This window comes from Amycolatopsis sp. NPDC006131 (assembly GCF_040614175.1).
Classification (GTDB): domain Bacteria; phylum Actinomycetota; class Actinomycetes; order Mycobacteriales; family Pseudonocardiaceae; genus Amycolatopsis_E; species Amycolatopsis_E tucumanensis.
The window spans coordinates 1-108,778 of sequence record NZ_JBEXTX010000003.1 but is presented as its reverse complement, the minus strand read 5'-3'; the positions used below and the strand labels follow the sequence as shown (position 1 = coordinate 108,778).

The following is a 108,778-nucleotide window of genomic DNA, read 5'->3' as shown; positions in this document are numbered from 1 at the left end:
GGCGTAGGTGTCGACGTTGTAGAAGTTGTCGAGGAAGTCCTTGAAGTAGGCGGGCCGGTCCTTGACGACCGCCGCCTTGATGTCCTCGAACACCGACTTGTCGACACCCTCGGGGTTGTCGTCGGTCTTGAGCAGGTATGGCGGGATCGCGCCCATCAGCACGGCCTTGCGCACCCGGTCCGAGCCGTAGGTCCCGAGGTAACGGGTGACCTCGCCGGTGCCCATCGAGAAGCCGACCAGCACCACGTCGTCGAGCTCCAGGTGGTCCAGCAGCGCCTTCAGGTCGGCGGCGAAGGTGTCGTAGTCGTAGCCGACGGTGGGCTGGCTGGACTGGCCGAAACCACGGCGGTCGTAGGTGATGACCCGGTACCCGGCGGCCAGCAGCACCCGCTCCTGCTTCTCCCACGAGTGCCCGTTGAGCGGGTAGCCGTGGATCAGCACCACGGGCGTGCCGGTGCCGTGGTCCTCGTAGTGGATCTCGATGTCCTCGGAGTTCTCACGGCCGACGGTGATCTTCGACATGGTGTTTTCCTTCCTGTGTCAGGGTTTTCAGGCCACCGGGGGCACGTACGGGAACCCGGCGGTGGGCTTGCTGGTGACCGATTCGCGGCCGATGCCGAGGCGGATCGGGGTGTTGGCGGCCGTGGAGAACATGACGTCTGGCGCGTTGTCCGTCAGCGCGCGGCCGTTCCACTCCGCGAAGCCGAACGACGCCGGTGTGCCCACCGTGTAGGGCAGGACGTTCGGGAAGAACCGGTGCGCCAGCTTCTCCCCGTAGGCCTGCGGGTCCTCGGCCGTGCCGTACGCCGCGACGACCCCGGCGATCTCCTTGCCGACCAGGTCGCCGTAGGTGGCGTAGTCGTCCGCGGGCACGCCGGCGTTGAGCCGGTCGCCCAGGTCCTCGTTGTACTGCGTGAACAGCGGGTGGATCATCGGCAGCCCGACGCGGTTGATCGAGCGCCAGCCGCCGGCGTCGGTGGCCAGAGTGGACACCGCCCACACGCCGACGCGGCCCGCGCCCAGCTCGGCGTCCGGCACCTCCAGCACGATCGAGTGCACCGTGTGCCCTGCGAACAGGTTGGCCGCCCGCGCCTCGGTCCAGTCGCCGAGGTCGACCGTCGTGCCGTCCTGGAACGCGTGGCCCACCGCGTGCAGCACGTCCGGCTCGATCCAGAACGGGTCGCCCGCCTTGCCGGTCCACACGCGCAGCCCGCCCGCGCCGGTGACCGTCTCGCCGGTCACCCCTTCCGCCACGACCTCGCCCGGCGCGAAGGGGTCGGTGGCCGCGGCGCCGGTGATCCGCCGCAGCACCCAGGTCTGGCTGCCCTGCTCGTCCCGCTCGCCGAACACGAACCGGTACGTCAGGTCCTCCACGACGTCACCGTTCGTGTCGACCTTGAACTCGTACATCCCCTCCGGGTGGTAACCGGGCACGGGGATGTCGCCGGCGATCGAGTGGCACACGTTGATGACGAACACGGTGCCGGTTTCACCCCGGAACACGTACAGGTCGGTGATGTCGAGGCGGACGTCCTGACGGGCGATCGGCGAATCGAGGTGGTGCGACATGGTTTCTCTCCTTTGTGGACTTGCGGGTTGACGGTGGTGGTCAGGCGCGCGGCGACCAGCGCTGCTCGATGCGGCCGTACCGCCAGATCAGGGCCGCCACCAGCCAGGTGACGGCGAACAGGGCCGCGACGGCGAACCCGAGTGTGTTGAGGTCGAGGCCGGCGTTCCACGACCAGAACCCGCCCGACCAGCCGAACTGCCCGGACAGCACGGACAGCAGTTCGGCGGCGCCGATCAGCACGGCCACCGCGACGGACAGCCCGGTGACCGTGAGGTTGTAGTAGATCCGGCGCACCGGGCTGGCGAACGCCCAGCCGTAGGCGAGGTTCATGAACGACCCGTCGATCGTGTCGAACAGGGTCATGCCGGCGGCGAACAGGACCGGCAGGCACAGGATGGCGTACCAGGGCAGCCCGGCGACGGTGGCGCTGCCCGCGAGGACGAGCAGCGCGACCTCGGTCGCGGTGTCGAACCCGAGCCCGAACAGCACCCCCAGCGGGTACATGTGCCACGGCTTCCCGATGGCCCGGGTGAACCGCCCCAGCAGCCGGTTCAGCAGCCCGCGGTGCGCCAGCTCGTGCTCCAGCGCCGCCTCGTCGAACTCGCCGGACCGCAGCCCGCGCAGCACCTTCAGGATGCCGGCCAGGATCACCGCGTTCACCGCGGCGATCAGGACCAGGAACGAGCCCGACACCGACGTCCCGATCAGCGACGTGTAGCGGTGCAGCGCGGAGCCGTCGTCCCGCAGCGGCCCGGCGATCGTCCGCACGCCCAGCGACAGCAGCAGCGCGAGCCCGAACACGACCGTGGAATGGCCCAGCGCGAAGAAGAACCCGACCGACAGCGGACGGCGGCCCTCCTGCATCAGCTTGCGGGTCGTGTTGTCGATCGCCGAGATGTGGTCGGCGTCGAAGGCGTGCCGCATGCCCAGCGTGTAGGCCGTGACGCCGACCCCGAGCCCGAGTGCGGGCGCCCCGGCGTGACCGTGCGCGACCAGGAGCAGGGTGCCCCAGCCCAGCACGTGCAGCGCGGCGATCACGGCGGCCATCCCGCCGGCGCGGCCCCACTCCCGCCGCGACAACGGTTGCCGGGAGACCCGGGTCAGCGTGGTCGTCATGCTCTTCCCTCCGGCCGATCCACTTCGGACTCGATGACTCCGAGCCTGCTCGCCCGCGGCCGCCGGAGCCATGACGCCGCCTCCACAACGCGGTGTGGGGTTTTCCCCACACCGCACCGGTGCCGGCCCGATCCGGTTCTCGGGAGCACGCCATGGCGCGCCCCGGCCGCCGCGGTGACGCTGAGGAGGAGACGGGCACGACGCCCGCGCGAACCGGAGGTAGTCATGACCCAAACCACCGAGAAGACCCGGCGGATCCCCGCCGCGGGAGCCGTCGGCTTCACCGCCTCGCCGGCGCTGGCCCGCGACCTCCAGCTGGTGCTGGCCGACCTCGTCGAACTGCACCTGCAGGCCAAGCAGGCGCACTGGAACGTGGTCGGCCCCGGCTTCCGCAGCCTGCACCTGGAGCTGGACGACATCACCGCGGCGGCGCGGGAAGCGAGCGATCTGGTGGCCGAACGGCTGCGCGCCCTGCACGGCGTGCCGGACGGCCGGTCCGGCACGGTGGCCGCCACCACGACGCTGGCGGCCTTCCCCGGGGGCGAGCGGTCCACCGCGGAGGTGATCGAGGCGATCACGAACCGGCTGCACGGCGTCGCGTCGACGATCCGTGTGGTGCGGGGTTCGGTCGACGCCGAGGACCCGGTCACCACCGACCTGCTGCACAGCGTCGTGGAAACGCTGGAGAAGCACGCGTGGATGCTCGGCGCGGCGGGGCGGGAACCGCGGCGCTGACCGGAATCCGTTATATGCTCGGCAAGTGAGGACGGACATCACGGTCGTCGTGGGCGAGGACCAGGCGCTGGTGCGCGAAGGCATCGTGCGGATGCTCGAACGCGCGGGCTGCACGGTCCTCGCCGCGGTCGGCACGGCCACCGAGCTCGTGCACGAAGCCCGGCGGCACAAGCCGGACGTGGTGATCACCGACATCCGCATGCCGCCGCAGTTCGACGAGGCCGGCCTGCGCGCCGCGATCGAGATCCGCGCGAGCGAACCGGGCATCGGCGTGATCGTGTTGTCGCAGTTCCTCGACGACACCTACGCCATCGACCTGGTCGGTGATCGCGCCGAGGGCGTCGGCTACCTGCTCAAGGAGAAGGTGGCCAGCCCCGAGCTGCTCGTCGACGCGGTCCGCCGGGTCGCCGACGGCGGCTCGGCCCTCGACCCGGACGTGATCGCCCGCCTGGTGGGCCGCAAACGGGTCGACAGCCCGCTGGACGGCCTCACCCAGCGCGAACGCGAGGTGCTCGCGCTGATGGCCGAAGGCCACTCGAACTCCGGGATCGCCGCCAAACTCGTCGTCACCGTGCCCGCGGTCGAGCGGCACGTCACCGGGATCTTCAGCAAACTGGGCCTGACCGACGCCGCCTCCGGGCACCGCCGCGTGCTCGCCGTGCTCAGGTACCTGGGGCAGTGAACAGCGCGGCCAGGTCGGTTCCGACCAGCTGGTCCTTGGGCACGAACGCCCGCACCCCGGCGCCGGTGAGGGTCTGCTCCGGGTAGCCGTGGTGGTCGGTGGAGGTCAGGACCACCGCGGGCGGCTCGGGTTCCCGGTGGATCTCCCGCGCGAGGGTGAGGCCGTCGGTGTCGGGCAGGTTCACGTCCAGCAGCACGCCGCCGGGGCGGTGCGCGCGGATCGCGGCCATGGCCTCGCTGCCGTCGGCGGCGGCGTCGACCACCTCGAACCCGCGCACGGCCAGCAGACGGCCGGCGACGCGGCGGAAGGCCGCGTCGTCGTCGACCACCAGCACCGTGAATCCCATACCGCAAGCCTCGCCCGCCACGGCTTCACACGCAATGGGGAAAACCCCACGATCATGGAACCGGGATCCGGGCACCGGGCGGTACGCTGCCGGTCCAGCACGTGCCCTGACGCTGATCTCCAGCGCCTCGGCGACGAAGAATCAGATGTGGGCCTCGACCGCCGCGGGCAGACCGCGCCCGGCCAGCACGGCGGGACGCAGGTCCGCGACCAGGTCGCGGAGTTCGGCGATCGCCGTGCGCGCCTGTTCCGCGGCTTCGTCGATGAGTTCCGCTTGACCCGGCGGCTCGCACTCGCTGGTCAGCTCCAGTGCGATGAGGACGTTGACCAGCCGGGCCTGCACGCGCTCGCGCAGCTCACCGGCCAGACGCAGGCGAGAGTCGGCGATCCGGCGCTGTGCCGCGCGATCCGGCACCCGTGGTCGTGCTGCTCCACTGTGGACTGCGGTCGTCTCCGTCAGCTGCATGTCCCAAGCCTCCGCCGTGGCGGGGCGGCCGGGTAGCGGGCGAGTCCTATCAGCTCATAACCGCTGCTTATGTCCCGCCGGTGAGCGGGATGGTGGCCCGCAGCGAGGTGCCGCTCCCCGGCGGCGAGGACAGGGCGAAGTCGCCGTCCAGCGCCGTGACGCGGTCGGCGAGCCCGATCAGGCCGCTGCCCGTGCCGTCGAGGTTCGCGCCGCCCGCGCCGTCGTCGCTGACGTCGAGGATCAGCGTCGCTCCGTCGCAGCGCAGGTCGACCGTGATCCCGGTGGCGCCGGCGTGCTTGACCGCGTTGGTGATCGCCTCGGACACCACGAAGTAGGCGTTGACCTCGATCGTCGGCGGCAGCCGACGGGGGAGGTTGCCGGTGATCACCACCGGCAGCGGGGTGCGCGCCGCGAGCGCCTCGACCGCGGGCAGCAGCCCGCGCGAGGTCAGGATCGCGGGGTGGATGCCGGCGACGAGGTCCCGCAGGTCGTCGATGGCGGCCTGCGCCTGGCCGACCGCTTCGTCGACCAGTTCGCCGACGCCTGGCGGCAGCTCCTCCCGCGCCAGCTGGAGTCCGATGAGGAGGGCCACGAGCCGTTGCTGCACACCGTCGTGCAGGTCGCGCGCCATCTGGCGGCGCACCTCGGTCGTGGTCTCCACGATCCGCCGCTGCGCCGCCCTGGACTCCACCGCCCGCACCTGCGCCGCGTCGCGTTCCCGGATCATCCGCTCGGTCGCGTGCCGCTCGGTGAGGTCGGTGAAGGCGTAGACCAGGCCGGGCCCGTCGTCCAGCCGCAGCGGCGCCGACCACCACGCGATCGGGAACATCGACCCGTCCCGCCGCACGAACCAGTCGTTGTCGCCGTGCGCGGTCTCGCCGGTCAGCCGGGGCCGCAGCATCGGGCACTCCGCCGCCGGGTACGGCTCGCCCGTCACGCGCTTGTAGTGCACGGTTTCGTGGCTCGGCCGGCCGCGCAGCTCCGACACGTCGTCGTAGCCGAGCGCGTCCAGCGCGGCCTTGTTGGCGAACATGATCAGGCCCTCGGCGTCCACCACCCAGACCGGTTGCGGCACGCTGTCGAGGATCAGCGGCAGCAGCGCGTCAACCGACCTCATGGCCACGCCCGCGCGCCCGGTCGCCGTCGGCGGTCTCGGTGGTCCGCAGCGAGCCCAGCAGCGCGAGCCGCTCCTCGGTCGCGCTGCCCGGCTGCGCCTGGAAGACCTTGAGCTGCTGGCCGGGCGCGCTGTTCACGGTGAACGAGTGGTAGCTCAGGTCCAGCTCGCCCACCTGCGGGTGCCGGATCCGCATCGGCTCGTGCTTCTTCTCGCGCACGTCGTGCCGGGACCACAGCCGCACGAACTCCGGGCTCTTCACCGTCAGCTCGCCGACCAGGTCGGTCAGCCGCTGGTCGTCCGGGTCCTCACCGGCGGCCACCCGCAGCGCCGCGACACCCTTGGCGGCCACCGAGTCCCAGTCGCGGTAGAACTCGCGCGCCGCCGGGTCGAGGAAGCAGAAGCGGCCGAGGTTCGGCTCCGGCCCGGCCGGCGCGTACAGGGCCTGCCCGAGCGGGTTCGCGGCGAGCACGTCCAGCAACGGGCCCACGACCATGGCCGGGGAGTGCGTCCAGGTGTCCATCAGCCGCCGCAGATCCGGGTCCACCTGGCGGAAGCGGCGCCGCCGCGGCCGGGGCCGCGCGAGCCGGTACAGGTGCTCCACCGCCTCCTGGTCCAGGCCCAGCACCGCGGCCAGCGACTGCAGGACGTGGTCGGACGGGTTGCGCTCACGGCCCTGTTCGAGCCGGGCCAGGTAGTCCGTGCTGATCCCGGCCAGCGTCGCCACCTCCTCGCGGCGCAGGCCACCGCGGCGGCGACCCGAGTCGGCGAGACCGAGATCGGCCGGGGTGACCACGTTGCGGCGAGCCCTGATGAACTGGCCGAGCCGGTTGTCGTCCTCCACGGATCGAGGGTAAGCGCACCGGGCCCGCGGGCGGTAGGAGTGGCACTCCTACCCAGCGCGTCGATTACCCTCCCGCTCTCGTGCTGAAGAAGGCCTCGTTCGCGGTGTCGCGCCTCATCGAGTTCGCGTTGCTCGCCCTCGGCGTGCTCGTGTTCGTGTTCGACGACCCGGTGTTCGTGATGTGGTGGGACCTGCTGGCGGCCGTGTACCTGGGCGTCCGGATCCGGCGCGTGGCGCGCAAGTCCGCGGGTCCGGACTGGCGGCGCAGCCTGCTCGGCGGGCGTGGCGGCCTGTTCTTCACGGTGTTCACCAGCGTGGTCGGCATCACCTGCGGCCTGACCATCGTGCTGGGCACCGGCGACGACCTGATCGCCAGGGTGTTCGGCGTGCCCGCCGTGCTGCTCGCCTGGGCGATCCTCCACTTCGGATACGCCGAGCGGTACGCGCACGCCTACTACCGGGCGCTGCCGGAACGGCAGTTCGCCTTCCCGGACACCGAGACACCCCTGTTCGCCGACTTCGCGTACTTCGCGTTCACCGTGGGCACCACGTTCGCGGTGTCCGACGTCGAAACCCGTACGACGGCGGCGCGGTCGCGGGTACTCTCGCACGGGGTGCTGAGTTTCCTCTACAACACCGCGACGCTCGGAGTCGCGATCGGCGTGATCACCGGGAGTTGACGTGTTCGGTGCACTGGCCTTCGACCTGGATTCGGTCGCCACCCTGCGGTTGTGCAGCTGGCGGGACAACGGCTGGCGCTCTCTGCTGATCCGGTCCTACGCCAACGACCCGGTCGCCGAGGAGGTCCTGCTGCCTGCCACCGCCGAGCAGACCCTCGTGCTGATCACCTCGGGCACCAAGACCATCGAGTCGAGGGCGGGCGCGCGCTGGCACAGCGCCGAATACGGGCCCGGCCGGATCGGGCTGACCGCGCCGCACCAGGAGGCGCACCTGCGCTGGCGCGGCGCGCCCACGACGAGCATCAACGTCTACCTGCCGGCCGGACTGCTCGAACGGACCGCCGCCGAGCTCTTCGGACGTGGCGCGTCGCGGGTGAGCCGGCCGGACGCACTCGCCGCCGACGATCCGGTGCTCGCGGCCGTGCTCACCGGGCTCGGCGACGCCGCGCTCGCCGGGGCGGACGAGCTGTACGCGGAGACGGCGGCCGCGTTCATCGCCGCGCACCTGCTCACCCGGCACGCCTCGGCCCCGGAACCGGCTCCGGTGCGCGCCGAGGACATCCGGGTGCGGCAGGCCGTCTCGTTCATCCAGGACAACCACCACCTGCCGCTGACGCTCGCCGAGATGGCGGCCGCGGTGGAGTTGAGCCCGTTCCACTTCCTGCGGGTCTTCAAGGCCGCGACCGGTACCACCCCGTACCGGTTCTTGAACACGGTCCGGATCGACCGCGCACGGCGGTACCTCGGGCGGACCGACCTGCCGGTCAGTGACATCGCGCACCTGTGCGGGTTCACTTCGCCGTCCCGGCTGGCGATCGCGTTCCGGCGGGAGACCGGGGTGTCGCCCACCGCGTTCCGGGACCAGCAGCAATAAACGTCCTGCCGCGCAGCAAGCAGGGGAAGGCGCGCGCCCGCCGGGGAACTTAGCGTGGCGGGCATGGCCACTAACGACCCGACGGTGGAGCTGTCCTGCGTCCTCAACGGACAGTCCGTCCGCCTCCAGGTGGATCCCCGTGAATCGCTCCTCGACGTGCTGCGCGAGCGGCTCGTCCACACCGGCACGAAGAAGGGCTGCGACCAGGGCCACTGCGGCGCGTGCACGGTGCACGTCGACGGCCGCCGGGTGGTGTCGTGCCTGACCCCGGCCGTCCAGGTCGCGGGGCAGGAGGTGACGACCATCGAGGGCGTCGCCGGACCGGACGGCGGGCTGCACCCGCTGCAGCAGGCCTTCATCGACCACGACGCCCTGCAGTGCGGCTACTGCACGCCCGGCCAGATCATGTCCGGCCTGGCCTGCATCGCCGAGGGCCACGCCGGCGACGACGACCAGATCCGCGAGTACCTCAGCGGCAACATCTGCCGCTGCGGCGCCTACGCCGGCATCGTCGCCGCGGTCCGCGAGGCCGCCGCGCGGAACGGGGCGTGACGTCGTGCGAGCCTTCAGCTACCTCGTGCCGGATAGCGTGGACGCCGCCGTCGACGCGCTGCGGTCGGCGCAGCCGGGCACGAAGATCCTCGCCGGCGGCACCACCCTCTACGACCTGATGAAGCTGGGCATCGAGGCGCCGCCCGCGGTCGTCGACGTGCACCGCCTGCCCGGTTTCGACGCCGTCGGCACCGGACCGGACGAGCTGTCCTTCGGCGCGGGCGCCCGGATGGCCGACGTCGCCGACCACCCCGTGATCCGCGCGGACTACCCGGCGCTGTCGGAGTCGCTGTGGCGCGCGGCGTCGCAGCAGCTGCGCAACATGGCCACGGTGGGTGGCAACCTGTTGCAGCGCACCCGCTGCGCCTACTTCCGCGGCGGCCCGGAGTTCCCGTGCAACAAGCGGAACCCGGGCAGCGGCTGCGCCGCCATCGGCGGCCACGACCGCGCGCACGCCTTGCTCGGCGGTTCGGAGTCGTGCATCGCGACCTACCCCGGCGACTGGGCGATCGCGCTGCTCGCGTTCGACGCCGTCGTGGACGTGCTCGGCCCGGGTGGCGAGCGCCAGGTGCCGCTCGCCGACCTGCACCTCGAACCGGGCGACGACCCCACCCGCGAGCACACGCTCGCCGCGGACGAGCTGATCGTGCGCATCCGCGTGCCGGTGAGCGCGGCCGGCCGCGGGTCGACCTACCACAAGATCCGGGACCGGGAGTCCTACGCGTTCGCGCTCGCCTCGGCCGCCGTCGCGGTGACCCTCGACGGAGACGTGGTGGGGGAGTGCCGCATCGCCCTGGGCGGCGTCGCCACGCGGCCGTGGCGAGCGGCCGAGGCCGAGTCGTTCCTGTCCGGCCGGGCGCTGACACCCGAGAACGCCCGCCGGGCCGGGGAGATCGCCTTCGAGGGCGCCCGCCCCGGCACCTACAACGGGTTCCGAGTAGAACTGGGCATCCGCACGGTCGCTGACGCGGTGCGCATTGCCGGAGAGCGAGCCAGCAGATGACCGCCATCGACAACCGCCGGGTCGACGCCCGCGACAAGGTGACCGGCCGGACCGCCTACGGCGCCGACCGGGTGCCCGAGGGTGTGGCGTACGCGATGTTCGCGACCGCCCGGATCGGCAAGGGCCGGATCGTCTCGATCGATACCTCCGCTGCCGAAGCCGTTCCGGGCGTGCGCCTGGTGGTGACCCGGTTCGAACCCGGTGAGCTGGGCGAAGGCAGCTTCGTCATGGGCGGCGGGCACGGGTTCCAGAGCTTCCAGCCGCTGCTCGGTGACCGGGTGGCCTACCGCGGCCAGCCGATCGCGCTGGTGGTCGCGGACACGCTCGTCGCGGCCACCGAGGCCGCCGAACTGGTGACGGGCGAGTACGAGGTGGAGCCGTTCGCGGTCGGGCTCGACGCCGACGGCGCGAACACCGTCGTCCAGGAGGAGGCCATTCCGCTGCCGTTCCTGGCCGACGTCAAGGTGGGCGACGCGGACGCCGCCTTCGCCGCCAGCCCGGTGCGGGTGGAGGGCACCTACGAGCACGCCCCGCAGCACCAGGTGCCGATGGAGCTGATCAGCAGCGTCGTGGAATGGCACGGCGACCGCGTGATCGTGCACGAGGGCACCCAGAACGCGGGCGCGCTGCGCCACGGCCTGGCCCGGCAGCTGGGCATCGACGCGGCGAACGTCGAGATCCGCTCGCCCTACGTCGGCGGCGGGTTCGGGCAGAAGAACTCGCTGCAGCCGCACCTGGGACCGCTGGCCGTCGTCGCGCGCCGCCTCGGCCGCCCGGTCAAGCTGGTGCTGCCGCGGCCGCAGACGTTCCACGCGGCCAGCTTCCGGCCCGCGTCCCGGCACACCGTGCGGCTGGGCGCCGACACCTCCGGCAAGCTGCTGGCCGCGGTGCACGAGGTCGACCAGCAGACCTCGCGGCACGACCTGTTCCCGTGCACGGCCACGGAGGTCACCTCGCGGCTGTACGGCGTGCCGGCCTTCCGCGGCAGGCAGCGGCTGGTGCAGACCGACGTGCAGACCCCCGGGTACATGCGCGCGCCGTTCGAGAGCCCCGCGACGTTCGCGTTCGAGTCCGCCGTGGACGAGCTCGCCTACGCCACCGGGCAGGACCCGGTGGCGCTGCGGCTGGCCAACGACACGGCGGTCGACCCGGTGAGCGGGCACCCGTTCTCCAGCCGCTACCTGGCCGAATGCCTGCGGCGGGGCGCGCAGCGGTTCGGCTGGGCGGACCGGAACCCGGAGCCCGGGTCGATGGTCGCCCCGGACGGGTCGTCGATCGGCTGGGGCGTGGCGGCGGGGGCCTACCCGTGCAACGTCGCGCCCGCGGTCGCGCACCTGTCGGCGAGCGCGGACGGGCGGGTGACGGTGAGCGTCGACGGGCACGAGATGGGGCAGGGCATCCGGTCGGCGATCGCGCTGACCGTGGCGCGCGACCTCGGGGTGCCTGCGGCCGACGTGGTGGTGCTGGTCGGGGACACCCGGGTGGCGCCCCAGCACCTGACCGCTGGTTCGTGGGGCACCGCGACGGCGCTACCCGCAGTCCAGAGTGGACTGGCGGAGCTGCGCAAGCACCTGGACGTCCCGGCGTCCGGGGACGTGGACGTCGCGGCGGCGGTCGCGGCGACCGGGCGGGACGCGGTGGAGGTCGAGGTGACCTCGCAGGCGCCGGAGATGCTGGAGCGGTCCCGGGCCGGGCTGGTCGCGATCGCGGGCCCGGAGTTCGGGGAGTTCAGCTCGTTCAGCTGGATCGCGCACTTCGTCGAGGTGCGGGTCGAGGCGGGGACGCGGCGGATCCGCGTGCCGCGGGTGGTCAGCGTCGCCGACTGCGGCCGGGTGGCGAGCCCGGTCACGGCGGCCAGCCAGGTTCGCGGCGCCGTGGTGTGGGGCATCGGCGCGGCGCTGCGGGAGGAGAGCGAGGTGGACGACCGCTTCGGCGGCTTCCTCAACACCACGCTGGAGGAGTACCCGGTGCCGGTGAACGCCGACGTGCACGACATCGACGTGTCCTTCATCGACGAGCCGGACCCGCTGTTCAACTCCGCCGGGGTGAAGGGGCTCGGCGAGGTCGCGATGGTCGGGGTGGCCGCGGCCATCGCGAACGCGGTGCACCACGCGACGGGCCGCCGCCCCCGGCGGCTGCCCATCCGGCTCGAGCACGTCCTCTGACGTGGCCGTGGTGTCCCGGCCGGCGGTGAGCGCCCCGGACGCGCTGAGCCCGGCCGCCCTGGCCGACGCGAGACGGGCCCAGCCCCGGCGCGGGCTGGCCGGGCTGCTGTTCGTGCTGCCGGTCGCCGGGTTCCTGGCGGCCGGCGCGGGCGGCCCGGCGCAATCGGCCGCGCTGCTCGGACCCGCCGTGGCCTTCGCACTGCCGCTGGTGGCGATGATCGCCTTCTGGTGGGACGACTGGCCCGGCAGTCTTGCGCGTCCGGGGTGGTCCGGGCTCTACGACACGCTGCTGGTCGTGGCGGGCGGGCTGGTGCTGAGCCTGCTCGGGCGGGCGGTCGCGGGCGCGGCGAACCCGTTGCCGCTGGCCGGCGGGATCTTCACCGTCATGCTGCAGCTGACGCTGGTCTGCGAACGGTGGCCGCTCGCCGGGGCCGGGCGGATCCGCTCCGGCCTCGCCGCGCTGGCCGGGTGCTGGGCGGCAGGGGCGGTGGCGTACCTGCTGCTCGTCCGGTCCGGCGCAGTGCCGGGGGAGGCGTACGGGGCGTGGTTCACCGTGCTCGGCGCGTGGCAGATGGTCTTCTACGTCGCCCTGCGCGGGTGGCCGTTCGCCCGCATCCGGCGGCGCGCCGTGCGGCTGGTGACCGCGAACGCGGCCGTGGTGGTGTGCGGTTCGGTGAGCTGCCTGATCGCGGAACCTGGCCGCGTCACGGCGATCGCCGCGGCGGTGGTCGCGTCGGTCCTGCTGGTCTCGATGCAGTTCGAGGCGTGGCCGGCGGTGCGGCTCGGTCCACTGCCCGGGCGGAGCCTGGCGCTGGCGATCGTGGCCGTGCTGGCGGTGTCGCTGTCGTGGCTGCTCCCGCCGCTCGCCCGCGTGGCCGGCGTCCCGGAGTCCGAAGTGGACGGCTGGGTCACGCACGCGCTGCTGAACGCGCTGAGCCTGGCCGTCATCCTGCACGTCGCGGTGTGGCGCCGCTGGCCCGGCCGCGCGTGATCCGGATCACCGGGTGTCACGGCTTTCAGATGAGCGGTGTCTTCAGGGCGAACTGTTGTGGACGGAAGGGAAATCCCATGAACGTCGCCCTGTGGATCGCCGCCGGGGTGCTCGCCGCGGTCGCCCTCACCGGGGGCTTCACCAAGTCGTTCCTGCCGGTGGAAAAGCTGGCCGCGGCGCACGGCGGGGAGTGGACGGGGGATGCCGCGCCCGCGTTCGTGCGGACGCTCGGCGTGCTGGAGGTCCTGGCCGCGATCGGGCTGGTGCTGCCCGCGGTGACCGGGATCGCGCCGGTGCTGGTGCCGGTGACCGCGGTGTGCTGGGCCGGGCTGATGATCGGCGCGATGATCACGCACCTCCGCTACGAAGGCGGCGCGCGGTTCGCCGGCCTGAACCTGATCTACCTCGTGGTCGCGGTGTTCATCGCGTGGGGCCGCTTCGGGATCGCGCCGTTCGCGGGGTGAGCGGGCCGTCTTTCGCGTACCGTGCGGGCCGGGTTTCGAGGACAGGAGGATGGGATGCCAGCGAGCGTCATCGACCGCCGCGACGGCCGACCGGACGGCGAGAACTGGACCGAGAACTTCGAAGAACTCCCCGGCGGGGCGGGGATCTCCATCATCCTGGAATCGACGTCGGAAGCCGGTGCGGGCCCGCGCCTGCACCGGCACCCGTACACGGAGACGTTCGTGATCCGCCGCGGCAGCGCGGTGTTCACCATCGGGGCCGACGAGGTCGCCGCCAGGGCCGGTCAGGTGCTCGTCGTCCCGGCCGGGACGCCGCACAAGTTCACCACCGGCCCCGGCGGCTACGAGGCCGTGCACATCCACGCCGCTCCGCGTTTCGTCACCGAGTGGCTGGAGTAGGGGGCACGGTCAGCACGAGCTTGCCGAACTGATCGCCCGACGCGAGTTCGGCCAGCGCGCGTGGGCCGTCCTCCAGTGGGAACGTGCGGTGGACGACCGGCCGGATCCGGTGCTCGGCCGCGTTCACCACCGGCCGCCGTCACGCGGTCAGCCTTAGCTTGCCGAAGGTCGCCTGCCGGCAGTTCGGTCAGTGTGCGTGGGCCGTCGTCCGGTGGGAAGGTGCGGTGGATCACCGGCCGGATCCGGTGCTCGGTCGCGTTCACCACCGGCCGTGGTCACAGGGTCAGCACGAGCTTGCCGAACTGGTCGCCCGACGCGAGTTCGGCCAGCGCGCGTGGGCCGTCCTCCAGTGGGAACGTGCGGTGGACCACCGGCCGGATCCGGTGCTCGGTCACCAGGTCGAGCATCCGCCCGAACTCCCGCGCGCTGCCCATCGACGTGCCCAGCAGGCTGATCTGCCGGAAGAACATCTCGCGCAGCGACAGGGTGACGTCCGCGCCCGTCGTCGCGCCGAGCGACACCAGCCGCCCGCCCGGGCGCAGCACCGACAGGCACCGGCCGAACGTGGCCGAGCCGACGCTGTCGATGACGAGGTCCACCGGCTTCCCCAGCGCGCCGCGCCAGTCCTCGGCGCTGCCGATCGCCCGGTCGGCCCCCAGTTCGAGCGCCCGGCGGCACTTCTCCGGGCTGCGCGAGGTCACGCTGACGGTGGCGCCGGCCGCCTTGGCCATGGCCAGCGCGAAGGTCGCCACCCCGCTGCCGATCCCGGGCAGCAGCACGTGCTCGCCCGGGCGCAGCCCGCCGCGCGTGAACAGCGCCCGGTACGCCGTCAGTGCCGCGAGCGGAAGGGCCGCCGCTTCGGTCCAGCCGAGGTGCGCCGGTTTGGGGGCCACGTTCTTCGCCGGCACCACAACGTACTCGGCGAACGTGCCGTCGGTGGGCACGCCGAGAATGGCGGGGACCTCCGGCACGTCGCCGGGCTCGTCCCAGTCCAGCGAGGGGTTGACGACGACCTCGGTCCCGGGAGCCACCTCCGCGCCCGGCCCGGCCGCGGCGACCACTCCGGCGCCGTCCGAACCCAGCACGACCGGAGCGTCATCGGCCCCGCGCCCGTCGACGAGGAACAGGTCGCGGTGGTTGAGACCGGCCGCGCGGACAGCGACCACGACCTCGCCCGGTCCCGGCCGCGGCGCGGGCACCTCCGCCACCCGCACACCCGTGAGTCCCGTCGCGTTCCCGTGCACCACTGCGGTCATCGTTGTCACGTCCGCGAAGCTAACAGCGGTCCGGCGCGCGCCTCCAACGATCGCGAACCGGGTCACAGCACGGGTTTTTCAGATCGTGAACCGCCGTCACTCGAGCTCGGCGTCGAGGGTGATGGTGGTGCCCGTCAGCGCGGCCGAGACCGGGCAGGTTTCCTTGGCGTCCTCGGCGATCTTGCGGAAGTCGTCCGGGCTCGCGCCCGGCACCGTCGCGCGGACCGCGAGCGCGATGCCCTTGATCTCGTACCCGCCACCGGACTTCGGGCCGAACGACACCGTCGCGGTGGTCCGGATCTTTTCCGGCGGGGTGCCCGCGCGCCCGAGCAGACCGGACAGCTGCATGCAGTAGCACGAGGAGTGCGCGGCCGCGATCAGCTCCTCGGGACTGGTCTTGCCGCCGGCTTCCTCGGCGCGTGCCGGCCACGAGACCGCGAACGTGGTCAGCTCCGACGTGTCGAGACTGGTCTCCCCGGACCCGCTCGGCAGGTCGCCGGTCCAGGTGGTGGTGGCTTGACGATCGGTCATGGCGGACCTCCTCCGGTCGTGCGCTGCGCGCGGGCGGGGCCGCGGCGCGGCCAGGGCAGTCACGGGTGGCCGGCGTGGGCGGCTGGAGTGCGCGCCGTGCACACCTGACCTGTCTCCGGCCCGGTCAGCAGACGCTCCAGATTGTCCTCGAACCCGTCCGCCATGCGCCAGTCCGCCGCGAGCGTGAACAACGTCCGGCCGTCCTCGCCGCCCAGGGTGCACGCGAACCCGGCCCGGTCCAGTGGGACGGTGGCGAGCACCTCGCCGCCCTCGGCGACCCGCAGGCAGGCCGGTCCCCGCTCGGTCCAGCCCGGCGTCCACACGGCCCCCTCGGCGTCGAGGACGATGCCGTCCCCGGGCAGCGGGGCCCACACCCGCCGCCCGGTCAGGGTGCCGTCGGGGCGGATGTCGAACGCGGTGAGCCTGCCTGCGAACGACTCCGAGACGATCAGCGTCCCCTCGTCCGGCGTCACCGCCATGCCGTTGGGGAACGCCAGCCCGTCCGCGACCCGCCGCACCGAGCCGTCCGCCCTGATCAGGACGACGAACCCGGGCGCTTCTCCCGCGCCCGGGTGGAAATCCGTGCCGCCGTTGACGTAGATGTCGCCCCGGCCGGTGACGACGATCTCGTTGAGGCCGGCGCCCAGGCCGGTCAGGTCGGCGTGGTCGGTCAGCGACCCGTCCGCCTCTTGACGCAGCAGGCGGCCCTCCGGCCCGGCGACCACCAGCAACCGCCCGTCCGGCAGCCAGTCGATCGAGAACGGCAACGTCGTCGGCGCGGTGGCCATCACCTCGGCGTTGCCGTCCAAGTCGACGGCCAGCACCTGCCGCGTCCCCCAGTTCGCCAGCCAGAGCCGGTGCTCGTGCCAGCGCGCCGACTCGCCGATCTTCAACCCGGTCAGCAGAACGTCGCTCATCGTCGCTGCTCCTCACGGTCGAGGGAACCCGTTCACCGGCTACACGAACGGCCGCAGGCCGGATCGACACCTCACCACCACGCGTTGCGCGTGGCCGGGTCCTTCACCGCCCCGTCGGCCTTGGTCTGGGCGGTGTGCTCGGCGCCGGTGAGGTCGGCGCCGGAGAAGTCGGAACGGCCCAGGTCCGCGTACTCGAAATCCGCGCCGGTGAAGGTCGAGCCGGAGAAATCCGCGCTGCCCAGCTTGGCGCTGTCGAACCGGGCGCCGGTGAAGTCGGCGTTCGTGGCGAAGACGAAACCGGCCGTGAGATCCGCGCGGTACAGCGACGCGCCGACAAGCGTGGCATCGGACAGCGCGGTCAGCCCGAGACGCGCCCCGCTCAGATTGGCCCCGCTGAGGTCGGAGCCGATCAGCGACATCCCGCTCAGGTCGCCGTCCACCGCCCGCACCTCGCGCAGGCACAGCTCGCGCAGGTCGATCACCGCCGGCCCGGGATCCCGGGTGACGTCGCGGCGGGTCAGCACCGCGAAGGCGGCCGCCACGTCCGCCGGTGTCGGCGGGCACGGCTCGCCCCGGACGCGCGGGCTGGTGGAGCGCAGGAACGCGGACAGGACCTCGACCATGGTCGCCTGGTCCCGCGGCGAGTCGACCGCGATCCGCTCCAGCGCGTAGATCCCGCCGAGCCGCCGGTGCAGGTTCGCGGCGCCCTCGGCGCCCAGCTGGTCGACGGCGCGGGTGTAGCGGTCGGTGATCTGCCCCTGCCGGGCCACCTCGATCTGGTCGCGGGTGGCCTGCAGCGAGATCGCGGTGAACACCAGCGCGCCGACCGCGGTCACCGTGGTGACCATCCCGCCGATGCGGGACCAGCGCTCGGCCGCGCCGGCACCGGTGGTCGTGGGGCGCTGCCGGCTCCGCGACCACAGCACCCCGGCGGCTACCAGCGCCACGACGGCCGCCACCAGCGGCCACCACTCGGTGAGGAACGGCCACCACGACGTCGCCGCCGGAGCCAGCTGCCAGCCGAGGGCGGCGGCCGCCAGCACGACCAGAGCCAGCGCCGTGCGGCGGGCGCGGCGCCGGGTCCGGAGGTCGCGCTCCCGGCCCCGCAGCGCGTCACGCGCGAGATCTTCGTCCACGTGCGGTAGTCGCCACGCCACCGCCCGGCGTAACCGGCCGGGTCGTCAGACCTTCACCGACGGGCGGCCCGGCGACAGCGCGCCCGCGGCGATCGCGGCCACCGCGGCCGTCACGGCGAACACCAGGAACCCGCCGCGGAACCCGGCGAGCGTCTCCGCGACCAGGCTCGCCGCCGCGACGCTCGACACCACCGCGGCCCCCAGCGAAGCCCCGAACTCGTGGAACGTGCTCACGATCCCCGACGCGATCCCGGCCTCGTGCGGTGCCACCTGCCCCAGAGCCGTCGCCGACGCCACCACGAACAACACCCCGGTGCCGGCGCCCGCGACCGCGATGCTGATCGCCACCACCACGGCGTTCATGACGAGCGCGGGCACCACCAGGCCGATCGCGGCGACCAGCAGCCCGGCCACCGCGAGCGGGCGCGCGCCGAACCGCCCGATGACCCGCCCGGTGAGATTGGCCGCGGCCATCGTCAGCAGCGCCACCGGCAGGAACAGCAACCCGGTCACCAGCGCGTTGAACCCGCGCTCCTGCTGGAAGTAGAACGTCCCGAGGAAGAACACCGCGACCGTCAGCGCCGTCGCCATCAGGATGAGGAACGTGCCCGTCGCCACCGGGCGGCGGACCAGCAGCCGCACGTCCATCAGCGGCGCCTTCGCCCGGCGCTGCCACGCCACGAACGCCACGTACCCGACCGCGGCCGCCAGCACCAGCCACCCGGTCGTCGCGGTCAGCCAGCCCTGGTCCCCGGCGTTGATCAGGGCGTACACCAGCGCCCCGGACGAGGCGGTGACGAGCAGCGCGCCCAGCACGTCCAGCCGCGCGCCCGGGACCACCGGCGCGGTGCGCGGCAGCATCCGAGCCAGCGCGGCGACGATGACGAGCCCGATCGGCACGTTGATCCAGAACACCCACGGCCAGCCCGGCCCCGCGGTGAGCAGCCCGCCCAGCAGCACGCCGAGGGCCGCGCCACCGCCGCCCAGCGCCGACCACACACCCAGCGCCTTGTTCCGCTCGTCGCCCTCGAAGAGCCCCACGACCAGCGACAACGCCGACGGCGACAACAGCGCCGCGCCGACGCCCTGCGCGATCCGGCCGCCCAGCAGCACGGCGGACGACCCGGCCAGCCCGGTCACCAGCGAAGCCAGCGTGAAGACCACCAGCCCGGCGAGCGCGATCCGCTTGGCGCCGGCGAGGTCGGCGAGCCTGCCGCCGAGCAGCAGCAGCCCGCCGAAGGTGAGCGTGTACGCGCTGACCACCCAGGTCATCGCCTCGCGGCTCATGCCGAGGTCGGTCTCGATGTGCGGCAGCGCGATCGCCACCACCGTGACGTCGAGGATCAGCATCAGCTGGGCGACCCCGAGGAAGCCGAGGATGCGCCACCGCAGCGGGTGCGCACCGGGTCTTGCGAACGAATCCGACATGATCATCTCCGGATAACTCGTACGACGAAGTACAACTTACAACCGACATGCTAACTCGTACATTCCCGTACGAGATAGACTTCGGTGGTGAGCACTTCCGCACGACCGCGCCGGCGCGCCGACGCCGAGCGCAGCATCGCCCGCATCGTCACCGCCGCCAGGGAGGTGCTCAGCCGGGATCCGGACGCGAGCATCGACGACATCGTGAAGGCCGCCGGGGTGGGCCGGATGACGTTGTACGGGCACTTCCCCAATCGCGCGGCGCTGGTCGAGGCCGCGCTCGCCGACGCCATCCGGGCCGGCGAGGAGGTCCTGTCCGCGGTCGACCTCGACGGCGACGCGCGGGCCGCCCTGGCGCGGCTGATCGCGCCCAGCTGGTCGCTGGTGGCCGAGTCGACGAAGCTGCTGCAGGCCGCCGAAGGGCTCCTGCCGGCGGCGCGCATCCGCGAACTGCACGGCGACGCGGCCAACCGGGTGGAGGACCTCGTCCGGCGGGGCCGGCGGCAGGGCGTGTTCCGGACGGACCTGCCGGTCACGTGGCTGGTCAACGTCGTGCACTACGTCCTCAACGGGGCCGCCGAGGAGAACCGCGCCGGACGGTTGAGCGCGGCCGACGCGCCCGCTGTGGTGAGCGCGACGGTCCGGTCATTGCTGGCGCCGCCGGACTTGCATTGACGTTCGCGTCAACCCGCAGAATCGCGCCCGTGTTCACGGAAGCAGAACTGAGTTACCTGAAGTCCCAGCCCCTCGGCAGGCTCGCCACGGTGTCGCCGGGCGGGCAGGTGCAGAACAACCCGGTGAACTTCTTCGTCGTCGACGGTGTGATCGTCATCGGCGGGCACGCGCTGGGCGCGTCGAAGAAGTTCCGCAACGTCCAGCGGGGCAGCACGGTGTCGTTCGTGGTGGACGACCTGGCGACGGTGGACCCGTGGGTGCCGCGGGGCATCGAGATCCGTGGCAGCGCGGTGGCGCTGACCGATCAGGAGCCGCCGGTGCCGTACTTCTCGCGGGAGATCATCCGGATCACCCCGGCGCGGATCATCTCGTGGGGGCTGGACGGTCCCCGGGCGAGCCGATCGGTGGGGTGATCAACGGCCGCTAGGCTCGACCGCCACCGGCGAAGGGAGACCAGTGCCGATCGAGCACGAAGCCAAGGTCCTCGACATCGACCCCGCGCGCGTCGCGGCCCGCATCCTGCGTGCGGGCGGGGAGCGGATCGGAGGGCCGCGGCTGATGCGGCGTTACGTTTACGACGTGACGCCGGGGCACCGGTCGAAGTGGATCCGGTTGCGCGACACTGGCGCCGAGACGACATTGTGCGTCAAGGAAATCCGCAGCGACGCCATCGACGGCACACACGAGGCCGAGGTGACGGTCGGCGACTTCGCGGGCGCTCAGGAGTTGCTCGGCCTCCTCGGCTTCACGCCGAAGTCCTACCAGGAGAACCGCCGCACGAGCTTCACCCTGGACGGCGCGCGGCTGGAGATCGACGAGTGGCCGCTCATCCCGCCCTACCTGGAGATCGAAGCCGCCACGGTGGCCGAGGTCGTGCGGGTCGCGGGCTTGCTCGGCTTCCCGGAGGACCGGTTGACGGGCGAGAACACGATCAAGGTGTACGCGCGCTACGGGATCGACCTGGCATCGATCCCGCGGCTCCGCTTCTGAGGGGCGTTGGCGCGGGGCCGGCTCCGGGCGGCCGGCGTGGTTCGGTTGGTGGCAGGTGCTTGCCGGGGCGGCTGAGCACGGCTGGCTGGGGCGGGTGGTCGGGTAGTGGGTGCGGCGGGCTCGGGTAGGTGGGTTGGGTGGCGGGTGCGGTTGGCTAGGGAAGGCGGGTTGCTTGGCGGCGCGACCGGCTCGCGGAGGCGGGTTGTTTGGCGCGGCCGGCCCGGGAGGTGGCGTGGGCGATAGGTGCGGCTGGCTGGGGAAGGCGGCTTGGGTGGCGGGCCGCAAGCGCTTGCCTCTCCCATCCGGTACTGCCACCGCCCCACCGCGCCCTCCGGGAGGGAGCCGCACCGGCACGCCACCCAGCCCTCCACCAGCCAGCCACGCAGCTGGCTCCGGGGCCGTCGCCCTCCAACGACGCGGCGGCCGTACGCCCCAGTGTCCGCGGCCGTCGCCCCATCGCGCCACGGCCGCGACCGGCTTCCGCGGCCGTTGCGTCGTGGGGTGGTGGCGGGTGCTCACGCGGGCTGGCCTTCCGTGATCAGGTCGTCCAGCGCCAGGCCGGCGCCGAGGGCGTGCTCCGCCGCGTAGGGTTCCTCGCCGAGGGCTGTTCGGGCCTTGGCCTCGATGCGGTCGACGTCGCCGCGTTCGGCTTGGGGGAGAGGGGTTCCCACGGAGCGGCGGGCGTGGTCCGCGGCGCCCAGCAGGCGGGCTGCCAGCGTGTGGGCTCCGGTCAGGGCGTGGGCTCCGGCGAGGCCTTCCAGCGCCAGCGCGACTGCCCGCGGGTCCGAACCGCGCCGGGCGATGGTCAGTGCTCGGCGGTGCCAGGTGAACGCGCCGTCGGCGTCGCCGCGGAGTTCGGCTACGAAGCCCAGTTCGGCGCACACCAGGGTGTTGCCCGGCTCGTTCTCGACCAGCCCGTGCCAGTCCAGCAGCACGCGCAACTGCCGCTCCGCCTCGTCCAGCGCGCCCTCCCGGCGGGCGCCCAGCGCGAGGCCCGTCCGCGCGTACATCTCGCCCGGCGTGAAACCGCTTTCCACCGCCACCCGCTCCGCCCGCTCGTGCAGGCGCCGCGCCTCGGTGAAATCCCCCGCGAGCAACGCGGTCCGGCCCAGCCACGACAGCTGGTAGGACACCTCCGGCCACAACCCCAGCTGCTCGGCCCGCCGCAGGCTCTCGGTGTGCAACCGCTCGGCGTCGGCGTAGCGGCCCTCGAACTCGGCCAGCGTGCCCAGCGCGAACGACGCCTGCACCTGGCCCCACCGGTCACCCACCTCGGCGAAGATCGCGGCGCTCTCCTCCGCGGCCGCGTGGGCACTGGCCAGCTCGCCGCGCGCGATCAGCTGGCTGGCCGACTCGGCGAGCCCCGCCGCCGTGCCCCACCGGTCGCCCAGCGACGCGAACCCGTCGAGCGCCGCACTGGTCAGCTTCGACGCCCCGGTCAGATCCGCGACCGTCCCCAGCACGTACCCCAGGAACCACAGCGCCCGCGACCGCACCGCCACGTCGGGGATCGTCGCGGCCTCCTCGGCCACCGCCGGGTCGAAGCGCCCGCCGGCCAGCACGCCGAGCCCCGCCAGCCAGGCCCGCGCCGCGGCCCGGCGGCCGGGCGCCACCTCGCCGGGCACGGCCAACGCCGTCCGCAACGAGCGCAGCGCCTCGCCCAGCCGTCCGCGCAGGAACCAGTACCACGCCAGGCTCGTCACCAACCGCAGCGCCTCGTCCGCGGCCCCCTGGCGGACCAGCGTGTCGAGCGCCGCCCGCAGGTTCGCCGACTCCGCGTCCAGCGTCTCCAGCCAGTGGCACTGACCGGTGCGGCGCAGCAACGGGTCCGCGCGTTCCGCGAGCGCCGTGTAGTGCCGCGCGTGCCGTGACCGGACCGGCTCAGTCTCGCCCGCTTCGGCCAGCCGCTCGAGACTGTACGCGCGCACCGACTCCAGCAGCCGGTACCGCGGGCCCAGCTCGCCGTGCTCGCACACCACCAGCGACCGGTCGACCAGCCGCCCCAGCACGTCGAGCACCGTGCCCGGCTCGTCCCCGCACACCTCCTCGGCCGCCTCCAGCCCGCACCCTTCGGCGTGCACCGCGAGCCGCCGCAGCACCTCACGCTCCGAAGTGGACAGCAGCTCCCAGCTCCAGTCGATCATCGCGCGCAGCGTCCGCTGGCGCGCCGGCGCGTCCCGGGCGCCGGTGGCCAGCAACCGGAACCGGTCGCCCAGCCGCGCGAGCAGCTCGTGCACGCCGAGCGCCCGCACCCGCGTGGCGGCGAGTTCCAGCGCCAGCGGCAACCCGTCGAGCGTGCGGCAGATCCCGGCGACCGCGTGCACGTTCCCTTCGGTGAGCGCGAACCCCGGCGCCGCGGCCGCGGCCCGCGCGACGAACAGCCGCACCGCGCTGAACTCCCGCACCGACGGCAGCACCTCCGCGGCCGGCCGCTCGCGATCGGCGTGACCGGCGGCGGGGATGCCCAGCGGCGGCACCGTCCACAGTGTCTCGCCGGTGAGCCCGAGCGGTTCCCGGCTCGTGGCGAGGATCCGCATCCCCGGGGCCGCGGCGAGCAGCCGGGCCGCCAGCGCGGCGACCGGTTCGACGAGGTGCTCGCAGTTGTCCAGGACCAGCAGCAACCGCCGGTCCCGCACCGCGTCCGCCAGCCGCGCCGTCAGATCGCCCGCGTCGTCGCGCACCCCGAGCACCGCCGCGACCGCCTCGGCCGGGCGCGCCGGACCGTGCTCACCCAGCCCGGCGAGCTCCACCAGCCACACCCCGTCCGGCGCCGCGACCCCGCCGGCCACCTCCAGCGCGAGCCGAGTCTTGCCGACCCCGCCAGGGCCGGTCAACGTGACCAGCCGCGCGTGCTCCAGCGCCTGCCGGACCTCGCGCACCGCAGCCTCCCGGCCGACCAGGTCCGTCAGCGGCACCGGCAGGTTCGACCGCGGACCCGGCTCCGGAGGCGGCGCCGGATCCAGCGCCGGGTCCTGGCGCAGGATCGCCTGCTGCAACCGCACCAGCTCCGGCCCCGGCTCCAGGCCGAGCTCATCGGCCAGCCGCTCCCGCAACGCCGTGTAGGAGGCGAGCGCCTCGCTCTGCCGTCCCGATCGGTACAGCGCCCGCATGTGCAACGCGCGCAACCGTTCCCGCAACGGGTGCTCCGCCACGAGATCGCCCAGCTCGCCCGCCAGCTCCGCGTGCTCGCCGAGCGCCAGCCGGGCCTGCGCCAGCTCCTCGACCGCCGCCAGCCGCTCCTCCTCCAGCCGCTGTGCGTACCCGGCGGCGAACGGCTCCTCCGCGAAGTCCGCCAGCGCCTGCCCCCGCCACAGCGCCAGCGCTTCCCGCAGCAGCGCGGCCGTCCGCGCCGGATCCCGCCCGGCCTTCGCGCGCCCCACCAGCGCCCGGAACCGCCCGGCGTCCACCGCGTCCTCCGGCACCCGCAACGCGTAACCCGGCGGCTGCCGCACCACGAGCGCGCGAGCGCCCGGCTCGGCCGCCTCGAGCGCGCGGCGCAGCTGCGAGATCTTCGTCTGCAACGTGTTGGCCGGGTTGCCCGGCAGCCGCTCGCCCCACAGGTCGTCGGCCAGGCGCGACACCGGGACCGGCCTGCCCTCGTGCACCAGCAGGTCGGCCAGCAGCGCGCGCACCTTCGCCTCCGGCACCGCCACCGCGGCGCCGTCGGCCGCCTGCACGGCGAGCGGACCCAGCACTGAAAACCTCACGCCACCGACAGTAGCGACGGGCACCGACAGAAAACCGTGCGTGAACCGTGCGAGCGCTCCGGCACCTTCACGACATGACCACTGACAAGCCATCCATCACGGTGCTCGGCCTCGGCGCCATGGGCACCGCGCTCGCCGGAGCGCTGCTGTCGGCGGGCCACCCGGTGACCGTGTGGAACCGGACCGCGGCGAAGGCCGACGCCCTCGTGGCCCGCGGCGCCGCACGGGCCGCCAGCCCCGCCGAGGCCGTCGCCGCGAGCCCGGTCGTCGTCGCCTGCCTGCTCGACTACGACTCCGTCCGCGAGGTGGTCGGCGCCGGGCACCTGCAGGGCCGCACCCTCGTCAACCTCACCAACGGCACCCCCGGGCAGGCTCGGGAGTTCGCCGAATGGGCCGCCTGCCAGGGCGCCGACTACCTCGACGGCGGCATCATGGCCGTGCCGCCGATGATCGGCACCCCGGCCGCGTTCGTGCTCTACAGCGGATCCCGCACGGCGTTCGACCGCGCCCGCCCGGCCCTGGACGTCTTCGGCGAAAGCGTCTACCTCGGCGAGGACGTCGGCCGCGCCGCGCTGACCGACATCGCGCTGCTCACCGGCATGTACGGGATGATCGCGGGCGTCCTGCAGTCCCTCGCGCTCGCCACTTCGGACGGCGCGCCCGCGACCGACTTCGCGCCGCTGCTCACCCGCTGGCTGCAGGCCATGGGCGGCTGGGCGGAGGCCGCCGCGAAGCAGTTCGACAGCCGCGACTACGCCACCGGCGTCGTGTCCAACCTCGGCATGCAGGCCGCAAGCTTCGACAACCTCCACCGCACCGCCGACGAGCAGGGCGTGAGCTCCGAACTGCTCGCCCCGCTCGGCAGGCTCATGCGGCAGCGGGCCGCCGGCGGGCACGGCCACGAGGACCTCACCGGAATCATCGACGACCTCAGGAAGGACAACGCATGACCAACGCGACCCTGATCGGCCTGGGCCCCATGGGACAGGCCATGGTGCGGGTGCTGCTCGACCACGGCACCGCAGTCACCGTCTGGAACCGCACGAAGAGCCGCGCCGACGACGTCGTCGCCCGCGGCGCCGTCCTCGCGGCCAGCCCCGCCGAGGCGGTGCGGGCCGCCGAGCTGGTGATCCTCAGCCTCACCGACTACCAGGCGATGTACGACGTGCTCGGCGGCGCCGGGGAGGCGCTCGCCGGGCGCGTCGTGGTCAACCTCAGCTCGGACACCCCGCAGCGCACCCGAGAAGCCGCGGCCTGGCTCGCCGAGCGCGGCGCGACGCTGGTGGCCGGCGGGATCATGGTCCCGGCGCCGCTCGTCGGAGCCGAGGCCTCGTACGTGTTCTACAGCGGGCCCCAGGACGTCTTCACCAAGCACGAGCCGGTGCTGCGGCACCTCGGCAGGCCCGAGTACCTGGGGGAGGACCACGGCCTGGCGCAGCTGTTCTACCAGGCGGAGCTGACGGTCTTCCTCACCTCGCTGTCGGCCTACCTGCAGGCCTTCGCGCTGCTGGCGGCCGAAGGCGCCGAGCCGGAGCGGCTGGTGCCCTTCGCCCGGCAGGTCTCGGGCCTGGCGGCGGCGTACCTGGACGAGACGGTGACCCAGATCGGAGCGCGCGCCTATCCCGGCGACCTGAGCACGGCCACGATGATGGGCGCGACCGCGGAGCACATCCTGCAGGCGTGCCGGGACGCGGGCGTGGACCTCGCCCTGCCCGAGGCGGTCAAGTCGCACTACGACCGCGCGATCGCCGCGGGCCACGGCGGTGACAACTGGACCAGCCTGTGGGAGGTCGTCGCCAAGCGGTGAGCCGGTGCGGTGCTCGTGCCCGGCACGAGCACCGCACAGCCCGGCCGCCGGAAAAAAACTTCGCGGAAGGTGTCGATTCCGGCGATGCTCGATCGATGCACTGACGAAAGCACCGCCGGATGAACCCGAGGAGTCCTCCATGCGCACCCTGATCACCACCGCGTTCGTCTCGCTCGACGGCGTCGTCGAAGCCCCCGGCGGCGAGCCGGGCTACCGGAACTCCGGCTGGACCTTCCAGGGCATCGAGTTCGACGCGGCGGCCTACGAGATCAAGGCCCGCGAGCAGGACGAGGCCGCCGCGATGCTGCTGGGCCGCGTCAGCTACCAGGCGTTCTCCCCGGTGTGGCCGGGGATGACCGAGGAGTTCCCCCGCTACAACGCGATGCCGAAGTACGTCGTGTCGACCACGCTGAAGGAGGAGGAACTCGTCACGAACTGGGGCGAGATCACCATCCTGCGGTCGCTGGACGACGTGGCGGCGCTGAAGGAGACCGAGGGCGGGCCGATCACCGTCCACGGCAGCGCCACGCTCAACCGCAACCTCTCCGACGCCGGCCTGATCGACCGGTACCACCTGCTGGTGTTCCCGGTCCTGCTCGGCGCGGGCAAGCGGCTGTTCAGCGACACCGACAAGGACAAGCAGGGCCTGAAGCTGCTGGAGAGCGAGTCCTACTCGAACGGCATCCAGAAGCTGGTCTACGACGTGGTCCGCTGATCCAGCGGCAGGTCGGACGGCGGGACGCGCCTGCCGCGGTCGAACTCCTCGGCGAAGGCGGCTTCGCCGAGGAGCCGGCGCGCCGCTGCGGTGATGCGGTCCACGTCGAACCGTTCGGCCGCCGGCAGCGGCGCGCCCGCCGACTCCCTGGCCGCCGCGGCCACGCCGAGCAGGCAGGCCGCCCGGTCCGGTTCGCCGGCCAGCACGTGCGCCCCGGCCAGCCCTTCCAGCGCGATCGCGACCGCACGGGGGTCGCCGGTCGCGCGCGCCGCGTCCAGCCCTTCGCGGTGCAGTGACCACGCCGCTTCCGCGTCGCCGCGCTGCTCGGCGGCGAACCCGAGTTCGGTGAGGGCGAACGCGATGCCGACCCGGTAGTTGATGCGGCGCTCCCACGCGAGCACGTTCCGCAGGTGCTCCTCGGCGACGTCGAGCAGGCCCCGGCGGCGGGTGGACATCCCGAGCCCACCCCGCGCCAGGTTGATCCCCGGTTCGTAGGCGTGCTCCGTGGCCAGCCGCAGGGCCCGGCTGGACAGGTCCTCCGCGGCGGCGTGGTCCGAGCCGAGCAGGGCCAGCCGCCCGAGGCGGGACAGCTCGTGCGACGCCACCGGCCACAACCCCAGTTCCTCCGCCTTGCGCAGCGCCTCCCGGTGCAGCCGCGCGGACCGTTCGTGGTCGCCGCCGATCTCGGCCAGCACGCCGAGCAGGCTCGCCGTCTGCACCTGTCCCCACCGGTCGCCGAGGTCGGCGAACAACGCCGCGGCCTCAGCGCCGACGCGCGCGGCCGCGTCCAGGTCGCCCCGCAGCATCGCCTGGTCCGCGCGGGCCCACAGCGTCGCGGCCAGACCCCAGCGGTCGCCGAGTTCCCGGAAGGCCGCGCCGGCGCGGTCGATCAGCGCCGCGGCGGCGTCCGGGTCGCCGCTGCGCCCGACGAACCCGAACAACCACTGCGCCCTGGCCAGTGCCGCCGCGTCGCCTGCTTTGGCAAGCACCTCGGCGCTGTCCCGCATCGGGTCGGTGTGCCTGCCGGTGAGGAACCCCATCGCCGCCTGCCACGCCGTCGCCTCCGCCCTGGCGCCGCCCGGCGCGTTCCCCGGCACGGCCAGCGCGCGGGTGATCCACCGGTGCGCCTCCTGGTGCTTGCCGCGCAGGAACCAGTACCAGGCGGCGGCGTTGACCAGGCGCAACGCCGTGCCGGCGTCCTCCTGCCCGACGGCGGTGGCGAGCGCGGCCCGCAGGTTCGCCGACTCGGCGTCCATCCGTTCCAGCCACGTCCGCTGGTCGTGGCCGCGCAACCGGTCGGCGGCCTGTTCGGCGAACCCGGCGTAGTACCCGGCGTGCCGCTGGCGGATCAGCGCCGCCTCGCCCGACTCCTGAAGCCGTTCCCGGCCGTAGGCGGCGACGGTTTCCAGCAGGCGGTAGCGCGTGTCCCCGGTCGTGTCGGCCACGATCAGCGACCGGTCGACCAGGCCGGCGAGCACCTCCAGCACGTCGCCCGCCGGCTCGCCCGCGCACACGTGCTCGGCGGCCGCGAGCGTGCAGCCGTCGGCGTGCACGGCCAGCCGCGACAGGACCGCGCGTTCGGCGGCCGACAGCAGGTCCCAGCTCCAGTCCATCATCGCGCGCAGCGTCCGCTGCCGGGCCGGGGCCGTCCGCCTGCCCGCGGTGAGGACGCGGAAGCGGTCCTCCAGGCGCAGGGCCAGATCGTGCACGCCCAGCGCCCGCACCCGGGTGGCGGCGAGTTCGATGGCCAGCGGGAGCCCGTCCAGCGTGCGGCAGATCGCCGCGACGGCGCGCTGGTTGTCGGCGCGGAGCGCGAACCCCGGGGCGGACGCGGCCGCGCGGGCGACGAACAACCGCACTGCGCTGGATTCCGCCAGCCGGGCCGGATTCGCGTCCGCCGGGCCGGGCAGGTCCAGGGGTGGCACCGGCCAGAGCCGTTCCCCGGTGACGCCCAGTGGTTCGCGGCTGGTCGCCAGGACGACGAGGCCGGGGGAGGCGCGCACCAGCGCCTCGGCCACCCGCGCCACCGGTGCGATCAGGTGCTCGCAGTTGTCCAGCACGAGCAGCAACCGCTTGTGCCGCAACGCTTCCGCGAGCCGTCGCAGTGGCGGCGTGTGCCCGGCGGCGGGCGGGAGGACCAGCGCCGCGTCGTCCCGGATGCCCAGTGCCGAGGTGACGAGGTCCGCGATCGCGGCGTCCGGGTCCCGGTCGCCGGACCGCGCGAACCCGGCGAGTTCGACCAGCCACGTGCCGTCCGGGAACCGGTTCGCCGACTCGCGCGCCGCGGCCAGGGCGAGCTGCGTCTTGCCGACCCCGCCCGGTCCGGTCAGCGTGACCACCCGGTCCGCGGCCAGCAGGGCCGACACCGTGTCGATGGCCTCGGCCCTGCCGATCAGGTCGGTGACCGGTTCGGGGAGGTTGGTGACGGGCCGGCGCACGGGCCGCGCGGCCTCCAGCGCCGGGTCCCGCCGCAGGATCGCCTGGTGCAACCGGGCGAGCTCCGCGCCGGGTTCCAGCCCGAGCTCCTCGACGAGACGGGTCCGCAGCCGGTCGTAGGCCTCCAGCGCCTCCGCCTGCCTGCCGGCCTGGTAGAGCGCGCGCATCCGCAACCCGTGCAGTCGCTCGCGCAGCGGGTGCGCGGCGATGAGGTCGCCCAGCTCTCCCGCGACCAGGTCGTGCTCGCCGAGCGCGAGCCGCGCCTCGATCCGGTCTTCGAGCGCGGTCAGCCGCAGGTCGTGCAGCCGGGTGATCGCCGGGACGGCGAAGTGCGCGCCGGCGAAGTCGGCGAAGGCGTCCCCGCGCCACAACGACAACGCTTCGCCGAGCAGGGCAGCGCGGTCCGCGGGCGACTCCGCCGCCCGTGTCGCTGTGACCAGGTTCGTGAACCGGTTCGCGTCGACCGCGTCCGGCTCCACGTCGAGCAGGTAACCGGCGGGCCGGGACACCACGAGTTCCCTGGCGCCGGGCGCGGCCCGCTCCAGCGCGCTGCGCAGCTGCGAGACCTTGACCTGCAGGGCGGCCGCGGGATCGCGGGGCGGGTCCAGCTCCCACAGGTCCTCGATCAGCCGGTGCGCGGGGACCGGCTCGCCGGCGTGGATGAGCAGGTCGGCCAGCAGCGCCCGGACCTTGGCCCCCGGGACGACGACGGCCTCCCCCTCGGCGGTCCGCACCTCAAGCGGACCCAGCACCCCGAACCGCACGCCGCCAGCCTACGGGCGCGGCGACCGTAAGCGGACGAAAAGGTCACGGTAAGCGCGGCCGCGCAGAGTCGGGATCGACAGCGACCACCCGACGAGGGAGTACCTGATGACTCACGACGCGAACCCGGTCCGCGTGCTCGGAATCTCCGGCAGCCTGCGTGCCGCCTCCCACAGCACCACCCTGCTGCGCGGACTGCGGACGCCGCCGGGCGCGGAACTGGACCTGTGGACGGGGCTCGCGGACGTGCAGCCGTTCAACGAAGACCACGAGGCGGAGCCGGGGCCGGGGGTGCTGGCCCTGCGCGAGGCGATCGCCGGCGCCGACGCCCTGTTGATCGCCACCCCGGAGTACAACAGCAGCCTGCCCGGGCAGTTGAAGAACGCGCTGGACTGGGGGTCCCGTCCGTATGGCGAGGGCGTGCTGGTGGGCAAGCCGGTGGCCGTGGCGGGCGTGAGCCCGAGCGACTACGGCGCCGAGTGGTCCCAGGCGGAGCTGCGGCAGGTGCTGTCCGCCATCGGGGCGCAGGTGGTGGAGCGCCGCCTGTGCGTGCCCCGCGCGGACAACGCGTTCGACCCGGACGGCGTGCTGCGCGACGCGGACCTGCGCACCACGCTGGCCGCGCTGCTCGACGACCTCGCCGCCGTCGCGCGCGGGGCGCTGACCGGGGCGGGCCGGTCGTGACGACCTCGCCGGACCGCGCCGCGGCGGTGTCGCCGGCCCGGGCGGGCCGGGTGGGCGCGCCGTGGCTGGCGCTGCTGGCCGGGCCGCTGTCGCTGGGCATCGCGGGACCGGCCCTCGTCCTCGGGGAGGTGGCCGATGATCTCGGCGTCGAGATCCCCGCGGCGACCTGGCTGGTGACGGCCTTCGGCTGGGGTGTCGCGGTGGGCACGCCGCTGATGGCCGGGCTGCTGGCCCGCCGGGGCGTCCGCGCCGTCCTCGCGGTGTGCGGGCTGCTCGTGGCCGCGGGCGCGCTGCTCGTGGTGGCCGGGCCGGCGCTGCCGCTGCTGGTTGTGGGGAGCGCGGCGCAGGCGCTGGGCTGCGCCGGGCTGACGGTGACGGCGATGAACCTCGCCGATTCGGCGCGGCGCATGGGGATCGTCACCGCCTCGCTCGCCGTGGTGGGCTCGGTCAGCCCGCTCGCCGGGCAGGTCGTCGCCGATCTGGCGTCCTGGCGCGCCACGCTCGCGCTGCCGGTGGTCAGCCTGCTCGCGGTGCCTGCCGCCGCGAGGCGCGCGATGCCGCCGGAGCCGCCGGGCTCCCGGTTCGACGTGCCGGGCGCGGCGCTGGTGACCGCGCTGGTCACCGCCCTGGTGGCCCTCCCGCACTGGCCTGCGCCCGCCGCGGTCGCCGCCGTGGTCACCGTGCTGCTGCTGATCGTGCGCCTGCGGGCCCGGCCGGACGGTTTCCTGCCCGCGGCGCTGGCCCGCTCGCCCCGGTTCCTCGGCCTGTGCGGGGTGGGGCTGGCGCTCGCCGTGGTCAACTTCGGCATCCTGTACGCCGCACCCACGCTGCTGGCCCGGCACACCGGCTGGACGCCCGCGCAGATCGGCACCGTGATGGTGGTGCCCTACCTGCTCGGCGGCGCGTTGTCCTGGCTGGTGGTGGCGGCGTCCGGCCGGATGCGCCCCGGCGTGGTGACCGCGCTGCTGATCGGCGCGGCCACCGCGGCGACGGTGGTGATTTCCTTCGCCGAGGCGACGCCGGTGCTGCTGGCGGGCATGGCGGCCGGGTCGCTGGCGGCGGCCTCCGGGCAGGGGGTGTTCGCGGTGTACGCGGGCGCGGTCGCCGAGGAGCACCGGCCGACGGCGGTCGGTCTGCTCAACCTCTGCTACCTCCTCGGCGCCGCCTTCGGCCCGGCGATCACCGCGCTGATGTCCGCTTAGGACACGCCTGTCGCCGAACCGACAACATCGGTCGTCTTGACAAACAAACTTGTCGGTGCCACGCTCGGCGGCATGATGGACGTCGCAGTGATAGACGAGCCCTCCGTGGCCGCCGCGGCGCTGGAACCGGTGCGGGCGCGGCTGCTGCACGAGCTCGCCGAACCCGGGTCCGCGTCGTCGCTCGCCGCGAAGGTCGGGCTCACCAGGCAGAAGGTGAACTACTACCTGCGCGACCTGGAAAAGCACGGCCTGGTCGGTCTGGTCGAGGAGCGCCGCAAGGGCAACATGACCGAGCGCGTGCTGCGCGCGACCGCCGAGGCGTACGTGATCTCGCCGTCGGCCACCGGGCCGGTGGCGCCGGACCCGGGCCGCGCGCCGGACCGGCTCTCCGCCCGCTGGCTGCTCGCCGTGGCCGCCCGCCTCGTGCAGGACGTCGGGGCGTTGATCGGCGCCGGGGCGAAGGCGGGCAAGCGGGTCGCGACCTTCGCGCTCGACGGCGAGGTCCGCTTCGCCAGCGCGGCGGACCGGGCCGCGTTCACCCAGGAGTTGTCCGACGCGGTCGCGGGACTGGTGGCCAAGTACCACGACGAAACCGCCGCCCGGGGGCGCAGGCACCGGCTCGTGCTGGCGATCCATCCCGCGATGACCCGTACCGAGGAGGCGAACGATGGGGCGTGAATTCGAACTGCCCAAGGAGATCGAACTGCCGGCGTCACCCGAGGAGGTGTGGCAGGCGATCGCCACCGGACCGGGCATGGCGGCCTGGTTCATGCCGATGGAGATCGACCCGGACAGCGCCCAGGTCGCCGAGTGGAGCCCGCCGCACCGGCTGTTCGTCCGCACCCCGGAGGCCCCGGACGGCAGCACGCAGGCCTTCCAGTACCTGATCGAGGGCAGGGACGGCGGCACCAGCGTGCTCCGGTTCGTCCACAGTGGCGTCCTCGGCGACGACTGGGACGACGAGTACGAGGGCATGACCAGCAGCGGCTGGGACATGTACCTGTTCACGCTCGGCGAGTACCTGCGGCACTTCCGCGGCCGCCCCGCCACCTACGCGGAGGCCGAGGCCCCCGCGCCCGGCGGCTGGGACCGGCTGCTGCGCGCGCTCGGCACGGCGCGGCTCGGCTCCCCGGTCAAGATCGACCTGCCCGGCGGTCCGTCGCTGGAGGGCGAGGTGGACTACGTGACCGCGAAGTTCGTCGGCCTGCGCACGCCGGACGCGCTGGTCCGCTTCCACGAGCGCTCCGCGGTCGGCCTGCCGATCGCGGTCAGCGACCACCACTACGGCGAAACCGGCGATCCGCAGGACCGCGCCGGCTCCTGGCAACGCTGGCTCGCCGCGACCGTCGGCGATGGGGCTCCACGCTGACGCCGCGCCGCACCCGCAGCGGTGACCGGCACCCGGTCTGAGCGCTCAGGCCGAGTGCCGGCCGTAGGGCACCGCGCGGAGCAGTGTCACCCGCACCGTCGCGCCGCTCGGCACCGTGTAGGTGCGGGTCTCGCCCTGGCGGGCGCCGGTCAGGGCGCGGCCCAGCGGCGAGCCGGGGGAGTACACCTCCAGGTCGTCGCCCGCGCCGTCGCGCACGCCGAGCAGGAAGGTCTCCGGCTCGGGGTCGTCGTCGAACCGGACCGTCAGCACCATGCCCGGTTCGGCGACGCCGTCGTCGGGCGGTGTCTGGCCGACCACGGCGCGGCGCAGCAGGTCCTCCAGCTCGCGCGTGCGCGCCTTTCGCTGCCGCAGAGCCATTTCCCGGTCTTCCGGATCTTCGTCCTCCGGGCCGCGCAACGCGGACAGCTCCGCGCTCAGGCGCGCGTACGCCTCCTCGGTCAGCCACACGGTGTCCATCGCGTTACCTCCTTCGTTCGGCCGGGCGGCGGTGCGCCGCCGGAGCAGCGTGGCGTTGGCGTCGTCGGCGAAACCGGCCGCGACGCGCAGCAGGATGTCCCGTTCCACGCGCAGCAGCGCGTTCTCCGCGCGCAGGAACTCCAGGTCCTCGGTGGTTCCCATGGCTCACCGCAGCGGGTCGAACGGCCGCAGGGACTCCGGCTGCTTGCCGGTGACGACCTGTTCGGCGAGCAGCTTCCCGGTGACCGGCCCCTGCGTGAGTCCCCACATGCCGTGCCCGCCCGCGACGTACACGCCCGGCTCGGCGGTGGCGCCGATGAGCGGGAGCCCGTCGCTGCTGACCGGCCGCGGGCCCACCCACGTGTCGCTGCGCTCGGCCCACCGCACGCCCTCGAAGAACGGCGCCGCGGACCGCACGATGGCCTCCACGCGCCGCTCGTCGGGCGGGTCGTCGGGGCCGCGGAACTCCATCGTCCCGGCCACGCGCATCGCGCCGCGGTAGGGCGTGCACGCGACGCGCACCGTGGGCAGGTACACCGGTTGCGCCAGCGGCGTCTCGGTGGGCACCGTGAAGGAGTAACCGCGCCCGGCCCGCACCGGCACGCGCACGCCGAGTTTCCCGGCCAGGCGGCTGATCCACGCCCCCGTCGCGAGGACGGCGACGTTGGCCGAGAAGCTCACGTTGTCGCGGGACACGACCGTCACCGCGTGCCGGTGCGAGCGGATCGACCGCACGTCGAACCCGGCGCGGATGGTGCCGCCGCGGTGGCGCACCGAGTCCGCGAGCGCCCGGACGAACCGGCCCGGGTCGACGTAGCGCTGGCCGGGCAGGTCGATCCCGGCGCCCGCGTGGCCGGACAGTTGCGGCAGTCGCGCGCGGACCTGCGCCGCGGTCAGGCCGGTGTGGTCGGCGCGGGCCCCGGCCGCGGTGAAGCGCCGCAGCTCGGCCAGCAGTCCCGCGGCCGCGCCTGCGGATTCGAACACCGCGGTGATCGGGGCCTCGACGGTCTCCGCCGCCACGCCGCCGCGAACGAGGGTGTCGAAGGCGTCCAGGCAGTCGTCGTTCAGCGCCAGGTTGGCGGCCACCACCCGGCGCCACGCCGGCCAGGTGCAGTGCGCGGCGAACCGCAGCAGGAACGACCACAGCGCCGGGTCGGCGGACGGCGGCACGTGCAGCGGCGCGTCCCGCCGGACGAGCGAGGCGAGCCCGGTGCGCCGCACCCCCGGTTCGTTGAGCGGGATCGCCAGCCCGGGCGAGAGCCAGCCCGCGTTGCCCCGGGACGCGCCGGCCGCGACGCCCGTGCGGTCCAGCACGGTCACCCGCACCCCGTGTTCCTGCAGGAACCACGCCGTCGACAGCCCGACGATCCCCGCGCCGACCACGACGGCGGAGCGTGGTCCCTGAGCGCTCTCGTCCACCGGCAACCTCCCTGACTTTCGCCTCCCCCCGAGCATCGCCCGCCCGCGGAAGTCACCGGGTGTCCGGATCGCACAATTTGCCGGGTTGTGCTTGTAGGGTGGGCACATGGTCAAGCTCGACCGCCTGATCACGATCCTCGGCAGCTACGGCGCCCGCCTGTGCGGATCCGCCGACCGCGAAGCCGGGCTGCGCAGCGTCGCGCTGCACGACCCGGTGCGGCAGGAGTCCCCGGTCGGCGACATCTTCCTCGCCGTCGGCGTGCCGACGGTGGCCGAGGCGATCCGGCTCGCGCGGCAGGCCAGGGCGGTCGTGCTGGTCGTGCGGACCACCGAGGACCCGGCGCCGGACCTGCTGCGCGACGCGGACGGGATCGCCGTGCTCGTGGTCGAGCCGAGCGTGTCCTGGAGCCAGGTCGCCGGCGTGGTCTACGGGCTGGTGCTGGAGGGGCGGGAGACCGAGTCCGGCCGCGGCCCGGCCGACCTGTCCGCGCTGGCCGACACGATCGCCGCCGCGGTCGGCGGGCCGGTCACGATCGAGGACCAGCTGTCCAGGGTCATGGCCTACTCCAGCGAGCAACGCGAAGCCGACCCGGTGCGGCAGGACACGATCCTGGGCCGCCGCGTGCCGGACCGGGTGCGGGCCCTGTTCGAACGGCAGGGCGTGTTCACCCACCTCGCGCGGTCCGACGAGCCGTTGTTCGTGCCTGCCGCGCCCGAGCACGGCCTGCACGGCCGCTCGGTCGTCGCGGTCCGCGCGGGCCGGGAGCTGCTGGGATCGTTGTGGGTGTCGTGCACCGCCCCGCTGGACGCGGCGCGCGCGAGCATCCTCGTCGACGGGGCGCGCACGGTGGCGCTGCACCTGCTGCGGTGGCGGGTCAGCGCGGACCTCGAACGGCAGGTGGAGTCCGAGCTGGTCATCCAGCTCCTCGAAGGCGACCCGGACGCGGACGCGGTCGTCCGGAAACTGGGCCTGCCCGCGTCCGGGCTGCGGGTCGTCGCGGTGCGGGCGCACACCGAGGCCGAACGCAACGCCGGGCTGCTGCTGGCGTTCGAGCGCGCCACCACCGGGTTCGGGTGGTCACGGGTCGGGCGCAGCACGTTGTTCGGCAACACCGTCTACACCGTGCTGCCCGCCGCCGATCCCGCGCCCGCGTTCCACTGGGTGCGGCAGCTGGTCGCCGGCCTGCCCGCGCACCTGCGGATCGTCGCGGGCGTGTCCGGGGAGTGCGAGGTCGCGGAGCTGCCGTCCGGGCGCCGGGAGTCCGACGAGTGCCTGACCCTGCACGACCGGCTCGGCAGCGGGGAAGCCGTCTGCTACGACGAATCCTGGCACCAGGTGCTGCTACACCGCCTGCGGTCGGCCGCGGCGACCGGTCGCATTCCCGCCCGCGGTCCGGTGGCGCGGCTGGCCGGGCACGAGGCGCCCGAGCTGCTGCCGACGTTGCGCGCCTGGCTGGAGGCGCAGGGCGACCTCGGCCGCGCCGCCGCGGTGCTGGGCGTCCACCAGAACACGGTGCGCAACCGTTTGCGCCGCGTCACGGCGGCGGTGCCGGGGCTGGACCTGGACGATCCGGCGCAGCGCCTGGCGATGCTGATCGCCATGGCCGTGCATGAGTAGTTCAGCAGCAGTGCTCGCCGCGCCAGGCTTCGCGGCCTTCCTTCACCGCGACCGCGGCGATCACCAGCGCCACCACCGGATCGGCCCACCACCAGCCGAGCAGCGAGTTGAGCAGCAGGCCCACCAGCAGCACGCCGGACAGGTACGTGCACAACAGGGTCTGCTTGGAGTCGGCGACGGCGCTGGCGGAGCCGAGCTCGCGGCCCGCGCGGCGCTGGGCGTAGGACAGGAACGGCATGACCACGAGCGACACCGCGGCCAGCGCGATCCCGACGGTCGAGTGCGCGGCCGGTTCCGCGCCGAGCAGGCTGCGCACCGACTCGACGGTGACGTAGGCGGCCAGCGCGAAGAACGACACCGCGATGACCTTCAGCGCCGTCCGCTCGCGGGCCTCCGGGTCGGCGCCGGAGAACTGCCAGGCCACGGCGGCGGCCGAGGCGACCTCGATCACCGAGTCCAGGCCGAAGCCGATCAGCGCCGTCGACGAGGCGACCGTGCCCGCGGAGATCGCGACCACGGCTTCGACGACGTTGTAGGTGATCGTGGCCGCGACGAGCAGCCGCACCCGGCGGGACAGCACGGCCCGCCGCCCGGTCGGCGCGGGGGCGCAGCAGTGGTCGGCGTGCTCGCTCATCCGGTGGCGCCCGCGGAGTTCAGGCAGGGCTCGCCGGGATTCACCGCCAGTACGACGTGCACCAGCTCGCCCAGCGCCTTCTTCAGGTGCGGATCGGCCAGCTCGTAGCGCACCTGCCGCCCCTCGTACGTGGCGACGACCAGGCCGCAGCCGCGGAGGCAGGCCAGGTGGTTGGACACGTTGGAGCGGGACAGGTTCAGCTGGCCGGCCAGCCGGCCGGGGTAGTGGACGCCGTCCAGCAGGGCCACGAGGATGCGGCACCGCGTGGGATCGGCGAGCGCCCGGCCCAGCCTGGCCAGCGCCGCGCCGCGGGTCTCACAGGTCAGCATGGGCAGAACAGTACAGCGAACGCTGACCTATTGGAAGCGCATGGCGGGGCGGCAGCTGCTGCCCCGCCACGAGCGGGCGGGGCCGCGGCTGCTTCGGACAGCGCGACCCCAGTGATGCCCGCGGCTTTCGCCCGGGGGAGGTCGCCGCGAGCGGCGCGCCACCGCACCTCGGCGAGGAAGTGCCGAGACTCCTCAAGCCTTCACGCACCACCGGGCACGTGGCGTTGAGCAGCAGGTGCTGGATGTGGCTGCCGAGGATGAGCTTCATCGTCGCGGTGCGGTGCCGGATGCCGGCCACCAGCAGGCGGGGCCGCAGCTCCTCGGCCAGTGCCAGCGTCGTTTCGGCCGGCTCCGCGCCGGGGGCGTGATGGACGGCCCCGGCGGCCCGCAGTTCGTCCGCCAGCGCGGCAGTGGGCTGCCAGCCTCTCGGCGCGGGCACGCTCGGCTTGTCGCTGTGCGCGAAGACCACGTGCAGCGCCTCGCCGGGATGTTCGCGGTTCGCGAGTGCCCACCGCAGCGCCGCGTGTCCCTCGTCGGTGTCGGTGGTGAAGGCCAGGATGGTCACGGGGTCACCTCCGGCGCGCGGTCGTGGGCAGCGCGGGCCGCCGCCGGGATTCGAAAGCGGCGATGTCTTCGGTGTGCCGCAGGGTGAGGCCGATGTCGTCGAGCCCGGCGAGCAGCCGTTCGCGGACGTCGGGCGGCACCTCGAAGCCCACCTCGATCCCGGCGGCCCGCACCACGCGCCCGACAAGGTCGACGGTGACGGGCGCGGCCGGCTCGCGCTCCAGCAGCTCCCACAGCCGTTGGACCACCTCGGTCGGCACGACGACCGGCAGCAGCCCGTTCTGGTAGGCGTTGCCGGTGAAAATGTCGCCGAAGCGGGGCGCGATCACGGCGCGGAAGCCGTAGTCGGTCAGCGCGTACACGGCGCCCTCCCGCGAGGACCCGGTGCCGAAGTTCGGCCCGGCCACGAGGATGGTCGCCTTGTCGTAGGGCTCCCGGTTGAGGACGAACGACGGGTCGTCGCGCCAGTCGGCGAACAGGTCCTGCCCGTAGCCCGCCTTCGTCAGCCGGGTGAGGAACCGGACCGGGATGATCTGGTCGGTGTCGACGTCGCTGGCGCGCAACGGCGCGGCAAGTCCGGTGTGGACGGTGAACTTCTCCATCACTGCTCCAGATCGGCGGGCGCGGCGAGACGACCGGCGACGGCGCTCGCGGCCGCGACGGCGGGGGACACGACGTGGGTGCGGGCGCCCTTGCCCTGCCTGCCCTCGAAGTTGCGGTTGTTCGTCGACGCGGCGCGCTGCCCCGGCCGCAGCCGGTCCTCGTTCACCGCCGCGCACAGCGAACACCCGGAGGTGCGCAGCTCGACCCCCGCGGCGGCGAAGACCTCGTCCAGCCCTTCGGCCACGGCTTGCTCGCGCACGGTGTCCGAGCCGGGCACCAGGTACACCTCGACCCCGGGCGCGACGGTCCGGCCGCGCAGCACCTCGGCGGCCGCGCGCAGGTCTTCGATGCGCCCGTTGGTGCAGGACCCGATGAACACGGCGTCGATCTCGACGTCGCGCAGGAACGTGCCGGGCCGCAGATCCATGTAGGCCAGCGCCCGCTCCGCCGCCGCCCGCTCCACCGGGTCCGGAAAGGACGACGGGTGCGGCACGGTGGAGTCGAGCGGCACGCCCTGCGCCGGGTTGGTGCCCCAGGTGACGAACGGGCTGATCTTGTCCCCGTCCAGGACGACCTCGGAGTCGAACACCGCGTCGTCGTCGCTGCGCAGCGTCCGCCAGTGCGCCTCCTCCGCGGCCCACTGCGCGCCGGACGGGGCGTGCGGCCGCCCGCGCAGGTAGGCGATCGTCTTGTCGTCCGGGGCGATCATCCCGGCGCGCGAACCGGCCTCGACGGTCATGTTGCACACCGTCATCCGCGCCTCCATCGACAACGCCTCGATCGCGCTGCCCTGGTACTCGACGATGTGGCCCTGCCCGCCCGCGGTGCCGATCCGCGCGATGAGCGCGAGGATGAGGTCCTTGCCGGTGACCCCCTCGGCGAGCGTGCCGGTGACGGTCACCCGCATCGTCTTCGGCCGGGTCATCGGCAGGGTCTGGGTGGCGAGCACGTGCTCGACCTGCGAGGTGCCGATGCCGAAGGCCAGCGCGCCGAACGCGCCCATCGTCGTCGTGTGCGAGTCGCAGCAGACCACGGTCATGCCCGGGTGCACGAGACCGAGCTCGGGCGCGATGACGTGGGCGATGCCGCGTTCGCGGTCGCCGCGGCGGTACACCTCGATGCCGAACACCGCGCAGTTCTCGGCCAGCAGCGCCGCCTGCCGCCGCATCGCGGGTTCGGTGATGCGGCCGAACAGGTTCCGCGTCGGCACCAGGTGGTCCTCGGTGCCGAGCGTGAGGTCCGGCCGCCGCACCCGGCGGCCCGCGGCGCGCAGCCCGTCGAACGCGATCGGGGTGTTGACCTCATGCAGCAGGTGCAGGTCGACGTAGAGCAGGTCCGCCCCGCCGTCCGACCGGACGACGTGGGCGTTCCAGACCTTCTCGGCCAGTGTCCGTCCCAACTCGGAACTCCTTCAGACGGTGTCGGTGGCGCTTTCGCAGCGCCGCAGGACGGCGGTGACGTGATCGGCGGGGACGACGGCGACGCCGTTGTCGTCGGCCACGACCAGGTCGCCGGGCAGGACCGCGACCCCGCCGAGACGGACCGGCCCGTTGAGCTCGGCGGCGTCGAGACGGCCGCGGGCGTTGCGCGGGCTGCGCGCCCGGCTCCACACCGGCAGCGCGTCCGCGGCGGCGAGCGCGTCGAAGTCGCGGACGGCCCCTTCGACGAGCACACCCGCCACCCCGGCGGCGCGGGCGCAGCCGGCGGAGATCTCCCCGACGACGGCGTACCCGCTGCCACCGGCGTCGATCACGGCCACCGCCCCGGACGGCGCGAGCCGGTAGAGGTCCCGGTCGGCGAGCACGGGCGAACCGTGCCGCGCGACCTCGTACCGCAACGTCACCGCCGGGCCGCACACCCGGGCACCGGGGCGCGCGGCACGCAACCCGTCGGCGGCCACGGCGCCGACCCCCAGTTCGTCCAGCGTGTCGGCGACGGCGCAGCTCATGTCGGGCAGCGCGAGGTAGCGCGCCACGACCTCGGCGGGCACCGGCGCGACGTCCGCCACGCGTACGGGAACGGCCACGCCGTCCTCCCTCTCGGATCGATTGGTCGGGATCAGGGTCCTGATTACGGACCTGTGGGTCAATTGATTCGCGGTAGAGTGAGCACCTGGTACAGCAGGACCCGCCGTCGGCGGGCCAGCTGGTGGCAACTGGCCGTGCAGTCGAAGGAGACTTCCGTGGCGCCCGTGTTCGAACCGCTCGACCTCGCCGTGCTCCGGCTGATCGCCGAGGAGCCCAGGGCGGGCGTCCGGGAGTACGCCCGGCGCCTCGGCGTGGCCAGGGCGACGGTCCAGTCCAGAGTGGACAAACTGCAGCGCCTCGGTGTGCTGATCAGCTGGCGTCCGCAGTTCGACCCCGCGGCGATGGGCTATTCGGGGCTGGCCTACGTCCGGCTCCAGCTCGCGCAGGGCAAGCTGGAGCGGACCCTCGACGGGCTCAGCCGGATCCCCGAGGTGATCGAGGCCAATGCTGTCGCCGGGGACGCCGACCTGCTGTGCCGGGTGGTGGCCAGGGACAACGCCGGGCTGGAGGAGGTCCTGCAGCAGATCATCGCCGTCGACGGGGTCGAGCGGACCTCCACCGAGGTCGTGCTGAGCCGCCGGCTGATGCCCCGCATCTCGCCGTTGATCCGCAAGATGCACGAGGAGCTGCGCCGCTGAGCGCATCATCCCAGCACCATCGACAGCGGGATGATCACCGCGATCGCGACGACGGAGGCCACCGAGACGCCGCCGGAGAACGTCTTCAGCGTGCCGCGCGTGGTGAGGCCGGTCAGCGACTGCAGCAACCAGAACGTGTTGCTGGTGACGTGGATGGCGAACAGCGACCCGGCGCCGGCGGCCAGCGCGATCCACACGGGTTCCAGCCCGATCACCGGGGCCAGCGGGGCGAGGATGCCCGCCGCGGTGATCGCCGAGATCGACACCGACCCGACGGCGACGTGCAGGATCGCCGCGACCGCCCAGACCAGCAGCAACGGCACGGCGGTGCTCGCGGAGAAGTACTGCCCGAGGATGTCGCCGAGGCCGATGTTCTTGATCGTCAGTGCCAGCGAGCCGCCGACGCCGTTGAGGATGAGGATCTGGCCGCTCTCCCGGAACCCGGTGCGCAGCGCCTCGTCCATCGCCGACTTGCCCACGGCGTGGCGGGTGACCAGGATCGTGCCGATCAGCCCCAGCAGCAGCGCGATCACCGGGCTGCACACGAACGCCAGCGGCGCGATCCGCACCTCGGCGATGTCCAGGACGGCGCCGAGGGCGATCAGCAGCAGGGCCGCCAGCACCGGGGCGAACAGGACCACGAGCCGGGTCTGGCTGCGCGTGGCGGTCCTGGTCGTGACCGCGGCTCCGCCCGTCGCCGCAGTGTCCGGAGTGGACGGTTCGGCTGCGGACTGTTCGTCCTTGGTCTCGTCCCACCACCCGCGGCGGAAGACGAACTGCATGACGGCGACAGAGATGAGCGTGGTCGGGATGGTGACGACCATGCCGAACAGCAGCATGGTGCCCAGCGGCACGCCGAGCACGCCGGCCAGCGCCAGCGCCGCGATGCCCGGCACGACCATGACGACGCCGACCTCCATGCCGATCGCCATCGCAGTGATCATCCGGGGCGTGCCCGCCTTGCCGCCGCGCAGCCCCAGCCCGCGGGCCAGCGGCGCGACGATCACGACCAGGACGTCGAGGAAGATCGACTGCAGCACGGTGGCCACGCTGAGCGAGACCGCGTACGGCATCCGTTTCGGCCCGACGCGGCGCAGCAGCGTCTCGATGAGCCGTTCGATGGCGCCCGAGCGCTGCAGCAGCGAGCCGGTGAGCACCCCGAAGGCGACCAGCAATCCGATCTCCGCCATGAGATCGCCGAAGCCCTTGGTGATGGCTTCGAGGGTGCCGTCGACCCCGAGGCCGGAGGTCAGGCCGAGGTAGGAGGCTCCGAGCAGGAGCGCGATGACGGGGTTGACCCGGAACCGGATGATCAACAGGACGGTCGCGAGGACCGCGAACCCGGTGTTGACCAGGACGAGCGTGTCAGACATGAAGTGCATCCCGGTGGTAGCGCTCGGCGTCGAGCGGTTGGACGTCAGTGTCGGGAGGGGTGCAGGTGAACCGGTTCGGCGCAGGAACGTAACCCGGCCAGGTCCAATGTGTGAAGCTCGGCCCTGGAAAGTGAGCCAGTTGTCCAACCGGATGCTGGCTGAACCGACCACAGCCCGGTGCCGCTGAGCCATTGGCTCAACTTCTGGGGAGTTGAGTGAACCGGTGAGCGCAGTGTCCACAAAGGTCTCGGCCGGGGCGGCCCCGCGATGCGGCGATGACCAAGGTCACCTCAGGTACCGGGTCCAACGGCCGTGGTCGCCGCGCCGGGAGCGGATCAGGCTGGTGGGGTGACGCAGGAACCGGAACCGCACCCCAGCCCGTCCGACCACGACCTTGGGGTCGTCGAGGCGATCCTGGAGGTCGTCGCCCGCCACGGGGCCGGGCCGTACCCCGTCGACGACCTGGCGAGCCTCACCGGTCTGGACGCCGACGAGGTGTGGCGGGTGATGGAGCAGCTCGTCGAGGCGGGCCTGGCCACCCGGCACGGACCGGCCGCGTGACGGGCGTGACGTTGCCGGCACGCGGGCGGTGTGTGCGAGGCTGCGGGTAGCCAACGCACCAGCACCGAAGGAACCGAGCGTGACCGACCAAGCCACCACCACTTTCGCCGACGTCAGCCGCGTCGAGGAGGTCGCCCCGGGGCGCTTCACCGCCGCCGCCCACCCCGAGTGGACCATCGGCGGCAAGCCCAACGGCGGCTACCTGCTGGCGATGCTCGGTCGCGCGGCGACCTACTCGGGGGCGCACCGCGACGTGCTCGCGGCCAGCGCGCACTACCTGCGTGCGCCGGAGCCGGGTCCGGTGGAGCTGGGTGTGGAGGTGCTGCGGACCGGCCGTTCGGCGAGCCAGGTGCGGGCCCGCCTGACCCAGGGTGGCACGCCGTGTGTGGAGGCGATGTTCACCCTCGGCGCGCTCGACGCGGAGTCGAAGCCGTACTGGAGCGAGGGCATGCCCGAGCCGGAGGGGCGCGAGTACGCCGACTGCGTGCCGGTCACCGGGCCGGCCGGGGGTGGTCCGGGGCCGGTCATCATGGACCAGGTCGACCTGCGCATCCAGCCCGAGGACCTCGGCTTCGGCCGGGGCGCCCCGAGCGGGGCCGGCGTGCTGCGCGGCTGGCTGGGCCTGCCCGGCGGCGCGGACTTCGACCCGCTGTCCCTGCTCTACGCGGTGGACGCCTTCCCGCCGGCGACGCTGGACATCGCGCTCACCGGTTGGGTGCCGACGCTGGAGCTGACTGCCTACGTGCGTGCGCTGCCCGCCCCCGGGCCGGTGCGGGTGCTGCACAAGGCGCAGCTGATCGAGGGCAACCGCGTCGACGAGGTGTGCCTGGTGTGGGACAGCCGCGGCCGCCTGGTCGCCCAGGCCACCCAGCTGGCCGGCATCCGCCTCGACCCGCCCGCCTGAGGCGCCCTCTTCAGCCGATGCGCACTGCTCAGCCGGCGAACGAGCGGCTGAACCGTTGTCCGGACTCGACCAGTTCACGCGCCCGTCCCAGCGAGCGTTCCTGGTAGCTGCGCAGGGCGGCGGGGATCGCGTCGGCGTGGGCTTCGGCCACGGCCTTGGCGACCTCGTCGGCGAGCACTTCGGCGTCGGTGAGCGCGACCCCGAACCCGCGGCCGGTCATCGGGGTGGACACGTGCGCGGCGTCGCCGACCAGCGCGATCCGGCCGCGCACGAGCCGGTCCGGGACGTATTCGGCGACCGGGGTGCCGGTGACCCCGCTGCGGCGCAGGCAGGCGCGCACCGCTTCCCGCCACGCCGCCGGCCACTGCGCGGCCTCGGCGTCGAGTTCGGCGATCAGGCTCGCCGGCAGGTCCGCCGGGCGCAGCGAGTGCTGGACCACGTCGCCGTCGACGCACCCGGTGGCGCGCAGCAGGTCGTTGCGGCGCGGGTCGAACCAGGCCCAGCCCAGGCGGCGGCGTCCGGGCGGCGCGGACTCGGCCAGCGGGTAGCCGAGGAGGCAGTCGGTGCCTGCGTCGAAGATGTCCATGCCGGGCGGCCAGGCTTCCAGGTCGAGTTCCGGCTCCTCGGCGATGCCGAGCCAGATGACGTACCCGGCGAAGGTCGCGTCGGGGCGTTCGGGGGCGACGGCGCGGCGGATCACGCTGCGGTGCCCGTCGGCGCCCACCACGAGATCGCCGCGGTGGATCGCGCCGTCCGCGGTGCGCGCCCACGCCGAGGTCGCGTCCTGGCCGGCCTCGACGACGCGGGCGCCGTGGACGAGGTCGATGTGCGGGTCCGCCTCGGCGGCGCGGTGCAGCAGGTCGTGCGCCTGTGCCCAGCTCTGCAGGTGGAGGCGCGAGCCGTCCAGGGCGGCGGCGGTGGCCTCGGGGCCGGCGAGGCCGTCCGGGCCGAGGAGCCGGTGCAGGTTGCTCTCGGCGCCGCCCAGGGCCGCGCCGCTGCGGGGCTGTGGGCCGGAGCGTTCGAGGACCGTCACCGAGATGCCGAACTTGGCCAGGCCCAGGGCGGCCATCAGGCCGGCGAGCGACCCCCCGACGACGACGGCCGCTGCGTGATCAGTGGTGCGCATGACCCCAGTCAACGTCCGCGGCGCGCGTCGTGGCAGGACTGTTCTTGCCTGGGACCGGGACTACCAGGCAGTCACGGGTGGGCGCCCTCGTTGTGCGGGGCCCGCCGCCTGATCACTGGCTACCAGGCGGTCACGGGCGACGCCCGCGACGGGCGGCGAGCCGCTCGCCCAGTGCCGCTGCGATTTCGCCCGCCGCGGCGGGCGAGTGCGGGCTGGGTCCGCGGCTGTCGGTGGGGCAGTTCTCCCGCTGGATCAGGCCGCGCCGCTCCAGGCAGTCATGGGCGGCGCCCGCGCCGGGCGGACACTCGCTCGCTGAGCGCTGTCGCGATCTCGCCCGCCGCGGCGAGTTGGTCGGGGCTCAGCGCGTCGACGAAGAGTTCGCGCACCGCGGTCAGGTGGGGGACCGTGGCGGCGCGGAAGGCGGCCGCGCCCTCGGCGGTGAGGACGACCTCGGCGCCGCGGCTGTCGGTGGCGCAGTTCTCCCGCCGGATCAGGCCGCGCCGCTCCATGCGGCCGAGGTGGTGCGACAGCCGGCTGCGTTCCCAGCCTACGTCGGCGGCCAGCTGCGAGGACCGCAGCCGCTGCCCGTCCGCCTCGCTCAGGGCGAGCAGGACCGTGTAGTCGCCGGAGGACAGGCCCGCCTCGCTCTGCAGCCGCGAGCCGAGCTCGCCGCGCAGCGCCTCCGCGGTCTCGATGAACCCGCGCCACACCCGCAGCTCGTCGGTGGTGGGCAGGACCCGGTGTCGTCGTGCTGGACTCATTCCGACCTCCTGATTGACATGTCAATCATACCGGCGTATGACGGGTGATGACAGATTGACGTGTCAATTACTTGGCGCTCACGGAGGAGCCTTCTGATGTCTGATCTGGTGTTCGGGCTCGACACGTTCGGCGACGTGCCCGAGGACGACGACGGCCGTCCGCTGTCGCACGCCCAGGCGATCCGGCAGGTCGTGGACGAGGCCGTGCTGGCCGACGAGATCGGCGTGGACGTGATCGCGCTCGGCGAGCACCACCGCCCGGAGTACTCGGTTTCTTCGCCGGAGACGGTGCTGGCCGGCATCGCCACCCGCACGTCGCGGATCCACCTGTCCTCCGGTGTGACCGTGCTCAGTTCCGACGACCCGGTGCGCGTGTTCCAGCGCTTCGCCACGGTCGACGCGCTGTCGAACGGGCGCGCCGAGGTGATCCTCGGCCGGGGTTCGTTCACCGAGTCGTTCCCGCTGTTCGGTTACGACCTGGCCGACTACGACAAGCTGTTCGAGGAGAAGATCGAGCTGTTCGCGCGGCTGCTGGACGAGAAGCCGGTGACCTGGAGCGGCACGCTGCGCCCGCCACTGGAGGACGCCGACGTCTACCCGAAGACGGAGTCGGGGCGCCTGACGACGTGGGTCGGGGTGGGCGGCTCGCCGCAGTCGGTGGTCCGCACCGCGCACTACGGCCTGCCGCTGATGCTCGCGATCATCGGCGGCCCGCCGAAGCGGTTCGCGCCGTACCTGGACCTGTACCGCAGGGCGGCGGGGGAGTTCGGCACGACCGCCCACCCGGTCGGCATGCACTCGCCGGGGTTCGTCGCCGACACCGACGAGCAGGCCCGCGAGGTGTTCTGGCCGCGGTACCGGGTGATCCGCGACCGGATCGGGCGCCAGCGCGGCTGGCCGCCGATCCGCCGCGAGGAGTACGACGCCGAGATCGAGCACGGCTCGCTCTACATCGGATCGCCGGAGACGGTCGCCCGCAAGATCGCCCGCGCGGTGACGGACCTGGGCGTGGGCCGGTTCGACATGATCTACAGCAGCGGTTCGCAGCCGGCGAGCGCGCGCCTGCGGGCGGTGGAGCTGTACGGCACCAAGGTGATCCCGATGGTTCGCGACATCCTGTCGGAGGCGGAATGACCACCATCGGCATCCTCGGCGCCGGCAAGGTGGGCACGGTGCTGGCGCGGCTCGCGCTCGCGGCCGGGTACCGCGTGCTCATCGCCGGCTCGGGCGCTCCGGAGAAGATCGCGCTGACCGTCGACGTCCTCGCGCCTGGCGCGATCGCGACCACCGCGACGGAGGCGGCTGCCGAGGCCGATGTCGTGATCTTGGCGCTGCCGCTGGGAAAGTACCGCACCGTGCCCGTCGCGGCGCTGGCGGGCAAGCTGGTCGTGGACGCGATGAACTACTGGTGGGAGGTCGACGGCATCCGCGACGACCTCGACGACCCGCGCACCTCGTCGAGCGAGACCGTGCAGTCCTTTGTGGCCGGTGCTCGTGTCGTGAAGGCCTTCAACCACATGGGCTACCACGACCTCGAGGACGGCGCCCGCCCCACCGGAACCCCGGACCGCAAGGCGATCGCCATCGCCGGCGACGACCCGGCGGACGTCGCGGCGGTCGCGGAACTGGTCGACGCGCTCGGCTTCGACCCGGTCACCGCCGGCCCGCTGGCCGAGGGCGTGCGCCTCGAACCCGGCTCGGAAGCCTTCGGAGCCAACGTCACCGCCACCGAACTCCGCGCGATCCTCGACCATTTCCCGGACTCCGAACGGGGACGGCAGGTCGCGAAGGCGCGCGCGCTCGGTGGCTGAGGTCCGCACCGCACCCCGCTCGGCGGTGCTCCCGGATTGTCTCTCGGAACGCCCTGACCGCGCGCGGGCCTGGGACCGGAGCTGGCTCGTGCTGCAGTGCGCGTAGGCCGGGCTCAGCCGCGGGTCAGCTCGATGACCGTGACCTCCGGGCGCGCCCCGATGCGCATCGGGGGTCCCCAGTAGCCCGCGCCGGCCGTTACGTAGAGCTGTGTGTCGCCGTGGCGGGAGAGGCCTTCGACGGCCGGCTGGTCGAGCCGGATGGCGTAGTCGAAGGGCCAGAGCTGCCCGCCGTGGGTGTGGCCGGACAGTTGCAGGTCCACGCCGGCCGCGCGGGCCTGTTCGACCTGCACCGGCTGGTGGGCCAGCAGCACGAGCGGGACGTTGTCGTCCCGGCCGTCGAGCGCGGCGTCGAGATTCGCGCCGTGGCCGGGCAGTCCGGAGCGCGCGGCGGTGCGGTCGTCGATGCCGGCCAGGTCGAAGGTCACGCCCCCGCGGCCGAGCGGGACACGCTCGTTGCGCAGCACGTCCACCCCGAGGGTCGGCAGGTGCCGCAGCCAGGCCTCGGTGTCGACGAAGTACTCGTGGTTGCCGGTGACGAAGTAGACGCCCTGCTCGCTGACCAGGTCGGCCAGCGGGGCGACGTCCTCGCGCAGCTCGTGCAGCTCGCCGTCGACCAGGTCGCCCACGATGGCCACGGCGTCCGGCCGCTGGGCGTTGACCGTCTCGACCAGGCGCTCGAACCGGCTGCCGCCGTAGGTGGTGGACAGGTGCCCGTCGGAGAAGGTGACGATGCGGTAGCCCTCCAGCGCGGGGTCGAGGCCGGCGATCGCGATGGGCACCCGGCGCACCACGGGCGCGGAGTTGGCCAGCACGGCACCGGTGCCCGCGGTGCCGACCGCGACAGCCCCGGCGGTGAGCGCCAGCGAGCGGGCCAGGAACAGCCGCCGCGACGGGTCCGGCGGCGCCTCCACGGCACCGGGGCCGGACGCGGCGGGCATCGCGCGCCGCCGCCGGTTCAGCAGCCAGCGCATCGGTTCGAGCACCAGCAGCGCCAGGAACGCGTAGAGCGCCAGGCCGAGCCAGCTGTAGGCGACCCAGTCCAGCGGCACCTGCGCGGACCAGGGCAGCACGCGGCGCCCGATCACGGCGGCCGCGGGCAGCACGGCGAGGACGACGGTGAGCACGGTCAGCCGCCGCCGCGCCCGCCCGGCGACGGTGGTGGCGCGGACCAGCCGGAACCACAGGTAGCCGTGCAGCACGAGCATCGCGGCGAGGACGACGAGGCCGAAGAGGATGGCGGTCAGGACGTGCTCCAGGCGGCTGGGACGGACACGAACGGGTCAACCGTATCGGCGTGGTCCGCGCCGGTGCGCCACGGGAGCAGGGCCGCCGGGACCGCGTGCCCGGCCGCGGCGCGCCATCAAGGGTGCGGCTTTACGCCGACTCAAGCGCCGCGGCCTCGGGTGGTGACGACGCCGAGCACGATCATTGCGACGCCGAGGACCAGGTGCAGCCAGTTGTCCGCGTTGTTGACCGGGACGAAGTTGGCCGCGCTCGCCTCTTCCACGACCAGCCCGTACAGCCACAGGACCAGGTAGATCGCGCCGCCGCCGACCAGGTAGGCGCGGGCGGCACCGGCGCTGCGCGACATCGCCAGGCCGGCGACCCCGAACAGCAGGTGCACGGCGTTGTGCAGGACCGACACCGAGAACACGCCGAGCAGCATCGCCCTGGAGTGGTGCCCGGCGAAGGTCAGGTCGTCGTAGCCGGTGGTGATGCCTGGGACGAAGCCGAGCACTCCGACCAGGAGGAACACCGCCCCCACGGCTCCCGCCGCGACGCGCACGGGGCTGGTCTTGGACGCAGTGGTGGATCGGGACATGGTGCTCACCTCGTCTGGCTGGATCGGATCGGTCGCCAGCCATTCGTCGCGCCCCGTGGTCCGGATGGGTGCCGGGGCGCGGCGCGTCAGTAGATGTTCGTGTCCGTGAACGAGCTCTCGTGGCTGTTGATCTGCGCCCGCAGCGCGATCTGGTCGAACACGCGGATCTCGCGGGTGATGCGGCCGCCCTGGACCAGGAACTGCGACACCCCGAGCAGGTCCACCGGCTGGCCGGTCAGCGGGCCGAACTCCGGCACGCCCCGGTAGGAGCCCTTCATCACCCACAGCACGGCGATGCGCAGCCCGGCGTAGCGCTCCGCGTAGTTCGTCTGGATGTCGCGCACCTCGAACCGCGCGTCGGGGAACGGCGCGATCTGGGTGAGCAGGTCTCGCTGGTACCCGTCGGGGCGCAGGACCGTCCGGTCGCCGATCGTGTGCAGGAACAGGTCGCGCGGCATGAAGTCGGTGACCTTGTGCAGCCGCCGCGCGTTCCACACCTCCTCGATGAACTCCAGCACCATCTCGCACTCGGGCCGGTGGTCGTCCGGGCGCGGGCCGCTGTCGCCCGCGGTCAGGACGTCCGCCGGCGCCGGCTTGGTCATCGAGCCCTCGTACCCGCGGAACCGCAAGCCGCGCGCGACCTCGGCCGGGTCCAGCCCGAGCTGCAGGCAGTCGGCGAGGTCGTCCCGCACTACCCATTCCTCGACCATCCGCCCGCGCCGGTAGAGGCAGTTGGCGATGGTGCGCTTGCGGATCGGCACCTCGACGCCGTTCACGATGTGCGTGTCCGCGGAGAAGACGAGGTGCGAGCTGAGGAACGCGTCGTCGCCGCGGGCCTCCCACACCACGTCCTCGGCCTGGCCCACGTGCTGCGGCACCTGCGCGATCCGCATCAGGCTGCCTTCGATCACGCCGTCCCTGCCGACGACCGTGCCGAGGCCACCGTGGACGATCGAGTCCGGCTCGTAGTTGTCGGTGATGTAGGAGATATCGCGCTGGACCCAGATCCGGTCGGTGACCTCGCGGATGAAGTCGTCCGGGTCCTCGTAGGGCTGGTAGGCGACCGGATCGAGGGGCATGGCGTCGTCCTTTCCGTGGCTGGGCCGGGGCACGCCGACTGTATCCGTATGCATGATCGTCGGCAAGAGCGAACAAGCGGCTGTGATCTGCGTCTTGACCGCTTTGCTTCGCCCACCTATGTTGCAGTCCATACGTATGCAAACGGCTCAGCCGTTGTGGCACAATGGAGGTGTCATGTCCACCGTCGCGCCGACCACAGCCGCGTCCACGGACGCGCCCGGACGTCGGAAGACGATCCGGCGCACGATCATCGCCGGCAGCATCGGCAACTTCGTCGAACAGTTCGACTACGGGTTGTACGGCTACATGGCACCCGTCCTCGCCTCGTCGTTCTTCCCGGCGAGCGACCACACCGCGAGCGTGCTCAGTGCGTACGCGGTGATCGCGATCGCCTGCCTGGTCCGCCCGCTCGGCGGGACCCTGCTCGGCAGGTGGGGCGACCGGTTCGGGCGCAAGAAGGTCCTGCTGTGGACCGTGGTGTTCATGGGCATCTCCACGGCCGCGATCGGCGTCCTGCCAACCTACGGCCAGATCGGGCTGGCCGCGCCGCTGATCCTGTTGCTGCTGCGCGTGGTGCAGGGCATGGTGGCCGGCGGCGAGTACGTCGGCGCCGTCGCGTTCGTGGTCGAGTGGGCCGAGCCGCGCCGTCGCGGGTTCTACACCTCGTTCGCCTCCAACAGCTGCTTCCTGGGCATCCTCGCCGGAGCCGGGGTGGCCGCGCTGATGAGCGCGGTGTTCACGGACGAGGCGCTGCACAGCTGGGGCTGGCGGATCCCGTTCCTGGCGGTGCTGCCGCTGTGCCTGATCGGGGTCTGGCTGCGCAGCCGGATCGAGGAGACCCCGGAGTTCGTCGCCGCGACCGAGCACGGCACCAACGTCGTCGCGGCGCCGTTCCGCGAGGCCCTGCGCTCCCAGTGGCGGCCGATCCTGGTGTTCTGCGGCGCTTCGATCATGCTGGCGATCCTGTCCTACACCTGGGTCACCTTCTACCCGGAGTACCTGTCCGACACGCTCGGGCTGTCCAAGTCGGCCGCGTGGCTGTCCAACATGATCTCGGTCGCCGTGCTGATCCCGCTGCTGCCCGTCGCCGGCGCGATCTCCGACCGGATCGGGCGCAAGCCGATGCTGATCACCGGCGCGGTGGCGTGCATCGTGCTGGTGCCGCTGGCGTTCTGGGTGGGCCAGCACGGCACGTTCGGCGCCGCGGTGGTGAGCCAGCTGATCTACATCATCCCGGAGTTCTTCCTGACCGGCATCGTCACGGTGTGCGCGGCGGAGCTGTTCGCGACCCGCACCCGGTTCAGCGCCAGCTCGATCGCCTACAACAGCTCGTTCTCGATCTTCATGGGCATCACGCCGTTCGTCGCGACGCTGCTGGTGTCGACGTTCGGCACGATCTACGCCGTGTGGGTCTACCTCGCGGTGGCCGCGGTGCTGGCGCTGGTGGTGATCACCTTCTTCATGACGGAGACCTACCGCAGCGAGCTCGCCGCGGACAAGTTCGCCCGCTGAGTCCACTCAGGACACCGGCGGCTCCTCCCGTGCCGGGAGGGGCCGCCGGTGTTCGAGCATGTCGTTGCGCATCAGCAGGTCCACCGCGAGTCGGGCGAGTTCGTCGGTGGCGGGGGAGAGCCTGCTGTGCTCCCGCCGGACGAGGGCGAACGTGTTGTGCAGCGGCGGGTCGAAGGTCGTGGTGTGCAGGCGCAGGCCCTCGGTGCGCACGAGCCGTTCGGCCACCGCGCGGGACAGGAACGTGTCGCCGAGCCCGCGGGCGACCAGGTGCAGTGCCGCCTGGGCCTGCTCGACCTCGATGAACGGCTCGATCCGCACCCCGGCGACCTGGGCCCGCTCGGTCAGCTGCAGCCGGTCCGGGTCGGCCTGCCCCACGTGCGCGTCGTAGAGGACGAGGCGCCGCCGCGCCATCGTCTCGATGTCCACCGGTGCCGCGACGTGGTCGGGATCCGCCGACACGTAGAGCACCTCGTCGCGGGCGAGCGGCGTGATCTCCAGCCCGGCCGGGGTGACCGGCAGGACGACGATGCCCGCCTCCAGGTCCCCGGCCGCGACCGCCTCGGCGACGAGCGCGGCGTTGACCCCGACCAGCCGGACCCGCACGTCCGGGTGCGCGGCGGCGAACCGCTCGCCGAGCTCGGCCAGCAGGTAGAAGTCGGCATTGCGGAACAGGCCGAACGAGGCCACGCCGCCGGTCAGCCCGCGCACCGCCTTCACCGTGTCCTCGGCGTTGCGCGCCGCGCTCACCGTCTGTTGCGCGTGCGGCAGCAGTTGCGCGCCCGCGGGTGTGAGCGTCAGCCGCCGCCCGCCGCGGTGGAAGAGCTGCAGCCCGCACTCCTCCTCCAGCCTGCGCACCAATTCCGAAATCGCCGCCTGGGTGTAGCCGAGCGCGGCGCCTGCCGCCGTGAACGAGCCGAGTTCGGCCGCCGCGACGAGCGCGCGCAGCTGCGTCAGAGTCACAAGGAAATCCTATAGGTGTCCCAACGGAAGACAAGGTGGTCCTGTGTCCGGTGTGGAACTAGCTTTCCGGGTATGTACTTCACCGAAGCCACCCAGCGCCGCTTCGCCGGCCGGTTCACCGTCGTCAAGGAGCCCGCGGCCGGGGGCGCCCCGGCTCAGCGCGACGCGGGCGTCATCGACACCGTGACCCGCATGCTCGACCGGATCCGCGCCGAGGGACTCGACGCCGTCACCCGCTACGCCGCCGAACTCGACGGCTACGACGGCAGGCCGCTGGAGATCTCCCGCGAGGAGATGCGCCGCAGCGGCGACGCGCTGCCCGGCGACCTGCGCGCGGCCATCGAACTCGGCGCCGCCCGCACCGCGGCGTTCGCCAAGGCGTCCCGGGACGCGCTGAAGGATCTGGAGGTCGAGCTCGAACCGGGCCTGGTCGCCGGGTACCGCTACGTTCCGGTGCAGCGCGTCGGCGCCTACCTCCCGGCGGGCCGGTTCCCGCTGACCGCGAGCGCGTTCATGACCGTCAACGTCGCCAAGGCCGCCGGGGTCCCGTCGGTCGTCGCGTGCACCCCGCCGCAGCCGGACGGCGGCCCCAACCCCGCCGTGCTCTACGCCGCGTACGTGTCCGGTGTGGACCGGGTCTTCCTGCTGGGCGGGGTGCAGGCGCTCGCCTCGATGGCCTACGGGCTCGTCGGGGACGCGCCGGCAGACATGCTCGTCGGCGCGGGCAACGCGTTCGTGGCCGAGGCGAAGCGCCAGCTGTTCGGCACGGTCGCGATCGACCTGCTCGCCGGACCGTCCGAAGTGGCCGTGATCGCCGACGAGACCGCGGATCCCGAGCTCGTCGCCGCCGACCTGCTCGGCCAGGCCGAGCACGGCCCGGACTCGCCCGCGGCGCTGATCACGACGAACGCCGACCTGGCCGCCCAGGTGTCCGCCGAGATCGACCGCCAGCTCGCGACGCTGGCCACCGCGCCGATCGCGGGCCCGGCCTGGCGCGACCACGGTTCGATCACCGTGGCCGCCGACCGGGAGACCGCGGCGGCGCTGATGGACGACCTCGCGCCGGAGCACCTGGAGATCCAGACCGCCGACGACGGCTGGTACCACGAGCACCTGACCGCCTACGGCTCGCTGTTCCTCGGGCCGTGGAGCACCGTCGCCTACTCCGACAAGGGCATGGCCGGGACCAACCACGTGCTGCCCACCGCGGGCGGCGCCCGGCACGGCGCCGGGTTGTCGGTGTCCCGGTTCCTCCGCCCGCTGACCTACCAGCGGGTCGCCCGCGAGGCCACGCCCGCGCTCGCCGGCGCCGTCGAGGTGATCTCCGCTTCGGAGGGCATGGCGGCCCACCGCGCCACCGCCACCCTGCGCACGCAGCGGCTGGCATTGCAGGAGGCCTGATGGGACGGCCGCTCACCCTCGCGCTCGCCCAGGTCCCGGGTCGCACCGATCTCGACGGGCTCGCCGCGCACGCCACGGCCACGATGCGGCGGTTCCCGGGCACCCGGCTGCTGGCCTACCCGGAACTGCACGTCACGGGCGAGTCCGAATTGGACACAATGGACAGCGTGGAACCACTGACCGGGCCACGGCACCGGTGCTTCGCCGAGCTGGCCGGGGACCTCGGCGTGTGGCTGTGCCCGGGCAGCGTCGCCGAGCTCGGGGACGACGGGCACGTCTACGACACGGCGGTGGTGTATTCGCCGGAGGGTGAGCTGGCCGCCGCCTACCGCAAGGTGTTCCCGTGGCGCCCGCACGAGCCGTTCCGGCCGGGCCGCGAGTTCGTCGTGTTCGCCATCCCGGGCGTCGGCCGCGTCGGGCTGTCCGTCTGCTACGACGCCTGGTTCCCCGAGGTCACCCGGCACCTGGCGTGGCTGGGCGCGGAGCTGGTGCTCAACGTGGTGCGCACCGACACCGCCGACCGCGCCCAGGAGATCGTGCTCGCCCGCGCCAACGCGATCGTCAACCAGGTGTTCGTCGCGAGCGTCAACGCGGCCGGCCCGACCGGTCTCGGGCACTCGGTGCTGGCCGGGCCGGAGGGGCAGGTGCTCGCCGAGTTGCCCGGCGCGGCCGCCGGGGTGCTCACCGCCGTGGTCGACCTGGACGCGGTGACCGCCGTGCGGCGGCACGGCAGCTTCGGCGTCACCCGCGTGTGGGACCAGCTGCGGGAGGGCGACGAGCCGATCCCGATGCCGCTCTACGGCGGCGCGCTCACCCCGGCGGCCTGGGCCGCGGCGGAACAGCGGCGGACCACGGAGGCGTGAGGGTCACCGCGCCGCGTGCGTCCCCCGCGGCACCAGCTCCGGGGCGAACGTCACGCGGCGCGGCGCCTCCTCCGCGCTGCCGGAGATGCGTTCGACCAGCAGGTCCGCGGCCGCCTGGGCCATCCCGTCGAGGTCGTGGCGGACCGTGGTGAGGTCGAACGTCTCCCAGGACGCCATCGGCAGGTCGTCGAACCCGATGACGGTCAGGTCGCCGGGCACGTCGATCCCCAGGCGGCGCGCGGCGTTCATCGCGCCGATCGCGATCACGTCGTTGCCGCAGAAGACCGCGCTGGGACGGGAGTCCCCGGCCATCAGGTCGAGCAGGCCCTGGTAGCCGGTGCCGTAGTCGAACGGCCCGCGCCGCACGCGGTGCCGCGGCAGGCCGACCCCGGCCTCCGACAGGCCCACCCGGAACCCCAGTTCGCGGTCCCGCCCGGTGGTGGTCTCCGCGGGCCCGCCGATCAGGGCGACGTCGGTGTGGCCGAGCCGCACGATCTCCTCGGCGACGAGCCGCCCGCCCGCCTCGTTGTCCACCACCGCGGCGTCGGCCTTGTCGTTGCCGGTCTCCCGGTTGAGGAACACGAACGGCAGCCCGCGCCGGGTCAGCTCGGCGGGCAGGGCGGAGCCGATGACCGCCGTGGTGAGCACGACGCCGTCGATGGAGCGGTCCAGCAGCCGCTCGGTCTCCAGCGCGGTTTCGCTGCGCTCGGTGAACAGCATCATCCGGTAGCCGTGCCGTTCGAGCGTGTCGTGCAGGGGGCCGATCAGGTGCGGGTAGAAGGGGTTGGTCAGGTCGGTGACGACCACGCCGATGCGGCGGGTCGAGCGCGTGGACAGGCTCCGGCCCGCCTCGCTGGGTACGTACCCGAGCGCTTCGGCCGCTTCGCGCACCCGTTCCCGGGTGGCCGCGGAGACCCGGTGGTCGCCGCGCAGCGCCCGCGAGACCGTCGGCTGGGAGACCCCGGCGAGCCGGGCCACGTCATGGCTCGTGATCGACATCGGCGCCCTCCCCGGTCCGGCCCTGTGCATACGCATCCTAGCCGAATCGACCCCTTGACAGGCAACCGCGGGGATGGTGGCATGCATACGTATTAACAACAACGTTGCGGAGGGTGTCATGGTCAACGGCGAGGGGCGGGTCACGGCGGAGGAGCTGCGGCGCCGGACGATCCGGCGGGCCGACTTCGTGTCCTGCAACCAGGCGTTCATCGACTGCCGGACCCCGGGTTCGGACCGCAAGGAGAACTACTCGATGATCGGCCCGGGGGTGACGCAGAACCCGAACCAGGTGGTGAACCTGCGCGAGCCGCACGGGTTCAACATCGGTGCCGCGGCGATGCCGCACGGCATCACCAACAACCTGCACCTGCACTTCACGGCCGAGGTGTTCCTGTGCTTCCGCGGCGAGTTCCTGCTCCGCTGGGGCGCCGACGGCGACGAGGGCGAACTGGTGCTCCGCGAGGGCGACATCGCCTCGATCCCGACGTGGATCTTCCGCGGGTTCACCAACATCGGCCCCGACGACGGCTGGCTGTTCACCGTGCTCGGCCACGACGACACCGGCGGCATCATCTGGGGCCCGTCGGTGCTGCGCGAGGCCGAGGGCCACGGCCTGTACCTGACCGCGGACAACCGGCTCGTCGACACCGTCGCCGGCGACGAGGTGCCCGACCCGGCCGAGCTGGTCCGGCCGATGGCCGCCGAGGACATCGCCGCACTGCCCTCCTACGACGCCGGCCGGATGCGCCGGCGGGTGGCCACCGCCGGCGACCTGCGGTGGTCCTCGCGGGCTCTGCTGGGCAGCGTCCTGCCCGGCGGGCGCGCCGAACTGGCCGCGGTGATCGGGTTCGGCATGACCGAGGACCGCGACCAGGAACCACGCGTCTACCAGCCGCACGGGCACAACGTGGCATGGCTGCGGGCGGAGCCGGGCGAGGGCGTGCTGCTGCACCGCCACGACGAGACGCAGGTCCTGATGGTGAAGGACGGCGAGTGGGAGGTGACGCTCAACCGGCACGACGAGGTGAGCGTGCGGCTGGGCCCGTGGGACATGCTGTCCGTGCCGCGCGGGGCGTGGCGCAGCATCCGCAACGTGTCCGACTCGACGGCCAGCCTGCTCGTCGTCAACAGCGGGGACGGGCGCGTGCGCCTGGAGTGGGACGACGAGGTCGTCAAGGCGGCCGCCGACGCCGGGGTGGGCGTGGACCACAATGGCTACCTCGCGCCCTACCACCTGCTGCCGCGGCCGGCCGGGCGGTGACGGCGCCGCCGGTGGTGCTCGTACCCGGCATGCTGTGCGACGCGGACCTGTGGGCCGATGTCGACGTGCCGTCGCCGGTCGTGCACGCGGAGATCACCGCGCCGGACATCGGCGGCATGGCCGAGCAGATCCTCGCCGCGGTCGACGGCCCGTTCGTGCTCGCCGGGCTGAGCCTGGGCGCGATCGCCGGGTTCGAGGTCGCCCGGCGCGCGCCAGGGCGGCTGGCCGGGTTCTGCGCCATGGCGACCAACGCGGGCGCGCCGCGGCGGGAGCAGCTGGCGGGCTGGGCGGAGCTCGACCGGCTCACCGCCGACGGCGGGTTCGAGGCGGCCGTCGCCCGGATCCTGCCGACCATGTTCGCCGAGCCGGATCCCGTGCTGCGTCAACGGTTTCTCGGCATGGCCGGTCGCGTCGGGCCCGCCGTGTTCCGGTCCCAGCTCGCCGCGCAAGCCACCCGGCGCGACGCCCACGCCGCGATCGCGACGCTGTCCTGCCCGGTCCTGGTGCTGTGCGGCGAACGCGACGCGCTCTGCCCGCCTGCCTTCCACCACAAGATCGCCGCGCACGCGCGGGACGCCACCTGCCACGTCATCCCCGGGGCCGGGCACCTGCTGACGCTCGAAGCCCCGGACACCACGACCACCCTGCTGCGCGACTGGCTGCGCGGCCTACCGAAGGAGTTCCGATGCCCAAGGTCCTGAAATCCGCCGTCCCCGCCGAGCAGGTCGCCGCCCAGCGGGACGACGTCGCCGACCGCGTCCGCGGGATCATCGCCGACATCCGGGACCGCGGCGACGCCGCGGTCCGGGAGTACTCGGCGAAGTTCGACTCGTGGTCGCCGGAGTCGTTCCGGCTCTCCCCGGAGCGGATCGAGGAGATCGTCGCCCGCGTTCCGGCCCAGGTGCTGGACGACATCCGGTTCGTGCAGGACCAGGTGCGCACCTTCGCCCGGCACCAGCGGGACTCGATGCGCGAGTTCGAGGTCGAGACCCTGCCCGGGGTCCACTTGGGACAGAAGCACGTGCCGGTCGCCGCGGCGGGCGCGTACGTCCCCGGCGGCCGGTACCCGCTCACCGCGTCCGCGCACATGACCATCGTGACCGCGAAGGTCGCCGGGGTGCCGCGGGTGGCCGCGTGCACGCCGCCGATCCGCGGCGAGGTGCCCGACGCCACCGTCGCCGCCATGCACTTGGCGGGCGCTGACGAGATCTACCTGCTCGGCGGGGTGCAGGCGGTGGCCGCGCTGGCGGTCGGCACCGAGACCATCGGGCGCGTCGACCTGATCGCCGGACCCGGCAACGCCTACGTCGCGGAGGCCAAGCGGCAGCTGTTCGGCGAGGTCGGCATCGACCTGTTCGCCGGGCCGACCGAGGTGCTGGTGATCGCCGACCACACCGCCGACCCGTTCGTCGTCGCGGTGGACCTGCTGTCGCAGGCCGAGCACGGGCCGGACTCGCCCGCGGTGCTGATCACCACCTCGGCGGACCTCGCGCGGGAGGTGCTCGACCACGTCGAGGCGCTGCTGCCCGGCATGCCCACCCGCGACTTCGCCGAACCGGCGTGGCGCGACCACGGCGAGATCCACGTGGTCGACTCGGTCGACGAGGCGTTCGCGCTGGCCGACACCTACGCGTCCGAGCACGTCCAGGTGCTCACCGCGCAGCCGCGGCAGGCGCTGGAGAAGATGCGGAACTACGGCGCGTTGTTCCTCGGCCCGGGCACCTGCGTGTCCTTCGGGGACAAGGTGATCGGCACGAACCACGTCCTGCCGACGCGCGGCGCGGCCAGGTACACCGGCGGGCTGTGGGTCGGCAAGTACCTCAAGACCGTGACCTACCAGGAGGTCACCAGCAGCGAGTCGAGCGAGCGGCTGGGCGAGGTGTGCGGCCGGGCGGCGCGGGTCGAGCTGTTCGAGGGCCACGCGCGGTCCGGCGACGTGCGCGCGGCCGGGTTCCGGCGGGGGGAGCTGGCGTGGAACCCGGCCTGAGCGGGCGCACCGCGCTGGTCACCGGCGGCGGCAACGGCCTCGGCCGGGCGATCGCCGTGGCGCTGTCGGAGGCCGGCGCGCGAGTCGTGGTGACCGGGCGGCGGCGGTCCAGTTTGGACGAGACGGTGGCCGCCCTGCCCGGGCCGGGGCGGGCGGCGGTGTGCGACGTGGCCGACCCCGGCTCGGTCGCCGCGCTGGCCGCGGAGCTGGCGGACGAGGAGATCTCGGTGCTCGTCAACAACGCCGGCGTCGCGGGGCCGGTCAAGCCGCTGACCGAGGTCGAGCCGGACGAGTGGGACGAGGTGTTCGCGGTCAACGTCCGCGGCGTGTACCTGGTGTGCCGGGCGTTCCTGCCGCCGATGGTCGCGCGCGGGGCGGGGGACGTCGTGAACATCGCGTCGGTGAGCGGGAAGCGGCCGTTGCTGCGGCGCACCCCGTACTGCGCGTCGAAGATGGCGGTGATCGGGCTGACGGCCACGCTCGCGGGCGAGGTCGGGCCGCACGGGGTGGCGGTGAACTCGTTGTCGCCGGGGCCGGTGGCCGGGCCGCGCATGGAACGCAACTTCCGGCTGGAGGCCGAGCGCACCGGCGTGAGTTGCGAGGAGGCGGAGCGGGCTTTCGTGGGGCGGTCGGCGTTGGGCCGGATGGTGACGGAGGCGGAGGTGGCGGCCGGGGTGCTGGCGATGTTGCGGATGCCGGGGCTGTGTGCGGCGGACATCGACCTGTCGGCGGGGATGGTGGCGCGGTGAGGACGCTGAAACAACGCCTGGCGGCGGGGGAGCGGCTGCTCGGCGGCCTGCTGCGGCTGCCGTCGGAAACGCTCGTCGAGATGGCCGGCGTCGCCGGGCTCGACTTCGTCGTGCTCGACTGCGAACACGGGCCCGCCGACCTGGTGCCGCTGCAGCAGCACGTCGTCGCGGCCCAGGCGCACGGGCTGGGCGTGCTGGTCCGGGCCGGGGCGGCCGAGCCCGCACTCGTCCTGCGCGTCCTCGACCTGGGCGCGGATGGCGTGATCGTGCCGCACGTCGACACCGCGGAGCAGGCCAGGGCGGTCGTCGCGGCCGCGCACTACCCGCCGCTCGGCGAGCGCGGCTTCGCGACCTACAGCAGGGCAGGCCGGTTCGGCGCCCGGGATATCGCCGAGCACCTGTCGCGCTCCGCGGAGACCACGCTGGTCGTGCCGATGATCGAGACGCCGGAGGCGTGCGCGGCGGCGCCGGAGATCCTGGACGTGCCGGGCGTCGACGCGGTGCTGGTGGGTCCCGCGGACCTGTCGGTGGCGATGGGCCTGACCGGTGGTGCCGCCGAACCCCGCGTCCGTCAGGCGATGGCGGAGGTCGCGAACGCGGCGGAGCGGGCGGGCAAGCCGATGGTGAGCATCGTGGGCGGCACGGCGCAGGCCGCGGCGGCCCCGCCGGGCGCGGTGATCTACAACCTGGCGCACGTGCTGCTCCACACGCTGCGCGACCTGGCCGGTCAGTCCGGGCGGTAGGACTTCTCCGGCCAGAACGGCCACTCCTCGAACGCCCGGCACCGGCCGTCCCCGGCGAAGCGGATGATCCACAGGTCCCGGTACTGCTGTCGCGTGGGTTCGCCGTAGGTCACCTCGACCCGCACGACGGCGGTGTCCCCGTCGAGGGCAACCGGTTCGCTGGTCATCCGGAAGTCCTCGTCGGGGCCGGTCCGCTCGGCCTCCCACATCGCGGCGATGGCCGGCAGTCCCCGCACCGGTTCGCGGTACGGGGACTGCTGGTAGGTCGCGTCGTCGGTGAACAGTTCCGCCAGGGCGCCGGTGCCCGGTGACCGCCACGCGCGCTCGTAGCCGTCGACCCAGGACCGCACTCGTCGCTCGTCCATGCGGTGAGTGTGGCACCGGACGGCGGCTCAGCGCGGCGGCCGCGCGTCCAGCAGGACCAGGACCGTGACGAGCGCGGCGAGGACGAGCAGCGTGATCAGGGCCGCGTCGACCAGCAGGCCGGTCATGACGGACTCCGCTCGGCGGCGCGCTTGCCGGACCGCAGGCTGGTCACCGTCACGGTCGCCAGGATCAGCACGATGACCAGCAGCGAGACCGGGGTGGGGATGGTCGGCACCGCGGGCCACACCTCGTGCGCCCAGTGCAGCACCAGCTTGACCCCGATGAACGCCAGGATGACGGCGAGCCCGTGGTTGAGGTGGGTGAGTTTGGCCAGCGCGGTGTGCAGCACGAAGTACAGCGCACGCAGGCCGAGCAGGGCGAACGCGTTGGTGGTGAAGACGAGGTACGGGTCCTCGGTGATGCCGTAGACCGCGGGCACCGAGTCGACGGCGAACACCACGTCGGTGGCGAAGACGGCCACCACCACGAGCGTCAGCGGGGTCAGCGCCCGCCGTCCGCGCTCGCGGACCACCAGGCGCGTGCCGCGGTAGTCGTCGGTGACCGGCATCAGCCTGCGCAGCAGCCGGACCGAGCGCATCCGCGACACGTCGGGATCCGTTTCCGGTCCGCTGAGGGCCTCGTGCAGGATCTTCACCGCCGAGGCGAACAGGATCAGGCCGAACACCAGGAACGCCCAGGTGCCTGCCTGCAACAGCGCGGCGCCGGCGGCGATGAAGATGCCACGCAGCACCAGCGCGCCGACGATGCCGTAGAGCAGCACCCGTTGCTGCACCTCGACGGGCACGGCGAACGCCGCCAGCAGCAGCATGAACACGAACAGGTTGTCGACGGAAAGCGATTTCTCGACGACGAACCCGGTGGCGAACTCCAGCGCCTGCGCGCCGCCGAACGCGGTCCACAACCAGAAGGCGAACACCAGCGGCAGCGTCAGGTAGAACACCGACCAGCCGGCGGCCTCACGCAGCGACACCTCGTGCGGCCGCCGCGTCACGAGGAAATCGGCCGCCAGCAGGGCCAGCAGCACCGCGATGCTGATCACCCACAACCATGGGCTGCCGATCGACGACGCGGGCGCGGCAGCGGCGACCGCGGACTGGTGTGACATGGGGCCTCCTCGAACACCGTCAGCGTTCGAGGTCTCCTTCACCCGCATCGCGGGCGCCCTGCCGGGGACACGCCGGGTGTCCGTACTGACCGGTCAGGGACCTTGGGAAGTACTCCCCTCGGGACCGAGTATCGGACAAATCGGACACCCTGTAAAGGGGGTCACCCGGACGCGGTAACCGGCCGGACCGTCCACATCGGATTGGAAGGGGCCGGCGCCCCAGTGGCGCCGGCCCCTTCCGGTCAGAGGCTGTGGGCGGCGATGTCGCCCTGCGAGGTGGTGGCGCGGATGGTCAGCTCCGGGTTGCCGTTGTTCTTCAGCGCGTTGCTGATCCGGCCGTGGTCGGTGCCGGCGTCCAGGGTGGCCGAGACACCGGCCGTCGCGCCGACGGTGATGTCGCCCGCCTGCGTGCGCAGCACGACGGTGCCGCTGACGGCCTCGGTGAGGCGGATGTCGCCGCGGGCGGTGGTGATCTTCGTGGCGCCGCCGACCCGGCCGACCTCCACGTCACCGTCGGTCGCGGTGAGCCGCAGCGTCGCGGCCTCGTCGAGGTGGATGTCGCGGTAGGCGCCGTCCACCGTGACGTCGCCGAAGCGGCCGGTGGCGCGGAGCTCGGCTGCGCTGCTGGTGACGTCGACGCGGGAGCCGGCGGGTAGGTGCACGGTGACCGCCACCGAACCGGACGGGCCGAAGACCCGGTTGCCGGGCTCCGGCGCCTCGACCCGCAGCACACCGTCGGCGTAGGTGACGGTGGTCTGTTCGGCCAGCTGCACGTCGCGGCTCTTGCCGGGGTCGGCCGGGGCGACCTCGACGGTCGTGTCGGCGCGGTCCGCGGCGGCCAGGTGGATGCGCCCGGCGGGGACGGTCAGGACGGCGGCGATCGGGGCGGTGGTGGCGAAGTTCTGCATCGGTCTCTCCTTGCTGAGCGGCTTGATGGGAACACCATCGCCCGCTGCACTGACACCGGACCGCCACCGCGCTGACGCGGCCGCTGACACGGGACGTCAGTGGCCGTGGAAGGCCTCCGCCAGCCACCACGACCCGCCGTCGTCGATGATCTTCGCGTCCACGACCAGCGGTTTCTCCCGCGGGCCGGCCAGCCACGCGGAGACCTGCCGCAGGTCGGCGACGGTGCGGACGGTGACCCCGGCGCAGCCGAACCCGCGCCCGATCGCGGCGATGTCGGTCGGCGGGAACCGGACGGTCGCGTGGTCGCCGGTGAAGTGGTGCACCTCCGCGCCGTAGGCGGCGTCGTTGTAGACGACCACCAGCAGCGGCAGGCCCAGCCGCACGGCCGTGTCGAGCTCCTGGGCCGCCATGTGGAAACCGCCGTCGCCGAGGGCGGCGATGGGCAGCCGTCCGGGCTGGGCGATCGCCGCGCCAATCGCGGTCGCCAGCCCCAGCCCGATGGACTGGAAGGCCTGGGTGAAGCAGAACCCGAACTCGTCCGGCACGTCCAGGAACGCGCTGGGGTAGCCCATGAAGTTGCCCGAGTCCACCGACACCACGCGCTCGGCGGGCAGGATCCGGTCCAGCTCCGCGGACAGCGTGCGCGGGTCGATCAGGTCCGCGGTCGACTCGTCGCGGTAGTCGGCCGCCGACCAGCGGGCCCGCGCGGCGATCCGGTCGCGCAGCGCGGGGGAGCGGTAGCCGGCTTTTCTCCCGTCACCCAGCTCGGCGAGCACCGCGCGGGCGGTCACCGCCGCGTCGCCGACCACGCCGAGGTCGACCGGCCGGTGCGCGCCGATCGCGCTCGCCTCCAGGTCGACCTGCGCGAGGCGGGCGCCGGGGCCGATCAGCTTGCCGTGGCGGGTGGTCCACCGGTTGAGCGCGCAGCCCCAGCCGATGACGAGATCGGCGTCGCGGACGAGCTCCGCGGTCAGCGGGGAGGCGAACCCGCCGGAGATGCCCAGCGCCCACGGGTCGCCGTGGAACAGGCCGTGCGCCACCGCGGACGTCGCGAGCAGCGCGCCGCACGCGTCGGCCAGCGCCCGGATCTCCGCGGCCGCGCCCCGGCCACCCCGGCCGGCGATGAACACCGGCCGCTCCGCGGCGGCGAGCAGCTCGGCCAGCTCGGCCACCGCGGCGGCATCGGGCTCCGGCGCGGGAGGGGCGGGCACCGGCTCGATGGCTTCCAGCGTCGGCGCGGGCTCGGCCTGCACGTCCAGCGGCAGGTTCAGCACTACGGTGCGGCGCTCGTGCAGCGCGGTCCGGTACGCGCGCACCGTGTCGGCCACCGCGGTCTCCGGGCTGTGCACACGCTCGGCGACCGCGCCGACCGCCCGGGCGAGCCCGTCCTGGTCGATGCGGAAGTTGTTGAGCGGATCGGCGGCGGGCGACTCGGCGGTGAGGACGATCAGCGGGGTGCGGCTCTTGGCCGCTTCGCCGATGCCGGTGACCGCGTTGGTCAGCCCGCAGCCCTGGTGGGTCGACACGAGCGCGACCCGGCCGCTCATCCGCGCGCACGCGTCGGCGGCGGTGGCCGCGCCGCCCTCGTGGCGGGTGGCGTGGAAGGCGACCCCGGCCGCCCGCAACGCGTTGGTGACGTGGAAGTTGCCGCTGCCCACCACGCCGAACACCGGACCGGCGCCCAGCTCCGCCAGGACCCGCCCGACCGCCTCGGCGACGATCACGCCCGCTCCACGAGCGCGTACACGCGCGCCGGGCTGCCCGACCCGCCGACGATCGGCAGCGGCGAGACCACCAGCAGGGCGCCGGTCGGCGGCAGCTGCGCGAGGTTGCGCAGCTGGGTCAGCCCGCACTTGCCCGCGCCGAGCAGGCGGTCGTGGCAGGGGAAGATCGGCTCCAGCTCGGCGGCGCGGCCGGCGTCGGTGCCCACGGTCTCCACGCCGAACCCCGCGATCGGGGCTTCCTCGGCGAGCCACTGCGCGCACTCCGGCGACACGCCCGGGGTGTGCGAGGCGCCGTCGCTGACGTTGAGGAAGCTGTCCTGGTCGCCGGAGCGTGCGTCCCACCCGGTCCGGTAGAGCAGCCAGCCGCCCTCGGGCAGCGGCCCGTGCTCGCGTTCCCAGTCCCGGACGTCGTCGATGCCCAGCAGGAAGTCGGGATCGTCGTCGACCCGCGCCGACATGTCCAGCACGGCGGCCGGCCCGATGAGCGTGCGCAGCGGGATCTGGTCGACGCTGGGGCCGTCCTTGCCGGACAGCCAGTGGTTGGGCGCGTCGACGTGCGTGCCGACGTGCTCGCCGGTGTGGATGTCGTTCCAGTACCAGCGCGGGCCGCGGTCGTCGTAGCGGCTGATCTCCTCCAGCCGGAAGCCGGTGGTGTTGGCGAAGGGCGGCGGCAGCTGCAGCACCGGCGTGCTCTCCGACAGCGGCGCGGTCAGGTCGACGACCTCGACGCGGCTGCTCCGCAGCGCGGACAGCAGATCGGCCAGGACGGGCATCGGAACCTCCTCGGATCGTGGCGCTCCGGCGGTCGTGCGCGGCCCGCGCTCGGAACGAGACTAGCCACCCGCGCAACGGTCCCATACGGAATCCATAGGTCCCGCCCGCGATACTCGCGCCATGCGGGTGCTCTTGGTGGAGGACGAACAGCCCCTGGCCGGCTACATCGTCACCGGTCTGCGCAAGCAGGGCTTCGCCGTCGACCTCGCCGGGGACGGGCGCACCGCGCTGGAGAAGTGCGAGCTCACGCCCTACGACGTCGTGGTGCTGGACCGGGACCTGCCGGTCGTGCACGGCGACACGGTCTGCCGCCGCCTCGCCGATCGCGGTGGCGCGCGCATCCTCATGCTGACCGCGTCCGGCTCGGTCAGCGACCGGGTCGACGGGCTCTTCCTCGGCGCGGACGACTACCTCGGTAAACCGTTCGCGTTCACCGAGCTCGTCGCCCGCGTGCACGCGCTGGCCCGGCGCAGCGCCCCCGCCCGGCCGCCGGTGCTGCGTGCCGGTGACGTGACCCTCGACCCGGGCCGGCGCACCGCGGAACGCGGCGGGCGGCTGCTGTCGCTGGCCCCCAAGGAGTTCGGCGTGCTCGAACAGCTGCTGGCCGCCGACGGCGCCGTGGTCAGCGCGGAGACCCTGCTGGACAAGGTGTGGGACGAGCACGCCGACCCGTTCACCAACGCGGTGCGGATCACCGTCGGCACCCTGCGCCGCAAGCTCGGCGAACCGCCCCTGATCGAGACCGTCACCGGCGCGGGCTACCGGCTGCGGCCGTGACGGCGCGGCTGTCCGCCCGCAGCAGGCTGACCCTGGTCTACACCGCGCTGGTGCTGGTCGCGGGCGCGGTCCTGACCGTGGTCACCTACCTGCTGACGCGGCGGCGCGCGGTCCTGGTGCAGATCACCGGATCGGGCCCGCCGCCCCTGGACGTGGAGGTGCTCGCCCGCGAGGTGCGCGAGGACACCCTCGCGACGCTGCTGGGGCAGGGGTGGATCGCGCTGGCGGCCGTCACCGCGGTGGCCGCGCTGGTCGCCTGGCTCGTGGCCGGCCGGGTGCTGCGGCCCATCCGCACGATCTCGGCCACCGCGCGGCGGCTGTCCGCGGAGAACCTGTCGCACCGGGTGCCGGTGCGCCCGCCGCGGGACGAGCTGGCCGCGCTCGCCGAGACGATCAACGGAATGCTGGACCGGATCCAGCGGGGGATGGCCGACCGCGACCGGGCGCTGGAGAGCCAGCGGCTGTTCAGCGCGAACGCCGCGCACGAGCTGCGCACCCCGCTGACGACGATCCGCACCGCGGTCGACGTGACGCTCGACGGCGAACCCACGCGCGCCGAATTGCTGACGATGGCCGCGGACGTGCGGGACGCGGCCGAGAACAGCCGCCGCACGCTCGACGGGCTGCTGGCGCTGGCGCGCAGCCAGGCCGGCGCGGGCGACCGCCGCCGGCTCGACCTGTCCGCGCTCGCCGCCGAGTCGCTGGCCGGTGTCGCGAGTGGACTGTCCGCTCAGGACATCGAGGTGGAGCGGGATTTGGACCCCGCTTGGCTGTGTGGCGAGCCGGTGCTGCTGGAGCGGATGGTGGCCAACCTGATCGGCAACGCGGTTCGCCACAACCACCCGGGCGGCTCACTGGCGGTGTCCACCCGGGCCGGTGCCGACGGCGTGGTGCTGCGTGTGGTCAACACCGGCGCCGTCGTGCCGGCCCAGCGCGTGGAACGCCTGCTGGAGCCGTTCGTGCGTGGTGAGAACAGCCGCGGCGGAGCCGGGCTGGGCCTGTCCATCGTGCGTGCCGTGGTGCTCGCCCACGACGGCACGCTCACGGCTGCCGCCAACCCCGGCGGCGGGCTGGACGTCACTGTGCGGCTGCCCGCCGCATAGCATCGGCTGGTGCACGGTGAGGTCGGTGTGATCGCCCGCGACGGGGAGCACGAGGTCGAGATCAAGCGGTCCCGGTTCGTGTGCACCGTCGCGCGGGTCGATGACGTGGCGGCCGCCGCGGCGGTGATCGCCCGGGTGCGCAAGGCCGGGCCCGGCGCGAACCACCACTGCACGGCGTTGCGGATCGGCGATCCGGAGACCGGTGAGATGACCGTCCGCAGCAACGACGACGGCGAGCCCGCCGGCACCGCGGGCGTCCCGATGCTCGAGGTGCTCGCGCGCCGCAACCTGACCGACGTCGTCGCCGTGGTGTCGCGGTGGTTCGGCGGGGTCAAGCTCGGCGCGGGCGGCCTGGTCCGCGCCTACTCCGGCGCGCTGGCGGAAACCCTGGACGCCGTCGGGACGCTGCGCCGGGTGCGGCACCGCGAACTGCTGATCGCCGTGCCGCACGACGTCGCCGGCCGCCTCGAACACGACCTGCGCAACTCGCCGTACCGGCTGCAGGACATCGACTACGGCGCGGACGTCACGCTGACGGTCGCGGTCACCGAGGCCGACCGGGACGCGTTCGGCGCGTGGCTCGCGGAGCGGACGGGTGGCGAGGCCGAGGCCCTCGACGCGGGGACGAGGGACCTCTACCTCCCCTGACGCGTCAGACCCGCACCAGCTCGATCACCGGGATGACCCGGCTGGTCTTGCGCTGGTAGTCGGCGAACTGGGGCTGCACGGCGGACTGCTTCGCGTAGATCTCGTCCCGCTCGGGGCCCTCCAGCACGCGGGCGATCACGGGGAAGGTCTCGTCGCCGAGCTCGATCGTCGTCTTCGGGTTCGCCACCAGGTTGTGGTACCAGGCGGGGTTCTCGTCGGCGCCGCCCTTGCTGGCGAAGACGAAGATCCGGTCGCCCTCGCGGTAGTAGACCAGCGGGGCGATCCGCTCGATGCCGGATTTCGCACCCACGTGGTGCACCAGGACCAGCGGGCTGCCCTCGAAGATGCCGCCGGCCTTGCCGCCGTTGGCGCGGAACTGGGCGATGACGTCGCGGTTCATCGCGTCGAAGTCGATGTCGGTCACGACGTCGATCATAAGCGTGCGTGACGACCCGATCGATGCTCGAAAGAGCCAGATTCATATCCGATCGTGTCATCCGCTGCTACTGTTGAGCGCATGGACGTGCTGGCTGACGCGCTCGAAGTGGCGGGAGTCCGCGGCGTCCTCGGCGCGCGCATCGCCGCCGGTGGCACGTGGGGCATCTCGTGGAGCCGGATCGGCGGCGCCGGGTTCTACGCCGTCACGGCGGGCACCGCCTGGCTGGGCGTGCCCGGCCGCCCGCCCGCGCAGCTGATGCCGGGGGACGTCGTGCTGCTGCCGACCGGGACCGAGCACACCCTGACCAGCGCGCCGGACGCCCCGGCGGACACGTGCGACTGCGACGCCGCGGAACGGGCCAGGGCCGACGGCGGCGTGCTGCGCTTCGGCACCGGCGAGGTCCAGACCCACATCCTGAGCGCCTCCTACGAGTACGACCCGGCGGTGTCCACCCAGGTGCTCGCCTCGCTCCCGGAGGTGGTGCACATCCGGGCGGACAACGGCGGCAGCTGCCTCGACGACACCGTCCGCCTGCTGGCCAGGGAGCTCGCGCGTCCCCAGCTCGCCACCGCGGTCGTGCTCAGCAGGCTGGTCGACATCCTGCTCGTGCAGTTGCTGCGGGTGTGGGTGGCGCGGAACCCGGCCGGGGCACGCGGGTCCTGGCTCGGCGTGTTGTGCGACCCGCTGGTCGGCGCGGCGATCGCGAAGCTCCACGAGGATCCGGCGCGGGCGTGGACGATCGACCTGCTCGCGGCCGAGCTGGCGGTGTCGCGGACCACGCTCGCCCGCCGGTTCCGCACGGTCGCCGGCGAGTCCTTCGGGAGCTACCTGACGCGCCTGAGGATGGATCTCGCGGCGGTCCGGCTCCGGGACACCGACGACGCGCTGGAGGCCGTCGCCCGCTCGGTCGGCTACACCTCGGTGTACGCGTTCAGCCGGGCCTTCCGGCGGGATCGCGGTCACGCGCCGGGCAGCTACCGGAGATCGGCCCGGGCCGCGGTTCCGGTGTGACCCGGGTTTCCTGGTCGCACCCCGCCGTCAGCTGGTCTCGGTCAGCCTGCCGTCGGCGAGGCGGAGCCGGCGGTCGATGCGGATCTCGCTGAGAAACCGTTCGTCGTGGCTGACGACGACGAATGCGCCCCGATAGGCGTTGAGAGCGCTTTCCAGTTGCCCGGCGCTGACCAGGTCGAGGTTGTTGGTGGGCTCGTCCAGCAGGAGTAGTTGTGGTGGGGGTTCGGCGAACAGAACGCAGGCCAGGGTGGCGCGCAGTCGTTCGCCGCCGGACAGCACCGCGCCGGGCAGGTGCGCCCGGTCACCGCGGAAGAGGAAGCGGGCGAGCAGGTTCATCCGGTCGGACGGAGGCATTCCCGGGGCCGCCGCGGCGAGGTTTTCCGCGACCGTGCGCGCGTCGTCGAGCAGGTCCAGGCGCTGGGACAGGTAGGCGATCCGGCCGTCGGCACGCTTGATCTCGCCGCCGTCCGGGTCGAGATCGCCGGTGATCATGCGCAGCAGAGTGGACTTGCCGGACCCGTTCGCGCCGGACAGCGCGATGCGCTCCGGGCCGCGGATCGTCAGGTCCACGCCGTCGCCGAAGAGGTCCCGCTTGCGCAGGCCCTCGCCGAGGAACAGCGTCCGGCCCGCAGGCACCGCGGTCTGGGGGAGTTCCAGGGTGATCTTCTGGTCCTCCCGCAGCGACCGCTCCGCCTCGTCCAGCTTGGCTTTCGCCGCGCTGACCCGGGCCGCGTGCGTGCCGTCGGCCTTGCCCGCGGACTCCTGCGCGTTGCGCTTGCGGGCGCCGGCGAGGATCTTCGGCAGACCGGCGTTGGAGAGGTTGCGCTGCGCGTTGCTGGCTCGCTTCGCCGCCCGCTCCCGCGCCTGCTGCATCTCCCGCTTCTCGCGCTTGACCTCCTGCTCGGCGCTGCGGATGTTCTTCTCCGCCACCTCGCGCTCGGCCTGCGCCGCCTGCTCGTACTCGGTGAAGTTGCCGCCGTAGTACCGGATCTCGCCGCCGTCGAGCTCGGCGATGCGGTCCATCCGGTCCAGCAGCGCGCGGTCGTGGCTGACCACCACCAGGCAGCCCGACCAGTCGTCGAGCACGGCGTAGAGCTGGTGCCGGGCCTGCAGGTCGAGGTTGTTGGTGGGTTCGTCGAGCAGCAGCACGTCGGGCCGCTTGAGCAGCTGGGCGGCCAAACCGAGGGACACGATCTGGCCGCCGGACAGGGTGCCCAGGGTGCGGTCCAGCGTGATGGCCTCCAGGCCGAGCCGGTCCAGCTGGGCGCGGGTGCGTTCCTCGATGTCCCAGTCCTCGCCGATGGTGGTGAAGTGCTCCTCGGCGACGTCGCCGGACTCGACGGCCGCCAGCGCGCGCAGCACCGGCTCGATGCCCAGCACTTCGGCGACGGTCGGTTCACCCGTCAGCGGGAGGTCCTGCGGCAGGTAGCCGAGCAGACCGTCGACGGACACGCCACCGTCGGAGGGCGTGAGCTCGCCCGCGATCAGCTTGAGCAGGGTGGACTTGCCTGCCCCGTTCGGGGCGACGAGACCGGTGCGCCCGTCGGGAACGCTGAACGACAGCTGGTCGAAGACGGGGGTGTCGTCCGGCCAGGAAAAGGACAGACCGGACACGACGATGCGGGATTCGGACATGGGAACGAGACCTCGAAAAGGGAGTGGCGCGGACCAGCGGACCGCGGATACGGGTGGACGACGACATGGCCACCACGGCACTGCTTCGAACTGACGCGTGGGGGGCCTTGCTCACTCCGGGGGATCACCCGGAGATGTCGTCTTCACCTGCCACGTCGAGTCTCCTCAGAACGGTTCCCTTGCCCGTCCACCATACCAGTCTCGGCGATCACCGGTCGTGCTAGCCGAAGGTGAAGTCGTAGGCCCGCACCCCGGGTCGGCGACGAAGTCCAGGCGCAGCCGGGCGTTTGAGTCCGGGGTGAGGTACTCGTCGTCCGACGGCATGGCCTACGGCACGATCACCGCCTGCCAGACAGCGGTCTACATCGCACTGACCGCGTTCGTGCTGAACCTCGCAATCGCCGCGGTGCTGACGCCGCTGTTCGAGCGTGGTGACGTACAGGGTCGGCGTCGGATGACGGGCGCGGGGCGGGCCGGCGTGGCCTGGCCGCGCGGGACACCGTGCCCTTCGACGAGATCACCACCTCGGGCGTCGCCGGTGACGCGCGCGGCGTCCGCGGACAAGGGGACCAAGCTGATGGACGGCTGCGCCCAGGCGCTGGCGGACCTCCTCGACGGCGGACTGTGGAAGGAAACCCATGCGGCTCGGTGAACTGGACGGGGATGTCACCGGCACGGACGACGGCCACCCGCCCGTGGTCCTGCTGCACGGTCTGACCTTCGACCGCGCCATGTGGGAGCCGCTGGTCCGCGCGCTGCGCGGGCGCCGGGTGGTGGCGCTCGACCTGCCCGGGCACGGCGCGTCGCCCCGGCGGGAGTCGTACGACCCCTCCGACGTCGCCGACCTCCTGCACGGCGCGGTCACCGCCGCCGGCCTGCGCAGGCCGGTGCTGGACATCGACCAGCCGCTCCTGGCCGGCCCCTTCGGCGAGATGCTGCGCTCGGCCGAGCCCGTGCTGCGCGGGCCGGAGTACCTGAGCGTGTGGAACAAACTGCTCGCCGGGATGGGCGTCGACGAGCTCGCCCCGCAGCGGCGCGACCTGCTGCGGTCCACGCCATTGCAGGACCTGCTCCTCGGGTACTGGCGCGAGATCTGGAGGTCCCGGCGGACGAGCTGCGGGAGAACCGGATCCGGCAGCTGCTCGCCCTGGGCGCCGGGGGTCCTGCCGGACGCGCGGTTCACCGTTCTGCCGGGGAAGCGGGCGCTTCCCCCACATAGGACAGCCCGTCGCGGTGGCGAGAATCGTGGCTGCACTGTCCGAATAGGACATTGTGTGCCGGCCGCCGGTGCCGACCGCGGGTCAGACGGCGTCGACGTGCAACGCGTAGGTCACCGCGTGGGTGCGGTTGCGCAGGCCGAACCGTCCGGTCAGGTTCTGGATGATCTTCTTGATCCCCCGGCTAGCCCGAGCAGCTCGGCATAGGTGACCTCCCGCCCGGGCTCGGTCAGCGCCACGCGGTCCGGCGACCTCGTGGCCACCTCGGCGAACCGGGGGACCAGGTACACCTCCGGCGAGGTGTCGCGACCACGCAGGACCGCCTCGGGTGGCGCCAGCGCGTCGCCGATCGCGTCGAGGGAACGACGGGCCGGCGCGGTATGGGCGTCGTCGCCGCACAGCACGACCTCCGTGCGCGCGCCGGTTTCCTCGACCGTGACCATCGGGATCATGCAGACGCCCCAGGTCGGCAGCGAGTAGATCGTGCGCGCGGTGCACCCGGCGCCGCCGAAGTCCGCGAGGTCGAGCCGCCCCAGGTGCGACACCTGGAACCCGGCGTACGCCTTGCCCTGGCCGAACCGGGCGTCGATGCCGCGGTACAGAGCCCGGGTCACCGGCGCGGGCAGGCGCCGAGCATCCGGATCACCGGCAGCGGTGGGGTTTCTCGCAGCTCGTCGCGCGCGGCCAGGCTTTCCAGCATCCGCTGTTGCACGTCGCGCCACGTGTCGTCCGCGCGGACCGGCAGGCTCAGCGCGTAGGCCAGGCTCGCCGTGGTCCGGGCCTCCGGCACGTGGCGGCGCAGGTCGACGGTGACCGAGACGTCGAGGTCGCCCCCGGCGCACCGGGCGGCGCGTGCGCGATCTTCGCGGTCACGGCCGACGGGCACCCGTCGACGGTGCGCCGCAGGAACGCGGGACGGCGTTGTTCGGGCGGTCCGGCCGCACGCAACGATGGCTGGGAGTTCTGCGGGATCGTCTTGCGTGGCCCGGTTCCGGCGCGGCGCAGCAGCTCGACGGCGTCCAGGTCGTCCGCGGCCGTCTCCGGGGTTTCGCCGCGCAGGGCCTGGAAGACCGCGCGGGCGAACGTCAGCAGGCCCTGCGCGTCCATGACGGCGTGGTGGGCGCGGAAGACCAGGGCCGGCCGCGTGCCGGTCAGCACCACGACCTCGCAGGTGGGGCCGCCGCGGTCGCCGGCGAGCGGCCGGTACAGCGCGGGCAGCCCGGTCAGCGTCTCCCGGTCGAAGGCGTCCCCGTCGAGTTCGCGGACTTCGGGTGTGCGACCGGTGTCGACCCACCGGTGCGCGCGGCGCGTCAGCCGCGCCCCCGGGCACGCCTCCGCCGCGGCGTCGACCGCCACGGCGAGGGCGGCTGCTGCCGTCGCCTCCGGCGCCTACTCGCCGGACATCCCGGTCAGCAGGGCGGTGAGGATCGCGGTCAGGCGGGGTTCGACATCGACCAGGGCGTGGGTCAGTTCGGGGTGCGTTTCGTACAGGGTGCGCAGCGCGGTGCCGGGCGCGGCCATCTGCCACAGCGCACCCGCCATGGCTGTCGCGGTCGCGACGGCGTCGGCGGCCGCCGGTTCGGGGAGGGCGAGCAGGCGCCGCAGTTCGCCGGCCACCGAGGCCACGTCGCGCAGGACGCTTCTCTTGAACGCGACGACCGTGTCGAGGGAGACGTTGCGTTCCAGGTTCATCGGGGCGTGCGCGAGCAGGTCGCAGAACAGCGGCCGCGCCACGAGCGACCGGGCGAGAGCGGATGCGAGCTCCGCCGGCGTCGCGGATTCGAGCGGCTGCAGCTCCGCGCACACGGCGGCCGTCCACTCCTGCCAGCATTCGGCGGTGAGGGTCAGGAAGATCTGCTCCCGCGTTTCGAAGTAACGCAGCATCGCGGACTTGTGCATGCCCACCTCGGCGGCGATGTCGGTGAGCGTGACCGCGCGGACGGTGCGCTCGCTGCCCAGCGCGCGGGCCGCGTCGAGGATGTCCCGCTCCCGCTGGTGCTTCGCCTCCGCGCTGCGGGCCCGTTGCGGAGTGTGACCCATGACTCGAAACTTTAGCACAACACTGTTGCGCAATTAACGCAACAGGGTTTTACTAGAGTCATGACTCAAACGTGGTTCATCACCGGCTCGTCCCGCGGCTTCGGGCGAGCCCTCACCGAAGCGGCACTGGAGGCCGGCGATCAGGTCGTCGCGACGGCGCGCAAGCCGGAACAGCTCGACGCCCTCGTGCGGAAGTACGGCGACGCGGTGTTGCCGGTCGCCCTCGACGTCACCAACCGCGCGGCCGCGGTCGCCGCTGTGGAGGCCGCGGTCACGCGGTTCGGGCGGCTCGACGTGGTGGTCAACAACGCCGGGTACGCGAACGTCGCGCCCGTGGAGACCGCGGACGAAGAGGACTTCCGTCGGCAGTTCGAGACGAACTTCTGGGGCGTCTACAACGTTTCCACTGCCGCGCTGCCCGTGCTCAAGGCGCAGGGGGCGGGCACGATGGTGCAGTTCTCCTCGATCGGCGGCCGGGTCGGCGGCACGCCGGGCCTGGGTTCCTACCAGGCGGCGAAGTTCGCGGTCGACGGCTTCACCCGGGTGCTGGAGGCCGAGACGGCGCCGCTGGGAATCCGTTACCTGGTGGTCGAACCGGCCGGTTTCGCCACCGACTGGGCGGGTTCGTCGATGGAGATCGCCGACATCCCGGCCGAGTACAGCGCGACGGTCGGCGAACTGGTGCGCAACTTCGAACAAATGGGTTCCGCCGCGGGCGATCCGCAACGCGCCGCGGAAATCCTGGTCCGCGTCGTCAAGCGCGAAAACCTCCCGTCCCACCTGCTCCTCGGCGCGCTCGCGGTCGAGATGGCGCAGAACTACTCGCGCGCCCAGCTGGAGGAGGCCGCGACCTGGCAGGAAGTCAGCGCCTCCGCCGACTTCGGCCGCGCCTACCCGGTGGAGCTGCCGGTCGACTGACGTGCGGGGAGGTCCCGCAGGCGGCGCAGCGGCGCGAGGACCGGGAGGGCGGCGATCAGCAGCCCGGCGGCGGCCCACAGCGCTTCGCGGGCGCCGATCGCCTCGCCCAGCGCTCCGCCGAGGAGGGCGGCGAGCGGGATGGTGCCGTAGTTGACCACCATCGCGCTGGAGGCGACCCGCCCGAGCAGCTCCGGTGGGCAATACGACTGCCGGAACGCCGTGGCCAGCACCTGCGACGCCGCGAGCCCGGCGGCCAGCCCGGACTGCCCGAGCACGAACAGCACCAGCCCCCACCCCGGCAGGCTGAACGTGCCGAGCAGCATCATCGCCGCCGCGAAACCTTGGCAGAGCAGGAAAGTGCGCGCTGTGCCGAAGCGGGCGCTCAGCCGTCCGGCCGCGGCGGCGCCGGCCAGGCCACCCGCCGCCGCGAGCGCGAGGACCAGTCCCACCAGGCCCGGCGTGGTCCCCAGCGTGCGGGAGAGGAACACGATCTCCAACGAGGCGTAGACGGTGAGCGCGACGTTCGAGGCGGCCCCGAAGAGCATCAGGGTCCGCTGTTCGACGCGTTCCGCTTCTTGAGCCTCGTCGCGCCGCGCCCGCTGCTGCTGATCGCCGGCCGCGAGGCGGTGACGTCGTGGATGGCGGTGGAGGTCTTCCAGGAGGCGCGCGGGCCGAAGGAACTGCACTGGATCGAGGGCGCCACGCACGTCGACCTGTACGACCGGGAGCCGCACGTCACCGCGGCGGTCGAGAAGCTGACCGGCTTCTACCGGACGCACCTGGCCTGACCTCGGTAACCGTGTGGGCGTCGCGGACCTTCGTCAGCGCGGCCGCCATGACCCGCTTCTCCTCGGCCGTCAGGTGCCGGGAGAAGTGCTCCTCGATCCCGCGCAGGTACTGCGGCGCGGTGGTGCGGAAGGCGCGTTCGCCGGACCGGGTCATGGCGGCCCACACCACCCGCCGGTCCTCTTCGTCGCGGATCTTCTCGACCAGCCCGGCGCTCACCATCTCGTCCACCAGGCGGCTGACGCGGGTCCGGCTGAGCACGACCCGTTCGGCCAGGTCGTTCATGCGCAGCCGCCGCCCCGGGCCCGCGTTCAGTTCCAGCAGGACGTCGTACCAGGTGAGGGGAATGGTGCCGGACCTGGTCAGGTCGGAGTCGATGGCCCGCAGCGCGGCGTTGTACGCCAGCAGCATCGCTCGCCAGGCCGCCAGGCCCTTGTCGTCGGACTCGGTCATGGGGTAAGGATAGTAAATGTGTGCGTGCGCACGCATCTACTACCAAGGAGGAACTCCCGATGACCGGATCAACGACGCCCACCCGCAGGCTGGGCGAGGTGGAGCTGCCTGCCGCCGGCACGTGGCGGATCGACCCGGGGCACGCCGAGGTCGCCTTCGTCGGACGGCACTTCATGCTGACGAAGGTGCGCGGACGGTTCACCGGCGTGGACGGCGTGGTGGAGATCGCCGAGAACCCCGCGGACAGCAAGGTTTCGGTGACCATCGACATGGCCTCGGTGCACAGCGGGGACCAGGGCCGCGACGACCACCTCAGATCGGCCGACTTCTTCGACGTGGCCGCGCACCCCACGGCCACCTTCACCTCCGCCGAGGTGCGGTGGGCGGGTACCGGTGGCTCGATGACCGGCGAGCTGACGATCAAGGGCGTGACCAGGCCGGTCACCCTGACCGTGGACTACCTCGGCTATGCCCAGGACCCGTGGGACAACCACCGCGCGGTGTTCTCCGCCCGGGGCCGCATCGACCGCGAGGACTGGGGTCTGACCTGGAACATGCCGCTGGCCAAGGGCGGACTGCTGGTGTCCAAGGAGATCGACCTGGAGCTGGAGATCGAACTGATCCACGCCGGCTGACCACGGACCGCCGGGGCGGGCACGGCGCCCCGGCAGCTTCCGGCCACCCGGGCCGGAGGGCGGTCCGGAGTCCTTAGCGTGGACGGCATGGCAGATCTCGGCCCACTCGTGCAGTCCTACCCCAGCGACAACGCCCGCCGGTTGCGGCAGGCGGTGCTGTGCCTGGTCGCGACCGCCGGCCTCATCCCGCTCGGCCTGCTCATGGTGAAGCTCGACGAATACCTCTACGGCAACACGCCCGCCGAGACGTCGATGACGGCGCCGGTCTGGATCGGCAGCGCGTGCTTCGGACTCAGCGTGCTGCTCCTGCCCTACGGGCTGCGACGGCTCGTCCAGGGGCTGCGGCACCGCGGCGAACGGATCAACCTGCACGCAGGCGGTTTCGTCCACCACCGCAACGCCGGGGACCGGACGGAGTTCCCGTGGAGCGGCGTCGCGGTGGTCGACGCGCGGGGGAACTGGCAGCCCGGCAAGCTCGGCCACCGCCTCGGCATCGACTGGCGCTGCGTCGTCAAGCGCGCCGACGGGCGGAAGGTGGTCGTGAACGCCTTCTTCCCGGGCGCGCGGGATCTGGCCGACCGCATCGCCCGCGCCGCCGCGCCCCGTCCGCGCTGAGTGATGCACCGGCGGGACAAGGCGGTGCTCGCGGCCGCGGCGGTCGTGGGGGTGGGCGCCGTCGCCACGGGGGTGGCGATCATCTGGCTGACCCTCGCCGGGGTCGATCTCCTGGCCGCGCTGCACGGCGAAGACGCGCAGCGCGTGCGACGCGGGAACACCGTCGTCGAGTCGGTGTTCCTGATCGCTCTCGGCGCGGGTGCCATCCTGTCGGTCCTGGTGCCCCTGAGGAAGATCGTGACCCGCCGGCGGTCCGGGCCGGACGGCTGACCGCCCGGCCCGGATCCTCAGTACACCTCGGCGAGCAGCTCGCGCACTTCGGTTTCGGACGGGGTGCGCGGGTTGTTCCGGGTGACCGGGTCCGCCACCGCGGCGCGGGCCAGCTCCGGCAGCAGGTTCCGCTCGACGCCGAGCTGCCGCAAGGGCTTCTTCACGTCGAGCGGGCCGGAGAGCTCCCGCACCGCGGCGATGGTCGCGGCCGTCCCGTCGCCCTCGAACGTGCCCAGCGCCCGCGCCGCCTGTTCGTGCGCCGCGGCCGCGGCCGGGGCGTTGAACGCGATCACCTCCTCCAGCACGGCGGCCAGCGCGACCCCGTGCGGGGTGCCGGTGCGGGCGGTGATCGCGTGCCCGATCCCGTGCACCAGGCCCAGCCCGGACAACGTCAGCGCCTGCCCGGCCAGGTGGGCGCCGAACATCAGCTGGGCCCTGGCCTCCAGATCGGAGCCGTCCCGGTGGGCCACCGGCAGCCACTGCCCGATCAACGTCACCGCGTGCTGCGCGAACGCGGCCGACATCGGGTTCGCTCCGCGGGAGGCCAGCGACTCGATCCCGTGGACGAGTGCGTCGACGCCGGTCGCCGCGGTGACCCGGGACGGCAGCCCGAGGGTCAGCTCCGGGTCCAGGACGGCGATCCGCGGCCGCACCGACGGGTGTCCGATGTAGACCTTGCGTTTGGCGCAGGTGTCTTCGATGACGCCGAACCCGTTGGTCTCCGCACCGGTGCCCGAGGTGGTGGGCACCGCGATCACCGGCAGCCCGTCCGCGGCGTCCCACAGCCGGTCGGCGTCGGCCGCGGCGGCGTCCGGGTTGCCGGCCAGCAGCGCGATGCCCTTGGCCGCGTCGAGCGGCGAACCGCCGCCGAGCGCGATCACCACCGCCCGGCCGAACGCCCGGGCACGGGCGGCCCCGCGATCGATCTCCGCCGTCGACGGGTTGGCGCTGATGTCGTCGTGGATCTCGTGCTCGATCCCGGCGGCGTGCAGGATCTTGCCGACCCGCGGCGCGATGCCCGCGGCCTGCAGCCCGCGGTCGGTGACCACCAGGGCGCGCTGGTGCCCCAGCTCGGTCACGAACCGCGGCAGGTCGTCCACGGCGCCGGCGCCGAACTCGACGCGGCAGGTGGGTTCGATCGTCAGGCGCCCCGCGGTCACCGCGCACCCGCCGGAGTCAGGCGGAACGGACGGCCGGCCAGCCCCTCGTACAGCCGCACCGGGCTCATCTCGCCTGCCAGGTCGCCGAACTGCGCCTTGGCCCGCCGGTAGATCTGCTCGACGAGCGCGGACACCTCGGTGGACACGCCCAGCTCGCGGCCGAGGTCGACGGCCAGGCCGAGGTCCTTGCAGGCCAGCGCCATCGCGAACGAGTCGTCGTAGTCGCCGTCGGCCAGCACCGACTCGATGTCGCGTTCGAGGAAGTTCGACGCGGCCGGGCTGGCCAGCAGCGACGCACGCAGCACGCCGAGGTCCACACCGGCCTTCACGCCCATCGCCAGCACCTCCGAGGTGGCCACGACGTGGCAGAACCACAGCAGGTTGATCATGAGCTTGGCGGTGTAGCCGGATCCGGCGGCGCCGATGTGCAGGATCCGGGCGGGGTCGCCCATCGCGGTGAACAGCGGCATGGCGCGCTGGAACTGGGTGGCGTCCCCGCCGGCGAAGATCTGCAGCGTGCCCGCTTCCGCGCCGCGCGCCATCCCGCTGACCGGCGCGTCCAGCCGGTGCACGCCGCGGGAGTCGAGCACCTCCTGGGCGACGCGCTCGGCGGCCGCCGGGGTGGAGGTGGACATGTCGACCCACAGCGCGCCCGGGTCGAGCGCGGCGGCCGCGCCGCCCCGCAACAGGACGTCCTCGACGATGCGCGGGGTGGGCAGCATGGTGATCAGGACCTCGACGCCCGCCGCGCACTCGGCGGGGCTGCCGGCCCAGGTCGCGCCCAGGGCCAGGTGCTCGGCCGCCGCTTCGGGGCGGGCGTCGTGCACGGTGACCTGGTGACCGGCGTTGATCAGGTGGCGGGCCATGTGCCTGCCCATGTTGCCCAGTCCGATGAAACCGACTCGCATGGTTGTTCTCGCAATCCGGAAGCTGTCCGAAGAGCCGACCGTCAGGACAGGTCGACCCAGGTGGTCTTGAGCGCGGTGTAGGCGTCGAGCGCGTGCAGGGACTTGTCCCGGCCCGCCCCGGTCGCCTTGAAACCGCCGAAGGGGGTGATCACGTCGCTGGCGTCGAAGGTGTTGATCCAGACCGTGCCTGCCCGCAGGCGCCGCGCCACGCGGTGCGCGGTGGTCACGTCCCGGGTCCACACCGAGGCGACCAGGCCGAAGTCGGTGTCGTTCGCCAGCCGGGCACCCTCTTCGGCGTCGCCGTCGAAGGTGATCACCGACAGCACCGGGCCGAACACCTCCTCGCGGGCGATGGTCATGTCGTTCGACACACCGTCCACAATGGTCGGTTCGAGGAAGGTGCCGCCGGTCCCGTCGAGGATCCGCTGCCCGCCGAGGACCGTCGCGGCACCTTCGGCCCTGGCGGTGTCCAGGTGGCCGAGGACGCGCCGCAGCTGCGTCTCGTCCACGATCGGGCCCATCACGGTGGCCGGGTCCAGCGGGTCGCCCACCCGGAAGGTCTCCCGCGTGATCTTGACGATCTCCTCCAGGAGCCGGTCCTTCACCGCGCTGTGCACGATGAGGCGGGACCCGGCGTTGCAGGTCTGGCCCGCGTTGTAGAAGATGCCCCACGCCACGGCGGACGCGGCGGCCGGGATGTCGGCGTCCGGCAGCACCAGCTGCGGTGACTTGCCGCCAGCTTCGACGGCGACCTGCTTGCCGTTGGACTCCCCGGCGTACACCTGGAAGCGCCGCGCGACCTCGGCCGAACCGGTGAAGGCGATCTTGTCCACGTCCGGGTGCCTGCCGAGCGCCTGTCCGGCGACCTCACCCCGTCCCGGCACGACGCTGAGCACCCCGGCGGGCAGGCCGGCCTCGTGCCCGAGCCGCGCCAGCAGCAGGGCGGCCAGCGACGTCTGCTCGGCCGGTTTGAGCACCACCGAGTTCCCGGTCGCCAGCGCCGGCCCGAGCTTCCAGGAGGCGATCAGCAGGGCGTAGTTCCACGGCACGACCGCGCCGATCACGCCCAGCGGCTCGCGGGTGATGAACGCCAGCGCGTCGCGGGGCGCGGGCGCGACCTCGCCGTAGGTCTTGTCGATCGTCTCGGCGTACCAGGCGATGGTCTCCGCGGTCTTGGCCACGTCGACCCGCAGGGCCTCGGTCACCGGTTTGCCCATTTCGAGCGTGTCGAGCAGGGCGAGCTCCTCGGCGTGCGCGGTGATGGACTCCGCCCACCGCAGCATGATCCGCTTGCGGTCCTTGGGCGGCAGGTCGCGCCATCGGCCGTCGTCGAAGGCGGCCCGCGCCGCGCGCACCGCACGGTCGACGTCCTCCGCGCCGCCGGCCTGGACCTCGGTGAGGACCCTGCCGTCGCGCGGCGAGGTCGAGGTGAACACCTCGCCGGACAGGGCGTCGGTGAAGGCGCCGTCGATGAACGGCCGGGTCTCGAAGGTGATCCGCTCGGCGGCGGCCAGCCACGCCGCGTGGTCCCGCTGCACGGTCATCGGATCCTCCACCGCCGCACGGCGTCCTCGTCGAGGTCGGCGCCGAGGCCCGGCGCCTGCGGGACTTCCAGCTCACCCGCCGTGTTGATCATCACCGGTTCGGCGAGCATGAAGTCGCGCCGCTCCGGCGTCCAGCCCGGCGGGTCGAACGGGAACTCGAAGTACGGGCCGCCCCCGACCCCGGCGGCGACGTGCAGGTTCGCCAGCACGCCGATGCCGTTGGTCCAGCTGTGCGGCGTGAACTGCCGGTGCTTGAGCCGCGCCAGCTCGGCGAGGGTGCGGGCGCGGTGCATGCCCACCGCCAGCACGACGTCCATTTGGTAGACGTCCAGCACGTCGTGTTCCAGGTACCGCAACAACTCCGGCACCGAATGGTGCATCTCACCCGCGGCGATCCGCACCCCCGGGTTGTCCGCCCGCAGCACCCGGAAGCCCTCCAGATCGGCGTAGGGCAGCGGTTCCTCCACCCAGAACACGTCCAGCTCGGCCAGCCTGCGCACGATCCGCCGGGTCTTGACCAGGTCCGAGGCGTCCGCGGTGTCCCCGGCCATGCGCCAGGACTGGTTGAGGTCGACCATGATCTCGAAGTCCGGGCCGAGCTCGGTGCGCACCGCCTCCACCGCGGCGATGCCCTCGGCCACCCGGTCGCGGTCGATGCGGATCTTGAGTGCCCGGAACCCGGCCGCGCGAGCCCGCAGCGCGGTCTCCACCCGCTCCTCCGGCGATTTGAGTTCGGCACTGGAGGCGTAGGCGGGCAGGGACCGGGCCGCGTTGCCGAACAGCGCGGCCACCGGCAGGCCCGCGGTCTTGCCGATGATGTCCCAGAGCGCGACCTCCAGCGGCCAGTAGTGGCCGCCGTGGAAGTTGGCGGTCTCGATGGCCTTCACGTGCCGCACGATGTCGAGCGGGTCGGCGCCCAGGAACAGGTCCTGGAACGCCTCGAACCCGTCCATGGTGTCGCCCGAGCCGACGCCGGTGATCCCCTCGTCGGTGTGGACGCGGACGATCGTGGCGTCGAAGTGCCGCCGCGGCTCGGGATCCCACGCGGCGCGCAGCGGCGGGTCGAGCTCGAGCCGCAGCCGGTCGAGCGTGATGTCGGTGATCTTCATCGGGCGGCCTCCGGGGCGGGCGCGGACTCGGCGAGCAGGGCGGCACCCGGCTCGTAGAACGGGTTGGCCGCGCCGGCCCGCGCCGCCGCCCGGACCTCGTCGGCGGTCGGCGTGCCTGCCACCGCGGCGCGGATCGCGCCGAACGCGGCCGCCCGCTGGTTGCGGAAGGACTCGTCGAGGTCGGCCACGCCGGGGTTGACCCAGATCGCGGCGATGATCAGCAGGTCGTCCGCCTCGGCGGCGGGGATCAGCCCGTGCTCGACCGCGTCCGCGACGCCCTGCGCCAGCCCGGCCTGGGCCGAGCCCCAGGTGGCCCGTTCGTGCAGGTCGCCGGACGCGGCCGCCTTGGTGACGAACAACGTCAGCGGCTTGACCGGCACACCGGGCCGCACGACGGTCACGAACGGCACGTGCCCGGCGCTCGGGGTGGCCAGCGCGGTCGCCCAGGCGGTCTCCACGGGGCCGCCCTTGCGCCCCACCACGATGTTGGTGTGCGCGGCGTTGACCCCCGTGCCGACGAACGACTCGCCGACCAGCGCTGCAGGCGCGAAAGTCATGGAATCTCCAGAAGTGGCGGATGGTGTTGACGCAGCCGAACGGTAAGGAGCCGGGGGAGGGCGCGGCAAGGAGTTCCGGCCGATCGCAACGTCGGTTGCGATGGCGGCAACCGCGGTCCTGACCAGCGCCGTTACCCCTGGTTTACGCTACGGCCGTGAGTTCGGACGGTCGGCGCGCCACCGCGGGTGCGCGCAACCAGGGCCACGGCCTGCGCCGGGACATCGATCTGCTGGAGGCGCTGGCGTCGGAGGAGGCCCAGCACGCCGGCGGTCTGGGCGTGGTCCGCCTGGCGCACCTGGTCGGCCGCGAGAAGAGCCAGGTGTCCCGTGCGCTGAAGGCGCTCGCCGAGGAGGGCATCGTCGAGCGCGACCCGGACACCCTGGAGTACCGGCTGGGCTGGCGGCTGTTCTCCCTGGTCGCACGCACGGTCGAAGACCGGCTGCTGCGTGCCGCGGAACCGGCCATGCGCTCGCTGTCCGGCGAGCTGGAGGAGACCGTCCACCTGTGCGTGCTCCGCGACAACCAGGTGCTCACCCTGCTGTCGGTGTCCGGGCACTCCTTCCGCGTGCAGGGCTGGGAAGGCCGGGGCGTGCCCGCGCCGTGCACGTCCGCGGGCCGGGTCCTGTTGCAGGACGCCACACCGGACGATCTGTATGTCCGGTTCGGACTGCGGGCCGACCTCGGCGACGGGTGCCCGCGGTCCGAGGTGCGCACGCTGCCCGACCTGTGGTCGCGAATCCAGCGGGGCAAGCGCGACGGCTACGCCGCCGTCCGCGAGGAGTTCGAAGAGGACCTCGTCGGGGTTTCCGCGCCGGTGCGGGACTTCCGCGGCCGTGTGGTCGCGGCGTTGAACGTTTCCGCGCCCAAGGACCGGTTCGGCGCGCGGCTGGACGAGGCCGGCCGGATCACGGCACGGGCGGCCGGGGCGGTCTCGGAGCAACTGGGCTGGCGGACGCGCCCCGTCCCGCCCGCGTCCCGGCGCTTCACCTGAGGCGGTTGTCCTCACCGCAACTCAGGTTGCGAAACACCGGGATCTCTTGCCCCGCAACACGTCCGGCTCATACGTTGCCTCGCGCCAGGTCAGGGTGTGAGGAGAACAGAATGGACATCGACGCGATCGCCAAGACCGCGGCGGGGGAGGGCGACCTGTTCGTCGGCGGGCACTGGCGGTCCGCGGCCGGCGGCCGCACCTTCCCGGTCTTCGACCCGGCCACCACCGAGCCGGTCCGCGAGGTGTCGGCGGCCTCCGCCGAGGACGCCCGGGCCGCGCTGGGCGTGGCGCAGGACGGGTTCGAGCGGTGGCGGGAGGTGGCGCCGCGGCGGCGGTCCGAGGTGCTGCACGCCGCCTTCGCCGCGATGCACGAGCACGCCCCGGCGCTCGCCCGGTTGATCACCCTGGAGAACGGCAAGGCCTACCGGGACGCGCTCGCCGAGGTCTCCTACGCCGCGGAGTTCTTCCGCTGGTTCGCCGAGGAGGCGGTCCGGATCGGGTCCGGGTTCGCCGACGCGCCCGGCGGCGGATTCCGGCACGTGGTGCGCAAGCAGGCGGCCGGGGTCGCGGCGTTCGTGACGCCGTGGAACTTCCCGGCCGCGATGGCCACGCGCAAGATCGCGCCCGCGCTGGCCGCGGGCTGCTCGGTCGTGCTCAAACCCGCGCCGGAAACCCCGCTCACCGCGCTGGCGATCGCCGGGTTGCTCGCCGAAGCCGGACTGCCGGCCGGGGTGTGCAACGTGCTGCCCACCGACCGGGCCGCCGACGTCGCCGGCGTGTGGCTGCGCGACGAGCGGGTGCGGAAGTTCTCGTTCACCGGATCCACCGCCACCGGCCGGGTCCTGCTGCGGCAGGCCGCCGACAACATCGTCAACGTCACGATGGAGCTCGGCGGGAACGCCCCGTTCATCGTGTGCGCCGACGCCGACGTGGACGCCGCCGTGCGCGGCGCGATGGACGCCAAGATGCGCGGCGGTGGCGAGGTGTGCATCGCCGCCAACCGGTTCTACGTGCACGCCGATGTCGCCGGGGAGTTCACCGCCAAGCTCGGCGAGGCGATGGCCGCGGTCCCGATCGGACCCGGGCTCGCCGACGGGGTCGGCCTCGGGCCGATGATCAACCAGGCCGCGGTGGACAAGATCGCCGGTCTGGTCGCCGACGCCGTCGCCCGTGGCGCCACGATCGCGGCGCAGGGCCCGCGGCCGGACGGACCAGGGTGGTACCACCCCGCGACCGTGCTGGCCGGCGTGCCGGACGACGCGGAGATCATGCGCACCGAGGTGTTCGGCCCGGTCGCCCCGATCACCACCTTCACCGGCGAGGCCGGCCTGCTCGCCCGCGCCAACGACACCGTGCACGGTCTCGCCGCCTACGTCTACTCGGCCGACCTGGGCCGTGCCCTGCGGATCGCCGACCGCCTGGAGACCGGGATGGTCGGCGTCAACCGGGGCCTGATCTCCGACCCGGCCGCGCCGTTCGGTGGCGTGAAGCAGTCCGGACTCGGCCGCGAGGGCGGCCGCGAGGGGATCGACGCCTTCCTGGAGACCAGGTACCTGGCCGTGGACTGGCCGGCCTAGCCCCGCATTTCCCCCATCCCCCACGAGAACAGGACGGATCATGGCAGCGTTGCCCGATACCGACACCGGCGGCTCCGTCACCGACGAGCGCGGCCGGCGGCGACTGCGCACCAAACTGATGCTCGCCACGCAGGTGGGCCAGGGCATCGACGGCTACATCCTCGGCGGGATCGGGGCCGCGATGCCCGCGATCGTCGCCGACATGCACATGTCGGAGTGGACCGCCGGCCTGATCGGCGCGTCCGCGCTGGTCGGCATCTTCGTCGGCGGGCCGCTGTTCGGCTGGTTCGCCGACCGCTTCGGCAGGCGGATCGTGTTCCTCACCGACATGATGATCTTCCTGATCGGCTCGATCGCGCAGTTCTTCGTGGACAACGCGTGGCAGCTGTTCGTCATCCGGCTGGTGATGGGCATCGCGATCGGCGGCGAGTACGCGATCGGCGCGCCCCTGCTGTCGGAGTACGCGCCACGGCACAACCGCGGGCGGCTGCTGGCCAGTCTCGAGGTCAGCTGGTACGTCGGGTTCATGCTGGCCTTCGCGGTCGGCTACGCCCTGTCCGATGTGGACGACGGCTGGCGCTGGACGCTGGGCAGCAGCACGCTGATCGCGCTGGTGTGCGTGGCGCTGCGCGGCGGCATCCCGGAATCCGCGCGGTGGCTGCTGAGCAAGGGCAGGCGCGCCGAGGCCGAGGAGCTGATCCGCCGTTACGGCATGGACGTCGACGTGGACACCGAACTGGCCGACGGCGAGCGGCGCAACAGCCTGCGCCTGCTGTTCACCCGGCGGCACCTCCGCAGCACCGTGTTCGCGAGCACGTTCTGGGCGGCGCTGGTGCTGCCGTACTTCGCCATCGGCACGTTCTCCCCGCAGGTGCTGGAGGCACTCGGCCTCGGCGACGCGCTCGCCGGTTCGCTGGCCAGCAACGCGCTCGCGGTCCTGGGTGTGACCGCGGGGTGCCTGCTGGTCGAGCGCATCGGCCGCCGCAAGCTGCTGATCCCGCCGTTCTGGATCACGGCGGCGGCGCTGGCGCTGATCGGGTTCTGGCCCACCGCGCCGATCGCCGTGGTCGTCGTGTGCTTCCTCGTGTTCGCGTTCCTGAACGCGGCGTCCAGCGCGCTGACGGCGGTGTACCCGCTGGAGGTGTTCCCGACCGCGATCCGCACGACCGGGGTCGGGTTCGCGACCGCGATGAGCCGGGTCGGAGCCGCGATCGGCACCTTCCTGCTCCCGGTGACGCTCACCCACCTCGGCGTGGGCCCCACGATGCTGATCGGCGCGGGAGTGCTCGCCGCGGGCGGCCTGCTGTCGCACTTCCTCGCCCCGGAGACCGCCGGGCTCGAACTGAGCCACGCCGCACGCGCGGCGACCGAGGCGAGCAACCGGTAAGCGCGCTCACGCCTCTCGGGTTGCAGTGCCCGGCGCGGGGCGCCGCCGATCACCTCGGCGGCGCCCCTGCCGCGCGAGAACATGCCGCCCGCCAGGGGCGGTCTGCGGCTGACCACGGCGCAGGGGCGGCGCCGGCGCGGTCAGAGTCGCAGCGCCATCCCGACCGATGCCGGCGCCGTCTCCTCGAAGCCGTACTTGGCGTAGAGGTGCCGAGCGTCGCCGTCGGCGATGAGCGAGACGTAGGCCGAGCGCGGCGCCCGCTCGCGCAGGTGGTCCACCAGCGCCGCCATGATCTTCTTGCCGACGCCCCGCCCCTGATGCTCGGGCAGTACGCACATGTCGACGATCTGGAATGCGGTGCCACCGTCGCCGATGACGCGGCCCATCCCGATCGGACGGTCACCGTGGTAGGCGACGACCGCGAACCACGATCCGGCCAGGCCCGCCGTCGCCGCCACCGTCGACTTCGGACTCAGCCCGGCGCCGACGCGCAGGCGCTGGTACAGCTCGACCGCGGGCGTCTCGGCCCGCACCGCGTAGTCCATCAGGACCCCGCCTCGTCGGTGCGGGCCCCGGCGAGGACGGCGTCCAGCAGGCCCGGGTAGCGCGCGTCCAGGTCGTCGCGGCGCAGGGTCAGCAGGTTCTCCCGCCCGGACGGCTCCTGGATGATCACGCCGCTGTCCCGCAGCACCCGCCAGTGGTGGGTCATCGTCGACTTGGCCGGGACGCCGATTTCGGTCAGGACGCTGGTGCAGTTGTGCTCGCCGCCGCCGGCCAGCACGCGCACGGCGGCCAGCCGCACCGGGTGGCCCAGCGCGGACAGCACCTCGTCGACGCGGATCTGGTCGCGCTCCGGATGACGGTACTTCACCGTACTACCGTACCGCAAAAGTCGAACAATCCTCTTGCTCGCCGGCCCGACTGTACGTAATTATGCGTACGATCGTACTTTCGAACCTGGAAGGTGTGCTTCCGCATGTCCGCTCTTCCGAGACCGGCCGCCGGGCCGCGGCTGGGCTGGGTGCTGGCCCTGCTCGCGCTCGCGCAGCTGATCTACTCGCTGGACCTCAACATCGTGTTCGTGGCCCTGCCCGAAATCGGCTCCGACCTGGGCTTTCCCGGTCAGACCCAGCAGCTGGTGGTGAGCGCCTACGTCGTGTTCGCCGGCGGGTTCCTGCTGTTCGGCGGCCGGGCCGCCGACCTGCTCGGGCGCCGCCGCGTCTTCGTGCTGGCACTGGCCCTCTACGCGGTCTCGTCGCTGGCCGGCGGGCTGGCGCCGACCCCAGCCACGATCATCGTCGCCCGTGCGGTGCAGGGGATCGGCGGCGCGCTGCTGCTGCCGTCCACCCTGTCGCTGATCAACACGTTGTTCCCCGAGGGGCCGCAACGCAACCGCGCACTGGCCGTGTGGGGTGGCGCGGGTGCCAGCGGGCTGACCATCGGCGCGCTGCTCGGCGGCGTGCTGACCGAGAACTTCGGCTGGCCCGCCGTCTTCTACGTCAATGTGCCGCTGGCCGGTCTCGTGGCGCTGGCCGCGCTCGCGGTGATCCCGCGCGACCCGGCCGGCGGGCCGCGCCGGCGCTTCGACCTGCCCGGTTCGCTGACCGTCACCGGGGGCGCGACGCTGCTCGTGTTCGCGCTGGTGCAGGGCCCCGAGCAGGGCTGGGGCAGCGGGCTGGTGCTCGGCGCGTTCGCGCTGTCCGCGGTGCTGCTGGTGGCGTTCGCGGTGATCGAACGGCGCAGCGCGGACCCGCTCATGCCGTTCCGGTTGTTCGGCAACCGCAGCCTGACCATCGGCATGAGCGTCACGTTCATCTACATGGCCACGTTCGGGGTGCTGCCGTACTTCCTGACCGTCCTGATGCAGAGCGTGCACGGCTACAGCGCGCTGCAGACCGGGCTCGCGTTCCTGGTCCCGTCGCTGGCGATCGCGACCGGCACCCAGCTCGGCGAGCGGCTGACCACGCGGATCGGCCTGCGCGCCACGCTCGTCGGCGGCTTCGCGGTCGGCGTGGTGGGCACGGCGGTGATGGCGATCGGGTTCGACGCCGGCGCCGGGTACGGGCTGCTGGTGCCCGGGCTGGTGGTGTCCGGCGTCGGCCAGGGCGTGGTGTGGACGGCGATGTGGATCGCCGCCGCCACCGGCACCGCGGCGGGCGAACAGGGCGTCGCGAACGGCATCGCGTCCACGGCGCTGAACATCGGCAACGCGATCGGCCTCGCCGTGTTCACCGCGCTCGCGGACATCGGCACCGAAGACAAGACCGGCGAGGCGCTGCGCGCGGCCACCGCGGACGGCGAGTTCCTGGTCGTGCTGCTGACCGCCGCCGGAATGGTGCTCGGGCTGCTGGTCAGCCTCGCGCTGGCGCGCAAACCCGCCGCGCCCCTGGCCGAACCGGTCGCCGCGCCGTGAGCGACCCGGGCAGGGCGGGGCCGCCGCCCTGCCCGGATTCCCGGCGAGTCAGGCGGTCGTGCGGGCGTAGTGCTCGGCGATCTCGTCGCTGGTGGTGAGCCAGACGTCGTCGTGGCTCGCGATGTAGGCCAGCGCCTCGTCGAGGTAGCGGGCGCGGAACGGCTGGCCGATGACGAACGGGTGCAGCGGGAGCGCCATGACGCGGCCGCCGCTCGCGGAGTCGGCGTAGAGCTGGTCGAACTGGTCCTTGACGATCTGCAGCACCTCGGGGCCGGTGAACCCCCGGGTGATGAACATGAGCAGGTCGTTGACCTCGACCGTGTAGGGCACGCTCAGCATGCCGGGCACGTTCAGCCGGTACGGCTGGTCGTCGTTGGTCCAGTCGAGCACGTAGCTCAGGCCGAGTTCGGCGAGCAGCCGTGGCGTGTCGAAGGTTTCGGTGAGGCCGGGGCCCATCCAGCCCTTCGGCCGCCGGCCGGTCGCCTTCTCGATGGTGGTGACCGCGTCGGTGAGGATCTCGCGTTCCTCGTCGGCGCCGAGGTTCGCGTGCAGCCGCGAGTTGGTCTGGCCGTGCACGAGCCAGGCCCAGTCGCGGGCCCGGCCTGCCTCGATCACCTGGGGGTAGTGCTGCGCGACCTCGGAGTTGAGCAGCGCCGACGCGCGGATCCCGTGCCGGTCCAGGATGTCGATGACCCGCCAGATGCCGACGCGCAGGCCGTAGTCGCGCCACCCGTGGTTGAGCGCGTCGGGCACCAGCGTGTTCGTGGACGCCCAGATGCTGGTGGACGGCTTGTCGACGTGGAAGTGCTCGATGTTGAGACCGACGTAGAACGCGAGGCGGGCCCCGTTCGGCCAGGCGATCGGCTCCCGCTCGGTGATCGGCTGGTAGTCGAAGAGTTCCAGGCTCATGCGGCCAGGGTGCAACGTTGCCACTAGTGGAAGGGTCAAGCCGCGGGTTGTGATCGTGCTCGCTTCCGGCCGGTGTCTCGATCAATGAGCCAGGGCCGTTGAGCCGTGCGGCGGGGACGCTCATGATGACCGCTGCGCGCGCTCAACCACTCCTGCGGCATGTATCGAGGTGGATACTGTGCTCGGACACAACCGGACCGGCAACGTGGCCCCCGGATCGTCACCGGTGTCCCCGGTGGACGGCGACGCCGTGCTGCGCAAGGTCACGCGGCACTTCCTCCCGCTGATCGGTCTGTGCTACATCGTGCTGTACCTGGACCGGCTCAACATCGGCGTCGCGGCGCTGACGATGAACAGCGACCTCGGCATTTCCGCGACCGCGTACGGGTTCGCGGCCGGTGTCTACTTCTGGAGCTACACGCTCCTGGAACCGCCCAGCAACTGGGTGCTGTCCAAGGTGGGCGCTCGCAAGTGGATCTCCCGCATCATGGTCACCTGGGGACTGGTCACCATCGGCACGGGGTTCGTGCAGGGCGAGACCAGCCTGACGATCATGCGGGTGCTGCTCGGCGTCGCCGAGGCGGGCTTCTCCCCGGGCATGCTGTACTTCGTCTCCCGCTGGTACCCCAACGCCCGCCGCGGCGCGGCGATGTCGTGGATCGTCACGTTCATCTGCGTCTCCGGCCTGGGCACCCCGCTGATGACCCACCTGCTGGGCCTGCACGGCTTCCTCGGCCTGTCCGGCTGGCGGTGGATCTTCATCCTGACCGGGATCCCCGCGGTGGTTCTGGCGTTCGTGTGCCTCAGGCGGCTGCGGGACACTCCCGCCGAGGCCGGGTTCCTGTCCGCCCCGGAGCGGGACTGGCTGACGAATGTGCTCGCGGACGAGGCGAAGGGCGCGGTCGGGCACGGCCCGGGCGCGTTCCGCCGCGGCCTCGCCGAGCCGCGTGTGCTGTTGCTGGTGGTGGTGTTCGTCTGCGTGACGTTCAGCCTCAACGGCTACCAGCTGTGGATCGCGCAGATGCTCAAGAGCTTCGGCCTCGGCACGCACGCCGTGGGCTGGGTCGCCGCGCTGCCGCCGCTGCTGGCGATCGGCCCGATGCTGTGGTGGATGCGGCACTCCGACCGGACGCGGGAGCGCGGCCTGCACTTCTGCGTCGCCGCGCTCGTGGCCGCCGCCGGGTTCGCCATCGCCGCGCTGTCGCTCGCCACCCCCGCCGTCGCGATCGCCGGGTTCTGCGTCGCGGGCATCGGCCTCTACACCGCGATGGGCGTCTTCATCACCATCCCGGCGAGCTTCCTCACCGGCGCCGCGCTCGCGGCCGGCTTCGGCGTGATCAACGGACTCGGCAACCTCGGCGGCTACTTCGGACCGCAGGTCGCCGGGCTGCTCAAGGACGCCACCGGCGGCTACGGTCTCGCGATCGGCTCGTTCGGCGCCGCGATGGCGGTGGCCGCGCTGGTGATCCTCGGCCTCAAGCGGCTGAACAACCGGGCGGTGACCCGATGAGCGGCGCGTTCGGCCCGATCCGCCAGAACGGTTACGTCGTGCCGGACCTGCGGCGGGCGGTGCGGCACTGGACCGAGGTGATCGGCGTCGGCCCGTTCTTCGTCATCGACGACCAGCCGCTCAACGGCTTCCGCTTCCGCGGCGAGCCCAGCGCAGCCCGGATCAGCGTCGCACTAGCCCAGAGCGGCGGCATCCAGATCGAGCTGATCCAGCCGCTGGACGACGCGCCGTCCGCCTTCGGCGAGTTCCTGCGCTCGGGGCGGGAAGGCTTGCAGCACATCGCGTTCTGGACCGACGAGTTCGACGCGGCGATGCGCGAGGCGGCCTGTCGTGGCCTCACCGTCCTGCAGGAGGGGTGTTCCGGCAGCGGGGCGCCGGACGAGCGCTTCGTGTACTTCGCCGCCGAGCACCACCCGGGCACGATGATCGAGCTGTCCGAGACCCGCGGCGCCAAGGGCCGGTTGTTCCGCGCGATCGCGGCCGCGGCCGAGGGCTGGGACGGCGCCGAGCCGGTGCGGGACATGCGCTCGCTGCTGGGCGGGGCGTCGTGAGGTCCGCCGTGGTCACCGGGGGAGCCTCGGGGATCGGTCTGGCGACCGTTCACCGCCTGCACCGCGACGGCTGGCACGTCGTGGCTGCCGACCGCGACGCCGCGGCGCTCGCCCAACTGCCCGCGGACGACCGCATCGTGCCGGTGACCGCGGACGTCACCGACGAGGACCAGGCCGGCCGGATCGCCGCCGTCGCCGACGAGCTCGGCGACGGTCTCGGCGCCGTCGTCACCTGCGCCGGGGTCGTCCGCAACGCCGCGGCGGCCGAGACGTCCGCGGCCGACTTCCGGCACTCGCTGGAGGTCAACCTGACCGGCACGTTCCTCGTCTGCCGCGCCGCGGCCCGGCGGATGCTGCGCCGCGGCAACGGCGGTTCGCTGGTCACCATCTCCTCGGTGTCGGGCCTGCGCGGTGGCGAGCAGCGGGCGGCTTACGCCGCGTCGAAGGGCGGGGTGATCGCACTGACCCAGGTGCTGGCCGCCGAACTCGGTCCAGCCGGCATCCGCGCGAACTGCGTCGCGCCGGGCGCCACCGACACGCCGCTGGTGAAGGTGGCGCAACCCCCGGCCGTCCGCGACGCGGTGCTGGCCGCGATCCCGCTCGGCCGCTACGCGCGGGCCGAGGAGGTCGCGGCGGTGATCGCGTTCCTCGCCGGGGGCGAATCGGCGTTCGTCACCGGCCAGACCTGGTGCGTGGACGGCGGGCAGACGGCCGGACCCGGCTGGCGAACGAGAGAGGATGCATGACACCGCTGGTGATCGGGGTCAACCCGAACGAGAACATGATGCGGCAGGACAACCCGCACGTCCCGTGGACCCCCGAGGAGATCGCCCGTGACGTCGCGGCCTGCGCCTCGGCCGGGGCGACGGCCGTGCACTACCACGCGCGGACCGGCGACGGGGCGCCCGACCACAGCGCCGGGCGCTACGCCGAGACGAACCGGCTGATCCGGCAACGCTGCGACGTCCTGCTCGCCCCGTCGCTGGCCAACGGCCCGGGTTTCCCGCTGGAGCGCAGGCTCGCGCCGGTCACCGAGACGGCCGGGGACCCGTCGGCGCGACCGGACTTCCTGACCATGGACATGGGCTGCGCGATCATGGACCTGTGGGACCCGGCGCACGCCCGGTTCCGCAGCGAGGACAAGGTGTTCGTCAACGACACCGCGACCCACCGCGCGATGTTCGCCTGCGCCCGGCGGCACGGCCTGACGCCGTGGCTGGCGTCGTTCACCGTCGGCTGGACCAGGACGATCGCCGCGCACCTGGCCGCGGGTGAAGTGCCGGGACCTGCGGTGCTGCAGTTCGTGCTCGGCGGGCCGGAGTTCCTCCCCGCCCACCCCGCGACGGTGGCCGGCCTGCGCGCGCACCTGGAGTTCCTGCCGCGGCACGACGGCCTGGCCTGGATCGTGTCCGCGCACCGCGCCGACGTCCTCGAACTGGCCGAGGAGATCGTGCGGGTCGGCGGGCACATCGCCGTCGGCCTCGGGGACCACCCGCACACCGCACGCGGCTGTCCCACCAACGCCGAACTCGTCGAACACGTCGCCGCTGTCGCCCGCAAGGCCGGGCGCGCGATCGCGACCCCCGGCGACGCCCGGCGGATCCTCGGCGTCGCAACCCCGGAAAGGAGCTGATTCCATGCGCGTGGTCGATGACCACAGTGGACCTGTCAGCACGGTCTTGCGGCACGGCGGGCTGTCGGTGGCGGTGATGGACTCCATTGCCTTCGCCACCAGCGAGCACGCCGGGCAGGCCATCGTGACCGGATCCCACGGCGGCGCCAGCGCGGGCGAGTACGCGCGCCGGTGCGGGGTGGCCGCGGTGGCCTGCAACGACGCCGGGATCGGCAAGGACGAGGCCGGGGTGGCAGGGCTGGCGGCGCTGGACGGCGTCGTCGGTGTCGCCGTCGGCCACGACACCGCCCGGATCGGGGACGGGCACGACACCTGGGCCAACGGGATCATCAGCTACGTCAACCGGTCGGCGCGCGAGGCGGGCATCCGGGTCGGGGAACCGCTGTCCGCGGCGTTCACCAGGCTGGCGACGGGCGGTGCGCCGTGCTGAGGACGACGGTGGCCGAGCGGGGGGACCGCCGCGTGGTCCTGCTGGACAGCATGTCCCAGGCCGAGCACGCCGACCGCGGCCAGATCATCGTGGCCGCGTCCAACGGCGGGGTCGAGTCGGGGCGGATCGCGGTGCTGAGCGGGTGCGCGTGCGCGGTGTTCAACGACGCCGGGCGCGGCAAGGACGACGCCGGCATCGCGGGACTCGCGGTCATGGACGAGGCGGGCGTGCCGGGCGCGGCGGTCGGCCACCTGACCGCGCGCATCAGCGACGGCCGCGACATGTGGGACAACGGGGTGCTGACGCACGTCAACGAAGCCGGGCGCCGGGCGGGGCTCCGCGTCGGAGAGCCGGTGCGGACCGCGATCACCCGCCTGCTCGAGGAGGTGGCGGCGTGCCCGGACGTCCGGTGATCGTCACTGTCGCCCCGACCGGCGGGATGCTGACCCCCGCGCAGCACCCGCACGTGCCGACCCAGCCCGGGCAGATCGCCGAGGACGTGGCGCGCTGCGCCGCGGCGGGTGCGAGCGTGGCGGCGCTGCACGCGCGCCGCCCGGACCACGCGGCCACCTGCGATCCGGCCGTGTACCGGGAGATCAACGAGCTGGTGCGGCGGCGTTGCGACGTCGTCGTCAACAACTCGACCGGGGGCGGGCTCAACGGCGACATGGTGCGCGACACCGCCTACGGCGCCGTTGTCGACCACGGGCAGCGGCTGGCCGGGGCCGGCGCCGGGGCCGACACGTGCACGCTGGACACCATCACCGCGTACGTGCGCGGCCCGGACGGCGAGACCCTGATGAGCACGCCGCGCTGGTTCGCCCGTCAGCTGGCGGCGGCGTTCCGGGCGGCCGGGGCCAAACCCGAGTGGGAGGTGTTCAACCCCGCGCACCTGCTGGTGGACATGCCCGAGCTGATCGAGTTCGACCGGCCACCGCACGTGGTGAACTTCGTGCTCAACCAGCATGAGGCGTTCCAGAACGCGCTGCCGTACACGCCCGGGGTGCTGCGTGGCCTGGTCGACCTGCTGCCGGCGGGGGCGGTGTTCACCGCGACCGTGTGCGGGCCGGACCCGCTGCCCGGGCTGGTGCAGGCGCTCGAACTCGGCGGGCACGTCCGCGTCGGCATCGAGGACAGCCCGTTCGACGCCGACGGCAGGCCGATGACCAACCTGGAGCAGGTCGAGCGCGTGGTCGAGGTCATCCGGGACCACGGGTGCGAGCCCGCGACACCGGCGCAGGCCCGCGCGCTCCTCGGCCTGGGGGAGGCGGCATGAGTGCGCCGGTCGCCGTGGTCACGGGGGCGGGCAGCGGCCTGGGGCGGGTGATCGCCAGGGCGCTGATCGCCGACGGCTACCGGGTCGCGCTGGCCGGACGGCGGGCTCGCGCGTTGGCGGAAACGGCCCCGGAGGGTCTCGCCGTGCCCACCGACGTGTCCGACCCGGACTCCGTCGGCGAATTGTTCGACCGGGTCACGGCCGCGTGGGGGCGGGTCGACCTGCTGGTCAACAACGCGGGCGTGTTCGGCCCGGCGGGTGCGCCCGACGAGATCCCCGTCGGCGAGTGGCGCTCGTGTGTGGAGACCAACCTGACCGGCGCGTTCCTGTGCGCGCGGGCGGCGTTCGCCGTCATGCGCCGCCAGGACCCGGGTGGTGGCCGGATCATCAACAACGGTTCGGTGTCCGCGCACAGCCCCCGTCCGGGCAGCATCGCCTACACGGCGACGAAGCACGCCATGACGGGGCTGACGAAGTCGCTGTCGCTGGACGGCAGGCCGTACCGAATCGCGTGTGGACAGATCGACATCGGCAACGCGGCGACCGAGATGACCACGGGCATCGCGGCAGGCACGCGCCAGGCGGACGGAACACTGCGCCCGGAACCGACGTTCGACGCCGCGCACGTCGCCGACGCCGTCCGCTACATGGCCGGGCTCCCGCTGGAGGCGAACGTCCAGTTCCTCACCCTGACGGCGACCACGATGCCGTTCCTGGGCCGCGGTTAGCCGTTGAGATTGTTGCCCGTGCGGCCGCGCGTTGGGTTGATCCAGCCGAGGCCGCCGGCACCTCGCGGGCCGTGGTCAGTGGCGCGGGGCCAGCACGGGGCGCACCACCGACTCGGCCATCGCGAGTTCTCGTGTGATGGCCAGTGCGGTGGTGCGCAATGCGGCGACGGCGCGGGAGAGGTTGACTCGCCCGGCGGGCCCGGAGGTCGGCCGCGCGGCCCATGGCGGTGGCGCGTGGGCCGTCGTTAGCGGCGTGGGGCCAGCACGGGGCGCACCACCGACTCGGCCATCGCGAGTTCCCGGGTGATGGCCAGTGCGGTGGTGCGCACGGCGGCGTCCACGCGGGACAGGTTGATCCGCCCGGCCATCCCGGAGATCGACAGCGCGGCCAGCACCGTACCGTCCGGGCCGAACACCGGTGAGGCCACGCCCGTCACGTCGCGGAAGGACTCCTGCCGGTCGAAGGCCACCCGCGCGCGGCGGACCCGCTCCAGCTCGGTCCGCAGCGCCTCCGGGTCGGTGATCGTTCGTGGGGTGAGCCGTTTCAGCGGCTTGGCCAGCGTCCGGTCGACGTGGGCGGCCGGCCCGAACGCGAGCATCACCTTGCCCGAGCAGCTCGCGTGAGCCGGCCAGCGGCCTCCGGTGCGCAGCGGGAGCCGGGGCGCGCGCTCGCCCCGCAGGATCTCGACGTGCACGACCTCGCCGTCCTGCTCGACCGCGAGGCCGACGTTGTGCCCGGTCGCCTCGTGCAGGACGGCCATGTGCTTGCGCGCCGCCTCGTGCAGGCTGCGCGGTTGCGGCACCAGTTGCCCCAGCTCGAACAGCAGCAGCCCCGGCCGGAACGCCGTGCCCACCCGCTCCAGCAACCCGACCCGCGCGAGCTCCCGCAGCAGGCGGTGCGCCGTGGCCCGCGGCAACCCCGTCGACCGCGCGACCGCCGCCGCGCTCACCGGTAGCTCCGCGCCACGCAGCTGCTTGAGGATCAGCGCGGCCCGCCCGAGAGCGGTGATCTCGCCCTCGTCCCGATGTGCCGGACACATGCGGGCCATCTTGCCCCACCGGCGGCCTCACCCGGGAGCGGATGTCTCGTTGAACGAGACATGGTTCAGGAGGGCAGACGGCCGCCGCATTCGCGGACCAGCGTTGCCATGATCTCGCGGTCCGCGGGGGAGACGTGGTCGGCGTAGTAGGCGTACAGGGTCTCCCGCGCCAGCCGGGACGCCAGCAGCCCGTCGCGGTCGGAGATGGCCGCGAACACCGCCCGATGGTGGCGGATGGACTGCAGCATGAGCGCCGTCTGGTCGTCGGCGTCGAGGATCGTCTGCTGGATCAGCTTGAGGATCGCCTCGCGGGTCACGTCGCCGTAGACCTGCACCAGCCGGTTGCCGCCGGCTTCGGCGATGAGCTCGTGGAACTCCAGGTCGGCCTGGCTGAACTCGGCGTAGCCGCGGCTCATGCACGCCCGCATCCGCGCCATGTTCCGCTCCAGCGCGAGCAGTTGCTCGTCGGTGCGGCGGGCGGCCGCGAGCAGGTTCGCGGAGGCGTCGGCGATCATCCGGAACTGGACGAGCTCGGCGAGCCCCAGCGCGCCGCCCGAGGTGAGCATCGCGATCGAACGGCGCACCGGTTCGACCGACAACGGCAGGATCAACGGCCCGCGCGGGTCCCGCGGCTGGGACTTGACCAGGTCCATGTTCTCCAGCACCCGCAGCGCCTCCCGCACCGAGGCGCGGCCGATCCCGAACTGCTCGACCAGTTCCCGCTCGCTCGGCAGGCGGTCACCCGGCTTGAGCTCCCCGGAGGCGATCGCGTTCTGCACGTAGTCGACGACGCGCTGGAAGAGCCGCCCGTTGGTCGCGCTCGTCTGGCTGGCCACCCTCACCCCTCCCGGCCGGTGCGCTGCGGATTCCCCGAGGATACCGGCCGGGAGGTGGGAGCGTGCCCGGTCAGCGGGGCAGCACGCCGGCCGTCACCGGGGAGCGAGCCGGGCCAGGCCGGTCATCAGGGAGCGCTCCGGGTCGCCGATCTTCGCCGGGTCCACGTCGGTGACCCGGTCGGCGATGCGGCGCCCGATCTCGGCGGTGTCCCCGCCCATGCCGGGGCCGGCCAGCGCGGGCAGTTCGGCCAGCACGGAGGCCGCGGCGGCCTCCAGCGCCAGCGCCCCGTCGCGCTCGCCGAGACCGGCCAGGCACAGCGCCGCGGACAACGCCGCTGCGGCCGGGTTCGCCCAGCCCTTGCCCGCGATGTCCGGCGCCGAGCCGTGCACCGGCTCGTACATGCTCGGCGCGGTGCCACGCGGGTTGTGGTTGGCGCTGGCGGCGAGCCCGAGCCCGCCCTGGATGGTGGCGCCGAGGTCGCTGAGGATGTCGCCGAACAGGTTGTCGGTGACCACCACGTCGAACCGGCCCGGATCCATCGGCAGGTGCAGGCACATCGCGTCGGCATGGACGTAGTCGTGCTCGACGTCCGGGTACCGGGTGGCGACCTCGTCCACCACGTCCTGCCACAGCTGCCCGGCGTGCACCAGGATGTTCTTCTTGTGGCACAACGTCAGCCGCTTGCGCCGCGCGGAGGCGAGCCGGAACGCGAACTCCACCGTCTCGGTCGTGGCCGGGACCGTGGTGATCGAGTTCTGGATCGCCACCGCGTTCGGCGTGCCCGCGTGCGAGATCGAGCCGCCGCCGGTGTAGAGGCCCTCGGTGTTCTCCCGGATGATCACCAGGTCGCAGTTGTCCGGCGAGACACCGGCGACCGGGCTGTCGACACCCGGGTAGAGGCGCACCGGCCGGATGTTGACCGACTGGGCGAACGCGACCCGCAACCCGACGATCAGTCCGCGTTCGAGGACGCCCGGTGTGACGCGGGGGTCGCCGACCGCGCCGAGCAGGACGGCGTCGTGCCCGCGGAGCGCCTCGATCGACTCCTCGCCGAGCGCGACGCCGGAGCGCAGGTAGGCCTCGGCGCCGAGGTCGAACTCGGTGGTCTCGACCGCGAAGCCGTACCGGTCGGCGGCGGCCCGGACACCGGCGAGCGCGGCCGCGGTGACGTCGGGCCCGATGCCGTCGCCGCCGATGACGGCCAGGTGGTGGGTGCGCATGTGCTGCGGTTTCTCCTTGACGTGGGGGATCAGTCGTGCAGGGCGAAGTCGCGCCAGGTCTTGCCGCCGGCCGGCTCGACGTCCACCCACAGCGCCGTGACGCAGTGCGGGCAGACGTAGGCGACGGCCGCGAGGTCGTCGTGGACCTCGACGCGGGAACCGAGGTCGTCGGCGCCGAGCACGACCCGGCCCGCGATCGACTCCCACCCGCCGGTCAGATCGCCGAGCACCTGCCCGCAGTGGCGGCACGACCCGATCAGCCCGTCGGCGGTCCGGTGCGTCACGAGCGCCGCGCCCCAGATGCCGGTGGGCTCGCCCGGCGCGGCCACCGGTTCGGTGCGCGGTGCGGCCATCCGGCTGCGACGGGATTCCCGGATCTCGGTCCGCCGGGCGTCGGTGGCCGCCTGGTCGACCTCGCCGTCCCGCAGTTCCACGCCGTAGAGGCGGGCGGCGGATTCGACGGTCACCGCGCCGGATTCCACGTCGGCGGCGACCTTCGCCGGGTCACGCAGCAGCGGATCGCCGTAGCCGCCGCCGTTCTGCACAGTGCACTCGAAGACGTCGCCGTACGCGATCCGGGCGGCCGGCGCGACACCGGGCAGCACCTGGTGGTCGCCGTCGAGGTCGGTCAGCGCGACGACGGGGGCGCCGCTGCCGAGGCGGTCCAGCGCGCCCGCGCCGGTCACCCGCTCGAAGCGCGCGCAGGACCCGGGCAGACCGCCGAACAGGCCGGTCCGGTTCGGCAGCGCGACACCATGCGTGCCGAGCACCCCGGTGACCTCCTGCGTGTCGATCGGAGTCAGCGCGAACTGGATCCCGTTGCCGCCGCGGAAAGTCCCGGCGCCACCCGAGTCGGGCACCATGCGGCGCCACAGGTACAGCAGCGGGTGGCGCATCTCCTGCTGCTCCACGTCGGTCGCGCCGCCGGAGAGGATGACCATCGCGCCACCGGCGTCCACCCCGTCGCGGAAGGAGAACGCCGGGCCGCCCCACAACAGCGAGTCCATGTACATCGAGGCGAACGGCTCGCCGTGCTGGTCGACGCCGCCGAACTGGTTGAGCTGCCAGGACCCGTCGGACGGGCCGAACGCGTAACCCTCGTACTTCTCGGAGAACGACAGCATCTTCGCGATCGCGCCACCGGCGGAGCAGGTCGCGGTCCAGTTCGCGCCCGCCGCGCCGCCGGAGACCGGCATCGGTTCGACCGCCGTGACGCACAAGCCGTCCGGCGCGGTGACCTCGACCGGCCGCATCAGGCCGTGGTTCCACGGGATGTCGGACCCGAAGGTGATCAGCATCAGGGTCGCGACCGCGCCGAGCAGGCCGCCGCGGGTGGTCATGCCGTAGGCGGGCGACTGCGGGCTCGCAGCGGAGAAGTCGAACACCAGCCGGTCACCGGTCTTCTCCAGGCGGCACGGCACCTGCAGCAGCTCGATGCCCTCGCCGTCCGGACGGTCCAAATAGGACGTGTGCTCGTACACGCCGTCCGGCAGCTCCCGGAGCAGGGCCCGCAGGTCGGCCTCGGAGTTGTCGAGCGTCTTCTCCATCGTGGCGCGCACGGCGTCGGCTCCGTAGCGGTCACACAGCTCGTGGAACCGCTGCTCGGCCACGCGCAACCCGGCCAGGAACGCGCGGAAGTCGTTGGCGACGGTGTCGTGCATGCGGGAGTTGAGGACGATGGTGTCCCACAGCTCCTGGTTCAGCACGTCCTTGCGCACGATCCGGCCCGGCGGGATGCGGATGCCTTCCTGGAACACGTCGGTGGCGGTGGTGCACCAGCTGCCCGGGTCCATGCCGCCGAGGTCGACCTGGTGGGCCATGCAGCCCAGCCACGCCACGATCTCGCCGTCGCGGAACACCGGCTTGCAGAACTGCACGTCGTTCTGGTGCATCGCGGCCAGGTACGGGTCGTTGATGATGAAGACGTCCCCGGGCTCGATGTCGTCGTAGCGGTCCAGGAACACCTCGATCGCCATCGCCCCGGTGTAGATGGGGGTGAGCAGGTAGGTGCCGATGATCGCCATCTCACCGGCGGCGGTGTAGATGCCGAAGTTGTAGTCGGTGGCGTGCACGACGGGGGAGCCCGACACGTGCTCGACGGTGGTGCCGCCCTCGGAGTTGATGGACCAGAGCTTGTGCCGGATGACCTCGTAGGTGACCGGGTCGACGGTGGTGGTCATGCGTTGTTCTCCTTCCCGATCAGCGGTTCTGGATGATGATGTCGCCGAAGCGGTCGACCTCGGCGTCCTGCCCTGGCCCGATCACCACGGTGGTGTCGCGGAGTTCGACGATGGCGAGGCCCTCGATGCGCAGCCCGTCGTGCAGGTGCTCGGCGCGGTAGACCGCGGCGTCGCGCCACTGGCCGCCGGAGAACACGCGGCGCGTGCCCGGTTCGGCGCCGCCCGCCTTGCCGAGTGCGCCGGTGTCGAACTCGGCGCGCGGGACGGGACTGGTGGCGACCACCCGGAACGTGGTGATCTCCACCCCGCCTTCCAGGAACGCGGCGCCCTTGCCGAAGCGGCCCTCGTAGATCTCGACGAACCGCTCCACCATGGCGTTCACGTCGGCCGGGGTGATCCGGTCCGCCTCGACCGGCACGGTGAGCACGTGGATCTGGGCGCGGAACCGGATCTCCACGAACTTCGCGAACGTGATCGAGTCCTCGGCCGCGCCCGCGGCGATCAGGTCGCGCCGGGCGCGGGCGGCCAGCTCGTCGAACGTGGCGTTGAGCTCGTCCGGCGCCAGCGCGGTGGCGTGGTCGGTGGTGCCCGGCGGTGTCTGCAGCGGCTTGGACAGCTCCTCGACCATGGTCAGGTCGGAGCAACCGATGCCGAAGGCGGAGTGCACCGACGCGGTGAGCGGCACGACGATCTGCGGGCAGCCGAGCTCGGCGCCGTAGGAGAAGGCGTGCAGGGGACCGGCACCGCCGTAGGCGAACACGGCGAAGTCGGCCGGGTCGTAGCCCTGCTCGACGGTGACCTGGCGGACCAGGTCGGCCATCCGGGCGTCCACAATGGTCTTGATGCCCTCCGCGGCCTGCTCGATCGTCAGACCCGCGGGCTTGGCCACGTGCTCGTCGATCGCGGCGCGGGCCTTGTCCACGTCCAGGGTGAGCCTGCCGCCGAGGAAGTTGTCCGGGTTCAGGTAGCCCAGCACCAGGTCGGCGTCGGCCACCGTGGGACGGGTGCCGCCCCGGCCGTAGCACGCCGGGCCTGGGCGTGCGCCTGCCGACTCCGGGCCGACCTGCAGGACGCCGTTGCGGACCGAAGCGATCGAGCCCGCCCCCGCGCCGATCGCGCGCACCGCCACCGACGGCAGGGCGAGTTCGTCGCGGCCGATGAGCGTCGTGTTCGACATGACCGGCCGCCCGTCGAGGACCAACCCGACGTCGAAGCTCGTGCCGCCCATGTCGGTGGTGACGATGTTGCGGTACCCGTTGCGCGCGCCCGCGAACTGCGAGGCGACCACCCCGCCGACCGGGCCCGACATGACGGTGGCCGCGGCGCGCTTCTCGACTTCGGCGAAGGTCGCCAGCCCGCCGTTGGACTGCATGAGCAGCGGACCCGTCTTCAGGCCCGCCTTGGCCAGGGTGCTCTCGAACGAGTCCAGCGAGGTCTTCAGCACCGGGCGCAGGCTCGCGTTGACGGCGGTGGTCAGCGTGCGCTCGTACTCGCCGATGCGGGGCAGGAACTCCGAGGACAGGGTGACCGACGCGCCGGGCGCCTCCTCGGCGATGATCTCCGCGACGCGCTTCTCGTGCACGTCGTTGGCGAACGACCACAGCAGGGACACCGCGAACACCTCGGCGCCCGCCTCCTGGAGGCGGCGCGCCGCGCGGCGCACGTCGTCCTCGTCGAGCGGGCAGACGACGCGGCCGGCGTAGTCGATGCGCTCGGTGACCTCGGCGATGAGGCGGCGCGGCACCGCGGCAGGCTGCTTGACCAGCGTGCGGAAGCGCTTGATGTCGTCTTCCTCCAGGCCGGTGGCCTTGAAGCCGCGCATGATCGTGAGCGTGTCGCCGAACCCGCGGGTCTGGATGAGCCCGACCTTGCGGCTGCGGCCCTCCAGCATCGCGTTGGTGGCGACGGTGGTGCCGTGGGCGAACACCTCGACGTCGGCCAGCAGCTGTTCCAGTGGGACACCGCGTTCGTCGGCCGCGAGCACGAGGGTGTCGAGCACCCCCTGCGCCGGGTTGTCGGGCACCGTCGAGGACTTGTAGCGGCCGACGGCGCCGTCCGAGTCGATCACGACGGTGTCGGTGAAGGTGCCTCCGATGTCGGAGGCCACGTAGTAGCTGGGCATCCCGGCGTTTCACTCCTTTGTGCGCTGACGGGGACCGTCGGGGTCAGGACGCGTCCTCGGCCGCCGATGTCTTCTTCTGCTCGAGTTCGGTGATCGTGGCTTCGATGTGGGCACGCGCGAGCCGCTCGGCCGCCTGGCCGTCGCCGGCCTCGATGGCGTCGGCGATGGCGGTGTGCTCGGCGATCGCGCGGATCGCGCTCTCCGGCCGCACCAGCGCGACCGGCGCGAACACCTGCGCGGTCATCCGCAGGATCGGCAGCTGGCCGATCACGAAGTCGTTGCCGGACAGGTGGATGACGTGCTCGTGGAAGTCCACATTGGAGTCGGTGTAGTCGCGCGGCACCCACGGGTCCACCGCCGCGCGCTGCACCTCGATGGCCCGGCGGAGCTGGCGGATCAGGCCACCGCCCCGGTTGTTCTCCGCGGCCAGCCGGGCGGCGAGACCGTCCACCACCGCGCGCAGCTGGTAGGCGTCCAGCAGCGTGTCCAGGTCACCGGTGATGACCTGGGCGCCCTGCCCGGCGGTGACCTTGACCAGGCCCTCCTGCTCCAGGACGCGCAGCGCCTCGCGCAGCGGGGTGCGGCTGACACCCAGTTCGGCGGACAGGTGTTCCTGCCGCAGCCACGACCCGGTCGGGTAGCGGTGGGTGTAGATCCGCTCCCGGATGATCGCGGCCGTTTCGTCCACGAGCGGGATGCGCGATGGCGCTCCCGCCCGGTCCTCTCGTCTGGCCAACGCTCGCCGACCTTCCTTGCTCGACGGCTGGATACAGCGCCGTCAGACTGGCCGATGGGCACCGGCTCGTCAAGCCCGGGGGATCGACATTCACCCGGTTCGTGCGAGGATGTGCAGCTCAGAGCGTCTTTTTTCGTGACAACTTGACTCGCCGACCGGCGCTGGTTCATGCTCGTGGCATCACGAGCTGGTCCGACCAGCAGTCGATCGCCGGTGTTGCCGACCTGGCTGGCAAGACCTGGGACGACGACGTCCAGAGGAGAATTTCCGATGAGTTCGCATGCGGGCTTCGCGCTGCCCGAGTTCCCGTCCGGACTGCCGGTCGGCCCCGGGTGGGTCACCGGCGCCGGAACCGCGCCGGTGGTGTTCCCCTACGACGGATCGGTGGTCGCGCACGCGCCGGTCGGATCGGTCGGCGACGCCCGCGCCGCCCTCGACGCGGGTGCGGCCGCCGTGAAACCGGCCGGCAAGCTCACCTCGGCGGTCCGCCGCGCGATCCTGCTCGACGTGGAGGCCGCGCTCCGGGCGCACGAGGCGGAGCTGGTCGACCTGCTCATCGCCGAGACCGGCAAGACCCGCGGCGACTGCGAGGTGGAGTTCGCCCGCACGGTCTTCACCTGGTCGGCCGCCGCCGAGGAGGTCGCCCGCATCCACGGCGAAACCGTGCCGCTGGACCTGCAGCCCTCCGGCGCGGGGATGATCGGGTTCTGGACCCGCCGCCCGATCGGCCTGGTCGTCGGCATCGCCGGGTTCAACGGCCCGCTCCTGCTCGCCAGCCACAAGATCGCGCCGTCCATCGCCGCGGGCTGCCCGGTGATCTGCAAGCCCGCCCCCGCCACGCCGCTGACCGCGCTGTGGCTGGCGGACCAGGTCCGGCAGGCGGCCGCCCGGCACGGGGCGCCGCCGGAGATCGTGCAGGTCATCACCGGCGACGCCGAGGTCGGGCACACGCTGGTGACCGATCCGCGCGTGGCGGCGGTGTCGTTCACCGGTTCCGCCGCCGTCGGGCACCGGATCGCACGCGACGCCGCGCCGCGGAAGGTATTGCTGGAACTGGGCTCCAACGCGGCGCTGGTGGTCGACAACGACGCCGACCTCGACAAGGCCGCGGACGCGGTGCTGCGCGGCGGCTACTACTTCAACGGCCAGGCCTGCATCGCCGTGCAACGCGTGATCGTGTGCGAGCCGGTGCGCGAGGAGTTCGTCGGCAAGCTCACCGCCCGCATGGGCGAGCTGACGGTCGGCGATCCGCGCGACCCGCGGACCCGGGTGGCGCCGCTGATCAACGAGGCGGCGACGCGGCGCACCCTCGACTGGATCGAGCAGGCCGAGCAGGCCGGGGCGAAGGTCCTGCACGGCGGCCGGGTGACCGACCGCACCGTCGAGCCGACCCTCCTGCTCGACGTGCCGGAAACCGCCGACGCGTGGTGCGAGGAGATCTTCGCCCCCGTCGTGGCGATCCGGTCCGTGCCCGACCTCCCGGCGGCGCTGGACCTGGTCAACCGGTCCCGCTACGGCCTGCACGCCAGCGTGTTCACCCGCTCGCTCGCCACGGCGTTCGCCGCCATCGAGGAACTCGAGGTCGGGGGAGTGGTGATCAACGAGGTGCCCGGTTTCCGGTCCGACATCATGCCCTACGGCGGCGTGAAGGACTCCGGCATCGGCCGGGAGGGACCGCGCTTCGCGATCGAAGAACTGACCGTCACCCGCATGGCCGTGATCCGGCCGGAATGAGCGAGACCATGACCGACTACACCACGCTGTTCCGGCTCGACGGCAAGCGCGCGCTGCTGATCGGGGCCGGCGGGATCGGCCGCGAGGCCGCGCTCGCGCTCGCCGCCCACGGCGCCGAGGTGATCTGCGCCGACAAGGACCCGCTCACCGCGAAGGCGACCGCGGCCGACACCGGCGGCGAAGCGCTCGAACTCGACATCACCGACGCGGCGGCCGTGCACCGGGCCGCCGCCGAACTCGGGGACCTCGACGTCGTGGTCCTCACCGCGGCGACCAACGTGCGCAAGCGCATTCTCGACTACGCACCCGAGGAGTTCGACCGCGTCGTCGCGCTCAACCTCAAAGCGACCTTCACCGTGCTGCAGGCGTTCGGCCGGGGGATGGTGGAGCGCGGCCGCGGCAGCATCGTGGTCTTCTCCTCGGTGCGCGGGTTCGTCGTCGAACCCGGCCAGTCGGTGTACGCGGCCACCAAGGCCGGCGCGATCCAGCTGGTCAAGACCGCGGCCGCCGAGTTCGGCGAAGCCGGCGTCCGCGTCAACGCGATCGCCCCCGGCGTGGTGGAAACCCCGCTGACCGACCAGATCAAGAACGACCCCGGCTGGTACCGGGCCTACGCCACCAAAAGTGCGCTCGGCCGCTGGTCCCAGCCCGGCGAACTGGCCGGAGCCGTCGTGTTCCTGGCCTCCGACGCGGCCGCCTACGTCACCGGATCGACCGTCATGGTCGACGGTGGCTGGACGGCCGTGGACGGACGTTTCACCCCACCGGCCTGACCCCCAACCCCCCGGGAGTCTCAATGATCGTGTCAAGCAGCTGTAGGGCTGATGGGCGGCGGTGAGTGGTGGAATTCGCGGCCGTCGCGCAGCAGTGCCCAGATGACGT

At 73.0% G+C, this 108,778-nt stretch carries 117 protein-coding genes (1 of these 117 cut by a window edge); 59 read left to right on the top strand and 58 right to left on the bottom strand.

Annotated elements, in window-relative coordinates; all coding sequences use genetic code 11:
- The 3 genes in view from ABZ215_RS03070 to ABZ215_RS03060 are tightly spaced (at most 40 nt apart) and all read right to left on the bottom strand, a layout consistent with a single transcriptional unit that may run on beyond the window.
- Positions 1 to 522, bottom strand: the 5' portion of a protein-coding gene (locus ABZ215_RS03070; protein ID WP_020420885.1) for an alpha/beta hydrolase. It extends 312 nt beyond the left edge of the window; only the first 522 of its 834 coding nucleotides appear in the window; it begins with the start codon at positions 520 to 522; its stop codon lies off the left edge, out of view.
- A 27-nt stretch (positions 523 to 549) separates the two neighbouring features.
- On the bottom strand, positions 550 to 1,569 hold the full coding sequence (locus ABZ215_RS03065) for a DUF4331 family protein (RefSeq protein ID WP_354947371.1): 1,020 nt from the start codon (positions 1,567 to 1,569) through the stop codon (positions 550 to 552).
- A gap of 40 nt (positions 1,570 to 1,609) precedes the next feature.
- Entirely contained in the window at positions 1,610 to 2,686 is a 1,077-nt protein-coding gene (locus ABZ215_RS03060; protein WP_354947369.1) for a HoxN/HupN/NixA family nickel/cobalt transporter, read from the bottom strand.
- A 225-nt stretch (positions 2,687 to 2,911) separates the two neighbouring features.
- Between ABZ215_RS03060 and ABZ215_RS03055 the strand changes: the two genes are divergently transcribed.
- Both ABZ215_RS03055 and ABZ215_RS03050 read left to right on the top strand, forming a co-directional pair.
- Positions 2,912 to 3,421 (top strand): DNA starvation/stationary phase protection protein, encoded by a 510-nt coding sequence (locus ABZ215_RS03055; RefSeq protein WP_020420888.1) that lies wholly within the window; start codon positions 2,912 to 2,914, stop codon positions 3,419 to 3,421.
- 25 nt (positions 3,422 to 3,446) lie between these two features.
- Complete coding sequence (locus tag ABZ215_RS03050) at positions 3,447 to 4,103, top strand: response regulator transcription factor (RefSeq protein ID WP_020420889.1); 657 nt, start codon at positions 3,447 to 3,449, stop codon at positions 4,101 to 4,103.
- Here the strand turns inward: ABZ215_RS03050 and ABZ215_RS03045 are convergent.
- The 4 genes from ABZ215_RS03045 to ABZ215_RS03030 form a co-directional block, all read right to left on the bottom strand.
- On the bottom strand, positions 4,084 to 4,449 hold the full coding sequence (locus ABZ215_RS03045; protein ID WP_237335409.1) for a response regulator transcription factor: 366 nt from the start codon (positions 4,447 to 4,449) through the stop codon (positions 4,084 to 4,086). The two genes, ABZ215_RS03050 and ABZ215_RS03045, sit on opposite strands and share 20 nt — an antisense overlap.
- Before the next feature lie 141 nt (positions 4,450 to 4,590).
- Entirely contained in the window at positions 4,591 to 4,914 is a 324-nt protein-coding gene (locus ABZ215_RS03040; RefSeq protein ID WP_354947367.1) for a histidine kinase, read from the bottom strand.
- Between the two features lie 67 nt (positions 4,915 to 4,981).
- Positions 4,982 to 6,031 (bottom strand): PAS domain-containing sensor histidine kinase, encoded by a 1,050-nt coding sequence (locus tag ABZ215_RS03035; protein WP_354947365.1) that lies wholly within the window; start codon positions 6,029 to 6,031, stop codon positions 4,982 to 4,984.
- Positions 6,018 to 6,872: a helix-turn-helix transcriptional regulator gene (locus ABZ215_RS03030; RefSeq protein WP_020420893.1), complete on the bottom strand. Its 855-nt coding sequence runs from the start codon at positions 6,870 to 6,872 to the stop codon at positions 6,018 to 6,020. The genes ABZ215_RS03035 and ABZ215_RS03030 overlap by 14 nt, the downstream gene beginning before the upstream one ends.
- Before the next feature lie 80 nt (positions 6,873 to 6,952).
- Here ABZ215_RS03030 and ABZ215_RS03025 point away from each other — a divergent pair, with 80 nt between their 5' ends.
- The 8 genes from ABZ215_RS03025 to ABZ215_RS02990 all read left to right on the top strand — a co-directional run bounded on the left by ABZ215_RS03025 (position 6,953) and on the right by ABZ215_RS02990 (position 14,000).
- Positions 6,953 to 7,552: a DUF1345 domain-containing protein gene (locus ABZ215_RS03025; protein WP_237335412.1), complete on the top strand. Its 600-nt coding sequence runs from the start codon at positions 6,953 to 6,955 to the stop codon at positions 7,550 to 7,552.
- A gap of 1 nt (position 7,553) precedes the next feature.
- Entirely contained in the window at positions 7,554 to 8,426 is an 873-nt protein-coding gene (locus tag ABZ215_RS03020; RefSeq protein WP_354947363.1) for an AraC family transcriptional regulator, read from the top strand.
- 63 nt (positions 8,427 to 8,489) lie between these two features.
- Positions 8,490 to 8,978, top strand: coding sequence for a (2Fe-2S)-binding protein (locus tag ABZ215_RS03015; RefSeq protein WP_354947361.1), 489 nt, complete (start codon positions 8,490 to 8,492; stop codon positions 8,976 to 8,978).
- 4 nt (positions 8,979 to 8,982) lie between these two features.
- Positions 8,983 to 9,981 (top strand): xanthine dehydrogenase family protein subunit M, encoded by a 999-nt coding sequence (locus ABZ215_RS03010; RefSeq protein ID WP_354947359.1) that lies wholly within the window; start codon positions 8,983 to 8,985, stop codon positions 9,979 to 9,981.
- The gene (locus ABZ215_RS03005; RefSeq protein ID WP_237335415.1) at positions 9,978 to 12,146 is read left to right on the top strand and encodes a xanthine dehydrogenase family protein molybdopterin-binding subunit; all 2,169 of its coding nucleotides are present in this window, start codon (positions 9,978 to 9,980) and stop codon (positions 12,144 to 12,146) included. The genes ABZ215_RS03010 and ABZ215_RS03005 overlap by 4 nt, the downstream gene beginning before the upstream one ends.
- Before the next feature lies 1 nt (position 12,147).
- A complete protein-coding gene (locus ABZ215_RS03000) occupies positions 12,148 to 13,137 on the top strand; it encodes a hypothetical protein (RefSeq protein WP_354947356.1) in 990 nt (329 codons plus the stop codon).
- Between the two features lie 77 nt (positions 13,138 to 13,214).
- The gene (locus ABZ215_RS02995; RefSeq protein WP_354712221.1) at positions 13,215 to 13,601 is read left to right on the top strand and encodes a DoxX family protein; all 387 of its coding nucleotides are present in this window, start codon (positions 13,215 to 13,217) and stop codon (positions 13,599 to 13,601) included.
- Between the two features lie 54 nt (positions 13,602 to 13,655).
- Entirely contained in the window at positions 13,656 to 14,000 is a 345-nt protein-coding gene (locus ABZ215_RS02990; RefSeq protein ID WP_354947354.1) for a cupin domain-containing protein, read from the top strand.
- Here ABZ215_RS02990 and ABZ215_RS02985 read toward each other — a convergent pair.
- The 6 genes from ABZ215_RS02985 to ABZ215_RS02960 all read right to left on the bottom strand — a co-directional run bounded on the left by ABZ215_RS02985 (position 13,981) and on the right by ABZ215_RS02960 (position 19,268).
- Positions 13,981 to 14,127, bottom strand: coding sequence for a zinc-binding dehydrogenase (locus tag ABZ215_RS02985; protein ID WP_354947352.1), 147 nt, complete (start codon positions 14,125 to 14,127; stop codon positions 13,981 to 13,983). The two genes, ABZ215_RS02990 and ABZ215_RS02985, sit on opposite strands and share 20 nt — an antisense overlap.
- A 148-nt stretch (positions 14,128 to 14,275) precedes the next feature.
- Positions 14,276 to 15,256 carry a zinc-binding dehydrogenase gene (locus ABZ215_RS02980; protein ID WP_354947350.1) on the bottom strand — a complete coding sequence of 327 codons (981 nt, stop codon included), beginning with the start codon at positions 15,254 to 15,256 and terminating at the stop codon, positions 14,276 to 14,278.
- Positions 15,257 to 15,352: 96 nt separating this feature from the next.
- Positions 15,353 to 15,787, bottom strand: a complete 435-nt coding sequence (locus tag ABZ215_RS02975) for an OsmC family peroxiredoxin (RefSeq protein WP_354712217.1) — start codon at positions 15,785 to 15,787, stop codon at positions 15,353 to 15,355.
- A gap of 59 nt (positions 15,788 to 15,846) precedes the next feature.
- Positions 15,847 to 16,704 (bottom strand): SMP-30/gluconolactonase/LRE family protein, encoded by an 858-nt coding sequence (locus ABZ215_RS02970; RefSeq protein ID WP_354947348.1) that lies wholly within the window; start codon positions 16,702 to 16,704, stop codon positions 15,847 to 15,849.
- Positions 16,705 to 16,775: 71 nt separating this feature from the next.
- A complete protein-coding gene (locus tag ABZ215_RS02965) occupies positions 16,776 to 17,840 on the bottom strand; it encodes a pentapeptide repeat-containing protein (RefSeq protein ID WP_237335421.1) in 1,065 nt (354 codons plus the stop codon).
- Positions 17,841 to 17,885: 45 nt separating this feature from the next.
- Entirely contained in the window at positions 17,886 to 19,268 is a 1,383-nt protein-coding gene (locus ABZ215_RS02960; protein ID WP_354947346.1) for an MFS transporter, read from the bottom strand.
- 87 nt (positions 19,269 to 19,355) lie between these two features.
- Between ABZ215_RS02960 and ABZ215_RS02955 the strand changes: the two genes are divergently transcribed.
- The 3 genes from ABZ215_RS02955 to ABZ215_RS02945 are packed head-to-tail and all read left to right on the top strand — an operon-like array spanning position 19,356 to position 20,933.
- Entirely contained in the window at positions 19,356 to 19,943 is a 588-nt protein-coding gene (locus ABZ215_RS02955) for a helix-turn-helix domain-containing protein (RefSeq protein WP_354947344.1), read from the top strand.
- Positions 19,944 to 19,972: 29 nt separating this feature from the next.
- Positions 19,973 to 20,356 (top strand): PPOX class F420-dependent oxidoreductase, encoded by a 384-nt coding sequence (locus ABZ215_RS02950; RefSeq protein ID WP_354947342.1) that lies wholly within the window; start codon positions 19,973 to 19,975, stop codon positions 20,354 to 20,356.
- Between the two features lie 43 nt (positions 20,357 to 20,399).
- Positions 20,400 to 20,933 carry a CYTH domain-containing protein gene (locus ABZ215_RS02945; RefSeq protein WP_354947340.1) on the top strand — a complete coding sequence of 178 codons (534 nt, stop codon included), beginning with the start codon at positions 20,400 to 20,402 and terminating at the stop codon, positions 20,931 to 20,933.
- A gap of 515 nt (positions 20,934 to 21,448) precedes the next feature.
- Here ABZ215_RS02945 and ABZ215_RS02940 read toward each other — a convergent pair.
- Positions 21,449 to 24,640, bottom strand: a complete 3,192-nt coding sequence (locus ABZ215_RS02940; protein WP_354947338.1) for a BTAD domain-containing putative transcriptional regulator — start codon at positions 24,638 to 24,640, stop codon at positions 21,449 to 21,451.
- Between the two features lie 74 nt (positions 24,641 to 24,714).
- Here ABZ215_RS02940 and ABZ215_RS02935 point away from each other — a divergent pair, with 74 nt between their 5' ends.
- From ABZ215_RS02935 to ABZ215_RS02925, 3 genes are all read left to right on the top strand, one after another.
- Positions 24,715 to 25,590, top strand: coding sequence for an NAD(P)-binding domain-containing protein (locus tag ABZ215_RS02935; RefSeq protein WP_354947336.1), 876 nt, complete (start codon positions 24,715 to 24,717; stop codon positions 25,588 to 25,590).
- Positions 25,587 to 26,447: an NAD(P)-binding domain-containing protein gene (locus tag ABZ215_RS02930; RefSeq protein WP_354947334.1), complete on the top strand. Its 861-nt coding sequence runs from the start codon at positions 25,587 to 25,589 to the stop codon at positions 26,445 to 26,447. Before ABZ215_RS02935 ends, ABZ215_RS02930 begins: the two co-directional genes overlap by 4 nt.
- 139 nt (positions 26,448 to 26,586) lie before the next feature.
- Positions 26,587 to 27,162 (top strand): dihydrofolate reductase family protein, encoded by a 576-nt coding sequence (locus ABZ215_RS02925; protein WP_020420913.1) that lies wholly within the window; start codon positions 26,587 to 26,589, stop codon positions 27,160 to 27,162.
- On the opposite strand, the gene ABZ215_RS02920 is transcribed toward ABZ215_RS02925, so the two are convergent.
- Positions 27,144 to 30,362, bottom strand: a complete 3,219-nt coding sequence (locus tag ABZ215_RS02920; RefSeq protein WP_354947332.1) for a BTAD domain-containing putative transcriptional regulator — start codon at positions 30,360 to 30,362, stop codon at positions 27,144 to 27,146. The genes ABZ215_RS02925 and ABZ215_RS02920 overlap by 19 nt on opposite strands.
- A gap of 106 nt (positions 30,363 to 30,468) precedes the next feature.
- Here ABZ215_RS02920 and ABZ215_RS02915 point away from each other — a divergent pair, with 106 nt between their 5' ends.
- The 4 genes from ABZ215_RS02915 to ABZ215_RS02900 all read left to right on the top strand — a co-directional run bounded on the left by ABZ215_RS02915 (position 30,469) and on the right by ABZ215_RS02900 (position 33,615).
- A complete protein-coding gene (locus ABZ215_RS02915) occupies positions 30,469 to 31,044 on the top strand; it encodes an NAD(P)H-dependent oxidoreductase (RefSeq protein ID WP_354947330.1) in 576 nt (191 codons plus the stop codon).
- Positions 31,041 to 32,246, top strand: coding sequence for an MFS transporter (locus tag ABZ215_RS02910; protein WP_354947328.1), 1,206 nt, complete (start codon positions 31,041 to 31,043; stop codon positions 32,244 to 32,246). The genes ABZ215_RS02915 and ABZ215_RS02910 overlap by 4 nt, the downstream gene beginning before the upstream one ends.
- Positions 32,247 to 32,318: 72 nt before the next feature.
- Positions 32,319 to 32,924 (top strand): helix-turn-helix domain-containing protein, encoded by a 606-nt coding sequence (locus ABZ215_RS02905; RefSeq protein ID WP_027936051.1) that lies wholly within the window; start codon positions 32,319 to 32,321, stop codon positions 32,922 to 32,924.
- Positions 32,914 to 33,615, top strand: a complete 702-nt coding sequence (locus ABZ215_RS02900; RefSeq protein WP_354947326.1) for an SRPBCC domain-containing protein — start codon at positions 32,914 to 32,916, stop codon at positions 33,613 to 33,615. The genes ABZ215_RS02905 and ABZ215_RS02900 overlap by 11 nt, the downstream gene beginning before the upstream one ends.
- 45 nt (positions 33,616 to 33,660) lie before the next feature.
- Here the strand turns inward: ABZ215_RS02900 and ABZ215_RS02895 are convergent, their stop codons facing one another.
- A complete protein-coding gene (locus ABZ215_RS02895; protein ID WP_354947324.1) occupies positions 33,661 to 34,254 on the bottom strand; it encodes a GreA/GreB family elongation factor in 594 nt (197 codons plus the stop codon).
- A gap of 3 nt (positions 34,255 to 34,257) precedes the next feature.
- Complete coding sequence (locus tag ABZ215_RS02890; protein ID WP_345074664.1) at positions 34,258 to 35,547, bottom strand: FAD-dependent oxidoreductase; 1,290 nt, start codon at positions 35,545 to 35,547, stop codon at positions 34,258 to 34,260.
- 70 nt (positions 35,548 to 35,617) lie between these two features.
- On the opposite strand from ABZ215_RS02890, the gene ABZ215_RS02885 reads away from it, so the two are divergent.
- Positions 35,618 to 37,129 carry a helix-turn-helix domain-containing protein gene (locus ABZ215_RS02885; RefSeq protein ID WP_354947323.1) on the top strand — a complete coding sequence of 504 codons (1,512 nt, stop codon included), beginning with the start codon at positions 35,618 to 35,620 and terminating at the stop codon, positions 37,127 to 37,129.
- 1 nt (position 37,130) lies between these two features.
- Here ABZ215_RS02885 and ABZ215_RS02880 read toward each other — a convergent pair whose 3' ends face one another.
- The 6 genes from ABZ215_RS02880 to ABZ215_RS02855 are packed head-to-tail and all read right to left on the bottom strand — an operon-like array spanning position 37,131 to position 41,285.
- Positions 37,131 to 37,763 carry a cation transporter gene (locus tag ABZ215_RS02880; protein WP_354711517.1) on the bottom strand — a complete coding sequence of 211 codons (633 nt, stop codon included), beginning with the start codon at positions 37,761 to 37,763 and terminating at the stop codon, positions 37,131 to 37,133.
- Positions 37,760 to 38,092 (bottom strand): metalloregulator ArsR/SmtB family transcription factor, encoded by a 333-nt coding sequence (locus tag ABZ215_RS02875; RefSeq protein ID WP_354947321.1) that lies wholly within the window; start codon positions 38,090 to 38,092, stop codon positions 37,760 to 37,762. The genes ABZ215_RS02880 and ABZ215_RS02875 overlap by 4 nt, the downstream gene beginning before the upstream one ends.
- The gene (locus ABZ215_RS02870) at positions 38,079 to 38,657 is read right to left on the bottom strand and encodes a universal stress protein (protein ID WP_354947319.1); all 579 of its coding nucleotides are present in this window, start codon (positions 38,655 to 38,657) and stop codon (positions 38,079 to 38,081) included. The genes ABZ215_RS02875 and ABZ215_RS02870 overlap by 14 nt, the downstream gene beginning before the upstream one ends.
- Positions 38,658 to 38,661: 4 nt before the next feature.
- Complete coding sequence (gene leuD, locus ABZ215_RS02865) at positions 38,662 to 39,258, bottom strand: 3-isopropylmalate dehydratase small subunit (RefSeq protein WP_354947317.1); 597 nt, start codon at positions 39,256 to 39,258, stop codon at positions 38,662 to 38,664.
- Positions 39,258 to 40,658 (bottom strand): 3-isopropylmalate dehydratase large subunit, encoded by a 1,401-nt coding sequence (gene leuC, locus ABZ215_RS02860; protein WP_354947315.1) that lies wholly within the window; start codon positions 40,656 to 40,658, stop codon positions 39,258 to 39,260. Before leuC ends, leuD begins: the two co-directional genes overlap by 1 nt.
- A 12-nt stretch (positions 40,659 to 40,670) precedes the next feature.
- On the bottom strand, positions 40,671 to 41,285 hold the full coding sequence (locus ABZ215_RS02855; RefSeq protein ID WP_354947313.1) for an RraA family protein: 615 nt from the start codon (positions 41,283 to 41,285) through the stop codon (positions 40,671 to 40,673).
- A gap of 156 nt (positions 41,286 to 41,441) precedes the next feature.
- Here ABZ215_RS02855 and ABZ215_RS02850 point away from each other — a divergent pair, with 156 nt between their 5' ends.
- Positions 41,442 to 41,924, top strand: a complete 483-nt coding sequence (locus ABZ215_RS02850; protein WP_354947311.1) for an Lrp/AsnC family transcriptional regulator — start codon at positions 41,442 to 41,444, stop codon at positions 41,922 to 41,924.
- A 5-nt stretch (positions 41,925 to 41,929) separates the two neighbouring features.
- Here ABZ215_RS02850 and ABZ215_RS02845 read toward each other — a convergent pair whose 3' ends face one another.
- Positions 41,930 to 43,297, bottom strand: a complete 1,368-nt coding sequence (locus tag ABZ215_RS02845) for an SLC13 family permease (RefSeq protein WP_354947309.1) — start codon at positions 43,295 to 43,297, stop codon at positions 41,930 to 41,932.
- A gap of 348 nt (positions 43,298 to 43,645) precedes the next feature.
- Between ABZ215_RS02845 and ABZ215_RS02840 the strand changes: the two genes are divergently transcribed.
- The gene (locus ABZ215_RS02840; RefSeq protein WP_354947307.1) at positions 43,646 to 43,858 is read left to right on the top strand and encodes a hypothetical protein; all 213 of its coding nucleotides are present in this window, start codon (positions 43,646 to 43,648) and stop codon (positions 43,856 to 43,858) included.
- A 79-nt stretch (positions 43,859 to 43,937) separates the two neighbouring features.
- Positions 43,938 to 44,762, top strand: coding sequence for a thioesterase family protein (locus tag ABZ215_RS02835; protein WP_237335435.1), 825 nt, complete (start codon positions 43,938 to 43,940; stop codon positions 44,760 to 44,762).
- Positions 44,763 to 44,790: 28 nt separating this feature from the next.
- On the opposite strand, the gene ABZ215_RS02830 is transcribed toward ABZ215_RS02835, so the two are convergent.
- The gene (locus tag ABZ215_RS02830) at positions 44,791 to 45,888 is read right to left on the bottom strand and encodes an FAD-dependent monooxygenase (RefSeq protein ID WP_354947305.1); all 1,098 of its coding nucleotides are present in this window, start codon (positions 45,886 to 45,888) and stop codon (positions 44,791 to 44,793) included.
- Positions 45,889 to 46,163: 275 nt separating this feature from the next.
- Positions 46,164 to 46,649 (bottom strand): MarR family winged helix-turn-helix transcriptional regulator, encoded by a 486-nt coding sequence (locus ABZ215_RS02825; RefSeq protein WP_354947303.1) that lies wholly within the window; start codon positions 46,647 to 46,649, stop codon positions 46,164 to 46,166.
- Between the two features lie 96 nt (positions 46,650 to 46,745).
- Between ABZ215_RS02825 and ABZ215_RS02820 the strand changes: the two genes are divergently transcribed.
- Both ABZ215_RS02820 and ABZ215_RS02815 read left to right on the top strand, forming a co-directional pair.
- Positions 46,746 to 47,783, top strand: coding sequence for an LLM class flavin-dependent oxidoreductase (locus ABZ215_RS02820; RefSeq protein WP_354947301.1), 1,038 nt, complete (start codon positions 46,746 to 46,748; stop codon positions 47,781 to 47,783).
- The gene (locus tag ABZ215_RS02815) at positions 47,780 to 48,460 is read left to right on the top strand and encodes an NAD(P)-binding domain-containing protein (RefSeq protein ID WP_354947299.1); all 681 of its coding nucleotides are present in this window, start codon (positions 47,780 to 47,782) and stop codon (positions 48,458 to 48,460) included. Before ABZ215_RS02820 ends, ABZ215_RS02815 begins: the two co-directional genes overlap by 4 nt.
- A gap of 113 nt (positions 48,461 to 48,573) precedes the next feature.
- Here the strand turns inward: ABZ215_RS02815 and ABZ215_RS02810 are convergent, their stop codons facing one another.
- The 3 genes from ABZ215_RS02810 to ABZ215_RS02800 form a co-directional block, all read right to left on the bottom strand.
- Positions 48,574 to 49,725, bottom strand: coding sequence for a metallophosphoesterase (locus ABZ215_RS02810; protein ID WP_354947297.1), 1,152 nt, complete (start codon positions 49,723 to 49,725; stop codon positions 48,574 to 48,576).
- A gap of 179 nt (positions 49,726 to 49,904) precedes the next feature.
- Entirely contained in the window at positions 49,905 to 50,342 is a 438-nt protein-coding gene (locus ABZ215_RS02805) for a DUF4383 domain-containing protein (RefSeq protein WP_027936054.1), read from the bottom strand.
- Positions 50,343 to 50,428: 86 nt separating this feature from the next.
- Positions 50,429 to 51,421 carry an ester cyclase gene (locus ABZ215_RS02800; RefSeq protein ID WP_354947294.1) on the bottom strand — a complete coding sequence of 331 codons (993 nt, stop codon included), beginning with the start codon at positions 51,419 to 51,421 and terminating at the stop codon, positions 50,429 to 50,431.
- Positions 51,422 to 51,596: 175 nt separating this feature from the next.
- On the opposite strand from ABZ215_RS02800, the gene ABZ215_RS02795 reads away from it, so the two are divergent.
- A complete protein-coding gene (locus tag ABZ215_RS02795; protein WP_020419254.1) occupies positions 51,597 to 52,934 on the top strand; it encodes an MFS transporter in 1,338 nt (445 codons plus the stop codon).
- 6 nt (positions 52,935 to 52,940) lie between these two features.
- Here ABZ215_RS02795 and ABZ215_RS02790 read toward each other — a convergent pair whose 3' ends face one another.
- Entirely contained in the window at positions 52,941 to 53,894 is a 954-nt protein-coding gene (locus tag ABZ215_RS02790) for a LysR family transcriptional regulator (protein ID WP_354947292.1), read from the bottom strand.
- 72 nt (positions 53,895 to 53,966) lie between these two features.
- Between ABZ215_RS02790 and hisD (ABZ215_RS02785) the strand changes: the two genes are divergently transcribed.
- The gene (gene hisD / locus ABZ215_RS02785) at positions 53,967 to 55,295 is read left to right on the top strand and encodes a histidinol dehydrogenase (protein WP_354711508.1); all 1,329 of its coding nucleotides are present in this window, start codon (positions 53,967 to 53,969) and stop codon (positions 55,293 to 55,295) included.
- Positions 55,295 to 56,158, top strand: coding sequence for a carbon-nitrogen hydrolase family protein (locus tag ABZ215_RS02780; RefSeq protein ID WP_354947290.1), 864 nt, complete (start codon positions 55,295 to 55,297; stop codon positions 56,156 to 56,158). Before hisD (ABZ215_RS02785) ends, ABZ215_RS02780 begins: the two co-directional genes overlap by 1 nt.
- A gap of 3 nt (positions 56,159 to 56,161) precedes the next feature.
- Here ABZ215_RS02780 and ABZ215_RS02775 read toward each other — a convergent pair whose 3' ends face one another.
- Positions 56,162 to 57,157 carry a LacI family DNA-binding transcriptional regulator gene (locus tag ABZ215_RS02775; protein ID WP_020419258.1) on the bottom strand — a complete coding sequence of 332 codons (996 nt, stop codon included), beginning with the start codon at positions 57,155 to 57,157 and terminating at the stop codon, positions 56,162 to 56,164.
- Between the two features lie 118 nt (positions 57,158 to 57,275).
- Between ABZ215_RS02775 and ABZ215_RS02770 the strand changes: the two genes are divergently transcribed.
- Genes ABZ215_RS02770 through ABZ215_RS02750 form a run of 5 tightly spaced genes read left to right on the top strand, consistent with a single transcriptional unit; the run spans position 57,276 to position 61,897 of the window.
- Complete coding sequence (locus ABZ215_RS02770; protein WP_020419259.1) at positions 57,276 to 58,418, top strand: cupin domain-containing protein; 1,143 nt, start codon at positions 57,276 to 57,278, stop codon at positions 58,416 to 58,418.
- Positions 58,313 to 59,119 carry an alpha/beta hydrolase gene (locus tag ABZ215_RS02765; protein ID WP_345074543.1) on the top strand — a complete coding sequence of 269 codons (807 nt, stop codon included), beginning with the start codon at positions 58,313 to 58,315 and terminating at the stop codon, positions 59,117 to 59,119. Before ABZ215_RS02770 ends, ABZ215_RS02765 begins: the two co-directional genes overlap by 106 nt.
- Positions 59,104 to 60,405, top strand: a complete 1,302-nt coding sequence (gene hisD / locus ABZ215_RS02760) for a histidinol dehydrogenase (protein WP_354947288.1) — start codon at positions 59,104 to 59,106, stop codon at positions 60,403 to 60,405. Before ABZ215_RS02765 ends, hisD (ABZ215_RS02760) begins: the two co-directional genes overlap by 16 nt.
- Entirely contained in the window at positions 60,390 to 61,154 is a 765-nt protein-coding gene (locus ABZ215_RS02755) for an SDR family NAD(P)-dependent oxidoreductase (RefSeq protein WP_237335447.1), read from the top strand. Before hisD (ABZ215_RS02760) ends, ABZ215_RS02755 begins: the two co-directional genes overlap by 16 nt.
- Complete coding sequence (locus tag ABZ215_RS02750) at positions 61,151 to 61,897, top strand: aldolase/citrate lyase family protein (protein ID WP_237335448.1); 747 nt, start codon at positions 61,151 to 61,153, stop codon at positions 61,895 to 61,897. The genes ABZ215_RS02755 and ABZ215_RS02750 overlap by 4 nt, the downstream gene beginning before the upstream one ends.
- On the opposite strand, the gene ABZ215_RS02745 is transcribed toward ABZ215_RS02750, so the two are convergent.
- The 5 genes from ABZ215_RS02745 to ABZ215_RS02725 all read right to left on the bottom strand — a co-directional run bounded on the left by ABZ215_RS02745 (position 61,882) and on the right by ABZ215_RS02725 (position 66,795).
- Positions 61,882 to 62,262, bottom strand: coding sequence for a nuclear transport factor 2 family protein (locus ABZ215_RS02745; protein WP_354947285.1), 381 nt, complete (start codon positions 62,260 to 62,262; stop codon positions 61,882 to 61,884). The two genes, ABZ215_RS02750 and ABZ215_RS02745, sit on opposite strands and share 16 nt — an antisense overlap.
- 122 nt (positions 62,263 to 62,384) lie before the next feature.
- Positions 62,385 to 63,389, bottom strand: coding sequence for a TerC/Alx family metal homeostasis membrane protein (locus ABZ215_RS02740; protein ID WP_237335450.1), 1,005 nt, complete (start codon positions 63,387 to 63,389; stop codon positions 62,385 to 62,387).
- Positions 63,390 to 63,631: 242 nt separating this feature from the next.
- Complete coding sequence (locus tag ABZ215_RS02735; protein WP_354947283.1) at positions 63,632 to 64,297, bottom strand: DUF4097 family beta strand repeat-containing protein; 666 nt, start codon at positions 64,295 to 64,297, stop codon at positions 63,632 to 63,634.
- A 96-nt stretch (positions 64,298 to 64,393) separates the two neighbouring features.
- A complete protein-coding gene (locus tag ABZ215_RS02730) occupies positions 64,394 to 66,022 on the bottom strand; it encodes a thiamine pyrophosphate-binding protein (protein ID WP_354947281.1) in 1,629 nt (542 codons plus the stop codon).
- A complete protein-coding gene (locus ABZ215_RS02725; protein WP_020419269.1) occupies positions 66,019 to 66,795 on the bottom strand; it encodes a cyclase family protein in 777 nt (258 codons plus the stop codon). The genes ABZ215_RS02730 and ABZ215_RS02725 overlap by 4 nt, the downstream gene beginning before the upstream one ends.
- Before the next feature lie 121 nt (positions 66,796 to 66,916).
- On the opposite strand from ABZ215_RS02725, the gene ABZ215_RS02720 reads away from it, so the two are divergent.
- Genes ABZ215_RS02720 through ABZ215_RS02710 form a run of 3 tightly spaced genes read left to right on the top strand, consistent with a single transcriptional unit; the run spans position 66,917 to position 69,324 of the window.
- On the top strand, positions 66,917 to 67,573 hold the full coding sequence (locus tag ABZ215_RS02720; protein ID WP_237335453.1) for a response regulator transcription factor: 657 nt from the start codon (positions 66,917 to 66,919) through the stop codon (positions 67,571 to 67,573).
- Complete coding sequence (locus ABZ215_RS02715) at positions 67,570 to 68,676, top strand: HAMP domain-containing sensor histidine kinase (RefSeq protein ID WP_237335454.1); 1,107 nt, start codon at positions 67,570 to 67,572, stop codon at positions 68,674 to 68,676. The genes ABZ215_RS02720 and ABZ215_RS02715 overlap by 4 nt, the downstream gene beginning before the upstream one ends.
- Positions 68,677 to 68,685: 9 nt before the next feature.
- Positions 68,686 to 69,324, top strand: a complete 639-nt coding sequence (locus ABZ215_RS02710; RefSeq protein WP_354947278.1) for a YigZ family protein — start codon at positions 68,686 to 68,688, stop codon at positions 69,322 to 69,324.
- 4 nt (positions 69,325 to 69,328) lie between these two features.
- Here ABZ215_RS02710 and ABZ215_RS02705 read toward each other — a convergent pair whose 3' ends face one another.
- A complete protein-coding gene (locus ABZ215_RS02705; RefSeq protein WP_354947276.1) occupies positions 69,329 to 69,748 on the bottom strand; it encodes a nitroreductase family deazaflavin-dependent oxidoreductase in 420 nt (139 codons plus the stop codon).
- 93 nt (positions 69,749 to 69,841) lie between these two features.
- Between ABZ215_RS02705 and ABZ215_RS02700 the strand changes: the two genes are divergently transcribed.
- Positions 69,842 to 70,774: an AraC family transcriptional regulator gene (locus ABZ215_RS02700; RefSeq protein WP_354947274.1), complete on the top strand. Its 933-nt coding sequence runs from the start codon at positions 69,842 to 69,844 to the stop codon at positions 70,772 to 70,774.
- A 27-nt stretch (positions 70,775 to 70,801) separates the two neighbouring features.
- On the opposite strand, the gene ABZ215_RS02695 is transcribed toward ABZ215_RS02700, so the two are convergent.
- Positions 70,802 to 72,409, bottom strand: a complete 1,608-nt coding sequence (locus ABZ215_RS02695; RefSeq protein WP_354947272.1) for an ABC-F family ATP-binding cassette domain-containing protein — start codon at positions 72,407 to 72,409, stop codon at positions 70,802 to 70,804.
- Positions 72,410 to 72,731: 322 nt separating this feature from the next.
- On the opposite strand from ABZ215_RS02695, the gene ABZ215_RS02690 reads away from it, so the two are divergent.
- Positions 72,732 to 73,061, top strand: coding sequence for a hypothetical protein (locus tag ABZ215_RS02690; RefSeq protein ID WP_354947270.1), 330 nt, complete (start codon positions 72,732 to 72,734; stop codon positions 73,059 to 73,061).
- Positions 73,048 to 73,833, top strand: a complete 786-nt coding sequence (locus ABZ215_RS02685) for an alpha/beta hydrolase family protein (RefSeq protein ID WP_354947268.1) — start codon at positions 73,048 to 73,050, stop codon at positions 73,831 to 73,833. Before ABZ215_RS02690 ends, ABZ215_RS02685 begins: the two co-directional genes overlap by 14 nt.
- Here the strand turns inward: ABZ215_RS02685 and ABZ215_RS02680 are convergent.
- From ABZ215_RS02680 to ABZ215_RS02665, 4 genes are read right to left on the bottom strand one after another with little or no spacing between them, the layout of a single operon-like run.
- A complete protein-coding gene (locus ABZ215_RS02680; RefSeq protein ID WP_354947266.1) occupies positions 73,779 to 74,240 on the bottom strand; it encodes a hypothetical protein in 462 nt (153 codons plus the stop codon). The two genes, ABZ215_RS02685 and ABZ215_RS02680, sit on opposite strands and share 55 nt — an antisense overlap.
- Positions 74,237 to 74,416: a hypothetical protein gene (locus ABZ215_RS02675; RefSeq protein ID WP_354947264.1), complete on the bottom strand. Its 180-nt coding sequence runs from the start codon at positions 74,414 to 74,416 to the stop codon at positions 74,237 to 74,239. The genes ABZ215_RS02680 and ABZ215_RS02675 overlap by 4 nt, the downstream gene beginning before the upstream one ends.
- Positions 74,374 to 74,982 carry a hypothetical protein gene (locus ABZ215_RS02670; protein ID WP_354947263.1) on the bottom strand — a complete coding sequence of 203 codons (609 nt, stop codon included), beginning with the start codon at positions 74,980 to 74,982 and terminating at the stop codon, positions 74,374 to 74,376. Before ABZ215_RS02670 ends, ABZ215_RS02675 begins: the two co-directional genes overlap by 43 nt.
- Positions 74,983 to 75,015: 33 nt before the next feature.
- Positions 75,016 to 75,666, bottom strand: coding sequence for a TetR family transcriptional regulator (locus tag ABZ215_RS02665; RefSeq protein ID WP_354947261.1), 651 nt, complete (start codon positions 75,664 to 75,666; stop codon positions 75,016 to 75,018).
- Positions 75,667 to 75,726: 60 nt separating this feature from the next.
- On the opposite strand from ABZ215_RS02665, the gene ABZ215_RS02660 reads away from it, so the two are divergent.
- Positions 75,727 to 76,584 (top strand): SDR family NAD(P)-dependent oxidoreductase, encoded by an 858-nt coding sequence (locus tag ABZ215_RS02660; RefSeq protein WP_354947258.1) that lies wholly within the window; start codon positions 75,727 to 75,729, stop codon positions 76,582 to 76,584.
- On the opposite strand, the gene ABZ215_RS02655 is transcribed toward ABZ215_RS02660, so the two are convergent.
- The gene (locus ABZ215_RS02655) at positions 76,557 to 77,129 is read right to left on the bottom strand and encodes an MFS transporter (protein ID WP_354947256.1); all 573 of its coding nucleotides are present in this window, start codon (positions 77,127 to 77,129) and stop codon (positions 76,557 to 76,559) included. The genes ABZ215_RS02660 and ABZ215_RS02655 overlap by 28 nt on opposite strands.
- 30 nt (positions 77,130 to 77,159) lie before the next feature.
- On the opposite strand from ABZ215_RS02655, the gene ABZ215_RS02650 reads away from it, so the two are divergent.
- A complete protein-coding gene (locus ABZ215_RS02650; protein ID WP_354947254.1) occupies positions 77,160 to 77,372 on the top strand; it encodes an alpha/beta hydrolase in 213 nt (70 codons plus the stop codon).
- On the opposite strand, the gene ABZ215_RS02645 is transcribed toward ABZ215_RS02650, so the two are convergent.
- Entirely contained in the window at positions 77,320 to 77,823 is a 504-nt protein-coding gene (locus ABZ215_RS02645; RefSeq protein WP_354947252.1) for a MarR family transcriptional regulator, read from the bottom strand. The genes ABZ215_RS02650 and ABZ215_RS02645 overlap by 53 nt on opposite strands.
- A 59-nt stretch (positions 77,824 to 77,882) precedes the next feature.
- Here ABZ215_RS02645 and ABZ215_RS02640 point away from each other — a divergent pair, with 59 nt between their 5' ends.
- The 3 genes from ABZ215_RS02640 (at position 77,883) to ABZ215_RS02630 (ending at position 79,343) form a co-directional block, all read left to right on the top strand.
- A complete protein-coding gene (locus ABZ215_RS02640) occupies positions 77,883 to 78,458 on the top strand; it encodes a YceI family protein (RefSeq protein ID WP_354947250.1) in 576 nt (191 codons plus the stop codon).
- Positions 78,459 to 78,545: 87 nt separating this feature from the next.
- Complete coding sequence (locus tag ABZ215_RS02635) at positions 78,546 to 79,073, top strand: hypothetical protein (protein ID WP_354947248.1); 528 nt, start codon at positions 78,546 to 78,548, stop codon at positions 79,071 to 79,073.
- Positions 79,074 to 79,076: 3 nt separating this feature from the next.
- Complete coding sequence (locus tag ABZ215_RS02630; protein ID WP_354711428.1) at positions 79,077 to 79,343, top strand: hypothetical protein; 267 nt, start codon at positions 79,077 to 79,079, stop codon at positions 79,341 to 79,343.
- Positions 79,344 to 79,360: 17 nt separating this feature from the next.
- Here ABZ215_RS02630 and ABZ215_RS02625 read toward each other — a convergent pair whose 3' ends face one another.
- From ABZ215_RS02625 to fae, 5 genes are read right to left on the bottom strand one after another with little or no spacing between them, the layout of a single operon-like run.
- A complete protein-coding gene (locus tag ABZ215_RS02625) occupies positions 79,361 to 80,503 on the bottom strand; it encodes an iron-containing alcohol dehydrogenase (RefSeq protein WP_354947246.1) in 1,143 nt (380 codons plus the stop codon).
- On the bottom strand, positions 80,500 to 81,411 hold the full coding sequence (locus tag ABZ215_RS02620; protein WP_354947244.1) for an NAD(P)-dependent oxidoreductase: 912 nt from the start codon (positions 81,409 to 81,411) through the stop codon (positions 80,500 to 80,502). Before ABZ215_RS02620 ends, ABZ215_RS02625 begins: the two co-directional genes overlap by 4 nt.
- A gap of 41 nt (positions 81,412 to 81,452) precedes the next feature.
- Complete coding sequence (locus ABZ215_RS02615) at positions 81,453 to 82,955, bottom strand: aldehyde dehydrogenase (protein WP_354947242.1); 1,503 nt, start codon at positions 82,953 to 82,955, stop codon at positions 81,453 to 81,455.
- The gene (locus tag ABZ215_RS02610; protein ID WP_354947240.1) at positions 82,952 to 84,064 is read right to left on the bottom strand and encodes a mandelate racemase/muconate lactonizing enzyme family protein; all 1,113 of its coding nucleotides are present in this window, start codon (positions 84,062 to 84,064) and stop codon (positions 82,952 to 82,954) included. Before ABZ215_RS02610 ends, ABZ215_RS02615 begins: the two co-directional genes overlap by 4 nt.
- Positions 84,061 to 84,621 (bottom strand): formaldehyde-activating enzyme, encoded by a 561-nt coding sequence (fae, locus tag ABZ215_RS02605; protein WP_354947238.1) that lies wholly within the window; start codon positions 84,619 to 84,621, stop codon positions 84,061 to 84,063. Before fae ends, ABZ215_RS02610 begins: the two co-directional genes overlap by 4 nt.
- Before the next feature lie 155 nt (positions 84,622 to 84,776).
- Here fae and ABZ215_RS02600 point away from each other — a divergent pair, with 155 nt between their 5' ends.
- The 3 genes from ABZ215_RS02600 to ABZ215_RS02590 all read left to right on the top strand — a co-directional run bounded on the left by ABZ215_RS02600 (position 84,777) and on the right by ABZ215_RS02590 (position 88,577).
- Entirely contained in the window at positions 84,777 to 85,613 is an 837-nt protein-coding gene (locus tag ABZ215_RS02600) for an IclR family transcriptional regulator (RefSeq protein WP_354711422.1), read from the top strand.
- 110 nt (positions 85,614 to 85,723) lie between these two features.
- Positions 85,724 to 87,190, top strand: coding sequence for an NAD-dependent succinate-semialdehyde dehydrogenase (locus ABZ215_RS02595; RefSeq protein WP_354947236.1), 1,467 nt, complete (start codon positions 85,724 to 85,726; stop codon positions 87,188 to 87,190).
- Positions 87,191 to 87,230: 40 nt separating this feature from the next.
- On the top strand, positions 87,231 to 88,577 hold the full coding sequence (locus ABZ215_RS02590) for an MFS transporter (protein ID WP_354947234.1): 1,347 nt from the start codon (positions 87,231 to 87,233) through the stop codon (positions 88,575 to 88,577).
- Positions 88,578 to 88,717: 140 nt separating this feature from the next.
- Here ABZ215_RS02590 and ABZ215_RS02585 read toward each other — a convergent pair whose 3' ends face one another.
- Positions 88,718 to 89,122 carry a GNAT family N-acetyltransferase gene (locus ABZ215_RS02585; RefSeq protein WP_020419330.1) on the bottom strand — a complete coding sequence of 135 codons (405 nt, stop codon included), beginning with the start codon at positions 89,120 to 89,122 and terminating at the stop codon, positions 88,718 to 88,720.
- The gene (locus tag ABZ215_RS02580) at positions 89,122 to 89,448 is read right to left on the bottom strand and encodes a helix-turn-helix transcriptional regulator (RefSeq protein WP_020419331.1); all 327 of its coding nucleotides are present in this window, start codon (positions 89,446 to 89,448) and stop codon (positions 89,122 to 89,124) included. The genes ABZ215_RS02585 and ABZ215_RS02580 overlap by 1 nt, the downstream gene beginning before the upstream one ends.
- Before the next feature lie 105 nt (positions 89,449 to 89,553).
- Between ABZ215_RS02580 and ABZ215_RS02575 the strand changes: the two genes are divergently transcribed.
- On the top strand, positions 89,554 to 90,990 hold the full coding sequence (locus ABZ215_RS02575; protein ID WP_354947232.1) for an MFS transporter: 1,437 nt from the start codon (positions 89,554 to 89,556) through the stop codon (positions 90,988 to 90,990).
- 48 nt (positions 90,991 to 91,038) lie between these two features.
- Here the strand turns inward: ABZ215_RS02575 and ABZ215_RS02570 are convergent, their stop codons facing one another.
- Positions 91,039 to 91,899, bottom strand: coding sequence for a polysaccharide deacetylase family protein (locus ABZ215_RS02570; RefSeq protein ID WP_354947230.1), 861 nt, complete (start codon positions 91,897 to 91,899; stop codon positions 91,039 to 91,041).
- A 178-nt stretch (positions 91,900 to 92,077) separates the two neighbouring features.
- Between ABZ215_RS02570 and ABZ215_RS02565 the strand changes: the two genes are divergently transcribed.
- The 8 genes from ABZ215_RS02565 to ABZ215_RS02530 are packed head-to-tail and all read left to right on the top strand — an operon-like array spanning position 92,078 to position 98,027.
- Positions 92,078 to 93,409 carry an MFS transporter gene (locus ABZ215_RS02565; protein WP_354947228.1) on the top strand — a complete coding sequence of 444 codons (1,332 nt, stop codon included), beginning with the start codon at positions 92,078 to 92,080 and terminating at the stop codon, positions 93,407 to 93,409.
- On the top strand, positions 93,406 to 93,960 hold the full coding sequence (locus ABZ215_RS02560; protein ID WP_354947226.1) for a VOC family protein: 555 nt from the start codon (positions 93,406 to 93,408) through the stop codon (positions 93,958 to 93,960). The genes ABZ215_RS02565 and ABZ215_RS02560 overlap by 4 nt, the downstream gene beginning before the upstream one ends.
- The gene (locus ABZ215_RS02555; protein ID WP_354947224.1) at positions 93,957 to 94,706 is read left to right on the top strand and encodes an SDR family NAD(P)-dependent oxidoreductase; all 750 of its coding nucleotides are present in this window, start codon (positions 93,957 to 93,959) and stop codon (positions 94,704 to 94,706) included. The genes ABZ215_RS02560 and ABZ215_RS02555 overlap by 4 nt, the downstream gene beginning before the upstream one ends.
- The gene (locus tag ABZ215_RS02550; RefSeq protein WP_354947222.1) at positions 94,703 to 95,593 is read left to right on the top strand and encodes a 3-keto-5-aminohexanoate cleavage protein; all 891 of its coding nucleotides are present in this window, start codon (positions 94,703 to 94,705) and stop codon (positions 95,591 to 95,593) included. The genes ABZ215_RS02555 and ABZ215_RS02550 overlap by 4 nt, the downstream gene beginning before the upstream one ends.
- A gap of 4 nt (positions 95,594 to 95,597) precedes the next feature.
- On the top strand, positions 95,598 to 96,023 hold the full coding sequence (locus tag ABZ215_RS02545) for a hypothetical protein (RefSeq protein WP_354947220.1): 426 nt from the start codon (positions 95,598 to 95,600) through the stop codon (positions 96,021 to 96,023).
- Positions 96,017 to 96,436, top strand: coding sequence for a hypothetical protein (locus ABZ215_RS02540; RefSeq protein ID WP_354947218.1), 420 nt, complete (start codon positions 96,017 to 96,019; stop codon positions 96,434 to 96,436). The genes ABZ215_RS02545 and ABZ215_RS02540 overlap by 7 nt, the downstream gene beginning before the upstream one ends.
- Positions 96,418 to 97,299 carry a 3-keto-5-aminohexanoate cleavage protein gene (locus ABZ215_RS02535; RefSeq protein WP_354947216.1) on the top strand — a complete coding sequence of 294 codons (882 nt, stop codon included), beginning with the start codon at positions 96,418 to 96,420 and terminating at the stop codon, positions 97,297 to 97,299. Before ABZ215_RS02540 ends, ABZ215_RS02535 begins: the two co-directional genes overlap by 19 nt.
- Positions 97,296 to 98,027 carry an SDR family oxidoreductase gene (locus tag ABZ215_RS02530; protein WP_354947214.1) on the top strand — a complete coding sequence of 244 codons (732 nt, stop codon included), beginning with the start codon at positions 97,296 to 97,298 and terminating at the stop codon, positions 98,025 to 98,027. Before ABZ215_RS02535 ends, ABZ215_RS02530 begins: the two co-directional genes overlap by 4 nt.
- A gap of 245 nt (positions 98,028 to 98,272) precedes the next feature.
- On the opposite strand, the gene ABZ215_RS02525 is transcribed toward ABZ215_RS02530, so the two are convergent.
- The 6 genes from ABZ215_RS02525 to ABZ215_RS02500 all read right to left on the bottom strand — a co-directional run bounded on the left by ABZ215_RS02525 (position 98,273) and on the right by ABZ215_RS02500 (position 106,114).
- A complete protein-coding gene (locus ABZ215_RS02525; RefSeq protein ID WP_354947212.1) occupies positions 98,273 to 99,067 on the bottom strand; it encodes an IclR family transcriptional regulator in 795 nt (264 codons plus the stop codon).
- Between the two features lie 65 nt (positions 99,068 to 99,132).
- On the bottom strand, positions 99,133 to 99,903 hold the full coding sequence (locus ABZ215_RS02520; RefSeq protein ID WP_237335511.1) for a GntR family transcriptional regulator: 771 nt from the start codon (positions 99,901 to 99,903) through the stop codon (positions 99,133 to 99,135).
- 93 nt (positions 99,904 to 99,996) lie between these two features.
- Positions 99,997 to 101,124, bottom strand: a complete 1,128-nt coding sequence (locus ABZ215_RS02515) for a 3-isopropylmalate dehydrogenase (protein ID WP_354947210.1) — start codon at positions 101,122 to 101,124, stop codon at positions 99,997 to 99,999.
- Between the two features lie 29 nt (positions 101,125 to 101,153).
- A complete protein-coding gene (locus ABZ215_RS02510; RefSeq protein ID WP_354947208.1) occupies positions 101,154 to 103,304 on the bottom strand; it encodes a hydantoinase B/oxoprolinase family protein in 2,151 nt (716 codons plus the stop codon).
- 19 nt (positions 103,305 to 103,323) lie between these two features.
- A complete protein-coding gene (locus ABZ215_RS02505) occupies positions 103,324 to 105,426 on the bottom strand; it encodes a hydantoinase/oxoprolinase family protein (protein WP_354947206.1) in 2,103 nt (700 codons plus the stop codon).
- A 43-nt stretch (positions 105,427 to 105,469) separates the two neighbouring features.
- Positions 105,470 to 106,114, bottom strand: a complete 645-nt coding sequence (locus tag ABZ215_RS02500) for a GntR family transcriptional regulator (RefSeq protein WP_354947204.1) — start codon at positions 106,112 to 106,114, stop codon at positions 105,470 to 105,472.
- 318 nt (positions 106,115 to 106,432) lie between these two features.
- Here ABZ215_RS02500 and ABZ215_RS02495 point away from each other — a divergent pair, with 318 nt between their 5' ends.
- Positions 106,433 to 107,896 (top strand): aldehyde dehydrogenase family protein, encoded by a 1,464-nt coding sequence (locus ABZ215_RS02495; protein WP_354947202.1) that lies wholly within the window; start codon positions 106,433 to 106,435, stop codon positions 107,894 to 107,896.
- Complete coding sequence (locus tag ABZ215_RS02490) at positions 107,893 to 108,669, top strand: SDR family NAD(P)-dependent oxidoreductase (protein WP_354947200.1); 777 nt, start codon at positions 107,893 to 107,895, stop codon at positions 108,667 to 108,669. Before ABZ215_RS02495 ends, ABZ215_RS02490 begins: the two co-directional genes overlap by 4 nt.
- Positions 108,670 to 108,778 lie beyond the last annotated feature (109 nt).

Coding starts and splice junctions, on each gene's coding strand:
- ABZ215_RS02995 (WP_354712221.1), top strand. CDS start 13,215: ATGAACGTCGCCCTGTGGATCGCCGCCGGGGTGCTCGCCGCGGTCGCC.
- ABZ215_RS02845 (WP_354947309.1), bottom strand. CDS start 43,297: ATGTCTGACACGCTCGTCCTGGTCAACACCGGGTTCGCGGTCCTCGCG.
- ABZ215_RS02800 (WP_354947294.1), bottom strand. CDS start 51,421: ATGCCCCTCGATCCGGTCGCCTACCAGCCCTACGAGGACCCGGACGAC.
- ABZ215_RS02885 (WP_354947323.1), top strand. CDS start 35,618: ATGGTCAAGCTCGACCGCCTGATCACGATCCTCGGCAGCTACGGCGCC.
- ABZ215_RS02875 (WP_354947321.1), bottom strand. CDS start 38,092: ATGCTGACCTGTGAGACCCGCGGCGCGGCGCTGGCCAGGCTGGGCCGG.
- ABZ215_RS02815 (WP_354947299.1), top strand. CDS start 47,780: ATGACCACCATCGGCATCCTCGGCGCCGGCAAGGTGGGCACGGTGCTG.
- ABZ215_RS02895 (WP_354947324.1), bottom strand. CDS start 34,254: ATGGGAACCACCGAGGACCTGGAGTTCCTGCGCGCGGAGAACGCGCTG.
- ABZ215_RS02490 (WP_354947200.1), top strand. CDS start 107,893: ATGAGCGAGACCATGACCGACTACACCACGCTGTTCCGGCTCGACGGC.
- ABZ215_RS02770 (WP_020419259.1), top strand. CDS start 57,276: ATGGTCAACGGCGAGGGGCGGGTCACGGCGGAGGAGCTGCGGCGCCGG.
- ABZ215_RS02970 (WP_354947348.1), bottom strand. CDS start 16,704: ATGAGCGACGTTCTGCTGACCGGGTTGAAGATCGGCGAGTCGGCGCGC.
- hisD (WP_354711508.1), top strand. CDS start 53,967: ATGTACTTCACCGAAGCCACCCAGCGCCGCTTCGCCGGCCGGTTCACC.
- ABZ215_RS02830 (WP_354947305.1), bottom strand. CDS start 45,888: ATGCGCACCACTGATCACGCAGCGGCCGTCGTCGTCGGGGGGTCGCTC.
- ABZ215_RS02645 (WP_354947252.1), bottom strand. CDS start 77,823: ATGACCGAGTCCGACGACAAGGGCCTGGCGGCCTGGCGAGCGATGCTG.
- ABZ215_RS02805 (WP_027936054.1), bottom strand. CDS start 50,342: ATGTCCCGATCCACCACTGCGTCCAAGACCAGCCCCGTGCGCGTCGCG.
- ABZ215_RS02505 (WP_354947206.1), bottom strand. CDS start 105,426: ATGCCCAGCTACTACGTGGCCTCCGACATCGGAGGCACCTTCACCGAC.
- ABZ215_RS03035 (WP_354947365.1), bottom strand. CDS start 6,031: ATGAGGTCGGTTGACGCGCTGCTGCCGCTGATCCTCGACAGCGTGCCG.
- ABZ215_RS02510 (WP_354947208.1), bottom strand. CDS start 103,304: ATGACCACCACCGTCGACCCGGTCACCTACGAGGTCATCCGGCACAAG.
- ABZ215_RS02585 (WP_020419330.1), bottom strand. CDS start 89,122: ATGGACTACGCGGTGCGGGCCGAGACGCCCGCGGTCGAGCTGTACCAG.
- ABZ215_RS02640 (WP_354947250.1), top strand. CDS start 77,883: ATGACCGGATCAACGACGCCCACCCGCAGGCTGGGCGAGGTGGAGCTG.
- ABZ215_RS03060 (WP_354947369.1), bottom strand. CDS start 2,686: ATGACGACCACGCTGACCCGGGTCTCCCGGCAACCGTTGTCGCGGCGG.
- ABZ215_RS02635 (WP_354947248.1), top strand. CDS start 78,546: ATGGCAGATCTCGGCCCACTCGTGCAGTCCTACCCCAGCGACAACGCC.
- ABZ215_RS02665 (WP_354947261.1), bottom strand. CDS start 75,666: ATGGGTCACACTCCGCAACGGGCCCGCAGCGCGGAGGCGAAGCACCAG.
- ABZ215_RS02695 (WP_354947272.1), bottom strand. CDS start 72,409: ATGTCCGAATCCCGCATCGTCGTGTCCGGTCTGTCCTTTTCCTGGCCG.
- ABZ215_RS02775 (WP_020419258.1), bottom strand. CDS start 57,157: ATGTCGATCACGAGCCATGACGTGGCCCGGCTCGCCGGGGTCTCCCAG.
- ABZ215_RS02935 (WP_354947336.1), top strand. CDS start 24,715: ATGACCACTGACAAGCCATCCATCACGGTGCTCGGCCTCGGCGCCATG.
- ABZ215_RS02685 (WP_354947268.1), top strand. CDS start 73,048: ATGCGGCTCGGTGAACTGGACGGGGATGTCACCGGCACGGACGACGGC.
- ABZ215_RS02880 (WP_354711517.1), bottom strand. CDS start 37,763: ATGAGCGAGCACGCCGACCACTGCTGCGCCCCCGCGCCGACCGGGCGG.
- ABZ215_RS02630 (WP_354711428.1), top strand. CDS start 79,077: ATGCACCGGCGGGACAAGGCGGTGCTCGCGGCCGCGGCGGTCGTGGGG.
- ABZ215_RS02980 (WP_354947350.1), bottom strand. CDS start 15,256: ATGACCGCAGTGGTGCACGGGAACGCGACGGGACTCACGGGTGTGCGG.
- ABZ215_RS02560 (WP_354947226.1), top strand. CDS start 93,406: ATGAGCGGCGCGTTCGGCCCGATCCGCCAGAACGGTTACGTCGTGCCG.
- ABZ215_RS02575 (WP_354947232.1), top strand. CDS start 89,554: ATGTCCGCTCTTCCGAGACCGGCCGCCGGGCCGCGGCTGGGCTGGGTG.
- ABZ215_RS02610 (WP_354947240.1), bottom strand. CDS start 84,064: ATGAAGATCACCGACATCACGCTCGACCGGCTGCGGCTCGAGCTCGAC.
- ABZ215_RS02725 (WP_020419269.1), bottom strand. CDS start 66,795: ATGCCCGTCCTGGCCGATCTGCTGTCCGCGCTGCGGAGCAGCCGCGTC.
- ABZ215_RS02915 (WP_354947330.1), top strand. CDS start 30,469: ATGACTCACGACGCGAACCCGGTCCGCGTGCTCGGAATCTCCGGCAGC.
- ABZ215_RS02820 (WP_354947301.1), top strand. CDS start 46,746: ATGTCTGATCTGGTGTTCGGGCTCGACACGTTCGGCGACGTGCCCGAG.
- ABZ215_RS02735 (WP_354947283.1), bottom strand. CDS start 64,297: ATGCAGAACTTCGCCACCACCGCCCCGATCGCCGCCGTCCTGACCGTC.
- ABZ215_RS02700 (WP_354947274.1), top strand. CDS start 69,842: ATGGACGTGCTGGCTGACGCGCTCGAAGTGGCGGGAGTCCGCGGCGTC.
- ABZ215_RS02960 (WP_354947346.1), bottom strand. CDS start 19,268: ATGTCGGATTCGTTCGCAAGACCCGGTGCGCACCCGCTGCGGTGGCGC.
- ABZ215_RS02655 (WP_354947256.1), bottom strand. CDS start 77,129: ATGCTCTTCGGGGCCGCCTCGAACGTCGCGCTCACCGTCTACGCCTCG.
- ABZ215_RS02900 (WP_354947326.1), top strand. CDS start 32,914: ATGGGGCGTGAATTCGAACTGCCCAAGGAGATCGAACTGCCGGCGTCA.
- ABZ215_RS03015 (WP_354947361.1), top strand. CDS start 8,490: ATGGCCACTAACGACCCGACGGTGGAGCTGTCCTGCGTCCTCAACGGA.
- ABZ215_RS02925 (WP_020420913.1), top strand. CDS start 26,587: ATGCGCACCCTGATCACCACCGCGTTCGTCTCGCTCGACGGCGTCGTC.
- ABZ215_RS03045 (WP_237335409.1), bottom strand. CDS start 4,449: ATGGGATTCACGGTGCTGGTGGTCGACGACGACGCGGCCTTCCGCCGC.
- ABZ215_RS02795 (WP_020419254.1), top strand. CDS start 51,597: ATGTCCACCGTCGCGCCGACCACAGCCGCGTCCACGGACGCGCCCGGA.
- ABZ215_RS02595 (WP_354947236.1), top strand. CDS start 85,724: ATGGACATCGACGCGATCGCCAAGACCGCGGCGGGGGAGGGCGACCTG.
- ABZ215_RS02615 (WP_354947242.1), bottom strand. CDS start 82,955: ATGACCGTGCAGCGGGACCACGCGGCGTGGCTGGCCGCCGCCGAGCGG.
- ABZ215_RS02660 (WP_354947258.1), top strand. CDS start 75,727: ATGACTCAAACGTGGTTCATCACCGGCTCGTCCCGCGGCTTCGGGCGA.
- ABZ215_RS02620 (WP_354947244.1), bottom strand. CDS start 81,411: ATGCGAGTCGGTTTCATCGGACTGGGCAACATGGGCAGGCACATGGCC.
- ABZ215_RS02745 (WP_354947285.1), bottom strand. CDS start 62,262: ATGGACGAGCGACGAGTGCGGTCCTGGGTCGACGGCTACGAGCGCGCG.
- ABZ215_RS03040 (WP_354947367.1), bottom strand. CDS start 4,914: ATGCAGCTGACGGAGACGACCGCAGTCCACAGTGGAGCAGCACGACCA.
- ABZ215_RS02690 (WP_354947270.1), top strand. CDS start 72,732: ATGGCCTACGGCACGATCACCGCCTGCCAGACAGCGGTCTACATCGCA.
- ABZ215_RS02495 (WP_354947202.1), top strand. CDS start 106,433: ATGAGTTCGCATGCGGGCTTCGCGCTGCCCGAGTTCCCGTCCGGACTG.
- hisD (WP_354947288.1), top strand. CDS start 59,104: ATGCCCAAGGTCCTGAAATCCGCCGTCCCCGCCGAGCAGGTCGCCGCC.
- ABZ215_RS02530 (WP_354947214.1), top strand. CDS start 97,296: ATGAGTGCGCCGGTCGCCGTGGTCACGGGGGCGGGCAGCGGCCTGGGG.
- ABZ215_RS02550 (WP_354947222.1), top strand. CDS start 94,703: ATGACACCGCTGGTGATCGGGGTCAACCCGAACGAGAACATGATGCGG.
- ABZ215_RS02780 (WP_354947290.1), top strand. CDS start 55,295: ATGGGACGGCCGCTCACCCTCGCGCTCGCCCAGGTCCCGGGTCGCACC.
- ABZ215_RS02905 (WP_027936051.1), top strand. CDS start 32,319: ATGATGGACGTCGCAGTGATAGACGAGCCCTCCGTGGCCGCCGCGGCG.
- ABZ215_RS02975 (WP_354712217.1), bottom strand. CDS start 15,787: ATGACCGATCGTCAAGCCACCACCACCTGGACCGGCGACCTGCCGAGC.
- ABZ215_RS03055 (WP_020420888.1), top strand. CDS start 2,912: ATGACCCAAACCACCGAGAAGACCCGGCGGATCCCCGCCGCGGGAGCC.
- ABZ215_RS02590 (WP_354947234.1), top strand. CDS start 87,231: ATGGCAGCGTTGCCCGATACCGACACCGGCGGCTCCGTCACCGACGAG.
- ABZ215_RS02720 (WP_237335453.1), top strand. CDS start 66,917: ATGCGGGTGCTCTTGGTGGAGGACGAACAGCCCCTGGCCGGCTACATC.
- ABZ215_RS02515 (WP_354947210.1), bottom strand. CDS start 101,124: ATGCGCACCCACCACCTGGCCGTCATCGGCGGCGACGGCATCGGGCCC.
- leuD (WP_354947317.1), bottom strand. CDS start 39,258: ATGGAGAAGTTCACCGTCCACACCGGACTTGCCGCGCCGTTGCGCGCC.
- ABZ215_RS02930 (WP_354947334.1), top strand. CDS start 25,587: ATGACCAACGCGACCCTGATCGGCCTGGGCCCCATGGGACAGGCCATG.
- ABZ215_RS03065 (WP_354947371.1), bottom strand. CDS start 1,569: ATGTCGCACCACCTCGATTCGCCGATCGCCCGTCAGGACGTCCGCCTC.
- ABZ215_RS02890 (WP_345074664.1), bottom strand. CDS start 35,547: ATGCTCGGGGGGAGGCGAAAGTCAGGGAGGTTGCCGGTGGACGAGAGC.
- ABZ215_RS02740 (WP_237335450.1), bottom strand. CDS start 63,389: ATGTCACACCAGTCCGCGGTCGCCGCTGCCGCGCCCGCGTCGTCGATC.
- fae (WP_354947238.1), bottom strand. CDS start 84,621: ATGACTTTCGCGCCTGCAGCGCTGGTCGGCGAGTCGTTCGTCGGCACG.
- ABZ215_RS02825 (WP_354947303.1), bottom strand. CDS start 46,649: ATGAGTCCAGCACGACGACACCGGGTCCTGCCCACCACCGACGAGCTG.
- ABZ215_RS02810 (WP_354947297.1), bottom strand. CDS start 49,725: ATGCTCGTGCTGCACGGCTACCTGTGGTTCCGGCTGGTCCGCGCCACC.
- ABZ215_RS02570 (WP_354947230.1), bottom strand. CDS start 91,899: ATGAGCCTGGAACTCTTCGACTACCAGCCGATCACCGAGCGGGAGCCG.
- ABZ215_RS02545 (WP_354947220.1), top strand. CDS start 95,598: ATGCGCGTGGTCGATGACCACAGTGGACCTGTCAGCACGGTCTTGCGG.
- ABZ215_RS03005 (WP_237335415.1), top strand. CDS start 9,978: ATGACCGCCATCGACAACCGCCGGGTCGACGCCCGCGACAAGGTGACC.
- ABZ215_RS02525 (WP_354947212.1), bottom strand. CDS start 99,067: ATGTGTCCGGCACATCGGGACGAGGGCGAGATCACCGCTCTCGGGCGG.
- ABZ215_RS02990 (WP_354947354.1), top strand. CDS start 13,656: ATGCCAGCGAGCGTCATCGACCGCCGCGACGGCCGACCGGACGGCGAG.